This window comes from Cellulomonas olei (genome assembly GCF_039548315.1).
Taxonomy (GTDB): domain Bacteria; phylum Actinomycetota; class Actinomycetes; order Actinomycetales; family Cellulomonadaceae; genus Cellulomonas.
Map to the genome: position 1 here is coordinate 1 of NZ_JBCLVN010000022.1, position 97726 is coordinate 97726.

The 97726-nt window shown below is 76.0% G+C and carries 85 protein-coding genes and 1 tRNA gene; 51 read left to right on the forward strand and 35 right to left on the reverse strand.

The annotated features are described in order from the left end of the window. Positions 1 to 166 precede the first annotated feature (166 nt). A complete protein-coding gene (locus tag AAHH18_RS08435) occupies positions 167 to 1048 on the forward strand; it encodes an inositol monophosphatase family protein (protein ID WP_459349100.1) in 882 nt (293 codons plus the stop codon). Positions 1049 to 1198: 150 nt separating this feature from the next. Then, on the forward strand, positions 1199 to 1498 hold the full coding sequence (locus AAHH18_RS08440; RefSeq protein WP_146835284.1) for a DUF4193 domain-containing protein: 300 nt from the start codon (positions 1199 to 1201) through the stop codon (positions 1496 to 1498). A 42-nt stretch (positions 1499 to 1540) separates the two neighbouring features. Here AAHH18_RS08440 and AAHH18_RS08445 read toward each other — a convergent pair whose 3' ends face one another. Further along, a complete protein-coding gene (locus AAHH18_RS08445) occupies positions 1541 to 2029 on the reverse strand; it encodes a DUF3093 domain-containing protein (RefSeq protein ID WP_343301301.1) in 489 nt (162 codons plus the stop codon). Between the two features lie 144 nt (positions 2030 to 2173). Between AAHH18_RS08445 and dut the strand changes: the two genes are divergently transcribed. The 4 genes from dut to AAHH18_RS08465 all read left to right on the forward strand — a co-directional run bounded on the left by dut (position 2174) and on the right by AAHH18_RS08465 (position 4724). Continuing rightward, on the forward strand, positions 2174 to 2692 hold the full coding sequence (dut, locus tag AAHH18_RS08450) for a dUTP diphosphatase (RefSeq protein ID WP_343301361.1): 519 nt from the start codon (positions 2174 to 2176) through the stop codon (positions 2690 to 2692). Between the two features lie 74 nt (positions 2693 to 2766). Continuing rightward, entirely contained in the window at positions 2767 to 3576 is an 810-nt protein-coding gene (locus AAHH18_RS08455; protein WP_459349101.1) for a DUF3710 domain-containing protein, read from the forward strand. 1 nt (position 3577) lies between these two features. After that, positions 3578 to 3955, forward strand: coding sequence for an OB-fold nucleic acid binding domain-containing protein (locus AAHH18_RS08460; RefSeq protein ID WP_370635557.1), 378 nt, complete (start codon positions 3578 to 3580; stop codon positions 3953 to 3955). Continuing rightward, entirely contained in the window at positions 3948 to 4724 is a 777-nt protein-coding gene (locus AAHH18_RS08465) for a DUF3159 domain-containing protein (RefSeq protein ID WP_343301302.1), read from the forward strand. The genes AAHH18_RS08460 and AAHH18_RS08465 overlap by 8 nt, the downstream gene beginning before the upstream one ends. Here AAHH18_RS08465 and AAHH18_RS08470 read toward each other — a convergent pair. Together AAHH18_RS08470 and AAHH18_RS08475 are read right to left on the reverse strand one after the other, a co-directional pair. Next, positions 4633 to 5331: a potassium channel family protein gene (locus AAHH18_RS08470; RefSeq protein ID WP_283320561.1), complete on the reverse strand. Its 699-nt coding sequence runs from the start codon at positions 5329 to 5331 to the stop codon at positions 4633 to 4635. The genes AAHH18_RS08465 and AAHH18_RS08470 overlap by 92 nt on opposite strands. Beyond that, positions 5328 to 5978 (reverse strand): potassium channel family protein, encoded by a 651-nt coding sequence (locus AAHH18_RS08475; RefSeq protein WP_343301362.1) that lies wholly within the window; start codon positions 5976 to 5978, stop codon positions 5328 to 5330. The genes AAHH18_RS08470 and AAHH18_RS08475 overlap by 4 nt, the downstream gene beginning before the upstream one ends. Before the next feature lie 128 nt (positions 5979 to 6106). Between AAHH18_RS08475 and AAHH18_RS08480 the strand changes: the two genes are divergently transcribed. The 4 genes from AAHH18_RS08480 (at position 6107) to AAHH18_RS08495 (ending at position 12742) form a co-directional block, all read left to right on the forward strand. Continuing rightward, a complete protein-coding gene (locus AAHH18_RS08480; RefSeq protein ID WP_343301303.1) occupies positions 6107 to 8110 on the forward strand; it encodes an APC family permease in 2004 nt (667 codons plus the stop codon). Next, the gene (locus AAHH18_RS08485; RefSeq protein WP_343301304.1) at positions 8100 to 9371 is read left to right on the forward strand and encodes a class I SAM-dependent RNA methyltransferase; all 1272 of its coding nucleotides are present in this window, start codon (positions 8100 to 8102) and stop codon (positions 9369 to 9371) included. Before AAHH18_RS08480 ends, AAHH18_RS08485 begins: the two co-directional genes overlap by 11 nt. A gap of 113 nt (positions 9372 to 9484) precedes the next feature. Next, the gene (locus AAHH18_RS08490) at positions 9485 to 9673 is read left to right on the forward strand and encodes a translation initiation factor 2 (protein ID WP_343301305.1); all 189 of its coding nucleotides are present in this window, start codon (positions 9485 to 9487) and stop codon (positions 9671 to 9673) included. 237 nt (positions 9674 to 9910) lie between these two features. Continuing rightward, on the forward strand, positions 9911 to 12742 hold the full coding sequence (locus tag AAHH18_RS08495; protein WP_343301306.1) for an aconitate hydratase: 2832 nt from the start codon (positions 9911 to 9913) through the stop codon (positions 12740 to 12742). A 41-nt stretch (positions 12743 to 12783) separates the two neighbouring features. Here AAHH18_RS08495 and AAHH18_RS08500 read toward each other — a convergent pair whose 3' ends face one another. From AAHH18_RS08500 to AAHH18_RS08545, 10 genes are all read right to left on the reverse strand, one after another. Beyond that, the gene (locus AAHH18_RS08500; protein WP_343301307.1) at positions 12784 to 13209 is read right to left on the reverse strand and encodes a DUF1801 domain-containing protein; all 426 of its coding nucleotides are present in this window, start codon (positions 13207 to 13209) and stop codon (positions 12784 to 12786) included. 104 nt (positions 13210 to 13313) lie between these two features. Continuing rightward, positions 13314 to 14216 carry an aminoglycoside phosphotransferase family protein gene (locus tag AAHH18_RS08505; RefSeq protein ID WP_343301308.1) on the reverse strand — a complete coding sequence of 301 codons (903 nt, stop codon included), beginning with the start codon at positions 14214 to 14216 and terminating at the stop codon, positions 13314 to 13316. An 86-nt stretch (positions 14217 to 14302) separates the two neighbouring features. Then, positions 14303 to 15850, reverse strand: a complete 1548-nt coding sequence (locus AAHH18_RS08510) for an MATE family efflux transporter (RefSeq protein WP_343301309.1) — start codon at positions 15848 to 15850, stop codon at positions 14303 to 14305. A 177-nt stretch (positions 15851 to 16027) separates the two neighbouring features. Beyond that, a complete protein-coding gene (locus AAHH18_RS08515; protein WP_459349102.1) occupies positions 16028 to 16717 on the reverse strand; it encodes an NUDIX hydrolase in 690 nt (229 codons plus the stop codon). Then, entirely contained in the window at positions 16714 to 17418 is a 705-nt protein-coding gene (locus AAHH18_RS08520; protein WP_283320553.1) for a type 1 glutamine amidotransferase, read from the reverse strand. Before AAHH18_RS08520 ends, AAHH18_RS08515 begins: the two co-directional genes overlap by 4 nt. Positions 17419 to 17427: 9 nt before the next feature. Beyond that, positions 17428 to 19056 (reverse strand): phytoene desaturase family protein, encoded by a 1629-nt coding sequence (locus tag AAHH18_RS08525; protein WP_343301310.1) that lies wholly within the window; start codon positions 19054 to 19056, stop codon positions 17428 to 17430. A gap of 48 nt (positions 19057 to 19104) precedes the next feature. After that, positions 19105 to 19380: a CDGSH iron-sulfur domain-containing protein gene (locus tag AAHH18_RS08530; protein WP_343301311.1), complete on the reverse strand. Its 276-nt coding sequence runs from the start codon at positions 19378 to 19380 to the stop codon at positions 19105 to 19107. Between the two features lie 64 nt (positions 19381 to 19444). After that, complete coding sequence (locus tag AAHH18_RS08535) at positions 19445 to 20500, reverse strand: iron-containing redox enzyme family protein (RefSeq protein WP_343301312.1); 1056 nt, start codon at positions 20498 to 20500, stop codon at positions 19445 to 19447. 82 nt (positions 20501 to 20582) lie between these two features. Then, positions 20583 to 21578, reverse strand: a complete 996-nt coding sequence (locus AAHH18_RS08540; protein ID WP_343301313.1) for an NAD-dependent epimerase/dehydratase family protein — start codon at positions 21576 to 21578, stop codon at positions 20583 to 20585. A gap of 157 nt (positions 21579 to 21735) precedes the next feature. Further along, complete coding sequence (locus tag AAHH18_RS08545) at positions 21736 to 22308, reverse strand: YbaK/EbsC family protein (RefSeq protein ID WP_283320547.1); 573 nt, start codon at positions 22306 to 22308, stop codon at positions 21736 to 21738. 67 nt (positions 22309 to 22375) lie between these two features. Here AAHH18_RS08545 and AAHH18_RS08550 point away from each other — a divergent pair, with 67 nt between their 5' ends. Next, positions 22376 to 22846: a GNAT family N-acetyltransferase gene (locus AAHH18_RS08550; protein ID WP_343301314.1), complete on the forward strand. Its 471-nt coding sequence runs from the start codon at positions 22376 to 22378 to the stop codon at positions 22844 to 22846. Here the strand turns inward: AAHH18_RS08550 and AAHH18_RS08555 are convergent. After that, positions 22824 to 23360 (reverse strand): YbhB/YbcL family Raf kinase inhibitor-like protein, encoded by a 537-nt coding sequence (locus AAHH18_RS08555; RefSeq protein ID WP_343301315.1) that lies wholly within the window; start codon positions 23358 to 23360, stop codon positions 22824 to 22826. The genes AAHH18_RS08550 and AAHH18_RS08555 overlap by 23 nt on opposite strands. Before the next feature lie 262 nt (positions 23361 to 23622). On the opposite strand from AAHH18_RS08555, the gene AAHH18_RS08560 reads away from it, so the two are divergent. The 4 genes from AAHH18_RS08560 to AAHH18_RS08575 are packed head-to-tail and all read left to right on the forward strand — an operon-like array spanning position 23623 to position 30835. Then, positions 23623 to 24621, forward strand: a complete 999-nt coding sequence (locus AAHH18_RS08560) for a hypothetical protein (protein ID WP_343301316.1) — start codon at positions 23623 to 23625, stop codon at positions 24619 to 24621. Beyond that, positions 24618 to 26249, forward strand: a complete 1632-nt coding sequence (locus AAHH18_RS08565) for a DNA polymerase Y family protein (protein ID WP_343301317.1) — start codon at positions 24618 to 24620, stop codon at positions 26247 to 26249. The genes AAHH18_RS08560 and AAHH18_RS08565 overlap by 4 nt, the downstream gene beginning before the upstream one ends. Next, positions 26242 to 29862 carry an error-prone DNA polymerase gene (locus AAHH18_RS08570; RefSeq protein ID WP_343301318.1) on the forward strand — a complete coding sequence of 1207 codons (3621 nt, stop codon included), beginning with the start codon at positions 26242 to 26244 and terminating at the stop codon, positions 29860 to 29862. Before AAHH18_RS08565 ends, AAHH18_RS08570 begins: the two co-directional genes overlap by 8 nt. A 55-nt stretch (positions 29863 to 29917) precedes the next feature. Continuing rightward, positions 29918 to 30835 (forward strand): dihydrodipicolinate synthase family protein, encoded by a 918-nt coding sequence (locus AAHH18_RS08575; RefSeq protein WP_343301319.1) that lies wholly within the window; start codon positions 29918 to 29920, stop codon positions 30833 to 30835. A 61-nt stretch (positions 30836 to 30896) separates the two neighbouring features. On the opposite strand, the gene AAHH18_RS08580 is transcribed toward AAHH18_RS08575, so the two are convergent. Continuing rightward, a complete protein-coding gene (locus tag AAHH18_RS08580) occupies positions 30897 to 32111 on the reverse strand; it encodes an AI-2E family transporter (RefSeq protein ID WP_283320540.1) in 1215 nt (404 codons plus the stop codon). A gap of 190 nt (positions 32112 to 32301) precedes the next feature. On the opposite strand from AAHH18_RS08580, the gene AAHH18_RS08585 reads away from it, so the two are divergent. The 9 genes from AAHH18_RS08585 to AAHH18_RS08625 all read left to right on the forward strand — a co-directional run bounded on the left by AAHH18_RS08585 (position 32302) and on the right by AAHH18_RS08625 (position 39615). Beyond that, positions 32302 to 32385 (forward strand) — tRNA-Leu (locus AAHH18_RS08585). A 414-nt stretch (positions 32386 to 32799) separates the two neighbouring features. Continuing rightward, positions 32800 to 33420, forward strand: a complete 621-nt coding sequence (locus tag AAHH18_RS08590; RefSeq protein WP_343301320.1) for a thioesterase II family protein — start codon at positions 32800 to 32802, stop codon at positions 33418 to 33420. After that, the gene (locus AAHH18_RS08595) at positions 33420 to 34250 is read left to right on the forward strand and encodes a helix-turn-helix transcriptional regulator (protein ID WP_343301321.1); all 831 of its coding nucleotides are present in this window, start codon (positions 33420 to 33422) and stop codon (positions 34248 to 34250) included. Before AAHH18_RS08590 ends, AAHH18_RS08595 begins: the two co-directional genes overlap by 1 nt. A 3-nt stretch (positions 34251 to 34253) precedes the next feature. After that, entirely contained in the window at positions 34254 to 35069 is an 816-nt protein-coding gene (locus tag AAHH18_RS08600) for an MBL fold metallo-hydrolase (protein WP_343301322.1), read from the forward strand. 58 nt (positions 35070 to 35127) lie between these two features. Next, positions 35128 to 36576, forward strand: a complete 1449-nt coding sequence (locus AAHH18_RS08605; protein ID WP_343301323.1) for an MFS transporter — start codon at positions 35128 to 35130, stop codon at positions 36574 to 36576. Continuing rightward, positions 36573 to 37550 carry an AvrD family protein gene (locus tag AAHH18_RS08610; RefSeq protein WP_343301324.1) on the forward strand — a complete coding sequence of 326 codons (978 nt, stop codon included), beginning with the start codon at positions 36573 to 36575 and terminating at the stop codon, positions 37548 to 37550. The genes AAHH18_RS08605 and AAHH18_RS08610 overlap by 4 nt, the downstream gene beginning before the upstream one ends. 71 nt (positions 37551 to 37621) lie before the next feature. Next, positions 37622 to 38323, forward strand: a complete 702-nt coding sequence (locus tag AAHH18_RS08615) for an AAA family ATPase (RefSeq protein ID WP_343301325.1) — start codon at positions 37622 to 37624, stop codon at positions 38321 to 38323. After that, complete coding sequence (locus AAHH18_RS08620; RefSeq protein ID WP_343301364.1) at positions 38310 to 39374, forward strand: beta-ketoacyl-ACP synthase III; 1065 nt, start codon at positions 38310 to 38312, stop codon at positions 39372 to 39374. Before AAHH18_RS08615 ends, AAHH18_RS08620 begins: the two co-directional genes overlap by 14 nt. After that, on the forward strand, positions 39346 to 39615 hold the full coding sequence (locus AAHH18_RS08625; protein ID WP_343301326.1) for a hypothetical protein: 270 nt from the start codon (positions 39346 to 39348) through the stop codon (positions 39613 to 39615). The genes AAHH18_RS08620 and AAHH18_RS08625 overlap by 29 nt, the downstream gene beginning before the upstream one ends. Positions 39616 to 39749: 134 nt before the next feature. On the opposite strand, the gene AAHH18_RS08630 is transcribed toward AAHH18_RS08625, so the two are convergent. The 3 genes from AAHH18_RS08630 to AAHH18_RS08640 form a co-directional block, all read right to left on the reverse strand. Next, the gene (locus AAHH18_RS08630) at positions 39750 to 41231 is read right to left on the reverse strand and encodes a GH1 family beta-glucosidase (protein WP_343301327.1); all 1482 of its coding nucleotides are present in this window, start codon (positions 41229 to 41231) and stop codon (positions 39750 to 39752) included. Further along, positions 41228 to 43816, reverse strand: a complete 2589-nt coding sequence (locus tag AAHH18_RS08635) for a glycoside hydrolase family 2 protein (RefSeq protein WP_343301328.1) — start codon at positions 43814 to 43816, stop codon at positions 41228 to 41230. Before AAHH18_RS08635 ends, AAHH18_RS08630 begins: the two co-directional genes overlap by 4 nt. A 111-nt stretch (positions 43817 to 43927) precedes the next feature. Further along, positions 43928 to 45112 (reverse strand): ROK family transcriptional regulator, encoded by a 1185-nt coding sequence (locus tag AAHH18_RS08640; protein ID WP_343301329.1) that lies wholly within the window; start codon positions 45110 to 45112, stop codon positions 43928 to 43930. Positions 45113 to 45217: 105 nt separating this feature from the next. On the opposite strand from AAHH18_RS08640, the gene AAHH18_RS08645 reads away from it, so the two are divergent. After that, a complete protein-coding gene (locus tag AAHH18_RS08645) occupies positions 45218 to 46126 on the forward strand; it encodes a LacI family DNA-binding transcriptional regulator (RefSeq protein WP_343301330.1) in 909 nt (302 codons plus the stop codon). Here AAHH18_RS08645 and AAHH18_RS08650 read toward each other — a convergent pair. The 3 genes from AAHH18_RS08650 to AAHH18_RS08660 form a co-directional block, all read right to left on the reverse strand. After that, positions 46090 to 48285 (reverse strand): alpha-galactosidase, encoded by a 2196-nt coding sequence (locus AAHH18_RS08650; RefSeq protein WP_343301331.1) that lies wholly within the window; start codon positions 48283 to 48285, stop codon positions 46090 to 46092. The genes AAHH18_RS08645 and AAHH18_RS08650 overlap by 37 nt on opposite strands. After that, positions 48282 to 50393: a beta-galactosidase gene (locus AAHH18_RS08655; RefSeq protein ID WP_343301332.1), complete on the reverse strand. Its 2112-nt coding sequence runs from the start codon at positions 50391 to 50393 to the stop codon at positions 48282 to 48284. The genes AAHH18_RS08650 and AAHH18_RS08655 overlap by 4 nt, the downstream gene beginning before the upstream one ends. Before the next feature lie 133 nt (positions 50394 to 50526). After that, on the reverse strand, positions 50527 to 51699 hold the full coding sequence (locus tag AAHH18_RS08660; protein ID WP_343301333.1) for an ROK family transcriptional regulator: 1173 nt from the start codon (positions 51697 to 51699) through the stop codon (positions 50527 to 50529). A 205-nt stretch (positions 51700 to 51904) separates the two neighbouring features. Here AAHH18_RS08660 and AAHH18_RS08665 point away from each other — a divergent pair, with 205 nt between their 5' ends. The 5 genes from AAHH18_RS08665 to AAHH18_RS08685 are packed head-to-tail and all read left to right on the forward strand — an operon-like array spanning position 51905 to position 57453. Continuing rightward, the gene (locus tag AAHH18_RS08665; RefSeq protein WP_283320531.1) at positions 51905 to 53608 is read left to right on the forward strand and encodes an ABC transporter substrate-binding protein; all 1704 of its coding nucleotides are present in this window, start codon (positions 51905 to 51907) and stop codon (positions 53606 to 53608) included. A gap of 52 nt (positions 53609 to 53660) precedes the next feature. Beyond that, on the forward strand, positions 53661 to 54650 hold the full coding sequence (locus AAHH18_RS08670; RefSeq protein ID WP_343301334.1) for an ABC transporter permease: 990 nt from the start codon (positions 53661 to 53663) through the stop codon (positions 54648 to 54650). A 9-nt stretch (positions 54651 to 54659) separates the two neighbouring features. Next, positions 54660 to 55652 (forward strand): ABC transporter permease, encoded by a 993-nt coding sequence (locus tag AAHH18_RS08675; RefSeq protein WP_283320529.1) that lies wholly within the window; start codon positions 54660 to 54662, stop codon positions 55650 to 55652. Beyond that, positions 55649 to 56560, forward strand: coding sequence for an ABC transporter ATP-binding protein (locus tag AAHH18_RS08680; RefSeq protein ID WP_343301335.1), 912 nt, complete (start codon positions 55649 to 55651; stop codon positions 56558 to 56560). The genes AAHH18_RS08675 and AAHH18_RS08680 overlap by 4 nt, the downstream gene beginning before the upstream one ends. Next, positions 56557 to 57453, forward strand: a complete 897-nt coding sequence (locus tag AAHH18_RS08685) for an ABC transporter ATP-binding protein (RefSeq protein WP_283320527.1) — start codon at positions 56557 to 56559, stop codon at positions 57451 to 57453. Before AAHH18_RS08680 ends, AAHH18_RS08685 begins: the two co-directional genes overlap by 4 nt. Before the next feature lie 40 nt (positions 57454 to 57493). Here the strand turns inward: AAHH18_RS08685 and nhaA are convergent, their stop codons facing one another. Beyond that, positions 57494 to 58786, reverse strand: a complete 1293-nt coding sequence (gene nhaA / locus AAHH18_RS08690) for a Na+/H+ antiporter NhaA (RefSeq protein ID WP_343301336.1) — start codon at positions 58784 to 58786, stop codon at positions 57494 to 57496. Positions 58787 to 59022: 236 nt separating this feature from the next. Between nhaA and AAHH18_RS08695 the strand changes: the two genes are divergently transcribed. Genes AAHH18_RS08695 through AAHH18_RS08705 form a run of 3 tightly spaced genes read left to right on the forward strand, consistent with a single transcriptional unit; the run spans position 59023 to position 64674 of the window. Then, the gene (locus AAHH18_RS08695; RefSeq protein ID WP_343301337.1) at positions 59023 to 60528 is read left to right on the forward strand and encodes a DUF3375 domain-containing protein; all 1506 of its coding nucleotides are present in this window, start codon (positions 59023 to 59025) and stop codon (positions 60526 to 60528) included. Then, complete coding sequence (locus tag AAHH18_RS08700; RefSeq protein WP_459349103.1) at positions 60515 to 61306, forward strand: DUF4194 domain-containing protein; 792 nt, start codon at positions 60515 to 60517, stop codon at positions 61304 to 61306. Before AAHH18_RS08695 ends, AAHH18_RS08700 begins: the two co-directional genes overlap by 14 nt. Then, on the forward strand, positions 61303 to 64674 hold the full coding sequence (locus AAHH18_RS08705) for an ATP-binding protein (protein ID WP_343301338.1): 3372 nt from the start codon (positions 61303 to 61305) through the stop codon (positions 64672 to 64674). The genes AAHH18_RS08700 and AAHH18_RS08705 overlap by 4 nt, the downstream gene beginning before the upstream one ends. Positions 64675 to 64722: 48 nt before the next feature. Here AAHH18_RS08705 and AAHH18_RS08710 read toward each other — a convergent pair whose 3' ends face one another. After that, positions 64723 to 65973 carry an MFS transporter gene (locus AAHH18_RS08710; protein WP_343301339.1) on the reverse strand — a complete coding sequence of 417 codons (1251 nt, stop codon included), beginning with the start codon at positions 65971 to 65973 and terminating at the stop codon, positions 64723 to 64725. 120 nt (positions 65974 to 66093) lie between these two features. Between AAHH18_RS08710 and AAHH18_RS08715 the strand changes: the two genes are divergently transcribed. The 3 genes from AAHH18_RS08715 (at position 66094) to AAHH18_RS08725 (ending at position 68945) form a co-directional block, all read left to right on the forward strand. Continuing rightward, positions 66094 to 66972: an SDR family NAD(P)-dependent oxidoreductase gene (locus AAHH18_RS08715; RefSeq protein ID WP_343301340.1), complete on the forward strand. Its 879-nt coding sequence runs from the start codon at positions 66094 to 66096 to the stop codon at positions 66970 to 66972. A gap of 112 nt (positions 66973 to 67084) precedes the next feature. Continuing rightward, positions 67085 to 67315 carry a hypothetical protein gene (locus tag AAHH18_RS08720; RefSeq protein WP_343301341.1) on the forward strand — a complete coding sequence of 77 codons (231 nt, stop codon included), beginning with the start codon at positions 67085 to 67087 and terminating at the stop codon, positions 67313 to 67315. 4 nt (positions 67316 to 67319) lie between these two features. Beyond that, a complete protein-coding gene (locus AAHH18_RS08725; protein WP_343301342.1) occupies positions 67320 to 68945 on the forward strand; it encodes a RecQ family ATP-dependent DNA helicase in 1626 nt (541 codons plus the stop codon). A 48-nt stretch (positions 68946 to 68993) separates the two neighbouring features. Here AAHH18_RS08725 and AAHH18_RS08730 read toward each other — a convergent pair whose 3' ends face one another. Continuing rightward, on the reverse strand, positions 68994 to 69449 hold the full coding sequence (locus tag AAHH18_RS08730; protein WP_283320519.1) for a universal stress protein: 456 nt from the start codon (positions 69447 to 69449) through the stop codon (positions 68994 to 68996). Positions 69450 to 69601: 152 nt separating this feature from the next. Between AAHH18_RS08730 and AAHH18_RS08735 the strand changes: the two genes are divergently transcribed. Beyond that, entirely contained in the window at positions 69602 to 70804 is a 1203-nt protein-coding gene (locus AAHH18_RS08735) for a hypothetical protein (protein WP_343301343.1), read from the forward strand. Between the two features lie 282 nt (positions 70805 to 71086). Further along, complete coding sequence (locus tag AAHH18_RS08740; protein ID WP_343301344.1) at positions 71087 to 72265, forward strand: M15 family metallopeptidase; 1179 nt, start codon at positions 71087 to 71089, stop codon at positions 72263 to 72265. Between the two features lie 62 nt (positions 72266 to 72327). Here AAHH18_RS08740 and AAHH18_RS08745 read toward each other — a convergent pair whose 3' ends face one another. The 4 genes from AAHH18_RS08745 to AAHH18_RS08760 all read right to left on the reverse strand — a co-directional run bounded on the left by AAHH18_RS08745 (position 72328) and on the right by AAHH18_RS08760 (position 77353). Then, positions 72328 to 73389, reverse strand: coding sequence for a YihY/virulence factor BrkB family protein (locus tag AAHH18_RS08745; protein ID WP_343301345.1), 1062 nt, complete (start codon positions 73387 to 73389; stop codon positions 72328 to 72330). A gap of 105 nt (positions 73390 to 73494) precedes the next feature. Beyond that, positions 73495 to 74004 carry a winged helix-turn-helix domain-containing protein gene (locus AAHH18_RS08750; RefSeq protein ID WP_343301346.1) on the reverse strand — a complete coding sequence of 170 codons (510 nt, stop codon included), beginning with the start codon at positions 74002 to 74004 and terminating at the stop codon, positions 73495 to 73497. 351 nt (positions 74005 to 74355) lie between these two features. Next, positions 74356 to 76167 (reverse strand): metallophosphoesterase family protein, encoded by a 1812-nt coding sequence (locus tag AAHH18_RS08755; protein ID WP_343301347.1) that lies wholly within the window; start codon positions 76165 to 76167, stop codon positions 74356 to 74358. Between the two features lie 421 nt (positions 76168 to 76588). After that, on the reverse strand, positions 76589 to 77353 hold the full coding sequence (locus AAHH18_RS08760; RefSeq protein WP_343301348.1) for a fructosamine kinase family protein: 765 nt from the start codon (positions 77351 to 77353) through the stop codon (positions 76589 to 76591). 86 nt (positions 77354 to 77439) lie between these two features. Here AAHH18_RS08760 and AAHH18_RS08765 point away from each other — a divergent pair, with 86 nt between their 5' ends. After that, positions 77440 to 78429 carry an aminoglycoside phosphotransferase family protein gene (locus AAHH18_RS08765; protein ID WP_343301349.1) on the forward strand — a complete coding sequence of 330 codons (990 nt, stop codon included), beginning with the start codon at positions 77440 to 77442 and terminating at the stop codon, positions 78427 to 78429. 21 nt (positions 78430 to 78450) lie between these two features. Here the strand turns inward: AAHH18_RS08765 and AAHH18_RS08770 are convergent, their stop codons facing one another. After that, positions 78451 to 78957 carry an Lrp/AsnC family transcriptional regulator gene (locus AAHH18_RS08770; RefSeq protein ID WP_283320510.1) on the reverse strand — a complete coding sequence of 169 codons (507 nt, stop codon included), beginning with the start codon at positions 78955 to 78957 and terminating at the stop codon, positions 78451 to 78453. Positions 78958 to 79079: 122 nt separating this feature from the next. Here AAHH18_RS08770 and ald point away from each other — a divergent pair, with 122 nt between their 5' ends. From ald to AAHH18_RS08790, 4 genes are all read left to right on the forward strand, one after another. Beyond that, complete coding sequence (ald, locus tag AAHH18_RS08775; protein ID WP_283320509.1) at positions 79080 to 80192, forward strand: alanine dehydrogenase; 1113 nt, start codon at positions 79080 to 79082, stop codon at positions 80190 to 80192. Positions 80193 to 80318: 126 nt separating this feature from the next. Continuing rightward, a complete protein-coding gene (locus AAHH18_RS08780) occupies positions 80319 to 80876 on the forward strand; it encodes a GNAT family N-acetyltransferase (protein WP_343301350.1) in 558 nt (185 codons plus the stop codon). Positions 80877 to 80984: 108 nt separating this feature from the next. Then, positions 80985 to 83060, forward strand: a complete 2076-nt coding sequence (locus AAHH18_RS08785) for a M3 family metallopeptidase (RefSeq protein ID WP_343301351.1) — start codon at positions 80985 to 80987, stop codon at positions 83058 to 83060. Positions 83061 to 83267: 207 nt separating this feature from the next. After that, positions 83268 to 84617, forward strand: coding sequence for a M20/M25/M40 family metallo-hydrolase (locus tag AAHH18_RS08790; protein WP_343301352.1), 1350 nt, complete (start codon positions 83268 to 83270; stop codon positions 84615 to 84617). 27 nt (positions 84618 to 84644) lie between these two features. Here AAHH18_RS08790 and AAHH18_RS08795 read toward each other — a convergent pair whose 3' ends face one another. Further along, positions 84645 to 84893 (reverse strand): DUF5703 family protein, encoded by a 249-nt coding sequence (locus AAHH18_RS08795; RefSeq protein ID WP_222172403.1) that lies wholly within the window; start codon positions 84891 to 84893, stop codon positions 84645 to 84647. 63 nt (positions 84894 to 84956) lie between these two features. Here AAHH18_RS08795 and AAHH18_RS08800 point away from each other — a divergent pair, with 63 nt between their 5' ends. After that, complete coding sequence (locus AAHH18_RS08800) at positions 84957 to 85271, forward strand: primosomal protein (protein WP_283320505.1); 315 nt, start codon at positions 84957 to 84959, stop codon at positions 85269 to 85271. 45 nt (positions 85272 to 85316) lie between these two features. Here AAHH18_RS08800 and AAHH18_RS08805 read toward each other — a convergent pair whose 3' ends face one another. Next, positions 85317 to 86279, reverse strand: coding sequence for an aldo/keto reductase (locus AAHH18_RS08805; protein ID WP_283320504.1), 963 nt, complete (start codon positions 86277 to 86279; stop codon positions 85317 to 85319). Positions 86280 to 86361: 82 nt separating this feature from the next. On the opposite strand from AAHH18_RS08805, the gene AAHH18_RS08810 reads away from it, so the two are divergent. Continuing rightward, positions 86362 to 87243: an undecaprenyl-diphosphate phosphatase gene (locus AAHH18_RS08810; protein WP_343301353.1), complete on the forward strand. Its 882-nt coding sequence runs from the start codon at positions 86362 to 86364 to the stop codon at positions 87241 to 87243. On the opposite strand, the gene AAHH18_RS08815 is transcribed toward AAHH18_RS08810, so the two are convergent. Both AAHH18_RS08815 and AAHH18_RS08820 read right to left on the reverse strand, forming a co-directional pair. Then, positions 87209 to 87400 carry a hypothetical protein gene (locus AAHH18_RS08815; protein WP_343301354.1) on the reverse strand — a complete coding sequence of 64 codons (192 nt, stop codon included), beginning with the start codon at positions 87398 to 87400 and terminating at the stop codon, positions 87209 to 87211. The two genes, AAHH18_RS08810 and AAHH18_RS08815, sit on opposite strands and share 35 nt — an antisense overlap. A 56-nt stretch (positions 87401 to 87456) precedes the next feature. Beyond that, positions 87457 to 88437, reverse strand: a complete 981-nt coding sequence (locus AAHH18_RS08820) for a CorA family divalent cation transporter (RefSeq protein WP_283320501.1) — start codon at positions 88435 to 88437, stop codon at positions 87457 to 87459. 128 nt (positions 88438 to 88565) lie between these two features. Between AAHH18_RS08820 and mshC the strand changes: the two genes are divergently transcribed. Beyond that, the gene (gene mshC / locus AAHH18_RS08825; protein ID WP_343301355.1) at positions 88566 to 89819 is read left to right on the forward strand and encodes a cysteine--1-D-myo-inosityl 2-amino-2-deoxy-alpha-D-glucopyranoside ligase; all 1254 of its coding nucleotides are present in this window, start codon (positions 88566 to 88568) and stop codon (positions 89817 to 89819) included. Positions 89820 to 89846: 27 nt separating this feature from the next. Here mshC and AAHH18_RS08830 read toward each other — a convergent pair whose 3' ends face one another. Further along, positions 89847 to 90710, reverse strand: a complete 864-nt coding sequence (locus AAHH18_RS08830; protein WP_283320499.1) for a PAC2 family protein — start codon at positions 90708 to 90710, stop codon at positions 89847 to 89849. A gap of 50 nt (positions 90711 to 90760) precedes the next feature. On the opposite strand from AAHH18_RS08830, the gene AAHH18_RS08835 reads away from it, so the two are divergent. Genes AAHH18_RS08835 through AAHH18_RS08850 form a run of 4 tightly spaced genes read left to right on the forward strand, consistent with a single transcriptional unit; the run spans position 90761 to position 95006 of the window. After that, positions 90761 to 92455, forward strand: a complete 1695-nt coding sequence (locus tag AAHH18_RS08835) for a bifunctional 3'-5' exonuclease/DNA polymerase (RefSeq protein WP_459349104.1) — start codon at positions 90761 to 90763, stop codon at positions 92453 to 92455. A gap of 60 nt (positions 92456 to 92515) precedes the next feature. Beyond that, positions 92516 to 93130 (forward strand): TetR/AcrR family transcriptional regulator, encoded by a 615-nt coding sequence (locus AAHH18_RS08840; protein ID WP_343301357.1) that lies wholly within the window; start codon positions 92516 to 92518, stop codon positions 93128 to 93130. After that, a complete protein-coding gene (locus tag AAHH18_RS08845) occupies positions 93127 to 94098 on the forward strand; it encodes a DMT family transporter (protein ID WP_343301358.1) in 972 nt (323 codons plus the stop codon). The genes AAHH18_RS08840 and AAHH18_RS08845 overlap by 4 nt, the downstream gene beginning before the upstream one ends. Next, entirely contained in the window at positions 94095 to 95006 is a 912-nt protein-coding gene (locus AAHH18_RS08850; protein WP_459349105.1) for a 3-methyladenine DNA glycosylase, read from the forward strand. Before AAHH18_RS08845 ends, AAHH18_RS08850 begins: the two co-directional genes overlap by 4 nt. A gap of 33 nt (positions 95007 to 95039) precedes the next feature. Here the strand turns inward: AAHH18_RS08850 and AAHH18_RS08855 are convergent, their stop codons facing one another. Next, complete coding sequence (locus AAHH18_RS08855) at positions 95040 to 96233, reverse strand: ROK family transcriptional regulator (protein WP_343301359.1); 1194 nt, start codon at positions 96231 to 96233, stop codon at positions 95040 to 95042. 115 nt (positions 96234 to 96348) lie between these two features. Here AAHH18_RS08855 and AAHH18_RS08860 point away from each other — a divergent pair. Next, on the forward strand, positions 96349 to 97726 hold a 1378-nt coding region (locus tag AAHH18_RS08860), incomplete at its 3' end, for a sugar ABC transporter ATP-binding protein (protein WP_343301360.1).

The window sequence follows — 97726 nt, forward strand, 5'->3', positions numbered from 1 at the left end:
GCGCAGGCGGCCCGGGCGGGCGACCACGGCCGGGGAGGACGTCCGCCGGGGCGCGGCCCCGGGCGCCTCGAGCCCGCGCCGCTGCTCCGCTGGATCGCGCGCCTGCGCCGCCGCCGCGGCGCGTGAGCGGGCCGGGACGGCGACCGCCTGCGGGCTGTCCGGCAGGATGGGTGGCGTGACCACCGCACCGGACCCCGCCCCGCCCGCCGACCAGCCGTCCGCCCTGCCCGGCCCCGCCGAGGTCCGGCTGCTCGCCGACCTCGCCGAGCGCTTCGCCCGCTCGGCCGGCGAGCTGATCCGCTCGACGCGCCCCGCGCGGGTGTCGGTGGCGGCCACGAAGTCGAGCGAGGTCGACCCGGTCACCGCCATGGACCTGGCGTCCGAGGCGCACCTGCGCGCGCTGATCGCCGAGCACCGGCCGGACGACGGCGTCCTGGGCGAGGAGGACGGCTGGCAGCCGGGCACCACGGGGCTCACGTGGGTGCTGGACCCGGTCGACGGCACGGTGAACTACCTGTACGGCGTCCCGGCGTACGCGGTGTCCGTCGGCGTCGTCGCGGGCGAGCCCGACCCGGAGCGCTGGACCGCCGTCGCGGGGTGCGTGCACTCGGTGGTGGACGGCGTGACGTACACGGGCGGGCTCGGCGCCGGCGCGTACCGGGACGGCGAGCGCCTGGCGGTCAACGAGGCGCGCCCGCTCGCCACGTCGCTCGTCGGCACGGGCTTCGGCTACCGGGCGGAGCGCCGCCGGGTGCAGGGCCGGGTGCTGGCGGAGCTGCTGCCGCAGGTGCGGGACATCCGGCGCATCGGCGCGGCGTCGCTCGACCTGTGCCGGGTGGCGGAGGGGACGCTCGACGCGATGTACGAGCGGGGCCTGAACCCGTGGGACGTCGCGGCGGGCGAGGTGATCGCCCGCGAGGCGGGTGCGCAGGTGAGCGGCCTGCGGGGCCGCCGCGCGAGCCGTGACATGACCGTCGTGGGACCGCCGGAGACCGTCGCGGAGCTGGCCGGTCTGCTCGCCGCGCTGGGCGCCGACGCCGACGCCTGAGAGGACTCTGGGAGGCGCCGGCCGACCGGCGTGCACCGCGCGCCGAAATAGGGCACAATCCGGGGCGCCCGGCCGGGAACAAACCTGTCGCGCGACGACTTGATCCCGCGTACGCCGATCACCGACCCCAACGGAGCGTGACCACACCTCATGGCAACCGACTACGACGCCCCGCGCAAGACCGAGGAGGACCTGAGCGAGGACTCGCTCCAGGAGCTCCAGGCCCGGCGCTCCGACAAGAACTCGGGCGTGGTGGACGAGGACGAGACCGAAGCAGCCGAAGGGTTCGAGCTCCCGGGCGCGGACCTGTCCGGCGAGGAGCTGTCCGTCCGGGTGCTGCCGCGTCAGGCCGACGAGTTCACGTGCTCCAAGTGCTTCCTGGTGCACCACCGCAGCCAGCTCGCGTACGAGAAGGACGGCATGCCCGTCTGCTCGGAGTGCGCGGCCTGAGCTGCCTCCACGACCCGGGCGCGTGAGCGTCCGGACCAGCCGTCACGACGCCGGCCGGGCCTCCTGGGCCCGGCCGGCGTCGTCGTCCGCGGCCAGCACGGCCACGAGGGCCTCCGGGCGGCGCGTCGAGACGAGCCAGTACGGCGTCGGGTCGGCGGGGTCCGCGAGCTCGACCCGCACCGCCGTGCGCACCCACCCGCGCAGGCAGACGTAGGCGCGCGCGTCGAGGCCGGGGCCGAGGGCCTCGCGGGTCGCCGCCGGGTCGAGCGGGCGCGGGTCGCGCAGCAGCGTGACGGGCACGTGCGCCGCGCCGGCGTGCAGCTCGCCGCCGGCCACGCGGACGCGGGTGGAGGCGGCCACGGCGGCGGCGCCGGCAGCGACGAGACCGACGACGCCGGCCACCAGCCCCGCCGTCCGGCTGACCGGCCACAGGACGATGCCGAGCATGACGGTGGCCGCGGGCACCGCGAGCCAGCCGGCGGGCGAGGGCCACAGGCGCTCGTCGAACGAGGGCGGGGTCGTGGTCTGCACGGTCCCAGCATCCCACCCGCGCCGGTAGGGTCGGGGCCCGTGACGAGCACCGGACCCGGCCCCGCCCACGACACGCCCGACGACGGCACCCGCACCGACGGGACCCGCGCCGACTCGACCCGCGCCGACGGCGCGACGACCACCGTGCTGCTGCGGCGGCTCGACGAGGGCGTCCCCGTCCCGGGGTACGCGCACCCCGGGGACGCCGGCGCCGACCTGGTCACCCGCGTCGACGTGACGCTGGCGCCGGGGGAGCGCGCGACGGTCCCGACGGGCATCTCGATCGCGCTGCCCGAGGGCTTCGCGGCCTTCGTGCACCCGCGGTCGGGCCTCGCCGCGCGGCACGGGCTGACCGTGGTGAACGCGCCGGGCACGGTCGACGCCGGGTACCGCGGCGAGATCGCCGTGACGCTGCTCAACACCGACCCGCGGGAGCCCGTCGAGCTGCACCGCGGGGACCGCATCGCCCAGCTCGTCGTGCAGCGCGTGGAGCGGGCGGCGTTCGTCGAGGTGGAGGCCCTGCCGGAGTCGGTCCGGGGAGCGGGCGGGTTCGGGTCGTCCGGCGGCTGGCGCGCGGCCGCCGGCGGCGCCCCGGTCGTCGCCGGCGCGCCCGCGGAGGCCCCGGACGCCGGCCCCGGTTCCGCCTCGGGCGGAGCCCGCTAGGTGCGCCGCACCGGGCGGACTACTGTGGACGTGTACGTGCCCGCGACGCGGGTGACCCGGGGAAGGGACTGAGGGTGGCGCTATTCCGGCGCGGTGCGAAGGACCGCACCGCCCAGGACGAGACCGCGGCCGCCGAGCCGACCGCCGACCGCGACGACGCCGCGGACGCCACCGGGACCGAGGCAGCCGCCCCGGCCGCGGACGACCCGGCGGGCGACGCGCCCGACGCCCCGGTGTCCGACGTCCCCGCGCCCGCGCTCCCGGCCGACAGGTCGCGCGGCCCCTGGGACGCCACCGAGGACGTCCCGCCCGGCCCGCGCATCGACCTCGGCGCGCTCCGCCTGCCCGGTGTGCAGGGCATGGAGCTGCGCATGGAGATCGACAAGAAGAGCGACGTCGTGACGGCCGTCGGCGTGACGCTGGACGGCTCGACCCTGCAGATGCAGGCGTTCGCCGCGCCGCGCTCCGAGGGCATCTGGGACGAGATCCGCGAGGAGATCGGCGAGTCCGTGCGCAAGCAGGGCGGGGCGGTCGACGACGTCCCCGGCCCGTTCGGGCGCGAGCTGCTCGCGCGGCTGCCCGTGCGGACGCCCGAGGGACGCACCGGCCACCGGCCCGCGCGGTTCATCGGCGTCGACGGTCCGCGCTGGTTCCTGCGCGGTGTCGTCACCGGCCGCGCCGCGGTCGACGAGGACGCCGCGAAGCGCCTCGAGGACGTCTTCCGCCGCACCGTCGTCGTCCGCGACGGCCAGGCCCGCCCGCCGCGCGACCTGCTCGCGCTCCGCCTCCCCGGGCAGGAGGACGGCGCCGTCCCCAAGGCCGCTGCGCCGGCACCCACGTTCGACCCGCTGACGCGCGGGCCGGAGATCACGGAGATCCGCTGACATGTCCCCCGTGTCGCTGCGCGAGCAGCTGCGCAAGGCGGTCGCCTCGCAGGAGGAGATCGAGGCCGACGAGGAGCGCGAGGACGCGGTCCGCGCGACCGGCTGCACGCCGGTCTCGCAGGCCCCCGAGCGCCACCGCGTGAAGATGTCCGGCGTGCTGCGCTCGGTCGTGCTGCGCCCCCGGGAGGGTGTGCCGGCGCTGGAGGCCGAGCTGTACGACGGCAGCGGCACGGTCGACCTCGTGTGGCTGGGCCGCCGCGAGATCGCCGGCATCGAGCCGGGTCGCCGGCTGAAGGTCGAGGGCCTGGTGTGCTCGCGCGAGGGCCGGCGGTCGATGTTCAACCCGCGCTACGAGCTGCGGCCCCGGCCCGGTGAGTGAGCCGGACGCGGCCGGCGCCGGACCGGCGCGGGACGGCTCCGTCCCCGGCGCCCCCGCGGCGGCGGACGTCCCGCAGGGCGGTTCCGCCCGGGGCATCCGCGCGCTCGGCGAGGAGCACTTCTCCCTGACCGACGCGGTCGGCGGCGTGCGCGGCGCCGTCGAGTCCGTCGCCCCGGGCCTGGTGTTCGTCACGGTGTTCGTCGCGGCCGGGCAGCGGCTGACGCCGGCCCTCGTGGCGTCCGCGGCGACGGCGCTCGTCGCCACGCTGCTGCGTCTCGTGCAGCGCACCCCGGTGACGCAGGCGCTGTCGGGCGTCCTCGGCGTCGGCATCGGCGTCATCTGGGCGTGGCGCTCCGGCCAGGCGGCCGACTACTACGCGTGGGGCCTGCTGGTGAACCTGGGCTGCCTGCTCGGGTTCGCCGTCTCAGCCCTGGTCCGCTGGCCGCTCGTCGGCCTGGTGGTGGGCCTGTTCCGGCCGGACGGGCCGATGTCGTCGTCGGGGTCGTGGGGCGCGGCGGTCGCGTGGCGGGCCGACGCGGAGCTGCGCCGCCGCTACGCCGTGGCCACGTGGCTGTGGGCCGGCATGTTCGCGGCGCGGCTGCTCGTGCAGGTCCCGCTCTACCGCGCGGACGAGGTGGCCTGGCTCGGCACCGCGAAGCTCGTGATGGGCCTGCCGCTCACGGCGCTGGTGCTGTGGGCGAGCTGGCTCCTGGTGCGCGGGTCGACAGCAGCTCCGCCAGCTCCTGCTCCGAGCCGTCCCGCCCCGTGACGAACAGCAGCTCGTCGCCGCCCTCCAGGGTGTCGTCGGTGCTGGGGGAGAACGGCCGGTCGTCGCGCACGATGCAGGCCAGCACGGTGTCGGCCGGCCAGTCGATCTGACCGACCAGGCGACCCGCGAGCGGGGACCCGTCCGGCAGCGTGAGCTCGAGGATGTCGGCGCCCGACTGGTGGAACGTGAAGATCCGCACGAGGTCGCCGACGGACACGGCCTCCTCGATCATCGCGGTCATGATGCGCGGGGTGGACACGGCGACGTCGACGCCCCACGCCTCGTCGAACATCCACTCGTTCTTCGGGTTGTTCACCCGGGCGACGGTGCGCGGCACGCCGTACTCCGTCTTGGCGAGCAGCGAGATCACGAGGTTCGCCTTGTCGTCGCCGGTGGCGGCCACCACGACGTCGCACTCGTCGGTGCGGGCCTGCGTCAGGGTGGGCAGCTCGCACGCGTCGGCGAGCAGCCAGTCCGCGTCGGCCACCTGGGCCACCCGCATGGCGGACGGCTGGCGGTCGATGAGCGTGACCTCGTGGCCGTTGGCGAGCAGCTCCCGGGCGATCGAGCGGCCGACGGAGCCGGCGCCGGCGATGACGACCCTCATGCCTGCACCTCCGGGGCGGCGGTGACGACGCGCTCGACGGCGGCCGTGTCGTCGGCGCGCATCAGCAGGTGCACGATGTCGTTCTCCTGGAGGACGGTCTGGGCGTCGGGCAGGAACCCGTCGCCGTAGCGGGTCACGTACGCCACGCGGGCGCCGGTGGCCTCCTCGAGGACGCGCAGCGGCTTGCCGCGCCAGCCCTCGTGGACGTCGACCTCCGACAGCACGATGCGGCCCGACGCGTCGGTGTACTGGTTCGTCGCGCCCATCGGGAGCAGGCGGCGCAGCACCTGGTCCGCGGTCCACCGCACGGTCGCGACCGTGGGGATGCCGAGCCGCTGGTAGATCTCCGCGCGGTGCGGGTCGTAGATGCGCGCCACGACGTTCTCGACGCCGAAGGTCTCGCGCACGACGCGCGCGGCGAGGATGTTCGAGTTGTCGCCGTCGGACACCGCGGCGAACCCGAAGGCGTCGTCGATGCCGGCCTGGCGCAGCACGTCGCGGTCGAAGCCGAGGCCGGTGACCTTGCTGCCCGCGAAGTCCGCGTCGAGCCGGCGGAACGAGTCGGGGTTCTGGTCGATCACCGCGACGGAGTGGCCGTGGCTCTCCAGCGACTGCGCGAGCGTGGCGCCGGCGCGGCCGCAGCCCATGATGACGAAGTGCACAACGCGGAACGGTATACCCGCGGCGCGCGACCCGGCACCGCCGGAGGTCCCCCGGCTGCCGCGCCGCACCCGGGTGGCGCGACGGCACGCGAGTGCGCCTAGCATGGTCCCTCGTGCCGGATCTCGCGGATGCCGCCAAACGCTTGCTGCTGGGCCGACCGGTCCGCAGCGAGAACCTGGGGCACACCCTGCTGCCCAAGCGGATCGCCCTGCCGATCTTCGCGTCGGACGCGCTGTCGTCCGTCGCCTACGCCCCCGACGAGGTGCTGCTGACCCTGGCGCTCGCCGGGGTGAGCGCCACCGTCATCTCGCCGTGGGTCGGCCTCGCGGTCGTCGTCGTCATGGCCACGGTCATCGCGTCGTACCGGCAGAACGTGCACGCCTACCCGTCCGGGGGCGGCGACTACGAGGTCGCGACCGTGAACCTCGGCCCGCGGGCCGGCGTCTCGGTGGCCAGCGCGCTGCTGGTCGACTACGTGCTGACCGTCGCGGTGTCGGTGTCGTCCGGCACGCAGTACGCGGCGTCCGCCCTGCCGGCGCTGCGGGGCCACGAGACGCTCGTGGCGGTCGGGGTCGTCGTGCTCCTGACGTTGGCGAACCTGCGCGGCGTGAAGGAGTCCGGGCGGGCGTTCGCGATCCCCGTGTACCTGTTCATGGTGGCGGTCGGGTCGACGGCGGTCTTCGGGTTCGTCCAGTACCTGACGGGCGACCTGCAGCAGGCCGCGTCGCACGACCTGACGATCGTGCCGGTCCAGGGCTTCGACGAGGGGCTCGCGGGCGCCGCCGGGGCGTTCCTGGTGCTGCGGGCGTTCGCGTCCGGCTCCGCCGCCCTCACCGGCGTGGAGGCGATCAGCAACGGCGTCCCGTCGTTCCGCAAGCCGAAGTCCAAGAACGCCGCGACCACGCTGCTGCTGCTCGGCAGCCTGTCGGTGTTCCTCATCATGTCGATCCTCACGCTCGCCCGGCTCACCGGCGTGCACTACGTGGAGGACCCGGCGACGCAGCTGCTGCGCGACGGCCGCCCGGTCGGCGAGGACTACGTGCAGGACCCGGTGATCGGGCAGCTCGCGCAGACGATCTTCCACTCGTTCCCGCCGGCGTTCTACCTGGTGGCGGTCGTCACCGGCCTGATCCTCGTGCTCGCCGCGAACACCGCGTTCAACGGCTTCCCGGTGCTCGGCTCGATCCTCGCGAAGGACGGGTTCCTGCCGCGGCAGCTGCACACCCGCGGCGACCGGCTCGCGTTCTCCAACGGCATCGTCGCGCTGGCGCTCGGGGCGATCGCGCTGATCATCGCGTTCGACGCCCAGGTCACCCGGCTGATCCAGCTCTACATCGTGGGCGTCTTCGTGTCGTTCACGCTGTCCCAGCTCGGCATGATCAAGCACTGGACCCGCGAGCTGCGCACGGAGCCGGACCCGGCGCGCCGCCGGCAGATGACGCGGTCCCGGGTCATCAACGCGACCGGCTTCGGGATGACCGCGACCGTGCTGCTGATCGTGCTGGTCACGAAGTTCACGCACGGCGCCTGGATCGCGATCCTCGCGATGATCGTCGTGTTCATCGGCATGCAGGGCATCCGCCGGCACTACGACGCGGTGCGCCAGGAGCTCGCGCTGGGCGAGGACCCGACCGCGGCCCGTGCGCTGCCGAGCCGCGTGCACGCGATCGTGCTCGTGTCGCACCTGCACCGCCCCACCATGCGTGCGCTCGCCTACGCGCGGGCGTCGCGCCCGCACACGATCGAGGCCGTGACGGTGGGGGTCGACCCCGAGGACGCGCAGGCCCTGCGGGCGCAGTGGGAGGCGATGGAGCTGCCCGTCCCGCTGCGCATCCTGGACTCGCCGTTCCGCGAGATCACGCGCCCGATCATCACGTACGTCCGCTCGATCCGGCGCGAGAGCCCGCGGGACCTCGTCGTCGTGTACATCCCCGAGTACGTCGTCGGCCACTGGTGGGAGCAGCTGCTGCACAACCAGAGCGCCCTGCGGCTCAAGGGCCGCCTGCTGTTCACCCCGGGCGTCGTCGTGGCGTCCGTGCCGTGGCAGCTCGCCTCGACGGAAGGTCAGACCGGTATGGAGGAGCACGTGCGCAGGACGATCTCCCGTGGCCTCTGAGGACCGCGCGCCGGGCGACGTCGTGGAGCTGGAGGTCGGGCCGGTCGCGCACGGCGGGCACTGCGTCGCGCGGCTGCGGACCCCGGGCGAGGAGGGTCCGGGCCGGGTCGTCTTCGTCCGGCACGCGCTGCCCGGCGAGCGGGTGCGCGCCCGGCTGACGGAGACCGGCGCGAAGGCCCGGTTCTGGCGCGCCGACGCCGTCGAGGTGCTCGAGGCGTCGCCGGACCGCGTCCCGTCCGCGTGGCCGGAGGCCGGGCCGGGGGGCGTCGGCGGCGGCGAGCTCGCGCACGTGTCGCCGGCGGCGCAGCGCGCGTGGAAGGCCGCGGTGCTCGGTGAGCAGCTGCAGCGGCTGGCGCGCGTGGAGCGGGACGTCCCGGTGCGGGAGCTCCCCGGCGACGCGGAGCGGGGCGGGCTCGGCTGGCGCACCCGCGTCGGGTTCCTGGCCGACCGGGAGGGTCGCGCGGGCATGCGGCGGTTCCGGTCGCACGACGTGGTGCCCGTGTCCGCGATGCCGCTGATGAGCGACGCGCTGGCCGGGCTCGACCTGCTGGGGCGCCGCTGGCGTCCGGGCGCGCGGATCGAGGCGGTCGCGCCCGCCGGTGGCGACCAGCCGGTGGTGCTCGTCGACGGCGAGCCGTTCGACCTGCGCCGGGGCAAGGTCGACCCGCGCCCGAACGCCCGCACGGCCGTGCGCGAGCGGGTGCGGGTCGGCGACCGGGAGTGGGCGTACCGGGTGGCGGCGGCCGGGTTCTGGCAGGTGCACCGCGAGGCGCCGGCGGCCCTCACGGGCGCGGTGCTCGACGCGGTCGGCGACGTCGCCGGCGCGCGGGTGCTGGACCTGTACTCCGGCGCGGGCCTGTTCACGCTCCCGCTGGCGGACGCCGTCGGCGACGCGGGCACCGTCGTCGCCGTCGAGGGCGACGCCCGGGCGGTGAAGGACGCGCGGCGCAACCTGCACGACCGGCCGCAGGTGGCGCTGCACGGGGGCGACGTCGCGGGGGTGCTGGCCTCCGGGGAGGCGGGACCGCGCGCCGACGTGGTCGTGCTCGACCCGCCGCGGGTCGGAGCCGGCCGGGACGTCGTGCGCGCCGTGGCCGGGCTCGCGCCGGAGCGCGTCGTCTACGTGGCGTGCGACCCGGCGGCGCTGGCGCGCGACGTGGCGTACCTCGCGGAGGAGGGCTACGCCCTGGCGGACGTCACGGGGTACGACCTGTTCCCGATGACGCACCACGTGGAGGCGGTCGCGGTCCTGACCCGCTGACCGGGTGCGTCGCCCTGTTGCGGGGACGCAGGGCGGTCGCGCGCGGGCGGCTCGCGGCCTAGCGTGAGAGCGGGCGCCCGCGTCCGGACGCCCGGGGACGGAAGGAGTCGACGATGACCACAGCCCACGACGGCGGCGCCCGCGAGTCGGCCGCCGAGGCGGCCCACCGCGTCGCGGAGGCGAGCCGGCGGGCGACCGAGGAGCTGCACAAGCAGGGCACCCCGGACTACGACCCGCGTCAGCACCAGAAGGCCGTCGAGCGCGAGCGGCGCGCGGCGGAGGAGGCCGCGTCCGGCGACTGACCGGGCCACGTCCCGGGACCGGGGCGGGAGCACGTCGCGCGCGTCGCGGCGTGGTGCACGTCGCCCGCCCCGGTCCGGCACGGTAGGATGTATCTTGACGTCAAGATAAATCGCCGGACCGCCCCCGGTCCGCGCGGTGATCGCAGACGACCACGCGCCGCGGCCCGCCCCGCGGGTCCCCGCCGGACCCGCGGACGGGCCGGGGCGGCCGCACCCGCACCACGAAGGAGCCCCCCTGTGAGCAGCGTCGACAGCTTCGGGTCGAAGTCCCGGCTGAGCGTCGGTGACGACACCTACGAGATCTTCCGGCTGGACGCCGTCCCCGGGACCGAGAAGCTGCCGTACAGCCTCAAGGTGCTGGCGGAGAACCTGCTGCGGACCGAGGACGGCGCGAACATCACCGCCGACCACGTGCGCGCGCTGGCCGCCTGGGACCCGGCGGCCGAGCCCGACACGGAGATCCAGTTCACGCCCGCCCGCGTGATCATGCAGGACTTCACCGGCGTGCCCTGTGTGGTCGACCTCGCCACGATGCGCGAGGCCATGGCCGACCTCGGCGGCGACCCGACCCGCATCAACCCGCTCGCCCCCGCCGAGCTCGTCATCGACCACTCGGTGCAGATCGACGTGTTCGGGCGCGAGGACGCGTTCCGCCGCAACGTCGAGATCGAGTACCAGCGCAACCACGAGCGCTACCAGTTCCTGCGGTGGGGCCAGACGGCCTTCGACGACTTCAAGGTCGTCCCCCCGGGCACCGGCATCGTGCACCAGGTCAACATCGAGTACCTGGCCCGCGGCGTCATGACGCGCGAGGTCGGCGGCGTCGTCCGCGCGTACCCGGACACCTGCGTCGGCACCGACTCGCACACCACGATGGTCAACGGCCTGGGCGTGCTCGGGTGGGGCGTCGGCGGCATCGAGGCCGAGGCCGCGATGCTGGGGCAGCCGGTGTCGATGCTCATCCCGCGCGTCGTCGGCTTCAGGCTCACCGGGTCCATCCCGTCCGGCGTCACCGCGACCGACGTCGTGCTCACCATCACCCAGCAGCTGCGCCAGCACGGCGTGGTCGGCAAGTTCGTCGAGTTCTACGGCGAGGGCGTCGCCCAGGTCCCGCTCGCGAACCGCGCGACGATCGGCAACATGTCGCCCGAGTTCGGCTCGACCTGCGCGATCTTCCCGGTCGACGACGTGACGCTCGAGTACCTGCGCCTCACCGGCCGCTCCGAGCAGCAGCTCGCGCTCGTCGAGGCGTACGCGAAGGAGCAGGGCCTCTGGCACGACCCGTCGCGGGAGCCGGCGTACTCCGAGTACCTGGAGCTCGACCTCGGCACCGTCGTGCCGTCCATCGCCGGCCCGAAGCGCCCGCAGGACCGCATCGAGCTGTCCGCCGCCAAGGAGTCGTTCGCGACGTCGATCCTCGACTACGTGTCCGCGGACGAGGCGGCGCCGTTCACGGGGGCGGACCGGACGTTCACGGGGCTCGACGAGTCCGTCGACGAGACGTTCCCCGCGTCCGACCCGATCGCCGCGGGCGAGCACGCCGACGCCTCCGACGCGCCGGCCCACGTGGCAGCGGGCGACTCGGCTCGCCGGCCGCACCGCCGCGTGCCGGTGACGCTCGGCGACGGCACGACCACGGAGCTCGACCACGGCGCCGTCGTCATCGCCTCGATCACGTCCTGCACCAACACGTCGAACCCGTCGGTGATGCTCGCCGCGGCGCTGCTGGCCCGCAAGGCCGTCGAGCGCGGCCTGGCCTCCAAGCCGTGGGTGAAGACGTCGATGGCCCCCGGCTCCCAGGTCGTGACGAACTACTACGAGAAGGCCGGCCTGTGGCCGTACCTCGAGAAGCTCGGGTTCCACCTGGTCGGCTACGGCTGCGCCACCTGCATCGGCAACTCCGGCCCGCTGCCCGAGGAGGTCTCGGCGGCCGTCAACGAGCACGACCTGTCGGTCGTCTCGGTGCTGTCCGGGAACCGCAACTTCGAGGGGCGCATCAACCCCGACGTGAAGATGAACTACCTCGCGTCGCCGCCGCTCGTCATCGCGTACGCGCTCGCCGGGACGATGGACTTCGACTTCGACCACGAGCCGCTCGGCACGGACGAGAGCGGGGCGCCGGTGTTCCTCGCGGACATCTGGCCCACGCCGGAGGAGGTCCAGGCGACGATCGACGCGAGCATCGACCGCTCGATGTTCGAGGCCGACTACGCCGACGTGTTCGCGGGCGACGACCGGTGGCGTGCGCTCGACACGCCGGAGGGCGACACGTTCGCCTGGGACGCGGAGTCGACGTACGTGCGCAAGCCCCCGTACTTCGAGGGCATGGCCGCCGAGCCGGCCCCCGTCGCCGACGTGTCCGGTGCCCGGGTGCTGGCCCGGCTCGGCGACTCGGTCACCACGGACCACATCAGCCCCGCGGGCTCGATCAAGGCCGACAGCCCCGCCGGGCGGTACCTCGCGGAGCACGGCGTCGAGCGCCGCGACTTCAACTCCTACGGCTCCCGTCGCGGCAACCACGAGGTGATGATCCGCGGCACGTTCGCGAACATCCGGCTGCGCAACCAGCTCGTGCCGGGCGTCGAGGGCGGCTTCACGGTCAACCACCTGACCGGCGAGCAGACGTCGATCTACGACGCCGCGCAGGCGTACGCCGAGGCCGGCGTGCCGCTCGTGATCCTGGGCGGCAAGGAGTACGGGTCCGGCTCGTCGCGCGACTGGGCGGCCAAGGGCACGGCGCTGCTCGGCGTGAAGGCGGTCATCACCGAGTCGTTCGAGCGGATCCACCGGTCGAACCTCATCGGCATGGGCGTGCTGCCGCTGCAGTTCCCGGCGGGGGAGTCGGCGGACTCGCTCGGCCTGGACGGCACCGAGACGTTCGACATCGCCGGCATCGCGGCGCTCAACGACGGGCCGGCCCCGCGCACGGTCCGCGTCACCGCGACGAAGGCCGACGGCGCGGTCGTCGCGTTCGACGCCGTGGTGCGCATCGACACCCCCGGCGAGGCCGACTACTACCGCAACGGCGGCATCCTGCAGTACGTGCTGCGGAGCCTCGCGAGCGCCTGACGCGGTCTCCGACGCCCCCGTGCCTTCGCGGCGCGGGGGTGTCAGGCGTCGCGGGGGTTGCTCCCGCGGGCCTCCCACGCGTCCCGCACGACCTGCTCCAGCACGCCGAGGTCCACGCGGTCGAGGTCCGTCAGGTACACGCACCCGCGGCCGGTGCGGTGCGGCCCGAGCGCGGCGAGGCGGTCGGCGTGGGCCTCGACGCCGTCGGTCAGGTACAGCGTCAGCGCGGCCTTGCGCGGCGAGAACGCCACCGGGGGCCAGTCGCCGCTGCGACCGGAGGCGTACGTGTAGCGCGCCGACCCGAACCCGATGATCGACGAGCCCCAGAGCACGGGCGCCTCGCCGGTGACGCGGGTGGCGAGCTCGAGCAGCCGCTGCGCGTCGCGGCGCCGGCGCTCCGGCGTCACGGCGGCGAGGAAGGCGGGGACGTCCGCGTCGGTCGGGACGGTCCGGGGTGCGTCGGCCATGCGGCCATCATCCCTCCGGGCCGGGCCGGGCCGGGCCGGGCCGGGCCGGCGGGTGCCGGGGCCGGGCCGGCGGCGTGCCGGGCCGGCGGCGGGCCGCGGCGGGGTCAGCCGAGCAGCGCCCGCACGGCGTGCGCGCCGGTGGCGGCGACCGGCGGGTCGTCGTCGCCGTGCGCGACCATCGCGGACGCCATGACCAGCGCCCACCCGGCCGCGCGTCGCCACCGGCCCGGGTCGGGAGGCCCGGCGGCGTCGGCGAGGGAGTCCGAGCGCTCCCGGAACGCCGCGCGTCCGTCGTCGTCGAAGGTCAGCCACGCGGTCGCGAGGTCGCACGCGGGGTCCCCGGCGGTGAGGTCGCCGAAGTCCAGCAGCGCGGCGAGCCGGCCGTCGCGCACCACGAGGTTCGCGGGGTGCGGGTCGCCGTGCAGCCAGAGCGGGGCGCCCGGCCAGCGGGGGGCGGCGAGCGCGTCCTCCCACAGCGCCTCGGCGCGCGCCGCAGCGCCGGGGGAGCGCGCCTCGAGGTGCTCGAGACGGCCTCGCAGCGCGGCCGACCGGTCCGCGAGCGCCCCGCCCCGCACCGGGTTGACGGGGGCGCCCGGGGGCGCGGCGGCGTGCAGGGCGGCGAGCGCCTCCGCCAGCGCCGGCGCCCAGGCCGTGCGGGCGGCGACCGGCTCGTCCGCCGCGTGCGTGCCGGGGAACCACGGCACGACGCTCCACGCCCACGGGAACCCGGCCCCGGGCCTCCCGGTCCGCACCGGTGCGGGCACGGAGACGGGACAGCGCCGGGCGAGCTCGCCGAGCCAGCGCTGCTCGTGCTCGACGAGGTGCGCCGCGGCCTCCCGGCGCGGCAGGCGCACCGCGAGGTCCTCGCCCAGCCGGAACGTCGCGTTGTCCCACCCGTGCGCCACCAGCCGCACGGGCAGCGCGGCGAGGTCCGGGTGCTGCTCGGTGAGCAGGGCGAGGACGAGGTCGGCGCTGAGCGCCACCTCGGCGGCGGGCTTGACGGGCACGGGAACCTCCGGGGGAGCGGGCGCGCCAGGCTACCGGACGCCGGGCGACGTCCTGGCGCGGCCGCGGGGTGGTCGCGGCGGCGCGGTCAGCGACCGGGCGGGTGGCACTCCAGGCGGGACGTGGCGCCGGGCCCGGCGGCGTCCGCGACCGGAGAGCCCGGAGCGGCCGGGGCCGTCGCGGGCAGGGCGCTGTCGACGACGCGGGGCTGCGGCACGACCGCGTCCACGACCATCGACCCGTCCGACGGCCCCTCCACCGGGACCGGCTCGGGGGTCGCCTCGACCTGGTCGAGCGGCGCGATCGGCATGGCCGCGAGCTGCCGGTGCGCGCGCAGGTACGCCGGCACCAGCAGGACGACGGCGCCGGCCCACGCGAGCGGGTTCCCCCACACGACGCCGACGAACCCGAAGGCCGCTCCGAGCACCACGGCGGCGCCGACCCGCATCACGAGCTCGATCACGCCGGTCAGCGTCGGCACGCCCGTCCGGCCGAGCCCCTGGAGCGCGCCGCGCAGCACGAACAGCACGCCCAGCACCGCGTACAGCGCGGCGTTGATGTGGAGGAACTGGGTCGCCATGTGGACCACGCGGTCCTCCCCGTCGCCGACGAACAGCCGGACCAGCCACGACCCGGACGTGACCAGCACGACGCCGAGCGCCACCGAGCCGGCGACCGCGAGGCCGGTGGCCTGCACGACGCCCTGCCGGATGCGGTCCGGCCGCCCGCCGCCGAGGTTCTGCGCGACGAACATCGACACCGCGAGCCCGAGGGACTGCAGCAGGGCGATCGCGAGCCCGTCGACGCGCGCCGCGGTGGTGTACGCGGCGACGGCGTCGGCACCGAGCCCGTTGAGGCGGACCTGCACCGCGAGGGTGCCGATGGCGATGATCGACGCCTGGAAGCCCATCGGCAGGCCGAGCCGCAGGTGCTCGGCCAGGTCGGTGCGCGTCACGCGCCAGTCCGCCCGGCGCAGGTGGAGCACAGGGACGCGGCGCCGCACGAACTCCAGGCACAGCGCCACCGACACCGCCTGCGACACCACGGTGGCGAGCGCCGCGCCGCCGACGCCGAGCCCCAGGCCGCCGACGAAGAGCACGACGAGCGCCACGTTGAGCGCGCACGCCACCGTGAGGAACACCAGCGGGGTGCGGGAGTCGCCGATCGCGCGGACGACCGCGGACAGGTAGTTGAAGAACATCAGCGCGCCGGTGCCCAGGAAGCTCACCTGCGCGAACGTCGTCGCCTGCGCCATGAGCACGTCCGGGGTGCGCAGCAGCGTGAGCGCCGGGCCGGCGAGCAGCGGGGCGGCTGCGGTCAGCGCGATGCTGCCGGCGCCCGTGAGCAGGGCGCCGGTGGCGACCGAGCGCCGCACGGCCGCCGCGTCGCGCGCCCCGAACGCCTGGGCGGTGGGGATGGCGAAGCCGGAGGTCATGCCCCAGACGAACCCGAGGAGCAGGAACAGCAGGCTGCCCGTCGCGCCGACGGCCGCGAGGGCGTCGACGCCGAGGTGGCGGCCGACGACGACGGCGTCGACGAACTGGTAGAGCTGCTGGACGACGTTGCCGACGAGCAGCGGGACGGCGAACACGAGGATGACGCGCCAGGGACGGCCGGCGGTCAGGACCTTGGCCATGAGGGGGAGTGCTCCGGGCAGGACGAGGGCGGCTGGGATCGGGACGGCAGGGGGAGCGGCGGCGTCCCGGTCGCGGCGGGCGGCGGCGCCGTCGACGATCGTATCGTTTCGATGATGCTGTGACGAGCCTTTTCCCGACGCGGCGGCGGGTGATCCGTGCCGGGTGCGCCGCGCCGGTCAGACGGGCGCGGGCACCGTGCGGGCGGGGTCCCAGGGCTGCGCCCAGCCGACCTCGTCCAGCAGCCGGTCCAGGACGAACGCGGTGAAGCCCCAGACCACCACGCCCCCGACGCGGAAGGCCGGGCCCCGGTACTCGCTGCCGTGGCGGTGCAGCACGGTGCTGACGCGGTTCTCCGGGTCCACCAGGTCCGCGACCGGCACGCGGAAGACGTCGACGGTCTCGGCCGGGTCCGCGGCCGCGACGGCGGACGGCTGCTGCCACCAGGCGACCACCGGCGTGACGAGGTTGCTGCTCACCGGCAGCGGCAGGGGCGGCAGCGTGCCGAGCACGCGCACGCCGGCGGGGTCGAGACCCGTCTCCTCCTGCGCCTCCCGCAGGGCCGCCGCCCGGGGGCCGTCGTCACCGGGGTCGACGCCGCCGCCGGGGAACGACACCTGGCCCGGGTGGTGGCCGAGGGTCGGGGAGCGGCGGGTCAGCAGCACGTCGAGGTCGGCGGCCACCGCCGGGTGGTCGGTCCGCGCGGCGACGTGGTCGAGGACGCCGAACAGCACCAGCACCGCCGAGCTGCGGACCGGGAGGTCCGACGCCGCGAACGCGCGCTCCGGGTCGGGCGCCCACACGGGACGGCGGTCGCACAGGCGCAGCAGGTCGTCCAGCGCCGCCGGTGCGCCCGCGCCCGGGTTCACGCGTGCTCCCGCACCGCCGCCGCGAACGCGGCCAGGCCCAGGTCGGCGCCCGGCCGCAGCGCCGCCAGGTGCTGACGGGAGCCGATCCGGATCGCCTCCGCCTCGCCCGGCTCGAGGCCCGCCGTCATCGCGGGGGTCGCGAGCCAGACGTCGAGCAGGGTGGGCTCCACCTCCAGGTGGAACTGCAGGCCGACGGCGCTGCCCGCCCGGAACGCCTGCACCGGCGTGGTGCCGGTGCGCGCGAGCAGCGTGGCGCCGTCCGGCAGGTCCACGGCGTCGTCGTGCCAGTGCAGCACCGTCGGGTGCGGCCCCGTCGCGGCCAGGAGCGGGTCCGGGGCCACGACGTCCACGGGGGCGAAGCCGATCTCCGTGCCGTGCCGCCGGTGCAGGCGGGCGCCGAGCGCCAGGGCGAGCAGCTGCATCCCGAGGCAGACGCCCAGGGTCGGGACGCCGGCGTCGACCGCCTCGGCGAGCAGCCGGCGCTCGGCGGCCAGGCCCGGGTGGCCGAGGTCGTCGTCCGCGTCCTGGGGCCCGCCCATGACGACGAGGCCGGCGAGGTCGCCGACCGCCGGCAGCCGCGGCGAGGGGTCGTCGACGACGGTCCGCGTGGTCATCGGCAGGCCGTCCAGTGCGCGGGCGACGAGGCCCGGGCCCTCGTGCGCGACGTGCGTGAGGACGAGGACGGGACGCGGCGAGGTCACCCCGCGACCCTAGCCTCCGGCCGGGCGCGGCGTGCGGCCGGGCGCGGGCCCGTCCGCCGGGTCGCGCGGCGCCCGCAGGTCCCGCAGCGCCCGACGCGCCGCGTACCAGCCGGACAGCCCGTGCACGCCCGGCCCGGGAGGGGCGGACGCCGAGCACAGGTAGACCCCGGGTGCGCCCGAGGCGTACGGGTCGAGCCGGGGGACCGGGCGGGTCGCCATGCTCCACAGCGACACCGCGCCGCCCGAGATGTCGCCGCCGACCAGGTTCGCGTCGTGCTCGGCGAGCCGCGCGGCGGGCAGCGCGTGCGAGGCGACGACCGTGTCCCGGAACCCGGGGGCGAACCGCTCGACCTGGCGGAGCACCGCCTCGGTGGGGTCGACGTCGGAGCCCGCCGGGACGTGCGCGTACGCCCAGACCGGCCGCAGGCCGCCGGCGCCGCGCCCGGGGTCCAGCGCGGCGGGGTCCGACAGCAGCGTCAGCGGCCGCTCGGCGTGCCGGCCGCGCCCGACGGCGGCCTCCGCCTCCACCACCTGGTCCCGGGTCCCGCCCAGGTGGACGGTGCCCGCGCGGTGCACCTCGGGGTGCGCCCAGGGGATCGGGCCGTCGACCACGAGGTCCACCTTCGCGGCGGCGTTGCCGTACCGGTACCCGGCGTACGCCCGCTGCAGCCGCGGGGGCATCGCGTCGCCGAACACCTGGGCGACCAGGCGCGGGGCCGTGTCGAACAGGTACGCGCGCGCCGGCGGCAGGTCGGCGCGGCGTGCGACGGGGTGGCCCGTCACCACGCGACCGCCGAGGCGCACCAGGTCGGCGTGGAGCGCGTCGACGATCGCCTGCGAGCCGCCGCGGACGACGGGCCAGCCGTGCTCCGCGTGCGCGAGGGTGGTGAGCAGCACGGCCGTGCCCGCCGCCGCCAGCGACGGCAGCGGCGTGATCGCGTGCCCGGCCACGCCCGTCAGCAGCGCCGCGCCCTCCTCGGTGCGCAGGGCCGACGGCACGACGGGCGAGCCGTTGCGCAGCACCCCCAGCGCGAACCGCGCCGCGGTGGCGACCGTGCGGGGCGTCGTGCCCGGCGGGACGCTGCGGCGGTCGCCGAGCGCCAGCGCCACGACGTCCTGCCACCGCGCGGACAGCGGGCCGAACAGCCGGCGCCACGCGTCACCGTCCGCCCCCAGCCCGTCGGCGGTGCGATCCAGGTCGCGGTAGGCCACGGCCGCCCGGCCGCCGTCGAGGGGCTGCGCGAACGACGCCTCCGGGGTGAGCAGGTCGAGGCGCTCGTGCAGGCGCAGCTCGCGGAAGAACGGCGACGCCCACGCCATCGGGTGCACCGCCGAGCAGATGTCGTGGACGATCCCCGGCGCCAGGCCGAGGTCGAGCGTCCGGGACCCGCCGCCGACCGTGTCCTGCGCCTCCAGCACCGTCACCGACAGCCCTGCACGGGCGAGCGTCACCGCGGCCGCGAGCCCGTTGGGGCCCGAGCCCACCACCACCGCGTCGACGTCGCCGCGGCCGGCGGGCGGGCGGGGGACGCGACGCCCCGGCCGGGCGCCACCGGGGACCCCGCCGCGGGGTGCGGCGGCGCCGCCGGTGCCGTGACGGGGACGGCCGTGACGGGGGCGCGTGGGGTCCGGGCTCATCGACCCGACGCTAGGCCGGACGCGGCGACCGCGCAGCCCCGGCGGCGGTCACGGCGCGCGCCCCGTGCGGGGCCGCGCGGGGGCGGGCTCCGGAGGGCGGGGGACCTCGTCGTCGGTCCGGAAGCCGATCGCCTTGTGCGACCCGTCGCAGAACGGCTTGATGGCGGACGCCCCGCACCGGCACAGGGCCACGGTGGCCCGCCGGCGGGGGACGACCTGCCCGGTCGCGTCGCGGAGCTCCACGTCCCCCCGCACGAGGATCGGGCCGTCGGGGCAGGCGGTGAGGACGACGGCGGGTGCGTCGCCGCGGCTGCCGGGGCTCATGCGGCGACCTCCAGGGACCGGGGGTGGACGGGGCGGTGCACGGCACGCAGCACGGGTGCGGTGGTCACGCCGCGCTCCCCACCGTCCACGGCCGCAGCAGCGAGCTCTCGCCGGTCGACCAGTGCTCCACGAGGTGCGCGCCGACCCGGCCGTCGACCTCCAGGCACGCGGCGGCGCCGAAGAGCACGTCGTCCCGCAGGTGCGGCTGCTGCTCCACGAGCGCCCCCGCGAGGTCGCGGCCCGCGATCTGCTCGTGCACCGCGTCGGCCTCGACGTGCTCGTCGAAGTACCAGGTCACGTCGGCGTCGTAGCCGTGCCGCCGGAACCCGTTGCCGTACAGCCGGTTCGGCTGCGATGACGTCATCTCGAACGCCGCCAGGTGCCCGACGACGCAGCCCCGCAGCCGCCGGTGCAGCCCGAACAGCGACATCGTGTTCACCGACGCCAGGGTCACCGCGGGCACGTCGTCGACGTAGCGGCCGTAGGTGTCGTCCAGCCCGAGGCCGCGCATCGTCCGCGCGAACAGCGCCGCGTGCATGCGCTCGGGACGGCCGCCGCCGTACTCGTCGGCCTGGATCTCCACGAGCGCGGCCTTCGGGGCGCCCAGGAGCCGGGGGATCGCCCACGTGTGCGGGTCGGCCTCCTTCAGCTGGTAGACCGAGCGGTGCACCAGGAGCTCGTGCAGCTGCTCGTCGGTGGCCTTGCGGGCCACGTACGCCGACAGGCCCGGTCCGGAGTCGCGGCCCGTCAGGTCGAACAGGGCTCGCGCGACCGCGGGGCCGAGCCCCTCGCGCGCGGAGTCCGCCTCGAGCTGCTCGACGAGGTCCTCCGGCACGCGGACCTCCGCACGCAGCCGCGCCTCGAACCGCTGCTCGACGACCGCCCGGGCGCGCAGCAGGTGCGGGTCCCACTCCATCCGGTCGTCCACGCCGTCGACGCCCTGGTGGTGCAGCTCGTACATCACCGTGAGCGCGAGCTGGACGTCCTCGTCCACCAGCACGTCCGGCGAGGCGTCGACGGCGCTCGCGGCCTGCTCGGCGAGCTCCGGGCCGACCTCACCCGCCGCGAGCGCGGTCAGCACGCTCCGGCTGAACGGTCCACGGGGGGCGGGTGCTCGCATCGTCGGGTCCTCCTGGCGCGCGTCGGGTCGGGTGCCCCGCTGCCAGAGGCGGCGCCCGCGTCCGCGCGGGCGGGTGCCGACGTCACGGTAGCCGCGGGTCGTCCGCCTCGCCCGTCGAGCCGCCCTGCCCGCCGGGTGCCGTCGCGGCGCCGGCCCAGCCGCGTGCCGTGGCCGCCACGACCTCCTCCCACGGGGTCGGACGGAGGCCGAACGTGGCGGTGGTGGCGGTCGCGTCGAGCAGGAACGGCCGCTCGACCTGCCACAGGACCTCTCCCAGCTCGCGCAGCACCGGGACGACCGCGCCCCCGGCCGTCAGCAGCGGGCGCGGCACCCGCCGCACGCGCGGGGCGGGGCGGGCCGGCGGCGCCGCGGCCACGAGGTCGGTGAGCGTCTGCCGCACCGAGCGCTCGGGCGGGCCGGGGACGTGCCACGCGCGCCCCCACGCCCGTGCGTCCCCCGCGACGACGGCGAGCGTGCGGGCCACGTCGGGCACGTACGAGAAGGCGTGCGGCGCGTCCGGGTCCCCGAACGACCAGACCGTGCGCCCCTGCAGGGCGGCGTCGGCGTAGCGCCGCAGCAGACCGCCGGCGCGCGGGACGGTCGGCCCGATGAAGTCCGACGCCCGCACCTCCGTCACCCGGACCCGGCCCGCCTCGTGCGCGGCGAGCGCCTCCTGCCACAGGCGCGCACGCAGCCGGCCCTTGTGCCCGGTCGCCGCCAGCGGGAGGTCGCGGTGCAGCGGGCCGTCCACGGGGCCGTACCCGTACAGGTTGCTCAGCGTCACCAGCACCGCGCCTCTGCGCTCCGCGACCGCGAGCAGGGAGGCGGCGACCGGGGGCCACCGCTCCTCCCACTGCTGGTACGGGCCGGGGTTCACGCAGTTCACGACCGCCGCGGCGCCGCGGGCGTGGACGGCGAGCGCGTCGGCGTCGGCCGCGTCGGCCGGCACGCACCGGACGCCCGGTGCGGAGGGGCCCCGGCCCGAGCGGCTCACCAGGGTCACGGTCTCGCCGCGCCCCGCGAGCAGGGTGGCCAGGGCGGAGCCGACGGAGCCGGCGCCGACGACGAGGACGGGCACGGGAGCCTCCCGGGGCCGGTGGGTGTGCGGGGTCGGCTCCAGTCTGCTGCGCGCACGCCGCGCGCGAGGGCGGTTCCGGGGGCGGGTCGACGTCGGCGCCGCGCCGGTGGTGGGCCGGTGCGGGGCCGGTTCCGGGCTGGTGGTGGGCCGGTTCCGGTCAGGCCAGGGCGAGGCCGTCGACGAGCTCCGCGCCCGGGGCCTGCGCCAGCAGGGCGCCCGGCAGGGCGATCTTGGACCGCCGCAGCCCCGAGCCGATGATCACCGTGCCGCCGGCGCCCTCGACCTCCGTCGCGACGGCGGCGTCCACCAGCACGCGGTAGCCCGTCGGGAGGCCGAGCGGCGTGATCCCGCCGTACTCCATGCCGGACTCCTCGACGGCGCGGTCCACCGGCAGGAACGAGGCCTTGCGGACGTCGAGCAGCCGCTTGACGGCGTTGTTCACGTCCGCGCGGCCCGTCGCCCGCACGACGGCCGCGGCGACCCGCTCCTCGCCGCCGCGCCGCCCCGCCACCAGGACGCAGTTCGCCGACACCGCCAGCGGCAGGTCGTACGCCTCGGTCATCGCGGCGGTGTCCGCGAGCCCCGGGTCGATCTCCGTCACGAGCACCTGGTCCGCCACCGCGGGCTCCACGGCGGCCCAGCCGGTCACGGCTGCGGCGGTGGGCTCCGCGAGCAGGTGCAGGTGGTCGACGGCGCGCAGCCAGGTCAGGTTCCCGAGCGTCAGCGGCATGGCCGCAGCGTAGCCAGCACGGCCGTCGGTGCCACCGGGTCGTCCGCCTCTCGGTCAGGATGGGGGCGTGCTCCCGCCGCCGCCGTCCGACCCGTTCGCCGCCGACCCGTACGTGCTGGTGCCCGCCGCGCCGCCCCGGGACGACTACCTGCGGCTGCGCCGCGACGCGGGTCTGACGCCCAAGCGGCCCGACCAGGCCGGCGGGGCCCTGGCGGGGAGCTGGTCGTGGTGCCACGTGCGGACGGCGGAGGGCCGGGTCGTCGCGATGGGGCGGGTGGTCGGCGACGGCGGCTGGTACTTCCTGGTCGCGGACATGGCGGTCGACCCCGGGCACCAGCGGCGCGGTCTGGGCCGCCGCGTGCTGACGCGCCTGCTCGACGACCTGCGCGCGCGGGCGCCCGAGGGTGCGTACGTCACGCTCGTGGCGGACCCGCCGGGCCGGCGGCTCTACGAGTCGCTGGGCTTCCGCGACGTCGCCCCCGGGGCCACCGGCATGGTGCTGGAGCTCGGGGAGGTCAGCGGGAGGACATCGGGCTGATCGTCGCCCGCCCGAGCGTGTGGAACAGGGCGGTGAACGCCACCGCCGTGGGCGTCGCGTCCCGCGGGACCTCGAGGTGCTCGACGTCGAGCGCGTGCACCGCGAACACGTACCGGTGCGGCCGGTCCCCGGGCGGCGGCGCGGCCCCCTCGTAGCCGGGCGTGCCCCCGTCCGCGCGGACGTGGAACGCCCCCTCGGGCAGCAGCGCACCGTCCGGCGATCCCGCGCCGCGGGGGAGCGAGGTCGTGCTCACGGGGACGTCCACGACCGTCCAGTGCCAGTACCCGGCGGGGGTCGGCGCGTCCGGGTCGAAGCAGCTCACGACGAACGAGCGCGTCCCCTCGGGGAACCCTGACCACTCCAGCGCGGGGGAGAGCCCCCCGCCGTCGGCGGTGAGCTCGGGGGCGAGCGGCTCGCCGTGCACGACGTCAGCGCTCGCCACGTCGAAGGCGGCGACGGACGGCAGCAGGGCGTACGGCTCGGGGGCGACGGGACGGGTCAGCGAGACGGCCATGGTCCTCCTCCGGGGCGGTCGCGGACGGTGCCGCGACGGGTGTGCCTGCGTCTCATCCTGCCCCCGCGCGCCGGTCCGCGCAGGGGCTCCGGCGTGTCCGCGACGGCGCGCCGGGCGTGGTCCCCAGGCGGCCCGGCGCCGGATTGACGGGTGCCGTCGTGTCGGCGTCTACTGGCACAATCGAACACGTGTTCGAACGACGGGGGCGGTGGGGACGGTGTCGGCCGTCCCGCCGCGCGGAGGGCGGGACGGAGGTGGAGCGGTGAGCGCGGCGGACGCGGTGACCCAGCAGGAGCGGATCGCCCGCGCCCGGGCGGCCCTCGCGCACGCCGAGCTGCGGACCGGGGCACGCAGTCTGGCACGCGGGGCCGACCACAGGGACGACCACGGGACCGGCCACAGGGCCGGCCACGGGGTGGACGGGGGCACCGACTCTCCGGGACGCGAGGCGGGGGGTGCCGACCACCACCCCGTCCACGGCACCGCGGCGCTCGCGGTCGCGGTCCGCCCTGACACGGAGGGGCTCCCGGGCTCGACGCCGTCGGCCGGGCCCGTGGCCGTCCCCGACCTGCCCGGCCACGTCCCGTCGCCGTCGCGGCCCGCCGCACGCGGCCCGGTGCTGCTGACCGACCGGCCGCCGCTGGCCGTGCCGCCCGCGCTGACCCCGCTGCTGCCCGACGGCCTGCGCCGCGGCAGCACCACCGCGGTCCTCGGCTCCACCTCGCTGGTGCTCGCGATGATCGCGGCGGCCTGCACGGCGCGCGAGGCGTGGGCGGCGGTGGTCGGGCAGCCCAGCCTCGGCCTGCTGGCCGCCGCCCAGTCCGGTGTCGCCCTGGCGCGGCTCGCGGTCGTGCCGCGCCCCGGGGTGGACTCCCCGACCGTCGTCGCCGCCCTGCTCGACGGGATCGACGTCGTCGTGGTCGGCCCGGGGGCGACCCTCGCCGACGCCGACCGCCGCCGGCTCATGGCGCGCGCCCGCGACCGCGGGTCCGTGCTGCTGGCCACCTCGCCGTGGCCCGGGGCGGGCTGCGTGCTGACCGTCGAGGGCGGCCGGTGGACCGGGGTGGGCGACGGCGACGGCCGCCTGCGGGCGCACGAGCTCCGGATCACCCGCACCGGCCGCGGTGGCGCCGGCCGCGCCCAGGACCTGCGTGTGGTCCTGCCGCTCGAGGCCGGCGCCGACCCGTACGCCCCGCCGGCGGTCCCCGCCACCTCCGCGTCCGGTGAGGCGGACCGCCCCGGCCTGAGGCTGGTCGGATGAGCACCCGCACCACCGTCGTCTGGGTGCCGGACTGGCCGGTCGTCGCCGCGGTGCGGGCCGCCGACGTGCCGCCGCACCTGCCCGCCGCCGTGCAGTCCGGCGCACGCCTGACCGCCGTGTCCGCGCTCGCCCGGGCCCAGGGCGTGCGCCGGGGGATGCGTCGACGCCAGGCGCAGGGCGTCTGCCCGGAGGTCGTCCTGCTGCCCGCCGACGACGACCGCGACGCCCGGCTGTTCGAGCCGGTCGCGGCGGCCACCGAGTCGGTCGTCGCCGGCGTCGAGGTCGCCCGCCCCGGGCTGCTGCTGCTCCCCGCCGACGGCGCGGCCCGCTTCCACGGCACTGAGGAGACCCTCGCCGAGCGCCTGGTGTCCGCCGTCGCCGAGCGCACCGGCCACGAGTGCCAGGTCGGCACCGCCGACGGGCTGCTGGCGGCGATCCTCGCGGCCCGCACCGACGACGTCGTCCCGCCGGGCCGCTCCCGGGAGTTCCTGGCGCCGCGCCAGGTCGGGGAGATCGGTACGGCCGCGATGCAGGACGACGCCCTCCGGGCCGTGACCGACCTCGTCGACCTGCTGCGCCGGCTCGGGCTGCGAACCCTCGGGGACCTCGCGGCGCTCGCGGCGGGAGACGTGCACGCGCGGTTCGGCGGCTGGGGCACGTGGGCCTGGACCCTGGCGCGCGGGGACGACCTGCGCCCGCCCGCCCGCCGCCGCCCCGAGACCGACCTCGAGGTCGCCACCGCCCTCGACCCGCCCGCGCACCGGGTGGACGTCGCGACGTTCGCCGGCCGGCGCCTGGCGGAGGAGCTGCACACCCTGCTCACGGAGCAGTCGCTGACCTGCGGGCGGCTGCGCATCGCCGCCCGGACGGACGCCGGCGAGGAGCTCACCCGCACCTGGCGGACGGACCTCGGCGGCCTCGGCGGGCTGTCCGCGGCGCGGATCACCGACCGGGTGCGCTGGCAGCTCGAGGGCTGGCTCACCGCGGCGGCGGTCGAGCGGGGCGGCCGGGCGGAGCCCGAGCACGACGAGGGGGCCGAGCCCGTCGGGCTCGTCGCCCTCGCCATCACCGCCGAGGACGTCGCCGCCGCCGGCGCCGAGCAGGGCCGGCTGTGGGGCGGCCCGTCCGGCGGTGACCTGCGGGCGCACCGCGCGCTCGACCGCGTGCAGGGCCTGCTCGGCGGGGACGGCGTGCTCACCGCCGCCCTGCAGGGCGGCCGGGACGTCCGCGACCGCGTGCACCTGCAGCCCTGGGGGGCGCAGGCTGCCGCACCCCGGCCCGCGGACCGGCCGTGGCCGGGCCGCCTCCCGGAACCGGCACCCGCCACCGTGCCCGTCCGACCCGCGCCCGTGGAGGTGCTCGACGCCCGGGGGCGGCCGGTGTGGTTCGACGGGCGCCTCGTGATGACCGCGCCGCCCGCCCGGGTGCGGACCCCCGGCACCGACCGCCGCCCCGCCGCGGAGCACGAGGTCGCCGGCTGGGCGGGCCCGTGGCCGCTGGCCGAACGGTGGTGGGCACCCGACCGGGCGGAGCTGCGCGTGCACGTGCAGGCCACCCTCGCCGACGGGCGCGCCCTGCTGCTCGCCTGGCGCCCCGACGGCTGGACCTGCGAGGCCGTCTATGACTGACGCCCCCCGCTACGCGGAGCTGCACGCGCACTCGGCGTTCAGCTTCCTCGACGGCGCGAGCCAGCCGGAGGAGCTCGCCGCCGAGGCGCACCGGCTCGGGCTCAGCGCGCTCGCGCTCACCGACCACGACGGGCTGTACGGCGTCGTGCGGTTCTCCGAGGCCGCCCGGCGCGTCGGGCTGCCCACCGTCTTCGGTGCCGAGCTGCACCTGCCCGTCCCCGGGCTCACCGGCCCGGACGTGCTCGACCCGCCCACGGGCGTGCCCGACCCCCGCGCCCTGCACCTCCCGGTCCTGGCGCGGGGCCCCGACGGCTACCGGGCGCTGTCCCGCGCCATCGCCGAGGGCCACCTCGCCACCGGCACCAAGGGCGCCGCGGAGTACCGGCTGGAGTCCCTCGCCGAGCAGGCGGACGGACGCTGGCTCGTGCTCACCGGGTGCCGCAAGGGACCCGTGCGGCACGCCCTCACCGACGGCGGCCGGACCCCCGGCGTCGCGCCTCGTGGCCCCGAGCGGGCGCGCGCCGAGCTCGACCGGCTCGCCGCCCTCTTCGGCCGGGACAACGTCGCGGTCGAGGTCACGCAGTCCGGCGGGCCGTTCGACTCGGAGACGGCCGACGCCCTCGCCGCGCTCGCCCGGGACGCCGGGCTGCCGCTGGTCGCCACCGGCAACGTGCACTACGCCACCCCGCGGGACGCCGACCTGGCGATGGCGCTCGCGGCCGTGCGGGCCCGCTCGTCGATGGAGGACCTCGACGGCTGGCTGCCCGGCGCGCCCACCGCGCACCTCGCGTCCGCCACGGAGATGCTGCACCGGCACCGGCGGAACCCGCAGGCCGTCGCGACCGCCGCCGCCCTGGGCGACGAGTGCGCGTTCGACCTGCACCTCGTCGCCCCGCAGCTCCCGCCTTACCCCGTGCCTCCCGGCCACACCGAGGCGACCTGGCTGCGCGAGCTCGTCCGCCGCGGCGCCCTGGAGCGGTACGGCCCGCCCGAGGCCGAGCGGGTCCCCGGCGCCTACGCGCAGCTCGAGCACGAGCTGCGCGTCATCGAGGACCTCGGCTTCCCCGGCTACTTCCTGGTGGTCTACGACCTGGTCGACTTCTGCCACCGCAACGGCATCCTCGCCCAGGGCCGTGGGTCCGCCGCGAACTCCGCCGTCTGCTTCGCGCTGAAGGTCACCGCCGTCGACGCCGTGCAGCACGGCCTGCTGTTCGAGCGGTTCCTCGCCCCCGAGCGCGACGGGCCGCCCGACATCGACGTGGACATCGAGTCGGGCCGCCGCGAGGAGGTCATCCAGTACGTCTACGCGAAGCACGGCCGCACGCACGCCGCCCAGGTCGCGAACGTCATCTCGTACCGCGCCCGGTCCGCGGTCCGGGACGCCGCCCGGGCGCTCGGCTACGACGTCGGGCAGCAGGACGCGTGGAGCAAGTCGATCGAGCGCTGGGGCACGCTGCGAGGGCCCCAGCCGGTGCACCCGTGGTGGTCCGGCGAGAACCGGGTGCCCGCCGACACCGTGCCAGCCGACACCGTGCCGGCGGGCACGGTGCCCGCCGGCGCGACGCCCGGCACCGTGCCCGCCGGCGCCCCTCCCCGGACGTCGGCGGCCGCCGCGCAGGACGCCGGCTACGCCGCGCAGCAGCGCGACCCCGACGGCGTGGTGTGGGGCTGGAACCACGAGCCCGGCACCCCGCCCGCGCCCCGGCGTCCGGCGGGGCACGACGACACCGACGGCCGCCCGGGGCAGCCCACCGCCGACGGCCACGACGTCGTCCCGGCGCACCGGCCGCCGCCCGCCGCGGACCTGGACGAGATCCCCGACCAGGTCGTCGACCTGGCCGACCGGTTCCTGCGCCTGCCGCGCCACCTCGGCATCCACTCCGGCGGCATGGTGATGTGCGACCGCCCGGTCATCGAGGTGTGCCCCGTCGAGTGGGCGCGGATGGAGGGGCGCACGGTCCTGCAGTGGGACAAGGACGACTGCGCGGACGCCGGGCTGGTGAAGTTCGACCTGCTGGGGCTGGGGATGCTCACCGCGCTGCGGCTCGCGTTCGACGAGGTGCGCAAGCAGGGCGGCCCGGCCCTCGACCTGCACGCCCTGCCGGACGAGGACCCGCTGGTCTACGACCTGCTGTGCGCGGCGGACACGGTCGGGGTGTTCCAGGTCGAGTCCCGCGCCCAGATGGGGACGTTGCCGCGCCTGCAGCCGCGGAGCTTCTACGGGATCGTCGTGGAGGTCGCGCTCATCCGCCCCGGGCCGATCCAGGGCGGCTCCGTGCACCCCTACATCGAGCGCTACCAGGGGCGCCAGCCCATCACGTACGCGCACCCGAAGCTCGTGAAGTCGCTGGAGCGCACCCTCGGCGTCCCGCTGTTCCAGGAGCAGCTCATGCAGATGGCGATCGACGTCGCCGACTTCACGCCCGCGGAGGCCGACCAGCTCCGGCGCGCGATGGGCTCCAAGCGCAGCATCGAGAAGATGGAGGCCCTGCGCGCCCGGCTGATGTCCGGCATGGAGCGCAACGGCCTGCCCGAGGACGTCCGCGAGGAGGTCTACGAGAAGCTCAAGGCGTTCGCCGACTTCGGGTTCCCCGAGTCGCACGCGTACTCCTTCGCGTTCCTGGTCTACGCCAGCGCGTGGCTCAAGGTGCACCACCCGGCCGCGTTCTACGCCGGGCTGCTCGCCGCGCAGCCCATGGGGTTCTACTCCCCGCAGACGCTCGTGGCCGACGCCCGCCGGCACGGCATCGAGGTGCTGCGCCCGGACGTCCAGCGCTCCGGGGTGCAGGCCGTCGTCGAGCGGGTCCGGCCCGAGCCTCCCGGTGGCGAGCCCCTCCTGACCCCCCGGCAGTCCGGGACCGCGCCCGTGCCGCGTGCGCCGGGCGCAGCCGCGGGGGAGTCCGTCCGGTCGCTCGCGGTCCGGGTCGGGCTCGCCTCGATCCGGTCCGTGGGGGAGAAGGTCGCCGAGCGGATCGTGGCCGAGCGGGACGCCCACGGGCCGTTCGCCGACCTGCGGGACCTCGTGCGCCGGGTCGAGCTCAGCACCGCGCAGCTCGAGGCCCTCGCGACCGGCGGCGCGCTCGAGCCGCTGGGCGTCACCCGGCGGGAGGCCCTGTGGGCGGCGGGCGCCCTCGCGCAGGAGGGACCCGACACCCTGCCGGGCGTCTCCGTCGGCGTGCAGGCGCCGACCCTGCCGGGCATGAGCCCCGTCGAGCTCGCCGTCGCGGACGTGTGGGCCACCGGCGTCACCGTGGACTCCTACCCGACGCAGTACGTCCGCGACGGCCTCGACGCGGCGGGCGTGCTGCGCGTCGAGCAGACCTACCACCACGACCCGGGCCGTCGGGTCGCCGTCGCCGGCGTCGTCACCCACCGGCAGCGCCCCGGGACGGCGGGCGGGGTCACGTTCCTGTCCCTGGAGGACGAGACCGGGCTGCTGAACGTCGTCTGCAGCACCGGGCTGTGGCAGCGGTTCCGCAAGGTCGCCCGCACCTCGCGCGCGCTGGTGGTCCGGGGGAGGCTGGAGCGCGCCGACGGCGCCACGAACCTCGTCGCCGAGCACCTGTCGCCGCTGTCCCTGCAGGTCGCCACGACCTCCCGGGACTTCCAGTGACCCCGCGACCCCGGTGGCCACCGGCCCGGCGCACCGACCTGCCTACACTGCGGCGATGCCCCTCCTCGGCCCGCTCGTCGCGTACCTGCCCACCCCGCGCGGACCCGAGGGCGAGGTGCGCACCGACCCGCTGGAGGACCTCGTCGACCGCGCGGTCCGCGCCGGCGTCTCGGGCGTCGCGGTGCTCGGCAGCACCGGCGGCTGGCCGTACCTCACCGCCGGCGAGCGGCGGATGGTCGTCGAGGCGGGAGTCGCCGCGGCGGACGGCCGGGTGCCGGTCGTCGCGGGCGTCGGGGCGTTCACCACCGACGAGGTCGTCATGCACACGATCGTCGCCGAGCGAGCTGGCGTCGACGCCGTGCTGCTGCCCACGCTGGCGTACCTGCCGCTGACCGAGGACGAAGTGCTGGGGCTCGTCGAGGACGTCGCGGGCGCCGCGCGGGTGCCCGTGTGGCTCTACCACAACCCCGTGAGCACGAGCTTCCGGTACTCCGTCGAGCTGCTGGCCCGCGCCGCGCAGACCCCGGGCGTCGGCGGGGTCAAGGACCGGGGGAGCGACGCCGTCGAGCTGCGCGACCGCGTGCGCGCGCTCAACTCGGCCGTGCCGCCGCACGTCGAGCTCGGGTGCAGCGGCGACCTGCTCGGGCTCGAGGGGCTGCTGGCCGGTGCCCGCACCTGGCACTCGGGCCTCGCGGCGGCGCTGCCCGAGTGGTACGTCGCGGTCGCCGGCGCCGCGGCGGACGGCCGGGAGGACGAGGCCCGGGCGCTGATGTCCCGGCTGGCACCGGTGGCGGAGCTGGTGCTCGGCCTCGGCGGCGCACGCGCCGTGCACGCCGTGGCGACCCTGCGGGGCGTCGACACCGGCGAGCTGCCGGCGCCGCTGCGCCCCGTCGACCGCGACGGGGTCGCCGCCCTCGACCGGGCGCTCGAGTCCCTCGGGGAGCCGCCGCGCGCGTCGTCGCCGGACGCGTAGGACGACCCGCCGCAGGAGCCGGGGCCGACCAGCCCGCGACGTGCCGCGACGGGCGCTCGCGTCAGGCCGGCGCCGTGCCGTCCTGGCCGTCGCCGTCGACCGGCTGCACGTCCTCGGTGGCGTCCTCCGCGTCCATCGGCGGGTCGAGCTGGTGGAACCGCGAGTAGATCGCCCACACCACCGACACCAGCGGCACGGCGATCACCGCGCCGAGGATCCCCGCGGTGAGCGTCCCGCCGGTGACCGCCAGCGCGACGACCACCGGGTGCAGCGAGACCTGCTTGCCCATGACGAGCGGCTGCAGGACGTGCCCCTCGAACTGCCCGATCAGCGCGATGCCGATGCCGACGACCGCCGCCTGCAGGGCGCCGTTCGCGGCGAGCGCGACGATCATCGCGACGACCATCGCCGCGGGCGCCCCGACGAGCGGGATGAACGCGCCGATGAGCACCAGCACGGCGAGCGGCGCGGCGAGCGGCACCCCGATGATCGACAGCAGCACGAAGGCCAGCACGCCGTCGGTGACCGCGATGATCACGGTCCCGCGGGTGTAGCCGGAGAACGTGTACCAGCCGGCGCCGCCCGCGGTCTTCCAGGACTCCCGCACCGTCGCGGGCAGCTGGTTGACGAACCACGTCCACATGTCCTGACCGCGCGCCAGGAAGAAGATCGCGCAGAACACGGCCAGCGCCATCGCGGTGAACACCTCGACCACCGACCCGGCGGACGCCGCCGCCTGGCTGGCGAGGTCGCCGGCGTGCTGCTGGATCCACTCGCGGCCGGTGTCGATCCACTCCGCGATCTGCTCGTTGGTGATCGAGACCGGCAGCGGCCCGTTCTCCAGGAAGTCGACGATCTGGTCGATGCCGTCGCCGAACTGCTGGGACAGGTCCTGCCACTGGTTCGCCACGGAGTAGCCGACGTAGAACACCATGCCGGCGAGCACGAGGAACCCCGACAGCAGCCCGAGCGCGGTCGCCAGCGGCCGGGGCATGACGCGGCCGTAGAAGTCGACGAGCGGCCGAAGCACGGCGGTGAGGACGAACGCGATGAACACCGCGACGAACAGCAGCTGCACCTGCGCGGTGGCGTAGAACACGACCCCGATGCCGGCGAGGAGGACCAGCAGCCGCCACGTCACCCCGGCGGACGTCCGCAACCACCGCGGCACGCCGTCCCCGGGCTGCTGCCCGGCGCTCACCCGCCGCTGCCCGGCCACCCGCCGGGCGCCCGCGCCCGTGGAGGTGCCGGTCCGGGCGTTGCTCTGCTCCGCCATCGTGCGCGCGCCCCTTCCGGCCGTCGTGGCCCCACGTCCGCCGTCCGGCCCGGCTCCGGGGCGCCACCGCCAGTGTGCCCCCACCTGCGGATGCGTGCCCGGCCGCCACTCCGTGCTATGTTTTCTGCCGCACCTGACGGGTCGTCGGGGCGCCGACGTGCGCACCGGTCCGATCCTCGGGAGACACCCTGTCCGGGTGGCGGAATGGCAGACGCGCTAGCTTGAGGTGCTAGTGCCCGTATAGGGCGTGGGGGTTCAAGTCCCCCTCCGGACACTCGTTGAGACAGCGACGACGAAGGCCCCGATCCCGCCAGATCGGGGCCTTCGTCGTGCGGCGGGCCGGTCGCCGATGGAGGGCAAGGCGCTGATCACCCCGCAGACCCCCGATGGCTGGCGGATCGTCACCATCATGCGTCGGTGAGCCTCGGCGTGGCTTCCGGTCCCAGGAGCCCGGTAGCTGGACGCCGCTGACATCCCGGGTCGAGCCCCCGAAGTCGGGCCTGGCGCGCGGCGTCGTCTCGCGGTACCGCGGGGTGCCGCTGTTCCGCGAACTGCCCTGGCGCGCATTCGCGGATGGGCACCACCTACCCAAGCCGTGCACGGGGCGCACCTACGCGTCTGATCGCCGGTGATACTGCTCGCCACTGCGTCGTCTGGCGCTCGCAGTGGGCACGGAGCAGGGGGTGGTATGGAACGGTGCGATACGCAGGACGACGGTCCGCTGCTGCACTGCTTTCCGCATGGCGGTGGCACCGCTGAGGCTTTCCGGCGGTGGCCGGCGTTGTTCTCGCCCGCCCGCGTCGTCGTCGGTCCGGGTGAGTGTGGTGCTTCGTCAGTCCACGAGATCGTGCAGCGGTGGCGCTCGATCACGCCCGATCGTTCCGGGGTCTACTACGGACACAGTCTGGGCTCGCTGGTCGCGTTCGAGGCCGCAGCCTCTGCGCTGCTGGACGGCCGGCCCGACCAGACCCCGACAGCGCTGGTACTCGGCGCCCCTCCGGATCCAGGCGCTGAGATGGCTCAGCGACTCGGGTCGATCGGGTCGCACGACACCGCGATCGCAGACCTCGTCGCGATCCTCAGGCGCTACCACCCGTCGACACCTCGGCTCCCCCTGCAGGTGCTCGTCCTCCATGGCGACGTGGACGTGATCGTCCGGGCGGACGAGGCGGCCGGCTGGGTGGCTCGGGGAGGTCCAGGATCGCAGCTCCTGAGGCTCGAGGGCGCAGGACACATGTTCCACCTGGCGCCGATGTCTGGCTGGGTCACCCCGATCCGAGGACTGCTGGATCGAAGGGTGCACGCGTGATGAGCGATGGTCCCGCGACCCAGGCCCGGGCGCGCCAGTTCCGACGCGCCGAGCTGGCGAGCTTCCTGCGTGCCCGGCGGGCCGAAGTACGTCCCGAGGACGTCGGCCTGCCCGGCGGACCACGTCGTCGCACGCCCGGTCTGCGTCGCGAAGAGGTCGCCGTCCTGGCGCAGGTGGGGGTGTCCTGGTACACGTGGATGGAGCAGGGGCGAGAGCTGACCGTCTCACCGGCGGTGCTCGACGGAATCGCCCGTGCCTTGCGGCTCACGCCCTCCGAGCGGACCTATCTCTTCGAGGTGGCCGGCGCGGCACCGCCGGTTGCTGACTCCGACCCGGACGAGCTGGCTCGGATCACGGACCTCGTGGAGTCGATGGCTCATCGGCCGGTCTACGCGGTTGATCGGTACTGGAACGTGCTCGTGGCCAATCGGCTGTCCCAGTACCTGTTCGGGATCGAGCCCGGCCACAACTGCTTGACGGGCTTCTTCACGAACGACGAGATCGCCCTGCGGTACCCGTTCCGCGAGATCGCAGGTTCGATGATGGTCGCGCAGTTCCGGGCGCACGCGGCGCGCTTCGCCGGCGATCCTGGGTTCGAGCACATCGTGGAGGCCCTCATGGCGTCCTCGGCCGAGTTCCGGGTGCTGTGGGACCGTCACGTGGTCGGCGTGACCCCCCACGTCGACCTCGTGTACGACCATCCCCACCTCGGCAGGTTGACCTTCTTGCCGACCGTGCTCACCTCGACGATCGGTGCCGGGCTTCGGCTCTTCGTCTACGCACCCAAGCCGGGTACCCCGACGACCCAGGCCCTCGAACGGATGGAGTAGCGGGTGTCGAGCGAATGGGCACGTCCTGGCCGCGTGCACCAGGTGACCGTCGGTGAGGTGGTCGCGACCTACCTTCCCGACGGGCACGTGGAGCTGCATCCCGACCGTTGGTTCGCGCCGACGTCGACCGGCCGTGAGCTCGAGGGTCGTCCCGAGCTGATCTCATCCCGAGGCATGCTGGTGGGGTCGATCGGGGCGCTGCTCCTTGAGGGCCCCGACTGGCGCTTGTTGGTGGACGCAGGTCTGGGACCGGCGCACGTGCCGGCTGAAGCGACCCACCCCGCGCTCGGGGCCATGCACGGAGGCGAGCTGCGCAGCCACGCCGCGCGCCTGACGGGCGTCGACGCGGTCGTCTTCACGCACTGGCACGACGATCACGTGGGCTGGGCCCGCGCGGGCTGGCCCGGTTTCGCTGGTGTGCGCGCCGTCCCGCACCTGATCGGCCAGGGGGAGATGGCGCCGGCGCACTGGCGGCGCGTCGTGGAGGGCGAGGAGGTCGCCCCGGGCGTCCGGGTGCTCAGGACGCCAGGGCACACCCCTGGACACCTGTCCCTCCTGGTCACGAGCGGTCATCGCCGGCTCCTTGTGCTGGGCGACGTGATGCACAGTCCGGTGCAGGTCGAGCACACGTACCTCGCGTCGTGCTTCGACACGGACATCCACGCCTCTGGATCGTCCCGGTCCCGCGTGCTCCACGAGCTGGCCGTACCCGGAACTGTCGGTGCGGCGACGCACTTCGCCGACGTCCCGTTCGGCACTCTCCGTGAAGGACGCTGGGACCCTGTGACGGACATGCTGGTGGTGCCGCCACCAGGATGACCGCTCCCACCTGCGGGACGGTCTGGATGCCGGTGGAACGTGGTCCGAGGGTGGATCCATGTCCACCACCACAGCTCCGCGGTTGACCCGGAGCGAAGTCCTCGTCCTGGTCGTGCTGCTGGCCGCACAGTTCATGTTCGCCCTGGACTTCTCGATCGTGACCGTCGCGCTGCCGGTCATCGGTGACGACCTCGACATGGGGCCCGGGGCGCTGACCTGGATCGTCACGCTGTTCGCGCTGTCGGCTGCGGGCCTGATGCTCCTGATGGGCCGCATCGGTGACTACTACGGGCGCAAGCGGCTGTTCCTGATCGGGATGGCGCTGCTCACCGTCGGGTCCCTTGTCGGCGGACTGGCGAACAGCGCGACGGTGATCTACATCGCCCGTGTCGTGCAGGGTGTCGCCACCGCCATCACGGCGCCCTCAGCCCTGGCGCTTCTCACGACGTCGTTCCGTGAGGGCCCGGCGCGAAACCGCGCACTCGGGCTGAACGGAGCGCTGCTGTCGCTCGGGTTCGCGGCTGGATCCGTCCTCGGGGGCGTGCTCACCCAGCTGTTCGGATGGCGCTTCACCTTCTTCATCAACGTCCCTGTCGGTCTCGCGGTGCTGGCGGTCGCGCCCTTCGTCATCCGGAACTCCTCCGAGCCGACGCGCCAGCGCCTCGACATCCCCGGTGCGATCACCCTCACGGGCGCCCTGCTCAGCCTGGTTCTGGGGCTGACCCGGGCCGAGGACCACGGGTGGTCCGACTCCGGGACCGTCGCGCTGCTGGCAGCCGCAGTCGTGCTCGCCATCGCGTTCTGGATGATCGAGTCCCGATCGCCGCACCCGCTGGCCGCCGTCACGATCCTCAAGCGCCGCTCGGTCGCGCTGGGCAACCTCGGCGGACTGGCGACGTTCTCCATGGAGAGCGGCAAGGTCTTCCTGCTCACGATCTACCTGCAGCAGGTCCTCGGCGCGTCGGCGCTCCAGACGGGTGTGGCGTTCACCGTGCTCGGAGCGGGTGCGTTCACCGGCGGCGTCGTCGCTGCGCGCGTGATCAACCGGATCGGGGCTCGATCGACCCTCGTCCTCGGCCTGCTGGTGCAGGCGGTGACCGTGATGTCGTTCCTCGCTCTCGGGCACGACTTCGGGTTCGGGTACGGCCTGATCCTCATCATGACCGCGATCGGCGGGTTCGGGCACGTGCTGGCGATCGTCTCCTACACCGTCGCGGTCACCTCGGGCCTGCCCGACTCCGAGCAAGGGCTCGCCACCGGCTTGACGGCGATGACCCAGCAGGTCGCGTTCACCCTCGGCACGCCGGTGCTCGCGGCGATCGCCATCGGCGCCGGCGCGACCGCCGCGGCAACCGTCGGCGAGAGGCTCACCGGAGTGCACACCGGACTCGTCGCCAGCGGGGTCATCCTGTTCGTCGTCGCAGCCCTCGTTGCCGGCCTGTACCGGGTGCCGCGCAGCGGTTCGGGGCAGACCGCGTCGGAGCCCGCGGACGTGGCGGTCCGATGAGTGCTCCATCGGCGGATGGGCCTTCGATCGACGATCTCCTCGGTCCTCGCCACGGCCGGTTCTTCGGCGATGGGTACCGGCGCACCGCACCACGGCTGCGGGACCTGCGCGTCGACCACCGTTCGACGGAGTCCACACTCTCAGGTTCGGCCGGGGTCCACGCCTCTCACGCCTGGTCGGTCAAGGACGGTCGACGGCAGCGCCCGCACCTGGCCACCACGGACGTGCTCGCCCTGACGGCTCAGTGCGTCGGCGCGTTGCTGGCCTTGAGGTTCGACCCCGCTACTGCCGCAAGGTCACTGGTCACGGACGTGCAGCTGGTCGCGGGGAACGAGCCTCATGAAGACGACCTCGAGGAGTTTCCGCTGGTCGCCGAGCTGCGCGTCGAGTCGGAGCACACGTCGTCGGTCACCTTCACGGCGCACGTGGGCTCGATGACCGCGACCGGCACGTTGACCCGCCCGGCTGCCGTGCCGAGCATGGCGAACCTCGCCGCCTCGGCGAGCGAGACGCTGGCGCTGTGCCGTGGCCCGTACGGAACGGCACTGCCCGCGAGGTCGCAGAACCTCGTCTCCGTGCGCACCGACGGCTCAGCGGCTCGAGCGCTGTCGCTGCTCGCGTGCTCGGCGCACGGCTGCTCGGAGCACGTCGGGCTGGAGGCCGCCTTCCAGCCCGCGTACACCCTCGTGGACGTCTTCGTCGCCACGCTCCAGCTCGGTCAGGTCCTGCTGTACGACCTGGACTCGATCTCGCGCGCGTCCAGCAGCACCTTGTGGATGCGCACCACCCGCCTGCAGACGACGGGCCCGCTCGAGATCGGGACCGACCCGATCGAGATCGACGTCGCGCTGCAGCGCGCTCGCCTGATCACGAAGGACGACGCCACCTGGCGACTCGCCGACATCGTCGGTCACCTCGGCCCGTACCGGTCACGGGCGTCCGTCGCCCACCAGATCCCCTCACCGACCCGCTGAGCGATACCGCTCGCAGCCGCAACGAACCCGCGCGCGAGAGCGCGGCTTCTCGAATCCGAAAGGACCCGCAGATGAGGCTGGCTGTCTCTGGCACCTACTCCACCGGGAAGACGCTCACCACGATGGCGCTGTCGCACTACACGGGGATCCCTCGTAGCGCGGCGATGACCATGCGCGAACTGCTGCCCGTCTCCGTCCCGGGCAAGACGCTCGAGGAGTGCACGGGCGCCGAGATCCTGATGCTCATCACCCGACGCAACACCGAACGAGCGGTCAACGAGTCACACCTCGGGAACGACTTCATCTCTGACGGGTCGTCCCTCCACGAGTGGATCTACGGGACGGTGCGCGTGCTCGTGGGTATCAACCCCTCGGCCAACACGACCCTGGACGACGTCGAGCGCACACCCGAGCTGGAGTTCTTCGAGGACGTCATCACGCAGCTCGGTGTCCCTGCGAAGCAGCACGCCAAGGGCGGCTACGACGCGTTCGTCCGGCTTCCCGTCGAGTTCCCGATGGTCGAGGACGGCCACCGGCCGGTCAACGAACGGTTCCGGATCCTCGCGGACTCCATGATCCAGGACCAGGTGGACGCCCTCGGGATTCCCACCTTCACCGCGGGGGGCAGCGTCGAAGAGCGGCTGATCGCGATCACCGAGCACTTCGACCTGCCGCGCGTGGTCAGCGTCGACGAAGCCATCCGGCGAGCGAACGAGGACTACGCCGCGATCGACACCCGCGGTGAGCTGGAGCGTGAGCGTGCCGTCGTCTAGCCGGCAAGCCGTCCTCGCAGGCTGGGGTGCCTACGCCCCGCCGCGCGTCGTGACGAACGCCGACATCGAGCGCGAGCTCGACACCACCGACGCCTGGATCACCACGCGGACAGGGATCAGGGAACGCCGCTGGGCGGACGACTCCACGTCCACCGGAGACCTTGCGGTCCGCGCCGGCCGCGCTGCGCTCGAGTGCGCGGGTGTCGTCGACGTCGACCAGGTCATCGTGGCGACGACGACTCCCGACCACCCCTGCCCGGCCACCGCGCCCTGGGTCGCGAACGAGCTCGGTCTCGGGGGCGTCCCCGCACACGACGTCAACGCGGTCTGCTCGGGGTTCCTGTACGCGCTGAGCGGTGCCCGAGACGCGATCCTCGCCGGCTCCGCGGACCGCGTCCTGGTCATCGGTGCGGATCGCTTCACCACGCTGGTCGACCCCACCGATCGGGCCACTCGTGTGCTCTTCGGCGACGGCGCGGGTGCGGCGGTGCTCCACGTCGGTGGCGGAACGCGAGGGGTCGTCGGGGACATCACCCTCGGCTCGGACGGCTCGAACAAGGACCACATCGTCGTGCGCGCCGGGGGCGCTCGTCTGCCTCTCACAGGCCAGACCGCCACCGCGGACCGGTACTTCGCGATGGCCGGGCAGGAGGTCTTCCACGCGGCCGTGACGCGGATGGTCGAGGCTGCGCGACGGGCGCTCGAAGCCGCTCGCTGGACGACGGACGACGCGACCTGGCTCGTGGCTCACCAAGCCAACCGGCGGATCCTCTCCGCGGTCGGACGCGCCCTGAACCTGCCCGAGGATCGGGTGCTGCTCGATGTCGAGCACTTCGGCAACACCTCTGCGGCGTCGATCCCGATGGCGATCAGCCACAACGCCCATCGGTTCCGAGCCGGCGACCACCTTGTCCTGGCCGCGTTCGGAGGCGGGACGACGTGGGGCGCCACCACCCTCACCTGGCCCGACGTTCCTGGCCGGCTCACACACCACATCACGCCCCGAGTCGAAGGAGTATCCGATGTCCTCCCTCAGCAGCAGCGTTCCTGACGAGGCCACGATCGCCCGTCGTATCGTCCGCGACATCCCGGAGGTGCCGAGCAGCTTCTCCCTCGACCTGCCGTTCGACGACGCCGAGATCGACTCCCTCGTCCTCGCCGAGGCCGCTGCTGTGGCCACGCTCGTCTACCACGTGCCTGTCCACGACTGGGAGCTCCGCGAAGCCGGGACGATGCGCGAGGCCGGTGTGCTCATCAAGGAGCGCATCGCCTCGACCCTGGCGACGATGTGACCGATCGTCGGCCGGCGCGCATCGCACTCATCGGGCCCTACGGAGCGGGCAAGACGCGGGCACGTCCGGCCGCTTGCGGTGTGTCCGGGGTCGTGCGGTCGATGCTCGCCGACCGGGGCCGCGGGGTCACCTCCTCACCGCAGCACCCCGCTGCGCATCACCTCCGCGTACCAGCCCGCGCTCGCCTTGGGCGTCCGCGCGAGGGTCGAGCGGTCGACGTGCACGATGCCGAACTTCTTGCTGTACCCGTACGCCCACTCGTAGTTGTCGAGCAGCGTCCACAGCAGGTACCCGCGCACGTCGGCGCCCTGCTCGACGGCCTGGTGCACGGCGGCGAGGTGGGAGCGCAGGTACGCGATCCGGTCGGGGTCCTGGACGACGCCGTCGACGACGTCGGTGTCGTCGTACGCGGCGCCGTTCTCGGTGATGACGAGGTGGGCGCCGGCCGGTCCGGTGACGTCGCGGTGCAGGGCGAGCAGGAGGTCCCGGAACGCGCCGGGGTGGTTCTCCCAGTCCATGGCGGTGCGGTCGGCCCGGGTGCGGACCCAGCGGGCGCCGCGCGCGGTGAGCCACGGGGACACCTCGGTGCGGGCGGACGCCCCGGAGGGGGAGACGGCGCCGGAGCCGTCGGGCGCCCCGACGACCCAGGAGTTGTAGTAGTTGACGCCCAGCACGTCGACGGGCGCGGAGATGGTCGCCAGGTCGCCGTCGTGCACCAGGTCGTCCGGCCACAGCCCGGCGACGTCGGACAGGAACCCCTCCGGGTAGGCGCCGTGGAAGACCGGGCCGGTGAAGACGCCGTGCTGGGCGTCGGCGACGCGGCGGGCGGTGTCGACGTCGGCGGGGTCGGACGGGTCGAGGGGGGAGTACCGGGAGAAGTTCAGCGTGAGGCCCAGCCGGGCGCCGGGGTCGGCGTCCCGCAGGGCCCGGGTGGCGAGGCCGTGCGCGAGGTTGAGGTGGTGCACGGCCCGCAGCGCGGCGACGTCGTCCTGGATGCCGGGCGCGTGCTGACCGCCGGCGTACCCGAGGAACGCGGAGCACCACGGCTCGTTGAGGGTGGTCCAGGTGCGGACCCGGTCACCGAGCGCGGCGTGCAGGTCGAGCGCGTACTCCGCGAACCGCTCGGCGGTGGACCGCTCCGCCCACCCGCCGCGCTCCTGGAGCGCCTGCGGCAGGTCCCAGTGGTACAGCGTGGGCCACGGCTCGATGCCGGCGGCCAGCAGCTGGTCGACGAGGCGGTCGTAGAACGCGACGCCCTGCGGGTTGACCGGGCCGCCGTCGGGGCGGACGCGCGCCCACGACGTCGAGAACCGGTAGGTCCGGACGCCGAGGTCCTGCATGAGCCGCACGTCCTCGGCGCTGCGGTGGTAGTGGTCGCACGCGACCTCGCCGTCGTCGCCGTTCTCGACGGCACCGGGGACGCGGGCGAACGCGTCCCAGATGGAGTCGGTGCGGCCGTCGGAGTGGGCGGCGCCCTCGATCTGGTACGCCGCGGTGGCGACGCCCCACGCGAAGCCGTCGGGGAACCGGCGCGGGCCGAGCGGGTCCGGCGCGGGCCACGGCGACGGCGGCAGGGCGGTAGCGGCGCCGGCGCCGGCCGCGGCGGCCCCGGTCACGCGCCCGCTCCCGTCGCGACCGCCACCGCGCCGGCCAGCGGCTCGCCCACGGGCTCGCCCAGCAGCTGCCCCGCGTGCCGCAGCACGCGCGGGTCGAGCACCGCCTCCGCCTCCAGCGGCACCCCGGCCGTGAGCGTGAACACGGCCTCCTCGCCCGGCAGCAGGCTGACCAGGGAGGCGTCGACGCGCGCGTCGGGGTGCGCCCGGTCGGCGAGCACGGTCACGTCGCGCACGTAGGAGCGGGCGCGGACGGTGACGACGGCGCCGTCGGGCGTGGTGCGGACGTCGGCCTCGAGCGCGTCCGGGTCGAGCGCCTGGTCGACCACCTCCGCCAGGTCGTGCACGACCCGCGCGAAGCCCGGGACGTCGACGGTGACGACCTCCCGCGCGGGGTCGTCGGACGTCAGGACGTCGCCCGGCACGGCGACCCGCGCGACGCCGCGCGCCGGCACGGTCACCGGGAGCGTGGCCCGCGCCACGACGTCGCCGTCCAGCCGCACCCGCTGCAGGACCGCCTCGCCGGCGTACGCCTCGTCGGTGTCGTTGTGGAGCACGAGCGCGTGCGTGACCTCGCCGCCGCCCGCGGCCTCGTACCGGTCCGCCGGGCCGGCGGCCAGCGAGCCCACGAGGGGCGCGGACAGCGGGTCCGCCGGCTGGATGGTCGCGAAGCGCGGGGCGTACACGTCGCGCAGGGCGTACCAGAGCGGCTTGCGGCGCTCGCCGTGGTCGACCGCCGCCCAGGACACCACGGGCCAGTCGTCGTTGAGCTGCCACACCACCGTCCCGGTGCAGTACGGCGCGAGGGACCGGAAGTGCGCGATGCCGAACCGCAGGGCGTGCGCCTGGTTGAGCTGCGTCGCGAAGTGCCAGTCGTCGATGGTGCGCGGCTCGGGCAGGTGCCCGCGCAGGCCGCGCGCCAGCTTGAGGTTGCCGTTGTTCGCCTTCTGGTGGACCAGCAGCTCGGCGCCGTCGGGGTCGAGCGGGGCGTCGTGGACGACGTCGAACAGCGTGGTCCACGCCGCGGGCCCCTGGAACCCGAACTCGGCCACGAAGCGCGGCAGCCACTCGGTGTACGCGCGGTAGTCCTTCTCGTTCCAGACGTCCCAGACGTGCACGGTGCCGTCGGTCGGCAGGTTGGGGGACAGGTGCGCGTCGGAGGAGTAGGGGCTGCCGGGGATGTACGGCCGGGTCGGGTCGAGCTCGGCGAGGATCTCCGGGAACATCCGGCGGTAGTAGTCGTCGCCCCAGGTGCGGCCCTGGAGCGTCCCGCGCCAGCCCCACTCGGCGTACCCGACGAGGTTCTCGTTGTTGCCGTTCCACAGCACGAGGCTGGTGTGCCGGCTCAGGCGGGTGACGGCCTCGCGGGCCTCGGCCTCGATCTCCTCGGCCAGCCACGGCTCCTCGGCGTAGGCGGCGCAGGCCAGCAGGAAGTCCTGCCAGACGAGCACGCCCTCGCGGGTGCAGATCTCGTACAGGTCGTCCGCCTCGTACATGCCGCCGCCCCAGATGCGCAGCAGGTTCATGTTCGCCTCGACGGCGTCGGCGACGCGGCGCTCCAGACGGTCCCGGTCGACGCGGGTGACGAACGCGTCGTCCGGGATCCAGTTGGCGCCGCGCACGTGGACGGGCCGGTCGTTGACGAGGATCTCGAAGGGGTGGCCGTGGGCGTCGGCCTCGGTGCGCAGCCGGACGGTGCGGAACCCGAGCGCGTGGGTCCACCGCGGTCCGGGCTCGCCGGTGGCCCCGCCCAGGACGGAGACCTCGACGTCGTACAGCGGCTGCGCGCCGTGCCCGCGGGGCCACCACAGCTCGACGTCGGGGACGGCCACGGTGACGGCGCCGGACCCCCGGACCGCGGCCGTGGCGGTCGCGCGCACCCGGCCGTCGCGGGACACGGTGACCCGCACGGGGCGCGTGCGGGGGACGCCGTCGTCCACGAGGTCCACGTGCGCGGTGAGCAGCCCGGCGTCGCCGGCCACGTCCACGAGCGGGCGGACCGCGTCGATGCGGACGTCGCTCCAGCCCTCGACGGCGATCGACTGCCAGATGCCCGACGTCGCGACGTCGATGCCCCAGTCCCAGCCGAAGTTCGACGCCGTCTTGCGCAGCGCGTTGTACGGGTGGTGGTTGACGTGGAACAGCGGGCCGCCGTTCTCGCGCTCGCGACGCTCGGCGGCGGGGACGGGGGCGTCGAAGGTGACCTCGATGCGGTTCTCGCCCTCGACGAGCAGGTGGTCGACGCCCCAGCGGTAGGAGCGGTTCTGGTTCGCGGTCTGCCCGACGACGGTGCCGTTCAGCACCACGGTGGCCAGGGTGTCGAGCCCGAGGGCGACGAGGTCGTGGCGGTCCTCGCCGTCGGGCGCCCAGGTGAACGTGCGGGCGTAGCGCCAGACCGTGGAGCCGATCCACTGCTGGGCGGCCTCGTTGTCGGCGTCGAACGGCTCGTCGATCAGGCCGGCCGCGAGCAGGTCGAGGTGGACGCACCCGGGGACCGCGGCGGGGACGTCCCGCCCGAGCAGGTGCGGCGGGACCTCTCCCGACAGGGCCGTGACCGTCCAGGGGCCGTCGAGGCTGAGGGAGGGCATGCGGGGTCCTCTTTCGCTGAGCGGGGAGCCGCGTCGCTGCGGCCTCCTCCACTATCGCCGGACTTTGTTAGGCGAGTCAAGTAAGGCGGGGCAGGGCGTCGGCGCCACGGCTCAGCGCGGCGAGAGCGCCCGCTGCAGCACGAGGGACGCCGCCCCGACGGCCGCGGCGTCCGCGACCTGCCGGGACAGGGCCACCCGCACCGGGTGGCGGTCGGCGGCGAACGCCTCCTGGGCGAGCCGCTGCTCCAGGTGGCGCAGGTACACCGTCCCGGCCACCGCGAACGCCGGCCCGGCGAGCACCACCGAGTCCAGGTCGAGCAGGTCGGTGAGCGCGAGCACCGCGTCCGCGAGGTGCTCGGCGGACTCCTCGATGAGCTCGAGCGCGACCTCGTCGCCCTGCACGGCGGCCGTCGCCACGGCGTCGAAGTCGTTGTCCCAGTCGCCGCCCGGGTCCAGCCGGATGCGCGTCGCCGTGCCGGTGGCGACCAGCGCCCGCGCCCGCTCCGCGACCGACCGCGGCACGACGACGTCCTCGACGGCCCGCCCTCGCCACACGCTGCCGCGCCGCACGTTCAGGTGCCCGATGGCGCCGGTGTTGGAGCTCGCGCCCCGCAGCACGGACCCGTCGAGCACGATGCCGGCGCCGACGCTGGCCCCCATGTGGATCGTGCAGTGGGCGCGGGAGTCGGCGCTGGTCCCGCCCCAGAACTGCCCGAGCGCGGCGGCGCTGGCGTCGTTGTCGACCACCACGGGCAGGCCGGTGAGCCGCTCCAGCTCGGCGCGCAGCGGGTGGCCGCCCCAGCCCGGCAGCGAGCGCGACCGCAGGATGAGGCCGCGGTCCACGTCGAGCAGCCCGGGCGTGGCCAGGCCGATCCCGACGATGCGGGCGGCGTCGACGCCCGTGGTGACGAGCAGCTCGCCGATGACGCGCGCCACCTGCTCCAGCACCTCGCCGGGCTCCCGGTCCCGGGCGCCGCGGACCCGCGCGCGGCCGATCATCGCGCCGACCGCGTCGACCACCGTCACCACGACCCAGTCGGCCGCGAGCTGGACGCCGAGCGCGCAGATCGCCCGCACCTCCAGGGTGAGCAGCACGCGCGGCTTGCCGCCCGTGAACTCGCGCTCGCCGGTCTCCCGCAGCAGCCCGTCGTCCAGCAGCGAGCGCACGACGTGCGAGATCGTCGCCTGCGTCAGCCCGGTGAGCTCGGCGAGCTCCGCCCGGCTGGCCGACCCGCGCAGCCGCAGCGCGTCGAGGACGGCGCCCCTGCTCGCGGGGTGCCCGCGGACCTGGCTCATGGGCTCCTCGGCTCCCTCGCGGCGGACGCGACGCGCGGCGCCGCTGACGCAGGCGATGATCGCACAGCGCCGCCGCCCGGACGGGCGACCGGCCATACTGCCCTCATGCAGCCCACCCGGACGCCGCCCGCCGCCGGCGTCGTCGTCGGCGCCGTGGTCCGGCGGACCCGCGGGCACCGCGGCCTCGCCCCGTTCCACACGGCGCTGTTCGACGGCATGGAGCACGTGCTCGCCGAGCACGGCGGCCACCTGCTGGTGCACCTGGTCGCGACCGCCGAGGAGGAGACCGCCACCTACGAGCGGTGGGCGGCGGCCGGGACCGTCTCGGCGGTGCTGGTCAGCGACCTGGTGACGGACGACCCCCGCATCGCGCTCTGCCGGGACCTCGGCCTGGCCGTGGTTCTGCTGGGCGAGCACGACCGCACGGACGTCACGCGCATCGACGTCGACAACGACGCCGCGATGGGCGCGGCCGTGGACTTCCTGGTCCGCCTGGGGCACACCCGCATCGGGCGGGTCTCCGGGCCTCCGGAGCTGTTCCACACCGCGATCCGAACGCGGGCGTTCGCGCGGCACGTGGCCGCGGCGGGTGCGCACGGGACGACCGTCGAGGGGGACTACAGCGCCGACTCCGGCGCGGCGGCCCTGCGCGCGCTGCTCGCCGAGGACCCCGGCGTGACCGCCGTGATGTTCGACAACGACGTCATGGCGGTGGCCGCGCTCGACGCCGCCGCGGCGCTGGGCCGGCGCGTGCCGCAGGACCTGTCGCTGCTCGCGTGGGACGACTCGCCCGAGTGCCGGCTGGCGCACCCGCCGCTGTCCGTCGTGGCGCGCGACATCCGCGGGCTCGGGCTCCGGTCGGCCGAGGTGCTGCTGGCGCCGGAGCCGGTGCGGGTCGTCCAGGCCCGGGGGGTGCTCGTCGTCCCCCGCGGGTCGACGGCCCCGCCCGCCCCGCCCGGTCAGTCGGGTCAGCCGGGTCAGTCCGCCCGCGTCACCTCCAGCACGAGCGCCTGACCGGGCGCGAGCAGCGGCAGGCGCACCCCGGCGCCGGCCAGCGCCGCGCCGGCGAGGTGCACCTCGCCGCGGGCGAGCCACGGCGGGGGCTGGACGTCGAGCGCCGCCGGGACGGCGAGCTCCGGCACGGGACGCACCCGGTAGCGGCTCGCCGCGTCCAGGCCCGGCACCCGCAGCACCGTGGGCAGCGCGCGCGGTCCCGTCGTGGTGCGGGCCACCCGCACCACTGCCGCCGAGCCGTCCGGGGCGACCACCTGCGTGACGTGCAGGCCCGGGTCGGGCTGCTCGGGGTGCCGCACCGCCCCGGTGTGGAGCAGCCCGCGCAGCCGCCGGTACGCCGCGATGCCGGACCGGAGCTGCTCGAGCTCGGCGGGGGAGCAGCCGGTGATGTCCCACTCGACGCCGGCCGAGCCGACGAGCGCGACCGCGATGCGCAGCCCCAGGTCGGAGACCCGTCGCGTGGTGTGCGCGCGCTCCGGCCCGACGTGCGAGCCGATGAGCTCCGGCGGCACCAGCAGCTCGGTCCAGCGCTGGATCTCGAGGCGCTCGAGGGGGTCGTTGGTGTCGGACGCCCACACCCGGTCGGTGCGCTCGAGGATCCCCAGGTCGACGCGCGCGCCGCCCGACGCGCACGACTCCACCTCCAGGCCGGGGTGGCGCTCCCGCACGGCGTCGATCAGCGCGTACACCGCCTCGGTGTGCCGGACGACGCCCGCCCGCCCGTCGTGGACCGCCTCCAGCAGGTCGCGGTTCTGGTCCCACTTCAGGTAGCCGACCCCGGAGGCGGTGACCACCGCGGAGATCGCCTCCAGCAGGTAGGCGGCGACCTCCGGCCGCGCGACGTCCAGGACGTGCTGGTGCCGCCAGGTGCGCCCGGGCGCGCCCGCCGGGTGCAGCAGCCAGTCGGGGTGCGCGCGCGCCAGGTCGGAGTCCGGGTTGACCATCTCCGGCTCCACCCACAGGCCGAGCTCCATGCCGAGCCCGTGCACCACGCGCGCGAGCGGGGCGAGGCCGTCCGGCCACACCCCGGCGTCCGTCCACCAGTCGCCGAGCCCCCGGCGGTCGTCGCGCCGGCCGTGGAACCAGCCGTCGTCCAGCACGAACCGCTCGACGCCCACCTCCGCGGCGACCTCCGCGAGCCGGGTCAGCGCCGGGAGGTCGTGCCGGAAGTAGACGGCCTCCCACGTGTTCAGCGTCACCGGCCGGTCCCCGCGCGGGTGGCCGGGCCGGGCCCGCAGCGAGGCGTGGAGCCGGTCACCCAGGCCGTCGAGGCCGGCGTCCGACCACACGAACACGACGTCCGGCGTGCGGAGCCGCTCGCCGGGAGCGAGGCGCACCTCGCCCGGACGCAGCAGCACCCCCGCGCCGAGGACGGTCGGCGCCTCGGGCAGCGCGTCCACGCGGTAGACGGCGTCCGCGCTCCACGCGAGGTGCACCGCCCACACCTCCCCGTGGCCCGAGCCGAAGCCCGGGGTGCCGGCCACCAGCAGCGTGGGGGCGTCGTGCCCCGTGCGGCCGCGCCGGGTCTCGCGCGCGTGGCTGCCCTGCGTGAGCGGGCGGCGCTGCGGGCTGCGCTCCCGCGTCCAGCGTCCGGCCAGGTCCAGCAGCTCCGTCGCCGCGTCGCCCACGGGCACCGTCGCCTCGAGCGCCGCGACGTCGACGGCCGTGGCGCCGGTGTTCTCCAGCTCGTGACGCACGCGCAGCACCCCCGCGGCGTCCAGCTGCAGGCGGGTGCGCAGCGCGAGGCCGTCGGCGGTGCCGGTCAGCTCGAGCACGCCGTCGCCGGCCACGACCTGCGTCGGGCCCCACGCCGGCAGGAGCAGCCGCCCGTCGCGCGAGCCCGCGAGGCCCGGGCGACCGGCCCACCCGTCGTGCTCGCCCGGCAGCACCGTCAACGGCCAGGGCTCGTCGAGGGCGCTCGACGAGACGGTGCGCCCGAGCGCCGCCCGGAGCTCCGCGCCGTCGCCGAGGTCGCCGAGGTCGGGGCCCCAGTGCAGCACCTCCGGCAGGCCCGTCGCGGGCACCGACAGGACGAGGTCGACGCCCGCGCGTCGCAGGCGGTGCAGGCGCGGTGCGGGGGGCCCCGGGTCGTGCCGGGCGTCGTGCCGGTCGTCGCGCCCGTCGTCCTGCGCGGCGTCGTGGTGGGCCAACGTGGTCACCGGGCACCCCTCGTGTCGTCGTCGGCCGCCGCCGCCCCGACCGTGGCGTGCGGCGCGGCGCCGGACTCGTCGACCACCGCGCAGCCGCCCGCGGGCAGCGTGAGCACGGGGCCGACCGCACGGCCGGTCACCAGGTCGGTCCCGGCGGCGACGATCTCGGCGTCGGCGTCCGTGTGGTTGAGCAGGAACAGCACGCCGCCCCCGGGCGTGAGGCGGCGCACCGCCTCGACCCCCGGCGGCGCCTCCGCGGCGGGCCGCAGGTCGAGCCCGGCGACCACCTGGTCCAGCACCGCGGCGGCCGTGGCCTCGCCCAGCCGGGCGCCGACGTACCAGACGGTGCCCGCGCCGTGCCGGTGCCGGGTCACGGCGGCGCGCCCGGCTCCGTCGCCGTCGGCGTAGCGCAGGACGGGCTCGGCACCGGCCAGCACGGTGTCCTCCGTCCACTCGTGCACGGTGCTGCCGTCGTCCAGGTGCACCACCTCGTCGCGCTGCAGGGGCCGGAACTCCTCGGTCCAGACGCCGAGCCAGTCGCGGTACGCACCGGGGTAGCCGCCGGGGATCACGCGGGAGTCCCGGTCGACGATCCCCGACAGGTACGTGATGAGCGCCGTGCCGCCGTCCGCGACGTAGCGCTCCAGGCGGGCGGCGCGCTCCGCGTCGGTGACGAAGAGGTTCGGCACCAGGACCAGCTCGTACCCGTCGAGCTCCGCGTCGGCGGGCAGCACGTCCACGAGCACCTGACGGTCCCACAGCAGGCCGTGCCACAGCCGGGGCTCGCGGGAGTAGCGCAGGGCACGGTGCGGCTTGAGGCCCTGCTGCAGCGCCCAGCCCGACTCGTCGTCGACCAGCAGCGCGACGCGGGCGGGCTCGACGGGCGACCCCGCCACGTGGGCGAGGCGTCGCAGCACGCCCCCGAGCTCGACGACCTCCCGCCAGACGCGGGTGCCCGTGCCGGCGTGCGGCAGCATCGCCGAGTGGAACTGCTCGGTCCCGGCGGTCGACGCGCGCCACTGGAAGAACAGGGCGCCGTCGGAACCGCGGGCGACGTGCGCGAGCGCGTTGCGCAGGATCTCCCCGGGCGCCTTGGCCCGGTTGCGCTCCTGCCAGCTGGGCGCCCCGGTGGAGTGCTCCATGAGCAGCCACGGCGCGCGGTCGCGCGACATGCCGCGCACGCGGTCGCCGGCGAACGCGAGGTCCTGCGCGCGGCGCGGGTCCGCGACGAGCGTGTAGTGGTCGGTGGCCACGACGTCGACCTCGCGCGCCCAGGCCGCGTAGTCGACGACGTGCGGCCCGACGCCGACCATGAAGTTGGTGGTGACGGGCGCCTCGCTGCGCTCCCGCAGCACCGCGGCCTCGGCCCGGTAGTGGTCGAGCAGCTCGTCGGAGGAGAACCGCTCGTAGTCGAGGAACAGCCCGGGGTTCGGCACGTCCCGCTGGCCGCGCGGCGGCTCGATCTCCTCCCAGTCGCCGAACCGGTGGCCCCAGAACGCCGTGCCCCACGCGGCGTTGAGCGCGTCGAGGCTGCCGTGGCGCTGCCGGAGCCAGCGGCGGAACGCCGCCGCGGAGACGTCGCACCAGCAGCGCGCGTTGCCGCCGCCCAGCTCGTTGCTGACGTGCCAGAGCCGCACCGCCGGGTGCGAGCCGTAGCGGTCGGCCAGCGCCGTGGTCATCCGCAGCGCGTACTCGCGGAACACCCGGTTGCTCGGGCACCAGCCGAGGCGGCCGCCGGGGTGCAGCGGGACCAGGTGCGCGTCGACCGGCAGGAGCTCGGGGTGCCGGCGCAGGAGCCAGCTCGGGGGAGCGGCGGTGGGCGTCGCCAGGTCGACGGCGATCCCGGCGTCGTGCAGCAGGCCGAGCACCTCGTCGAGCCAGGCCCAGTCGTACTCGCCCTCGCGCGGCTCCAGCAGGCCCCACGAGAAGACGCCGACGGTGACGATCGTGACGCCGGCCTCCTGCATGAGGCGGACGTCCTCGCGCCAGACGTCGGGCGTCCACTGCTCGGGGTTGTAGTCGCCGCCGAACGCGAGCCCCGCGCTCAGGACGGGTCGGACGGGCCGGGCGTGGGCTCCGGCGGGCGCGGCGGGCGCGGCGTGCGAGGACGCGGTCACAGCATCTCCCTCGATGTCGGTGGACGGCCAGACTCCAAGGCGGGGACTTGGTTTGTCAAGCAACGAAACTAAGCCGGCCGCGCGCGCACGCCACCGGCGGCGGGCGGAGAGCGGTGCGGAGGCCCCGCGGGGGTCAGGACGCGGACTCGAGGTACGCCCGGATGGCCGTCACGGCCCCGGCGCGCGCCCACTCCGTGAAGTCGAACGGCTGCACGTCGAGCGGGGTCACCGCGTCCTGCGGGTCCCGGTGGTGGGCGACGGCCGCCCAGACCGCGTCCGGCGCCAGGCGCATCACGGCGAGGCCGTCGCCGGTCAGCACGATCTTCTCCGGGTCGAGGGTGTTCGCGACCGTGGCGATCAGGACGCCCAGCGCCCGCCCGGCCTCCCGGAACGCCAGCACCGCGGCGGGGTTCCCGCGCTCCGCGAGGGCGACGGCCTCCTCGTACGTCGTGCCGGGGGCGCCGAGCGCCGCGGCGATCGCGCTGCTCACCAGGTAGACGCTCGCGCAGCCGCGGTGACCGAGCCCGCAGATGGGCCCCGAGGGGTCGATGCGCAGGTGGTCCAGGCGGCCCGCCCGGCCCGTGGCGCCCTGGATCATGCGGTCGTCGACCACGAAGCCGAACCCGAGGCCCGTGCCGACAGTGAGCAGCGCCAGGGACCGGCACCCGGCGCCGGCGCCGAACCAGTGCTCGGCCGCCGTGAGGGCGCGCACGTCGTTCTCGGTGGTCACGGGCAGTCCCGTGCGGTCGGAGAGGGCGGCGCTCATGCGCACGTCGCTCCACCCGAGGTACGGCGAGGACACGACGACCTGGTCGCGCCCCGCCCCGAGCAGGTCGCCGGCGAGGCACACGCCGACCGCCCGCAGGCCCGGGTGCGTCGCCCGCTCCCGGGCGACGAGGGCCGCGAGCTGGTCGACGACGTCCTCGAACGCGCGCGAGGTGATGGGCTCCTCGGACGTGGCGACCACCCGGGCGGTGAGGTCGGTGACGGCGGCGTAGAGCACGTCGCCGGTGAGCTTCACGCCGAGCAGCCGGTAGGTGTCGGTGCGGGCCTGGAGCAGCTCGCTGGGGCGCCCGGTGCGGCCGCGCAGCTCCACGCCCACCTCGCCCACCAGCCCGTGCGTGACCAGGGTGCGGGTGACGCGGGTGAGGCTCGCGCGGGACAGCCCGAGGCGCTGGGCGATCTCGGTGCGCGACTGCGGGCCGCGGATCAGCACCTCGCGGAGCGCGGCGCGCTCGGCCTGGTTGAGCGCCGGCCACCCGCCGGTCGCGCGGGGTGGCACCGCCTCGGTCGTCGCCTGCGCCATGGTGCGCGTCCTCTCGTCACCGACGTCCCTGGTCCCGGCGGGGTGCGGGCCCGGAGGGGACGTGCGGACATCGTCCCGCAGGGGGACCGCGTCCCCGCTGATGACACGCATCGTGGCACGAGTTGGTTGACTCGCGTAATTAAGGCAGGGTAAGAATGCCCCAGTCGCGGTCCGCGACCGTCACCGTCGACGGAAGGAACACCCGATGATCCGCACCACCGCACGACCCCGGCGCCGGCTCGGCGCCGGCCTCGCCGGAGCGGCTGCGCTGGCCCTCCTCGTCACCGCCTGCAGCGGGGGAGGTGACGACGCCGACGACGGCCAGGGTTCCACCGCAGGGGTCGGGGCCTCCGAGACCCTGGTGGCCTACACGGGCCAGGCCGGCGACTACCAGATCAACTTCAACCCGTACTCGCCGTCCAACATCGCCGGGCGCGGGACCATCTTCGAGCCGCTGTACTTCATCAACAAGGCGCGCGTGGAGGACCCGGTGCCGCTGCTGGGCACCGACTACGCCTGGAACGACGACGGCACCGAGCTGTCGGTGACGCTGCGCGACGGCGTGACCTGGTCGGACGGCGAGCCGTTCACCGCCGACGACGTCGTCTTCACGTTCGACATGCTCGTGGAGACCCCTGCGATCAACAACATGGGGTTCGACGGGACCGCCACGGCCGTCGACGACGAGCACGTGACCTTCACGTTCGACGAGCCCGCGTTCGTCAAGGCGCCCGACATCCTCGGTCAGTACATCGTCCCGGAGCACCTGTGGGCCGACGTCAACCCGACCGAGGACGTCATCGAGAACCCGGTCGGCACGGGCGCGTACCTGCTGAGCGACTTCAAGCCGCAGGCCATCACCCTCGTCGCGAACGAGGACTACTGGGGCGGCGCGCCGAAGCTGAAGCAGATCCGCTGGCTCTCGCTGTCCGGCAACCAGGCCGGGGCCGACGCCCTCGCCGCGGGCGACATCGACTGGCAGACCGGCCCGGTGCCCGACATCCAGAACGTCGCCGACAACTACCCGGGCTACGACGCCCTGACCGCGCACCAGAACCAGATGGTGCTCGCGACCTGCTCCAACGCCGACCTCGGCTGCACCGGGCCGCAGACCGACCCGGCCGTGCGCCACGCGCTGTACCTGGCGATGAACCGGGACCAGCTCAACAACCTCGCGTTCCAGGGCACGGCGGCCGAGATCTCGCCGACCTTCGCGCTGGTGCCGAGCCAGGAGCAGTGGATCGCCGACTCCGTCGCCGAGCCCGTCTCGTCCGGCAGCGCCGACCCCGACGCGGCCGCCGCCGTGCTCGAGGACGCCGGCTACGCCCGGGGCGACGACGGCGTCTACGCCAAGGACGGCCAGCGCGTCAGCCTGAACATCGAGGTCGTCACCGGCTGGACGGACTACATCACCGCGGTCGACGCGATCGCCGCCCAGGCGAAGGAGGCCGGCATCGAGGTCGTCTCCACGCAGTCGTCCTGGAACGAGTGGACGGACAAGCGGCTCAAGGGCAACTTCCAGCTCGCGATCGACTCGCTCTGGCAGGGACCCGCGCCCGACCCGTACTACGTCTACCAGTACTTCTTCACGAACCCGACGCCCGTCGGGGAGTCCGCCGGCAACGCCTACGCGCGGTTCAGCGACCCGGCGGTGGACGCCGCGATCGAGAAGCTCCAGACGCTCGACTTCGACGACCCCGCCCGCACGGACGAGTTCGCGACCATCCAGGACGCGATCGTGGAGGACATGCCGTACATCCCGATCATGACGGGCGGCACGACCAGCGAGTGGAACGTCCAGAAGTTCAGCGGCTGGCCCACCGAGGACGACATGTACGCCTTCCCGGCGGTCTGGTCGGCCCTCGACGCCGCGCAGATCTTCAAGGCCCTCACGCCGACCGGGGAGTAGCAGCGATGACGTCGTCGTCCCCGAGCCGGACCACCCCGAGGGAGGCAGTGTCGTGAGGTACGTCCTGCGCAAGCTGGGCTTCTACGCCGTGGCCCTGTGGGCCGCCCTGACCCTGAACTTCCTCATCCCGCGGCTGCTCCCGGGCAACCCGGTCGACATCCTGCTGGCCAAGCTCCAGCAGCGTGGCGGCACGGTGACCCCGGAGACCCGCGAGGCGTACGCGCTCCTGCTCGGGGGCGACGACTCCATCCCCCTGATCCAGCAGTACGGGCTGTACCTGCGCAACCTGCTGCACGGCGACCTCGGCGTCTCCGTGTCGTACTACCCGGCGTCCGTGACCGACGTGATCTCGACGTCCATGCCCTGGACGATCACGCTGGTCGGGATCGCGACCGTGATCGCCGCGGTGATCGGCGTGCTGCTCGGGATGTTCGCCGGCTGGCGGCCGGGCACGTGGCTCGACTCGCTCGTGCCGGGCACCACCCTGCTGGCCGCCGTGCCGTACTTCTGGCTCGCGCTGATCCTCGTCTACCTGCTGTCACGGACGTGGGGCCTGCTCCCCGGCCAGGGCGGCTACGACGTGGTGCTCGACCCCGGGTGGAACGCCGAGTTCATCGGATCGGCGATCTACCACGGCACGCTGCCGGCGCTGACGATCGTCATCGCGTCGCTCGGCGGCTGGCTGCTCGGGATGCGCAACATGATGGTCTCGACGCTGTCGGAGGACTACATCCTCACCGCGCGGGCCAAGGGCCTGACCGACGGCCGCATCCAGCGGCACTACGCCGCGCGCAACGCCGTGCTGCCGTCCATCGCCGGCTTCGCGATCTCGCTGGGCTTCGTGGTGTCGGGGTCGGTGATCACCGAGCAGATCTTCTCGTACCCCGGCATCGGGTCCCGGCTGCTGAACGCCGTCACCAACAACGACTACGCGCTGATGCAGGGCGTGTTCCTGTTCATCACGCTGGCCGTGCTCGGCGCGAACCTGCTGGTGGACCTGCTGTACGGACTCATCGACCCCCGCACGCGGGCCAAGGGCTAGGAGACGCGCGTGACGAACCTGACCCCGGCCACCGAGCCGGACATCGCCGACGCCACCGAGCAGCGTGCGCAGGTGGAGGCCGAGGAGGGCCACCGCCGCACGTCGTCCTGGCGGCTCATGCTCCCCACCATGACGCCGTGGCTGGCCGTCGGCCTGGTGCTCGTCGTCGGCATCGCCGTCTTCGGCATCGTCGGGCCGTCGCTCGTCGGCGACCCGAGCACCATCCGCGACATCGGCCTGACCGGCCCGTCCGGCGAGCACCCGCTGGGCACCACGCAGACCGGCCAGGACGTGCTGTCCCAGCTCGCGTGGTCCACCCGGGGCTCGCTGCAGATCGGCCTGCTCGTGGGCGTGCTGGCGACGCTGCTGTCCACCCTGGTCGGCATCTACGGCGCCTACCTCGGCGGCATCGCCGACGAGGCGTTCTCCCTGCTGTCGAACGTGTTCCTCGTGATCCCCGGCCTGCCGCTCGTGATCGTCATCGCGGCGTTCGTCCCGCGCGAGGCCCGCGGGTGGTGGACGATCGGCATCGTCCTGGCGCTCACCAGCTGGGCCGGCTCGGCCCGGGTGCTGCGCGCGCAGACGCTGTCGGTGCGCAGCCGCGACTACGTCGCCGCCTCCCGGGTGTCCGGCGAGCGCTCCTGGCGCGTCATCACCGTGGAGATCCTGCCGAACCTGCTGCCGGTCATCGCGTCGCAGTTCGTGTTCGCGGTGATCGCGGGCATCCTCGCGGAGGCCGGCCTGTCGTTCATCGGGCTCGGGTCGTCCGGGTCGCAGACCCTCGGGACGATGCTGTTCTACGCCCAGAACGGCTTCGCGCTGTCGCTCGGCGCGTGGTGGTGGTTCGTGCCGCCCGGCCTCATGATCGCGCTGTTCGGCATGGGCCTGTCGCTCATCAACTTCTCGATCGACGAGGTCATCAACCCCAAGCTCAAGACCGTCCGGCTGCACCGCAAGCAGATGCGCCGCATCGCCCGCATGGAGAAGGAGGGCCGGGCATGAGCCTGCCGACGCCGGTCACCGGCCGCCACGCCGACGGGGCCACGGGCCGCCGCACCGTGCTCACGGTGCGCGACCTCGACGTGGTCTACGAGGTCACGCCGCCCGTGCACGCCGTGAAGCACGCCGACCTGGAGCTGCACGCGGGGGAGATCCTCGGGCTCGCCGGGGAGTCCGGCTGCGGCAAGACGACCCTGGCGTACGCGATCAACCGGCTGCACCAGCCGCCGGCGCGGATCGCGGCGGGCGAGGTGACGTTCCACGACCGGGACGGCACCGACGTCGACATCCTGGGCCTGTCCGACGAGGCGCTGCGGCGGTTCCGCTGGGAGACGCTGTCGATGGTCTTCCAGGGGGCGATGAACGCGCTGAACCCGGTGACGTCCGTCCGGGCGCAGCTCGCCGACACCATGCGGGCGCACCGCCCGGGGATCGGCCGCAAGGAGGTCGAGGCGCGGTCGGTGGAGGTGCTCGAGCGCGTCGGCGTCGACCCGCGCCGCCTGTCGTCCTACCCGCACGAGCTGTCCGGCGGGATGCGGCAGCGCGTCATGATCGCCATGGCGATGCTGCTCGAGCCGCAGATCATGATCATGGACGAGCCGACCACGGCCCTCGACGTCGTGGTCCAGCGCGACATCCTGCGGGAGATCGTGCGCCTGCGCGACGAGCTCGACTTCGCGGTCGTGTTCATCACGCACGACCTGCCGCTGCTCCTGGAGATCAGCGACCGCATCGCCGTGATGCTGGGCGGGGAGATCGTCGAGCTCGACAGCGCCGACCGGCTCTACACCCAGGCGCAGCACCCGTACACCCGCCGGCTCCTCGGCTCGTTCCCGAGCCTGTCGGGCGAGCGCGGCGACTTCATCCGCACAGGCGTGCTCGACGACGAGCAGGACGGAGCCAGCGCATGACCAGCGTCGAGGTGGTCGACCTGACCAAGGACTACACGATCCGCGAGGGGCTGCGGCGCTCGACGCTGCGGGCCGTCGACGGGGTGAGCTTCGACCTCGTGCCGCGGCGCACCGTCGCGCTGGTGGGGGAGTCGGGGTCCGGCAAGTCCACGATCGCGAAGCTGCTCACGCGCCTCGAGAAGCCGACGTCGGGGGAGATCCGGGTGACGCTCGACGACCGGACGCCGGTCGTGGGCTCGGTGTACCGGCGGCACGTGCAGATGGTGTTCCAGGACCCGTTCGCGTCGCTCAACCCGTTCCACACCATCGAGCACCACGTCGCCCGCCCGCTGCTGCTGCACCACCGGACGCGCGGCGCCGAGCAGACCCGGGAGCGCGTGGCGCAGATGCTCGAGCGCGTGAACCTCACGCCCGCGCACGCGTTCGCGCAGCGTCGGCCGCACGAGCTGTCCGGCGGGCAGCGGCAGCGCGTGGCGATCGCCCGGGCGCTGGCACCCGGGGCGCAGGTGCTGATCGCCGACGAGCCCGTGTCGATGCTCGACGTGTCGATCCGGCTCGGCGTGCTCAACCTGCTGGCCCGGCTGCAGCGGGAGGACAACCTCGCGGTCCTGTACATCACGCACGACCTGGCGACCGCGCGGCACTTCTCCGACGAGATCCTCGTGCTGTACCGGGGCCGGGTCGTGGAGCGCGGGCCGTCGGACGCCGTGATCCTCGACCCGCACCACGACTACACCCGGCTGCTCGCCCAGGCGGCGCCCGACCCGGAGCGCGTCGGCAAGGTCGTGGCGTCCGAGCTCGGGTTCGACCGCACCCGGATCGACAACTCGCGCTGCTACGACCACACCACCGGCGAGTGGACGGTGCACCCGGGGGCGCGCGAGGCCGCGTGACGCGCGGGCCCGGGCGCCGCGCCGGCGGCGTCCGGGCCGGTCACACGCCCGGGCCGGTCACGCCCGGGCCGGTCGTCCCGCCGCCCACCGCGGGCTGCACCGCGTCGACCACGCCGTCGGAGTTCTCGTCGCGGGCCCGCGCCCGCCGCGCGTCCCGGCGCAGCAGCACCGCGGCGCCCGTGGCCGACAGCGCCGTGCCCGCGAGCACGGCGATCTTCGCGGCCCCGGCCCGGCCGTCGTCCCCGGCGAACGCGAGCTCGGCGATCAGCAGCGAGACGGTGAACCCGATCCCGGCGAGCAGCCCGACGGGCAGCAGGTCGCGCAGCCCCACGCCGTCCGGGAGCCGCAGCGGCGACACCCGGGTGACCACGGCGACAGCCCCGACGATGCCGACCACCTTGCCCAGCACCAGGCCCAGCACGACCGCCGGCACCACCGGGTCGCCCAGGACACCCGCGAGGCCCGAGCCGCCGACCAGGGTCACGCCGGCGGCGAAGAACGCGAACAGCGGGAGCGCCACGACGGCCGACCACGGCCGCATCGCGTGCTCGTAGCGGTGCACCCGGGTGACGTGCTCGGCGTTCACCGGCCGTGCGGGGACGGTCAGGCCCAGCAGCACGCCGGCGATCGTCGCGTGCACCCCGGAGGCGTGCATGCAGGCCCACGCCACCAGGCCGAGGGCCCACAGCAGCCACGGGTGCACGTACGGGGACCGGGCGACGAGCGCGAACAGCACCACCGCGCCGACGGAGGCCGCGAGCGGGCCCGCCGCCACGCCGTCGGAGTAGAACACCGCGATCACGACGATCGCGAGCAGGTCGTCCACCACCGCGAGCGTCAGCAGGAACGTCCGGATCGCCACCGGCAGGCCGCGGCCGAAGATCGCCAGGACGGCGAGCGCGAAGGCGATGTCGGTCGCGGTCGGCACCGCCCAGCCCGCGCGGGACGGGGCGTCACCGGCGACGCCGACCACCGCGAGGTACACCGCCGCCGGCACCAGCATGCCGCCGACCGCCGCGACGACCGGGACGGCGGCCCGCCGCGGGTCCCGCAGGCTCCCGGCGACGATCTCGTGCTTGAGCTCCAGGCCGACCACGAAGAAGAACACCGCGAGCAGGCCGTCCGACGCCCAGTGGGCGAGGTCGAGGTCGAGGTGCCACGCCTCGATGCCGACCACCAGCGACGACACCTCGTGGTAGGCGTCGCGCCACGGCGAGTTCGCCCAGACCAGGGCGAGCACGGCGGCGGCGATCAGCAGCGCACCGCCGGTCGTCTCGGCGGACGCCCAGCGGCGCAGGCCGGTGGGGGCGGGCAGGTGCGTCGGGTGCGGCATGGGGTGCTCCTGGGGCGCGTCGCGTCCCCGCGTGGAGGGTCGCCGCGCGGGGAGCCGACCAGACTTCCCGGCACACCGAGAGTCCAGGCTAGAGGGCGGGCCGCCGGGGCGCACCGGGAGTCCGCGAGCCGAACGGAGCCCGCAGGCGCCGGACACGGCCCCACGGGACCGGGACGGCGGCCGGACGGCGGCCGGGTGTCACGACGTGCGCTCCGCCTCACCTACGCTGTCCGGCGATGATCACGCGAGCCGAAGGGGCGTACCAGGGCGCCGTCCGGGCCTTCCAGAACCCGATGCTCGACCTGCTGCACAAGCGCCACGCCCCGCTCGTGGTGTCGCTGCTGTCGCTCGTCTTCACCCCGGAGCGCCCGCAGGTGCCCGTCGCGGACGCCCACACCGAGGTCGCCGACGCGCTCGACCAGCTCCGCGCGGCCGGGTACGGGGACGACCTGCCCGTCGGCACGGCGCGCGACCTGTGCCGGCAGTGGGCCGACGCCGGCTGGCTCGTGCGGCAGGTGCTGGACGACGACGTGGAGACGTACCGGCTGTCCGCGCACGCCGTCGGCGCGCTCGAGGTCGCGGGCCGGGCCGGTGGCGGACGGGCCCGGGTCTCGCAGTCGCGCGTGCGGACGCTGCTGGACGCCGTCGAGCACCTCGCGCAGGAGGCCGACCCCGACGTCCTGGTGCGGCTGTCGCGGCTCGAGGCGGAGATCGCCCGGCTGCGCGCCGAGGCCGAGCGCATCGAGCGCACCGGCGAGGTCGAGCGGGCGGACGACGAGCAGCTGCTCGAGGAGGCGGAGAACGTCCTGCACCTCGTGCGGGAGCTCCCGGCCGACTTCGCCCGCGTCGCGGAGTCGATCAAGGCGATGCAGCGCGACGTCGTCACCGCCCTGCGCCAGGACGAGCGGCCCACGGGCGCGGTGCTGCGCGAGTACCTGGAGCGCGGCGAGCACGTCATGGAGTCCACCGTCGAGGGCCGGGCGTTCTCCGGGGCGCTGCGCCTCATCGGGGACCCGCAGCGGCTCGACACGCTGTCCGCGCAGCTCGACGTGGTGCTGCGCCACCCGTTCACGCGGATGCTCCCCGCGCCGCAGCGCGCCGAGCTGCGCGACCTCGGGCGGCGCATCGAGCGCGGGCTGGAGCAGGTGTTCGCCGCCCAGCGCGAGGCGTCGGCCGTCATCACCGCGCAGGTGCGCCACCACGACCCGCTGCGGGACCGGCAGGTCGACGAGCTGCTCCGCGACGTGATGACCGGGTTGCAGCACTGGCTGCCGGGCTCCCGCCGCGGGCAGGCCGTCGAGCCGCTGCGGCGCCTGCCCGTCGCGGAGGTCGAGCACCTGCGCCAGTCCGCCGGGGACCTGCGCCCGCCCGAGCCGCCCGCGCCGCTGCACGCCTGGGAGGACGACGAGGACGACGACGCGTCCGCGACGCTGGCCCGCGCGTGGGGCGGTCCGCACTACGCGGAGCTGCGCGCCCACCTGGCGGCGTGGGCCGCACGGGCCGGCGGCGGGGCGGACGGCGGGATGGAGCTGGACCTGGCCGCCGCGTTCGGGGCCGCGCCCGCGGACCTGCGCCGTCCCGTGGACCTGCTGGGCCTGCTCGAGATCGCCGACGCCCACGGCATGACGGACACCGGCGCCGTCGCGTACGTCGAGGCGGTGCGCCCGGACGGCAGCCGCCGGCGGTTCGCGTTCGAGGGTGTCACCACACGGATGGAGGACGGCAGCGATGACCGGCACTGACACGAGCGCGCCGATCGAGGTCGGCGTCACGGACCTCGACGGGGAGCGCGACGCGTCCGGCGGCTTCATCCCGCCGGTCGCGATGGAGGACGACCCCGCGGAGCTGTTCGCCGGCGACTCGGGCACGCTCGACGCCGACGTCCGCCGCGTCCTCGTGCGGCTGCTCCAGCGCCGGTTCCTGCTGGCGGAGCGGAACCCCGCGCAGTGGCGCACGCTGCTCGCGCACCAGCAGGTGATCGAGTCGCGGCTGCACGACCTGTTCGTGCACCTGGTGGTCGACCACGACCGCGGCATCGCCTACAAGCGGCAGGTCCGCTCGGCGGAGCTCGACGTGCCCGTCCTGCTGCGCGACGAGCCGTACAGCCGCGCCGAGACGCTGGTGCTGGTGCACCTGCGCACGGTCTTCCAGCGCGAGCGCGGGGCGGGCGAGAGCTCGGCGCGCGTGGACGTGGAGGAGCTCGAGCAGACGGCCCTGACCTACTACGACCCCGACGACACGAACGTGGCCTCCCGCCAGCGCGAGATCCGGGGCGCGGTCGCCCGGCTCGCCAAGGAGGGCGTCATCGAGGAGGAGTCCGAGGGGCGCTACCGGGTGACCGCCCTGGTCGAGATCGTCCTGAGCAACGAGCGGCTCACGGAGCTGCGCGCGTGGCTGCGCAGCCCCGCCGCGACCGTGCCGCAGGACGGGACGCCGGAGCCGGCGGACGAGGACGCCCCGGACGACCACGCCGCACCGCAGGACGACGCCGCGCCGCAGGACGAGGAGCCCGCCCGATGACCATGGTCGACACGCTGTTCGGCCTCATCCCGGCCGCCTCGACGGGCCAGCAGTGGCTCGCCCGGGACCTGCAGCTCGTGAACTGGGGCGGGTACGACGGCCACCACCGGGTGCGCCTCGCGCCGACGGCGACGCTGCTGTCCGGCGGGTCGGGCTCGGGCAAGTCGACGCTGATGGACGCGTACATCGCGCTCCTCATGCCCCACACCACGCCGTTCAACGGCGCGTCGAACGGCGGCGTCGTGGGCCGGCCCCGCGGCAAGGACCAGCGCAACATCCTGTCCTACGCCCGCGGCAAGCTCGACGAGTCCCGCACCGAGGACGGCACCCGCCAGCGGGTGCTGCGCGGCGACGGCCAGGACACCTGGTCGGCGATCGCGATGACGTGGGCGGACCAGTCGGGCCGCGAGTTCACGGCCGTGCGCGCCTGGTACGTCCCCGCGGCGGCGCGGACCCTGGAGGACGTCACCGCGGTGCGGGCGACCCGCGAGGGCGGCTTCGACCTGCGCGACCTCGAGCCAGCGGCGGCCGACCGGTTCGGACGGGCGGCCGTCGCGGCGGCGGGCCTGGGCGCGTTCGACACCGACCGCGAGTTCACGGCCCGGCTGCACTCGACCCTCGGGATCGGTGCGACCGGCGACGGCGGCAAGGCCGTCGGGCTGCTCGGCCGCATCCAGGCCGGCCAGCAGATCACGACCGTCGACGCGCTCTACAAGGCGATGGTGCTGGAGGAGCCGAGCACGTTCGCGACCGCGGACGCCGTCGTCGAGCAGTTCGACAAGCTGTCCGGCACCCGCGAGCAGATGATCACCGCGCGGCAGCAGGTCAAGGCGCTGGAGCCGATCCGCGCGCACCGCGCCGCCGCCGAGGAGGCCGCCGAGCGGCTGCGCGTCATCGCGTCGGTCGGCTCGTTCGACGACGACGCCTCCCCGGCCGCGCTGTGGCGGCACGACCGCCGCCTCGGCCTGCTGCGTGCCGTCGAGGCCGACCTGCAGCACCGGCACGACGGGGCCCGGCGGGAGGCCGACGAGCTCGCGGCGCGCATCGCGGCCGCCCGGGCGGAGCTCGAGGGCGTCAAGGAGACCCTGTGGGTGTCCGGCGGCGACCGGCTGTCCCGCGCCCAGCGCGAGCTGCGCGCCACCGACGACCGGCACGCCCGCGTCTCCGTGGCCCGCGCCCGGCTCGACGAGGTGCTGGCCGACGTGCTCGGCGTCGGGGTGCCGACCGCGGCCGACTTCGAGGCGCTGGCCGAGCAGGCCCGCACCGCGCTGGCCGACGACGGCGCGAAGCAGGACGCGCGCGAGCGCCTCGGCGCGGCCATGGCCGAGCGCAAGGACGCTCGCGGCGAGCTCGCCGGCCTGCGCGCCGACCGGGCGGAGGCGGAGCGGCAGCAGGGCAGCATCCCCGGTGACCTGCTGCGGGCGCGCGCGGCGCTCGCCGAGGCGGCGGGGCTGACCGCCGACGAGCTGCCCTTCGTGGGCGAGCTGCTCGAGGTGCGGACCGAGCACGAGCCGTGGCGCGATGCGTTCAACCTCGCGCTCGGCGGCTTCGCGACGACGCTGCTGGTCGACGCGGCGCGTCTGGGGGCGTTCCGCCGGGCGATCGACGCCGTGCGGCTCGGGAGGCGCCTGCGGTACCAGGGCGTCCCCACCGGGCAGCGCTCCGACGTCGCGCTCGACCCGCGGACGCTGCCCGGGCGGCTCGAGCTGCGGTCCGGGCCGTTCAGCGGCTGGCTGCGCAACGAGCTCGCGGACCGGCACGCGTACGTCTGCGTGGACACGCCCGGCGAGCTCGCGCAGCACACCAAGGCCCTGACGCGCGCCGGCCAGGTCTCCGAGGGGCTGCGGGGTGCGCACGGCGGCCAGGGACGTGCGAACGTCCTCGGCTTCACCAACACCCGGCGGCTCGCGCAGCTCGACCGGGAGATCGAGCTGGCCGAGCGGCGCGTCGAGCTCGCCGAGCGCGACGTCGAGGCCGCGGCAGCCCGCCTGGACGAGCAGGACGCCCGCCGCCGCGCCTACGAGGCCGTCGTCGCGGTCACCTGGGAGCAGGTGGACGTCGCCGCCGTGGACGCCGAGCGGGCCCGCTGGACGCAGGTCATCGAGGACGTCACGTCCGGCAACCCCGAGGTGGTGCGCCTGCAGCGGCGCGCGGACGAGCTCGACATCACCGTCGCCGCGCTCACCGAGAAGCTGGGCCGCGCCAAGGGGGACGCCGAGCGGCTCACCGCCTCCTGGTCGGACACCACGGACGAGGTCGACCGCGCCCAGCAGGCGCTCGACGACGCGCAGGACGCCGGCACGACGGCCGCGCCGGAGCAGCGCGCGTACCTCGAGCAGCTGCTCGGCGGTGCCGGGGCGGACGTCCCGGCCGACGCCGCGCCCGTCCAGGCGCTCGCCGCGTTCGACGGCACGGTGGCGCACGCCGCCGAGCTGCTCCGGGCCGACCGCCAGGCGGCCGAGGGCGTGGTCGGCGCGTCCCGGGACGCGCTGCGACGCACGTTCGAGACCTTCGTCGAGCGGTGGCCGGACCCGAACCTCGGCACCGACCCCGAGGAGTCGTACCGGGACTTCGAGCGGATCCTCACCGAGCTCGAGACCAGCGCGCTGCACGAGCTCGAGGGGGAGTGGCGGCGGAGCCTGCTGCGGCTGTCCGGCAACGACCTGACGGACCTGCACAACGCGCTCGCCCGGTCCGTGCGGGAGATCAAGGAGCGCATCCGGCCGGTCAACGACATCCTCGCGGACCTGCCGTTCGCCGACGACGACCACCGCCTGCGCATCGACGCCCGCGACACCCAGTCCACCGTCGTCGCCCGGTTCCGCAAGGAGCTGCGCGACCTGCGCGAGGAGCTGTCCACCGAGGCGACGGACGCGGAGCGCGAGCGCCGCTACCTGCGCATGGCGAAGGTCGTCGACCGGATCCGGCGCACCGCCCCGGACTTCGCGGACCTCGTGGACGTGCGCCGGCACGTGCGGCTCAGTGCCGAGAAGACCGACCTGGACGGCAACCACGTGGCGCTCTACGACCACATCGGGGAGAAGTCCGGCGGTGAGTCCCAGGAGCTCGTGGCGTTCATCGTCGGCGCCGCGCTGCGGTACCAGCTCGGCGACGCCGGGGCGGAGCGCCCGCGGTACGCCCCGGTGTTCCTGGACGAGGCCCTCATCAAGGCCGACGCGCGGTTCACCGGGCGGGCGGTCGGCGCGTGGCGGGGCCTGGGGTTCCAGCTCGTCATCGGCGCGCCGAACGACAAGTTCAGCGCCCTGGAGCCGCACGTCGACCTCAAGTACGTGGTCCTCAAGGACGCCGCGGGTCGCTCGCGCACGAAGCCGATCGCAGGGCTCGCGGACACGCCGGCACCCGCCTGACGCCGCGGGGCGCGCGCGCCCGGGGACGGGCCCGCGCGTCGGGCGGGGTCAGCCCTCCGGGAGGGGTGCCTCGCGCTCGTCCGCGTGCGCGACGTGCCGGAGCTGGCGCCAGATGAGCGCGACGAACAGGGCCGACCCCGCGAACGCGAACCAGAACGGCGCCGCCACGCCGTACCGCTCCGCGAGCACCCCGCCCAGCCCGGACCCGAGGACGAGGCCGCCGAAGACACCCACCGTGTTGACCGCGCCGACGCGACCCTGGAGCGCGCGCGGGACGGCGCGCTGCCGCACGGTGACCGAGGTGGTGCCCCAGACGAACGCGTGCGCGCCGAAGACGAAGAAGATGGCGAGCGCGACCGCGGGCTGCCGGGTCAGCGCGAGGCCGAGGTGCGTGAGGGTCTCGACGACGAGCCCGATCCGCATGAGGTTCCCGAGCGAGACGCGTCGCGTGATCCACCCGTAGGCCGCCGTGCCGGCGAGACCGCCGACGGCGCTGACGGTGGTGAGCAGCCCGAAGCCGACGGACCCGAGCCCCAGGCGCTGCGTCGCGTACAGCACGAGCACCGACCAGGCGGCCCCGAAGGTGATGTTGAACGTGAAGATCGTCAGCACCAGGGTCCGCACGGCGGCGTGGTGGCGCACCCAGCGCAGCCCCTCGACGATGTCCCGGCCGAGGTGCTGCCGGGCAGCCGGGTCGGGCCGGTGCGGCGGCAGGACGATCCGCGCGACGAGCGCGGCCGCCGCGGACACGATCAGCGCCTGGCCCGCGGCCGGCCACGCGGCCCCGGCGGCGAACAGCGCGGCGCCCACGGGCGGGCCGGCGAGCTGGTTGAGCGTGATGAAGCCCGTCTGCAGGCGGGCGTTCGCCACGGCCAGGTCGTCGCGCGCCACGAGCATCGGCAGGAACGTCTGCGCGGCGTTGTCGGCGAACACCTCGGCGGTCCCCAGGAGGAACAGCAGGCCCAGGACGAGGCCGACGGTGGCGTGGCCGCCGGCCACCGCGACGGCGAGCGTCGCGAGGACGACCGCGCGGGCCACGTTGACGACCAGCACGATCCGGCGGCGGTCCCAGCGGTCGGCCAGAGCTCCCGCGAGCAGGCCGAACAGCAGCGGGGGCAGCCACTGCAGGGTCGCCCCGAGTGCCACGAGCCGAGCGTCGGAGGTCAGCGAGGCCACGAGCAGCGGCCCGGCGGCGAGCGCGATGCCGTCGCCCACGTTGCTGACCCACGACGACGCGAGCAGCCACCGGAACGGCACGCCGAGCCGCGGGGGCGCGACGGCGTCGACGAGGCGGCTCACAAGGGCGAGATGCTAGCCGCTGCCTGCGACACCCGGCCGGGTGGCAGCCCGCCGGGGCGGCGCCTAGCGTCGCGGGGAGCGGGTCGGGTCGAGGCCCCCGGGAACTCAGCGGGAGCAGCCATGTCCGAGACCACGCCCGGCGCCGCCACCGACGTGACCGACCCCGTCGCGTCGCCGCGCGCGACCGCCGGCCCTCCCTCGGCCCGCCCGCTCGCTGTCGTGACGGGCGCGTCCAGCGGCATCGGCCTGGAGCTCGCCCGCCGGTTCGCCGAGGAGGGGTTCGACCTGGTGGTGGCCGCGGACGAGGCGGAGCTGGCCGTCGCCGCGGACGCCCTCGGGGCCTCGGGCGCCGCCGTCCGGCCCGTCCGCGTGGACCTCGCGACCGCGGAGGGCGTCGACGCGCTGGTCGCCGAGGTGCGGGCGACCGGGCGTCCGGTGGACGCGCTCGCGCTCAACGCCGGCACCGGTCGCGGCGGCGCGTTCGTCGAGACGCCGCTGGAGGGCGACCTCGCCGTGATCGCGCTGGACGTCGTCGGCACCGTGCGGCTCGCGAAGGCGCTGGTGCCCGCGATGGTCGGGCGCGGCGCCGGCCGGGTCCTGGTCACCGCGTCGACGGCCGCGCTCGTGCCGGGTCCCTGGTACGCCACCTACGCGGCCTCGAAGGCGTTCGTGCACTCGTTCGCCCAGGCGCTGCGGCACGAGCTGTCCGGCACGGGCGTCACCGTCACGTCGCTGCTGCCCGGCCCCACCGACACGCGGTTCTTCGAGCGTGCGGGCATGGAGGACACCCCGGTGGGCAGCGGACCGCAGGACGACCCGGCCGACGTCGCCGACCAGGCGTTCGAGGGGCTGGTGGCCGGCAAGGCCGAGGTCGTCGTGCGCTCGTTCCAAGCCCGGCTGCAGGCCGTCGCGGCGGCCGTGCTCCCGGACCGGGCGAAGGTCGCCGTGCACGGCGCGTCCACCCGGCCCGCCGGGGACGACGGCGCCGTCGACGCCTGATCCCGTCCGGTGGCAGGCCGCGTCGCCCGCGCCTAGCGTCGACGGGGCCGGATGTCGGCCCCACCCGCCCCGCCCGGCCCCGCTGCCGGGCGCCCCACCAGGAGGTCATCGCATGTCCGCCTCGCAGGCCGACGAGATCGAGCGCGCCCGCGTCACCGAGGAGCAGCCCCCGCCGCCCCCGGCCGCCCGCGTGCTGCTGTTCCTGTTCTGCTTCGCCCTGATGCTGGGCGGGTTCTGGCTCATGGGCTTCGCCGTCGACCACGCGTCGATCACCGGGTTCACCGCGGGCATCGTGGTCAGCGGGCTGGGGTTCTTCCTGGCCCTGCACCGCCCCCGGCGCTGACGGCGTGGGCGGGGACGCGACCGGCGGGCACCCGCCGGCGCTGGCGGACGCCGTCCGGCGGGTGCTCGGCGAGGGCCACCGCCTGCGGGAGGCGCAGCGCGACGCCCTGGACGGGCTGCACGACCACGACACCCTGCTGGTCGCACGCTCGGGCGCCGGGAAGACGGCGGTCTACGCGATCGCGACGCTGCTCAGCGGTCGGCTGACCGTCGTCGTCTCGCCGCTGCTCGCCCTGCAGCGGGACCAGGTCGACGGCCTGCGGGCGGCGGGACTGCGCGCCGAGGCGGTGAGCTCGGCCCGCACCGCGGCGTCCGTCCGGGCTGCGCTGGACCGCGCGGCCGCCGGGGAGCTCGACGTGCTGGTGCTCGGGCCGGAGCAGCTCGTGCGCGAGCCGGTGGCCGACGCGCTCGACCGCGCCCCCGTCGGGCTGGTGGTGGTGGACGAGGCGCACTGCGTGAGCGAGTGGGGGCACGACTTCCGGCCCGACTACGTGCACGTCGCCTCGACCGTGCGGCGGCTCGGCGGACCCCGCGTGCTCGCGCTCACCGCCACCGCCTCGCCGCACGTGCGCGAGGAGGTCGTCGAGCGGCTGGGGATGACGGAGCCGCGCGTGCTGGTGCACGACGCGGACCGCCCGAACATCTGGCTCGGCGCCCGCCACGCCGCCACGCCGGGGGAGCGGGACGACCGGGTCGTGGCGGCCGTCCTCGGGCTGGAGGGGGCGGGGCTCGTGTACGGACGCACCCGTGCGCACGTCGAGGAGCTGGTGGAGCGGCTCGCAGCCGCGGGCCGGCCGGCGCTCGGCTACCACGCGGGGCTGCCGGCGGCCGGGCGCGCGTCCGTCGAGCGGGCGTTCCTCCGGGGCGAGCACGACCTGGTGGTGGCGACGAGCGCGTTCGGCATGGGCGTGGACCGGGCCGACGTGCGGTTCGTCGTCCACGCGGGACCTCCGACGTCGCTCGACGCGTACTACCAGGAGGTCGGGCGCGCGGGCCGGGACGGCGAGCCGGCGCGCGCGGAGCTCGTGGTCCGGCCCGAGGACTTCGGCCTCAACCAGTACCTGCGCGCGGGCGGCGTCCCCCGTCGCGCCACGCTCGCGGCCGTGCTCGCCGCGGTGGCGGACGGCGCCGCGGACCAGCAGGCGGTCGTCGGGGCCTCGGGGCTCGCGGCACGCACCGCCTCGCGGGCCGTCGGGGTGCTGCTCGAGGTCGGCGCGCTCGAGCGGGACGCGCGCGGCGGGCTGCGACCGACCGGGGTGACCGCGGCCCGCGCCGCCGAGGAGGCCGCGGCGCGGCACGAGGAGCGGCGCGCGGTCGAGCGCTCCCGCGTCGAGGTCGTGCGCGCGTACGCCGACACGACCGACTGCCGCCGCCGGCTGCTGCTGGAGCTGCTCGGCGAGCCGCACCCCCGGCCGTGCGGGACGTGCGACTCCTGCGAGGCGGGGACGTCGGTGGCGGTCCGGGACGCGCCGGTGCGCCCCGGCCAGCCCGTCGAGCACGCCGAGTTCGGGCCCGGGCAGGTGTCGGTGGTCGAGGAGGACCGGGTGACGGTGTTCTTCGCCGACCGCGGGTACGTCACGCTCGACACGGCGGTGGCGTGGGAGTCGGGGCTGCTGCGGGCGGCCGGCTGAGGAGGCGCTCCTCGGACGGGGGCGCGGCCGGGGCGCGGCGCGATGGGGTCAGGGCACGACGGTGACCGGCCAGCGCGCGTTCCGGACGAGCCGCACCGCCAGCGAACCGGCGACGCGGTGGCCGATGCTCGCGGACGACCCGACCACGACGCTGTCGGCGCGCACCTCGTGCGCCACGGCCGACAGCACCTGGTACGGGTCCCCGGCGCGGACGACGAGCTCGGCGGGGATGCCCTCGGCGGCGCCGAGCGCGACGATGCCCTCGACCTGACGCTGCACGTCGTCCTGGTGCAGCACGGCCGCCGCGATGCCGGTGCCCGTGCTGTCCATGAGCGACGCCAGGCCCCCGGCTGGCTCCCGCGCGTAGACCAGGACGAGCCGGCTGCGCTGGCGCCGCGCCACCCCGGCCGCGTAGGCCACCGCACGCAGGGACGGGTCCGACCCGTCCACCCCGACCACCACGGCCGACGGTCCGTCGCGGCCGATCTCGAACCCACCCGGCACCGTGCCACCGTCCTCCCGCGCGTCCCGGCCGAGGCTATCGCCGGTGCGTGGCGCCGGGGACGCCGTCCGCGCCGCGGGACGCGCCGGTCCACGCCGCGGTGTGTGGCCGGGCCGGGCGCGGTCCGGCAGGGTGGGCCGGGGGAGGAGGACCCGTGGCGGACGAGACGGAGGCGGACCCGGGGCTGGTGCGCGCGGCAGCGGACCTGTACGGCGTGCCGCCCGCGCGGTTCACAGCGGAGCGGACCGCTGCCGTACGGGCGGCCCGGGCTGCCGGCGACCGCGAGCTGGCGCGCGCCGTGGCGGGGCTCCGCAAGCCGTCCACCGCGGCCGCGGCGGTGAACCTGCTGCTGCGGCACCACCCGGAGGACCTCGCACGGCTGCTGGATCTCGGGGTGCGGTTGCGCGAGGCCCAGTCCGCGCTCGCCGGTGCCGACCTGCGCGCGCTGCACGCCCAGCAGCAGCAGGCTCTGGCCTCTGTCGTCCCCGTGGCGCTGTCCCTCGCCGCCGACGGCTCCGCTCGGGGCGGTGCGGCCGCCCGCGGGCAGGTCGAGGCCACGCTGCGTGCGGCGATGGGCGACCCGGACGCCGCGGCTGCGGTCGCGACGGGGCTGCTGGTGCGCGACCTCTTCTCCTCCGGGTTCGAGCCCGTGGACGTCACGGGCGCGACCGCCGTCCCCGGAGCACCCGCGCTGGAGGGTGCGCCGCAGCGGCGCACGCCGTTGCGGGAGGTGGGCGACCCGGTGGCGCCCGACGAGCGGCCGGCGCGGCCCGCGTCCCGCCGACGCGGGCGGCTGATCACGGCGGAGGAGCCCGAGCGGCCCGGCGGCGGGCCTGCCCGGGTGGTCCGCGAGGACGGCGCCGGGGCGACGGGGCGGGGGACGCCGACCGCTCGGGGGACGGCGGGGGGCCGGCAGGCGGAGCGGGCCCGGGAGGCGGAGCAGGCCCGCGGGGCGGAGCAGGCCCGGGAGGCGGAGCAGGCGCGCGAGGAGGAGCAGGCGCGCGAGGCTGCGCGCGCGCAGGAGGCCGCTCGGCGCCGGGACGCGGCGCGCCGTGCCGCCGACGCGGACGTCGCGCTCGCCCGCGAGGCCGCTGCCGCCGACCGGGCGGCGCGCGACGAGGCCGACGCGCGGGTCGAGGCGGCGGATCGACGTGCCGCCGAGCTCGCGGACGAGGTCGAGTCGACCCGGGCGGAGATCGCGCGGCTGCGGGAGGTGCTCGCCGAGGTCGAGGGCTCCGCGAGGGAGGCCGGCCTGGAGCTGCGACGGGCGAGGTCCGCACGCACGTCCGCCCACCGGGCCGCCGAGCGGTCCGAGGCGCGGGTGCGGTCGGCGGAGCGTGCCCGCGGCGACGTGTGAGCGCGGCGACGCCGGACCGGGCCGCTCGCGCGCGTCACGGCGGCCGCGGACCGGCGGGCGTTGACACCCCTGCGGGGCGTTCCTAGCGTGAGGAGGACGGCTCGCCGCGCGAGCCGCCGCGGGGCCGGGATCCCGGTCGCCGCGTCCGTGCGGGACGCTCCGCCCCGCGCACTCCCGGGAGCCGCGATGGCCGCGAGGTCCGGTCGGGCGCCCCGCCACCGGCGGGAGGGACGGGCGAGCCTCGGACCGGCGGCGAGGGCGCTGCGCGGCACGGCGCGCGGCGTGACGGTGGTGGGCCTGGCCGTGGCCGCCGCTGCGGGCGGTGCGGGCGGCAGCGGTGGCGGCGGTGGCGGGGCGGGCTCGGAGCGGGCCGTCGCGGCCGAGCGCGGCGTCACCGGCCCCGGGGGACCGCAGCGCACCGCGGGGTCGACGTCCCCGGTCCCGTCGTCGTCCCCGGTCCCGTCGTCCGGCGGCGCCGCCGACGCGGAGGGACTCCGGCTCGGCGCCCAGGCCCGGGCCCAGGCGCAGCGGGTGGCGACCGAGTCGCTGCTGCTGGCCCGCGGGGCGCTGCAGGCCGCCGACGGCGTCGACGCGCTGCGGATCGCCCCGGCACCCCGCCCGGGCCTCGCCGACCTCGACGACGCGGTGACCACGCTGCGCGACGCGTCCGCGCGGCTGGGCGGCGCGGTCGCCGTGGCGCACCCGGTGCCGGTGGGACGGTCGGCCGGTCCGTCCGCGCAGGTGTCCGGCCCGTCCGGCCCGTCCGGCCCGGACGGCGCGCCCGGCCCGGACGGCGACCCCGCCCCGACGGCGGGCACGCCCGGGGAGCGCGTCGCGGTGGCGGCGGACGTCCGCGCGGCGGCGGCCGACGTCTTCCGGCTGTCGTTCGCGGTCGAGCGGGCCGGCCCCGCGCCCGGGCCGGTCGCGGTCACCGACGGGCTCACCGCCCTGGAGGCGGCCGCGGCGGACGCCGGCCGGCGCGCGGAGGCCTTCGCGCGGGCGGCGGCCCCGGGTGCCGGCTCGCCGTCAGCGGCGTCGGGGCCGCTGCGCGCCGACGGGACGCTGGACCCGGCGCTGCTGTGCCCGGTGCCGTTCGCGGAGGGCGCCCGCCTGCGCTGCGACGCGGTCGACGCGCTCGTGGCGCTCGACGCGGAGTTCCGCGCGGAGCACGGCTCCTCGCTCCCGGTGGGGGACACCTACCGGACCTACGCGGCGCAGGTGTCCGTGCGGCAGGCCAAGGGGTCGCTCGCCGCGCCGCCCGGGCGCTCGCACCACGGCTGGGGCGTCGCGGTCGACTTCCGGGGCTTCGGAGGTGTCGGCCGGTTCGACTCGCCGCTCTACCGGTGGATGGCCGAGCACGGGCCGGAGCACGGCTGGGTCCACCCCGAGGCGATGGGTCCGGGCGGGTCCGGCCCCCAGGAGCCGTGGCACTGGGAGTTCGTGGGCACCGGGGCGGGGTGAGCGCCGCCGCCCGTCCGCCCGTCCGCTCGTTCGTTCGTTCGTTCGTCAGGACGGTGCGCAGGTCACCGCGGCCGGCGTCCGGCGCGGGACTGCCGCAGCTCGCGCCCCCGCCGGACGTCCTCCTCGGCCTTCGCGCGGCGCTTGTCGCTGGCCCGCGTGTCGCGCGGCGGGAGCTGGATCGTGCGTTCCGCCGCGATGCCGCCCTGCAGCTCGCGTCCCCGCTCCACCTCCGCGTCCAGCTCCGCGCCGAACAGCAGCGCGAGGTTCGTCAGCCAGAGCCACAGCAGCAGGATGATGACCCCCGCCAGCGAGCCGTAGGTGCTGTCGTACGACCCGAAGCTCGCCACGTAGAACCCGAACGCCGCCGAGGCGAGCAGCCAGACGACCACGGCGACCCCCGCGCCGGGGCTGATCCAGCGGAACCTCGGCTGCTGCACGTTCGGCGTCGCGTAGTAGAGGATCGCGACCGCCAGCACCACCAGGACGAGCGCGACCGGCCACTTCGCGATGTTCCACACGGTGACGGTGGCGTCGCTGACCCCGATCGCGTCCCCGACGGACCGCGCGACGTCCCCGGACACCACCAGCGCCAGGACGACGGCGACCGCGAACAGCACGAGCACGAGCGTCACCAGCAGCAGGACCGGGCGCAGCTTCCAGATCGGGCGGCCCTCGTCGATCTCGTACACCCGGTTCATGCCCCGGCTGAAGGCCGCGACGTACCCGGACGCGGACCACAGCGCGAGCACGAGCGACAGCACGAACGCCAGGCCGGCGCCGGGGCTCGCGGCGATGCCGGACAGGATCGGGTCGAGCGTGTCGGCCGCGCCCTCCGGCCCGGACTCGCGGACGGTGCGCAGCACCTCCTCGACCAGCTGCTCGCCGTCGCCGACCAGGCCGAGCACCGAGACCAGGGCGAGCAGCGCCGGGGCCAGCGCGAGCACCGCGTAGTACGTGAGGGCCGCCGCGAGGTCGGTGCACTGGTCGTGCTGGAACTCCCGGACGGTCGTGCGCAGCACGTAGCGCCAGGACCGCCGCGTGAGGTCGTCGGGGGAGTCCGGCTTGCGCGGGTCGTCCGGGTCGGGCGTGGTGGTCCGCTCGCTGCTGGCGTCGTCCTGCGACACGGGTCCTCCTGCGGGTGCGCCGGGTGGACGGGGCGCTCGTCCCGCACCCCACGCCAGCGTCGCCCCGGGCGCGGGCTCCCGCCACCGCAGCCCCGGACCGCGCCGTCAGCCCTCCTGGACGCGGAGCCCGTCGATCGGGTTCAGCCGGTAGCCGACGCCGCGCACGGTCGTGATCAGCCCGTCCAGCCCCGACTTCGCGCGGACCCGTCGCACGTGGACGTCCACCGTGCGGGTGCCCTCGGCGAGGTCGCGGGTGCGCCACGCCGCCCCGTACAGCTCGGAGCGGCTGACGACCCGGCCGGCGGACCGGGCCAGGTACGTGACGAGGTCGAACTCCTGACGGGTGAGGTCCACGGCGCGGCCGTCGACCAGCAGCCTGCGCCCGGGCACGTCGACCACGACCGCCGGTCCGACGGGGAGGGCGGCGAGCAGGGCCTCGAACCGGCGCAGGTCCTCGGACACGGCTGGGCGGGCGGGCTCGGGGACGGCCGGCCGGCGCAGGGCGCGGGGGTCGTGCGGTGCGCGGGACGGGGCGGCCGCGGGACGCGGCGCCGTCCGGGGCGCCGTGACGGGCAGGGGACGGGCGGACGGGAGGGCGGGGCTCAGGACGGACACGACGGTGCTCCTCGGGCGGGCCGCCGGCGGTGACGCGCGGCGGGCGGGACGGCGGTCCCGCGGGGTGGCTGACGGCTGGGGAGGCGGTCAGGCCCGACAGAGCGCACGCGCGCACCCGCGCCGCAGCGGGCGGCAGGCGAGGTGCGCGGTCGACATGGCGGCGAGTCTCGCACGGTGCCGGCCGCCCCGTCACCGCCCGCGGCCGGTGCGTCTCACGGGCCGGACGCGCGTGTCGTAGCCGTGTCCCCGTGCCGCCGTGCGGGCGGGCACGCCGGGCGCGGTCGGCGAGGACGGAACCGGCCGGTGCGGCACGCAGGGCCCGGGATGCCCCGCAGGGAGGGAGGAGGCCGGTCAGCCGCCCGGGGGCTCCGTGACGTCCTGCGTCGGGGTGCCGGCCGGGGCCTCGTCCTCGTCGGCCTCCGGGTCGGGGTCCGGGACGACGACCGGCCAACGCTCCCGGTCGTGGACGGTCGCGCTCGCGTCGGTCCCGATCTCGACGAGCTGCCAGTCGAGGATGCGGCGCGCGTCGGGGTCCCAGCGCAGCAGCGTCATCTCGGCCGTGCCCTTGAGGGGGCCGATGCGGGGCTCGTTCTCCTGCGCGCCGGCGGTGGACGACGAGATGTAGCGGATGCCCTCGCCGACCTGCTCCGGGTCCGTGCGGGTGTGCATGTGGCCGGACACCAGGGCGGGCACGCAGCCGTCGGCGAGCATCGCGGGCGCCGAGCGCGGGTTGTGGAACAGCACGAGGTCGACTCCGGCGCCGTCGTCGCACGCGACCTGGGACAGGCGGGCGCCGACCTCCGCGTACGACTCGTCCTGGGTCTGCTCGACGATCAGCCGGGTCGCCTTCGGGTCGTGGTCGCCGAGGATCCGCAGGCCGCGGGCCTCGATCACGGCGCCGTCGAGCACGGTGGCGCCCGCGCGCGCGTACTGCGCGGTGGTCTCGGCCGAGTCGTGGTTGCCGGGGGCGGTGATGAGGTCGACGCCGTCGGGGATCGCGCGCGCGAACGTGCTGACGCAGTACTGCTCGACGGACGTGCCGTTCATCGTGGTGTCGCCGGCGTCGAGCACGATCTGCGCCCCGGACAGCTCCGCCATCGACGTGATGAGCGGGGCCATGCCGACGTTGCAGTGCAGGTCCGACACGACGAGCAGCGTGACCGGCTCGGTGTCGGCGTCCTGCGACGGGGACGGCGTCGGCGACGACGGGGAGGCCGACGCCGCGGGGGAGCGGGAGGCGTCCGGCGAGCCGGAGGGGCGCGCGCTCGGGCCCGCGCTCGGTGACGGTCGGGCCGCGGCGGCGGCGTCGCGGTCCTCCCAGTCCGCCCACGCGGCGACGAGGGCGTCGTCGGCCTCCTGGTAGAACTCGTCGTTCTCGCGCAGCGCCCGCACGACCAGCCCGCCGTAGGTGTCGACGATGCCCCCGAGCCGCCCGGTGATGCGCGCGCCCTCGAGCGGTGTGCCGTCGAACACGGCGGACGCGGCCTGCGCGTCCTCCTCGGCGCGCGACCGGTCCTCGTCGCTCGACGTCAGCAGGGCCCCGACGAGCACGACGGCCGTGGCGCCGCCGACGATCTGCCGCCGGTGCGGTGCGATCCGTGCCCCGAGCTCGTGCCGGCGGGCGGCCCCCAGCAGCGCCCGGCCGCCGAACCACACGGCGAGCAGGACGGCGAGCGCGACGAGCGAGCGCCGGCCGGCGTTCGCCGCCAGGGCGCGCGCCGCGTCCTCGACGGTGGCCTGCGGGCCGGTGAAGAACTGCAGGTAGGCGTTCAGGTCGCCGGTCAGCGCCTGGAGCGTGTCGACACCCTGCAGCGCGTCCACGTCGGCCGGGATCTCCTCGACCACCACCCGGGTGCCGAGCCCCAGCGGCAGCGGCGAGTCGATCCGCAGGGTGCCGAGCGGCCCGAGGTCGATCGTGATGGTCGAGTCCGTGGTGACCTCGTACCGGGCCTCGTGCGGGCCGAGGCTGAGGTCTGCGCTCGCCGTCGTCACGCCGAACCCGAGCGCGACGAGCACCGCGGCGACCGCCAGCAGGACCCGGGGCAGCCAGCGGCGGACGCGGCCGCCCGGGGCTGTGCGGGGAGCCGGGGCGGGCGCGGCGGCGGGCCGCGGGCCGCGGGGGCGGTCGGCGGGATCGGGGGCGGGGACGCGCGGGTCGGACATCGGTTCGAGCCTAGACGCGCAGGTCCGGGGCGTCGCGGCGGTGCCCGTCGGGCGGGCGTCGCCGCTGCGTTCCGCCGGCGGAATAATCCGTGGCCCCCGTGCGCTCTACCCTGCGAGACTCGGGCTCCCGGTCCGCGCGGTGGTGGCAGCATCCCACCGCGGGAGGGACCGGCCCGGACGCGGAGCACGCTTCCCTCACGAGGGTTGGACGGACGCGGGACGGGTGGCTCGTCACCGACGGTCCTCAACGAGGCCGGGACGGTTCAGGTCGCGCGGGAGAAGGACAAGCGGGCGCGACGGACGGTGGCGTACGGATGCTGCCACCTGGCGCCGGCGGCCCCGGAGCGGCGCACCCCCAGGGTGCCGCCGCCCGGGGCCGCCGTGGTGCCGGACCCCGGCACCGGCCGGGGCGAGCGGCGGGTCAGACGTACGGCGCGACGAGCCGGCGGAGCTGCGCGGCGTAGCCGCCGCCGAAGAGCACCGCGTGCATGCCCACCGGGTACACCTGGTGCAGCGCGACCCGGTGCTGCCAGCCGCGGCGCAGCGGGTGGACCTCCTGGTACGCGTCGAGCAGCTCGTCGAGGTGCGGGCAGCCGAACAGGGCCAGCATGGCGAGGTCCGTCTCGCGGTGGCCCCCGTGCGCGGCCGGGTCGATGAGCGTCGCGCCCACGGGCGTCCACAGCACGTTGCCCGACCACAGGTCGCCGTGCAGCCGCGCAGGGGGCTCGTCGTCGTCGAGGTCCCCGCCCCGCAGCACCTCCGCCAGCCGAGCGAGCGCCTCCAGGTCCGCGGGCGGGAGCGCGCGCCGCCGCGCGGCGAGCTCCGCCATCGGCTCGATCCGGCGGTCCGCCAGGAACGCGCCCCACCGGTCGTGGTCGCCCGCCGGCATCGGCAGGGGCTGGTCGAGCGGGCCGAAGAACCCGTCGCGGTCCCAGCCCGGCGGCGGGGAGCCGAACCGCGGCGCGCCGGCGTCGTGGGTCACCGCGAGCCGCGCGCCGAGCTCACGGGCCGCGCGGCGGCTGGGCGCGACCTCGGGCAGGCGCTCCAGGTCGAGGTGGTCGGCCCCCACGCCGAGCACGGTGACGACGGGCGCGCCACCGCGCACGGCCAGCCAGCGCAGCCCCGCCGCCTCGCACGCGAAGAACCCCGCCGGCGCCCCGGCGCGCTGCTTGCGGTACGTCTCCATGCGGCCGGCCCTCGTTCACCTCTAGCGTGTCGCCCGTGTCCCGCGAGTCTGGCCCGTCCGGCGCCGCCGCCGCATCCGCTGCTGGTGTGACGCGCCCGGCCGGCGACGGCCTCCCGGCACCGGAGCTGCCGGCGGCACTGCTCGGCGGAGCGGGCCGGAGCCCGGGCGGCGCGCAGTGGCTCGCCCGGCTGCCGCGCCTCGTCGACCGCGCGGTGCGCCGCTGGGACCTGACGCTGGGGGACCCGTTCCCGTCGGGCTCCGTGTCGTGGTGCGCGCCGGCGACCGGGCCGGACGGCGCCGACCTGGTGCTCAAGGTGTCGTTCCCGCACGACGAGGCGCGCCACGAGGCGACCGTGCTGCGCGCGTGGCAGCGGGCGGCGGCCGGGGGGCCGGGCGCGCACGCCGCCGGCGGCGCGGTGCGGCTCGTCGCGCACCACGAGCCCGACTGGGCGCTGCTGCTGGAGCGCGTCCGGCCGGGGACGCCGATGCGGGCGGTCCGCACGCCGGTGGCCGCGCGGCTCGCGGCGGGCGCGGACGTGCTGCGGGTGCTGCACGCGGCACCCGTGCCGGCGGGGCTGCCGGCGCTGCGTGACGTCGCCGCCCGGTGGGCCGACCTCGCGGAGCACCGGGCGACCGAGGCCGCCGGGGCCGGCGTCCGCGTGGACACGGGCCTGCTGCGGGCGGGCGCGGAGGAGCTGCGCCGCCCGGAACCGCCGCGGGTGGTCGCCCTGCACGGCGACCTCAACCCCGGCAACCTGCTGCGCGGGCCGGACGGCTGGGTGGCGCTGGACCCGAAGGCGCTGCGCGGCGACCCGGCCTTCGACCCGGCGCCGCTCATCGAGCAGGTGGGGGACCCGTGGCGCTCGTCGGACCCGGCGGCCGCGCTCACGGACCGCACGCGGCTGGTCGCCGACCGGGCGGGCCTCGACGCGGCCGCCGTCGCGGGGTGGGCGCTCGCCCGCGGCACCGACCACGTCTGGTGGGACTGGGCTCACGGCGCGTCCGCCCGCCGCGTGCGCGCGCTGCAGGACAGGGCCCGCGTCCGGGCGGCCGTGCGGGACGCGCTCACCGGCTGAGCGACGCCGACGGCGCCCGCGTCAGGCGCCGACTGCGCCGCGCAGGTGCTCGAACACCAGCGACGTCTCCGTGGACGCGACGTCCGGCCGGTCGCTGAGCCGCTCGACCACGAACCGCCGCAGCTCGTCGGAGTCCCGGACCGCGACGTGGAGCAGGAAGTCGTCGGCGCCGGCGAGGAAGTAGACGTCGAGCACCTCCGGCCGCGCGGCGACCGACCGGGCGAACGGCTCCAGCGCGGCCCGCGACCCGGCGGCCATCCGCACCGCGACCATCGCGCGCAGCCCTCGCCCGAGCGCCTCCGGGGCGACGTCCGCGTGGAACCCCCGGATCACCCCGGCCTGCCGCAGGGCGCGCACCCGGGCCAGGCACGTGGAGGGGGCGATCCCGGCCGCCGCGGCGAGCGCGTTGTTCGGCATCCGCCCGTCCTGCTGCAGCAGGCGGATGAGCCGGCGGTCGACGGCGTCGAGGCGAAGATCGTTCGGTCGTGTGACCGACGTCGCACCAGCGGTTGCAGGATGTTCGGCCATGGGAGCAGCGTAACGAAGCGACACACGCCGTTACGCGGCCGATACACCACGAAGTTCAGTCTGGTGCCCGCGCAGGTCCGACCGGCCCTGCGGCAGCCGCACGAGCCCCAGGAGGCGTCGTCATGAGGGTCGGTATCCCCGCCGAGATCAAGAACCACGAGTACCGCGTCGCCATCACCCCCGCCGGGGTGCACCAGCTCGTCGCCCGCGGGCACGAGGTGCTGGTGCAGGCCGGCGCCGGCTCCGGCTCGGCGATCGCCGACGCCGACTACGTCGCCGTCGGGGCCCGCATCGTCCCGACCGCCGCCGAGCTGTGGGCGTCCTCGGAGCTCGTCTGCAAGGTCAAGGAGCCGATCGCCTCGGAGTACGGCTACCTGCGTCCGGACCTGGTGCTGTTCACCTACCTGCACCTCGCCGCGGACCGCCCCCAGACCGACGCCCTGCTCGCCTCGGGTGTCACGTCCATCGCCTACGAGACGGTCCAGCTGCCCGACGGGTCGCTGCCGCTGCTGGCCCCCATGAGCGAGGTCGCCGGGCGGCTCGCCCCGCAGGTCGGCGCGTACCACCTGATGCGCAGCGGCGGCGGGTCCGGCCGGCTGCTCGGCGGGGTGCCGGGCGTCGCGCCGGCCAAGGTCGTGGTGATCGGCGGCGGCGTGGCCGGCCAGCACGCCGCGGAGGTCGCGCTCGGCATGCGCGCCGACGTCACGGTGCTGGACCTGTCGGTGCCGCGGCTGCGCGAGCTCGACGTGGCCTTCGGCGGGCGGGTGCGCACGCTCGCGTCGTCGGCCCTCGCGGTCCAGGAGGCGGTCGCCGACGCGGACCTCGTGGTCGGCGCCGTCCTCGTCCCGGGGGCGCGGGCGCCGAAGCTCGTCACGGACGAGATGGTCGCCGGCATGCGGCCGGGGTCCGTGCTGGTCGACGTCGCCGTGGACCAGGGCGGGTGCTTCGCCTCGACGCGGCCCACCACGCACGACGAGCCCACGTTCCGGGTCCACGACGCCGTCTTCTACTGCGTCGCGAACATGCCCGGTGCGGTGCCCGTGACGTCGACGCGCGCCCTCACCAACGCCACGCTGCCGTACCTGACGGCGCTGGCCGACCTCGGGTGGCGGGACGCCCTGGCGGCGGACCCGGCGCTGGCCGGGGGCCTGTCGACGCACGCCGGCGAGCTCTACCACGCCGGCGTCGGCGCGGCGCACGGGCTGCCGGTGCGGGGGCAGGCGCTCGTCGTCTGACGCCCCGCGGCCCGCGCGGCGCCCAGGGGGTCGCCGCGCGGGCTCCCGCGTGGCCGCCGCGCGGGCCGGCCGTCGCGACCCCGAAACCCGGTGCGCGCCCGGCGTCGTCGCTGGCAGAGTGGCCGGATGGACCCGTTCGAGCTGACCGACGGCGTGGTGCTGCTGCGCACCCCCGGCCCGGAGGACGTCGACCGCATCGCCGAGATCTGCCAGGACCCCGACGTCCAGGAGTGGACGACCGTCCCGAGCCCGTACCGGCGCGAGGACGCCGAGGGCTTCGTCGGGGGGTACGTGCACGACGGCTGGGCGAAGGGCACCGCCTGCACCTGGGCGGTGCGGGACGCCGCCGACGGCACGCTGGTCGGCATGGTGGGGCTCGTCATGGAGGGCGCGGGCTCCGCCGAGATCGGGTACTGGCTCGCGCCCGACCGGCGCGGGCAGGGCCTCATGTCCCGCTCGGTCGACCTCGTGGTGGGGGCGGCGTTCGGCCGGCTCGGCCTCGTGCGCCTGTCGTGGCGGGCGTTCGTCGGCAACGGGCCGTCGCGGCGCGTCGCCGAGCGGGCCGGCTTCCGCGTCGAGGGAGAGCTGCGCGGCGGCGGGGTCCAGCGGGGGGTGCGCCGCGACGAGTGGGTCGGCACCCTGCTGCGGGACGACCCGCGCCCGGCGGGAGCCCGCGCGGCCTGACGCCCGACACGCGCGGCCTGACGCCCGACACGCCCGGCCTGACGCCCGACACGCCCGGCCGGGCGGCCCGGCGCGCCGCCGTGCCGGTCGGCGCACCAAGATGAGGGGATGACCTCCCTGCTCGACGCCGACAACCCGTTCGCCGCCCCGTCCTCCCTGCCGTACGGCCTGCCCGACTTCACCCGCATCCGCGTGGAGCACTTCCGCCCGGCGCTGCTCGCCGGCATGGCGGAGCAGCGGGCCGAGGTCGAGGCCATCGCGTCCTCGTCGGAGCCTCCGACGGTGGAGAACACCCTGGCCGCCCTCGAGCGGTCCGGGCGGCTGCTGCACCGCGCGGCGACCGTGTTCTTCAACCAGTCGTCGTCGGACTCCACGCCCGCGCTGGAGGAGCTCGAGGAGGAGATCGCCCCGCTGCTCGCCGCGCACAGCGACGCGATCCACCTGGACCGCCGCCTGTTCGCCCGGGTCGAGGCGCTGCACGCCGCCCACGGGTCCGGCGAGCTGGAGCTCGAGCCCGACACCGCCTGGCTGCTGCACCGCCAGCACACCGCGTTCGTGCGCGCCGGCGTCCGGCTCGACGACTCCGCGCAGGCCCGCCTGCGCGAGCTGAACGCCGAGATCACCCGCCTGGAGACGGTGTTCGGGCGGCTGCTGCTCGCCGACACGAACGCCTCGGCAGTCCTCGTGACCGACGAGGCCGAGCTGGACGGCCTGCCGGAGGACGCCCGCGCGGCCGCCGCCGAGGCCGCCGCCCGCCGGGGCCACGACGGTGCCTGGCTGATCGACCTGGTGCTGCCGACGCAGCAGCCCGCGCTCGCCCAGCTGCGCCACCGCGGCCTGCGCGAGCGGCTGCACACCGCGTCGGTGTCCCGCGGCGGTCGGGGCGGTGAGCACGACACCCGCGCCACCCTGCTGGCGCTCGCCCGGCTGCGGGCCGAGCGGGCGCAGCTCCTGGGCTACCCGCACCACGCCGCGTACGTCGCCGAGGACGCCACGGCGAAGACCCCCGAGGCCGTCGCCGAGATGCTCGCGCGCCTGGCGCCGGCCGCCGTGGCCAACGCCCGCGCCGAGGCGGCCGACCTGACCGAGGCCCTCCGGCGTGACGTGCCCGGCGCGACCCTGGAGGCCTGGGACTGGGCGTACTACGCGGAGCAGGTCCGCCAGGAGCGCCGCTCGCTCGACGAGTCCCGGCTGCGCCCGTACCTGGAGCTCGACCGCGTGCTGCACGAGGGCGTGTTCCGGGCGGCGCGCGAGCTGTACGGCCTGTCGTTCACCGAGCGCCCCGACCTCGCCGGCTACCACCCGGACGTGCGGGTGTTCGAGGTCACGGACGCCGACGGCTCCGGCCTAGGGCTGTTCCTCGGCGACTACTGGACGCGCGACTCCAAGCGCGGCGGGGCCTGGATGAACAACCTGGTCGACCAGTCGACGCTGCTCGACGAGGCGCCGGTGGTGGTGAACAACCTCAACATCCCGAAGCCGCCCGCCGGCCAGCCGACGCTGCTCACCTGGGACGAGGTCATCACGCTGTTCCACGAGTTCGGGCACGCGCTGCACGGGCTGTTCTCGGCGGTGCGGTACCCGTCGCAGTCGGGCACGGAGGTGCCGCGCGACTTCGTGGAGTACCCGTCGCAGGTCAACGAGATGTGGGCGTGGGAGCCGTCGCTGCTGCGGGCGTACGCGGTGCACCACGAGACCGGTGAGCCGATGCCGCAGGAGTGGGTCGACACGCTGATCGCGGCGCGGCAGGACGGCGAGGGCTTCGCGACGACGGAGTACCTGGCCGCGGCCCTGCTGGACCAGGCCTGGTACCGGCTGGCGCCGCAGGACGTGCCGACGGACGTCGAGCAGGTCGGGCCGTTCGAGGCGGCGGCGCTGGAGGCGGCGGGCGTGGCGTTCGCGCCGGTGCCGCCGCGGTACCGGACCACGTACTTCAACCACGTGTTCGGCGGCGGGTACTCGGCCGGGTACTACTCGTACATCTGGTCCGAGGTCCTGGACGCCGACACGGTGACGTGGTTCGAGGAGAACGGCGGCCTGAAGCGGGAGAACGGCGACACCTTCCGGGCGAAGCTCCTCTCCCGCGGCGGCAGCGTCGACCCGATGCAGGCGTTCGCCGACCTCCGCGGCCGCACCCCCGACATCACCCCCCTCCTCACCCGCCGCGGCCTCACCCCCTCCTGACCCACCCCCACCCACCACCCGCTCCGGCCCCCACCCGCCCACCCGCCCCACCCGCCGCGGACGCACTCCGAGGTCGTCAGGTTCGGCCGAGGTCGTCACGCCCACCTGACGACCTCGGCCGGATCTGACGACCTCGCGCGGCCACCGGGCATCCGGCGCGGCCACCGGGCGTCCGGGGCGGGGGTGCGCGCCGGTACGGTGGACGGCATGACCTCCGCACCCGCCCCCCAGCCGCAGGACCCGCACGACACCTCGGCGGCCGAGGGCGAGGTGGTGCGGATCGCGCAGGAGCTCATCCGGATCGACACGTCGAACTACGGCGACGGCTCCGGGCCGGGGGAGCGGGCGGCGGCCGAGCACGTCATGGCGCTGCTGCACGAGGTCGGCCTGGAGCCCGAGCTGTTCGAGTCGGCGCCCGGCCGGGCGAACGTCGTGGTGCGGCTGGAGGGCGAGGACCGCTCGCGCCCGGCGCTGGTGCTGCACGGCCACACCGACGTCGTGCCGGCGGAGGCGAAGGACTGGAAGGTCGACCCGTTCGCCGGCGAGGAGTTCGACGGCATGGTGTGGGGCCGCGGCGCCGTCGACATGAAGGGCATGGACGCGATGATCCTGGCGGTCGTCCGCCAGATGGCCCGCGAGGGCCGGCGCCCGGCGCGGGACGTGGTCGTCGCGATGTTCGCCGACGAGGAGGCCGGCGGCCGGTTCGGCGCCCGCTACGCCGTCGACCACCGCCCCGAGCTGTTCGAGGGCGCGACGGAGGCCGTGTCGGAGGTCGGCGGGTTCTCCGTGGACGTGCAGGGGCGGCGCGCGTACCTCCTGCAGACCGCCGAGAAGGGCATCGCGTGGCTGCGCCTCGTCGCGGACGGCACCGCGGGGCACGGCTCGGCGGTGAACCCGGACAACGCGGTGACGGAGCTCGCGGCGGCGGTGGCCCGCATCGGCGCCTACCAGTGGGACGCCCGCCTGACCCCGACGGTGCTGGCGCTGCTCGAGGGCGTGGCCGACCTGACGGGCCTGCCGCTGGACGTGGACGACCCGCTGGCGATCGACCGCCTGATCGGGGCGCTCGGCCCGGCCCGCCGGTTCGTCGGCTCGTCCATCCGCACGCTCGCGAACCCGACGCAGCTCCAGGCCGGCTACAAGTCGAACGTCATCCCGGGTCGCGCGACGGCGACGATCGACGTCCGCCCGCTGCCCGGCGACCACGAGGACGTGCTGGCCACCGTGCGCGAGCTCGCCGGCCCGCACGTGCGGGTGGAGCCGGAGCACCTCGACATCGGCCTGGAGGTCCCCGCGACGGGCGCGCTCGTCGACACGATGACGGACGTGCTGCGCGCGCAGGACCCGGAGGCCGTCGTGCTGCCCTACATGCTGTCCGCGGGCACCGACAACAAGTCGCTGGCCCGCCTCGGCATCACCGGCTACGGCTTCGCGCCGCTGCGGCTCCCGGCGGACCTCGACTTCACCGCGCTGTTCCACGGCGTCGACGAGCGCGTGCCCGCCGACTCGCTGCGGTTCGGCGTCCGGGTGCTCGACGGGCTGCTGCGGGAGGCCTGAGCCCCCCGCGGCGCCCCGCCGGAGGGGTCAGTCCCCGAACGCCCCGAGCGTCGACCGGACCCGGATGATCCGGCGCCGCAGCCACACCTTGCGCTCCCCGCCGGAGTAGAGCAGCGTCCGCGCGAGCTCCCAGCGGCCGTACTCCGCCTCGTCGGTGAGCAACCGGCGGGCGTCGTTGCGGCTCGTGCTGCGGGGGATCGTGAGGACGCGGTACTCGTACTGCCGTGCCGCCTCGGGGGAGTCGGGCCGCTTCGCGCCCTGGTCCGTGCGTGCCATGCGCACCGCCTTCCGCTGACGTCGTGGGTGCCATTGTGCCTGGTGCGGCGCTACGGTCATCGCATGGCTATCGACCCGCGCGCGGCGCTGGACCGGCTGATCGCTGCCCTCGAGGCGCACTACACGGCCGTGGCGACCCGGCGGGGCGAGGACGACCCGGCCGTGGACGACGCGTACGACGTGCTCGCGGACGCGTTCGAGGCGTACGACGACGCGCTCGGCACCGTGCACGGCGAGGCCACGCCGTTCTACCTCGCGGAGGAGGACGACGAGGACGAGGACGAGGACGACGACGCCGCGGAGGAGGACGACGACCTCGACGACCTGCCGGAGTACGGCTACGACGACGAGGACGACGCGGTCCGTCCCGGCTCCTGACCGCCGGTCCCGTCCGGCCCGGCGCGCGCCCGACGCCGGGCGTGCTCAGCGGCGCTCGGGGTATCCCAGGGCCGGTGCGCTGACCTCGTCGAGCGCCCGCAGGATCTCGGGCGGCAGCTCGACGTCCTCGGCGGCGAGCGACGCGCGCAGCTGCGCGGGCGTCCGCGCCCCCACCACGGCGGACGCCACCTGCGCGCGCACCCGCAGCCAGGCGAGCGCGACCTCCAGCGGCGCGCGCCCGAGCCCGTCGGCGGCCGTGACGACGGCCTCGACGACGGCGGCGGCGACCGACCCGAGGTAGGGCTCGACGAACCCGGCCAGGTGGGGGGACGCGGCGCGCGAGTCGGCGGGGACCGTGCGCCGGTACTTCCCGGTGAGGACCCCGCGGCCGAGCGGCGACCACGCGAGGACGCCGACGCCCAGGTCGGCCGCCGCGGGGAGCACCTCCCGCTCGATGCCCCGCTGCAGCAGCGAGTACTCGGCCTCGACGGCGGCGAGCCCCGGGTCGTCGCCGAGCAGCGTCGCCGCGCGGGCGACCTGCCAGCCGGCGTGGTTCGACAGGCCCACGTAGCGGGCCCGCCCCGAGTCCACCGCGCGCCGCAGGGCGCCCACGGTCTCCGCGAGGGGCGTGCGCGGGTCGGGCGTCTGCACCAGCCACAGGTCCACGTGGTCGGTGCCCAGGCGGCGCAGCGAGGCGTCCAGCGTGTCGAGCAGGGCGCCCCGGGACGCGTCCACGACGCCCCCGTCCGGGGTCCGGCGCACCCCGGCCTTGGTGCACAGCACGACGTCCTCGCGGGCGACGACGTCGCCGAGCAGCGACCCCAGCAGCTCCTCCGCGCCGCCGTCCGCGTACGACGCGGAGGTGTCGACGAGGGTGCCGCCGGCCTCCGCGAAGTCGCGGAGCTGCTCGGCGGCGTCCTGCGCGTCGGTGTCCCGGCTCCAGGTCAGCGTCCCGAGGCCGAGGTGGGAGACCCGCAGGCCGGTCCGTCCGAGCTGGCGCTGTTCCATGCGCCCGAGGGTAACGGGGCGCGCGGTGCCAGCCGCTATCGTGGCGCCTCGTGGCTGCGCGCATCGAGAACGGGACCGTCGCATGAACGTGTTCGAGGCGGTCGTCCTGGGGCTCGTGCAGGGACTCACGGAGTTCCTGCCCGTGTCGTCGTCGGCGCACCTGCGGATCGTCGGCGAGCTGATCGGGTCCGGCGACCCGGGCGCGGCCTTCACGGCGATCACGCAGATCGGCACCGAGACGGCGGTGCTGCTGTACTTCCGCCGCGACATCGTGCGGATCTGCACCCACTGGTGGCGGGCGGTGCGCGGCGACCTCGGGACGGACTGGCGGTCGCGGCTCGGCGCGCCGGCGGACGGCGAGGCGGACCCGGACGCGCGCATGGCCTGGTTCATCGCCCTGGGCTCCGTGCCCATCGTGGTGCTCGGCCTGCTGTTCCAGGACGCGATCGAGAAGCCGTTCCGCAACCTGTGGCTGATCGTCCTGACGCTGGCCGGGTTCGCCCTCGTGCTGGACTGGGCGGACCGGCGGGGGCGTCGCAGCCGGCCGCTCACCGGACTGACGCCGCGGCACGCCGTGTGGTTCGGCCTGGCGCAGGCGATGGCCCTCGTGCCGGGCGTGTCCCGGTCCGGCGGCACCATCACCGCGGGCCTGCTGCTCGGCTACACCCGCGAGGCCGCCGCCCGGTACTCGTTCCTGCTGGCGATCCCCGCGGTGCTCGGTTCCGGGCTGTACCAGGCCGCGTCGAGCGTGGGGGACTTCGGCACCCCCGGGACCCCCGGGCTCGGCGTGACGATCGTCGCGACGCTCGTGGCGTTCGTGGTCGGCTACGTCGTGATCATCGGGTTCCTGAAGATCGTGTCGACGTACTCGTACCGGCCGTTCGTGGTCTACCGGATCGGCCTGGCCGTGGTCGTGGCGCTGCTGCTCGTCACCGGGGTGCTCGACCCGCTCGCCGGCGCCTGACGCGGCGCCAGCCCCGCACCTCGAGCACGAGCGCGACCAGCAGGGCGACCAGGGCACCGGCCCACAGCACCGCCGCCGCGCCGCGCCCGGCCGGCGTCAGCGCGACGACCACGAGGGCCGCGGCGACGACCAGCAGCCAGGGGACGGGACGGGGCACGGTCGGCTCGCTTCCGGCGGGGGCGTGAGGGTGTGCCAGGGTAGCCGCGCGCCGGCTCACAGCCAGCCGGAGCGCTTGAACAGCCGGTAGAGCACGAACGCCGCGCCGGCCATGAGCAGCACCGAGAGCGGGTAGCCGGCGAGCCAGTGCAGCTCCGGCATGTGGTCGAAGTTCATGCCGTAGATGCCGGCGATCAGCGTCGGGACGGCGATGATCGCGGCCCAGGCCGAGATCTTGCGCATGTCCTCGTTCTGCCGGACGGAGACCTGCGACAGGTGCACGTTCAGCATGTCGCCGAGCAGCCGGTCGTGGCTGTCCAGGTGCCGGTCGACCTTGCCGAGCGCGGTGTCGAGCCGGCGCATCCACCGCATGGTGCGGGTCTCGCGGCGGCTGTCCTCCTGCTCGGCGACCAGCTCGGGGAACGCCGCGAGCAGCGGGACCAGGGCGCGGCGTGCCTCGGCGATCTCGCGCTTGAGGTCGTACACCACCTCGGCCGGGTCGACCGCGGCGGGCGTGAAGACGATCTGCTCGACGTCCGCCACGGCCTCGCCCACGCCCGACTCGACGTCGCCGGCGCGGCGCACGAGCGACATCAGCACCGCCGCGAACACGTGGCTGGGGACGTCCTGCGGCAGCCGGTCCGGGTCGGCGAGGTGCTCGAGCACGTCGGAGAGCAGGCCGCCGGGGCCCTCCTCCGCGGTGATCGTCACGTCGTCGACCACCAGGGCCGCCCAGGTGCCCGTCCGCACGTCACGGGTCCGGGCGTCGTACGTGAGCGTCGGGCTCACGAGGAACCGGCCACCGCCGGGCAGCCGCCGCAGCTGCGGGTGGTGCGGGTCCCGCGGGCCGCCGCCGTCCACCGACCGCCGGATCACCGAGTCCGGGACGCCCGCCTGCCGCGCGGCGTCCGCGAGACCGCCCACCGAGTCCACGTGCACCCAGGCGGCCGGCGGGTCGGCGGCCGCCAGCAGCGCCAGCAGCCCGTCCGGCGGTGTCGCCGTCCAGCCGTCGTCGCCGTGGACCCACGCATGCTCCATGCGGCGGATTGTCCCGGCGTCCGCCCGCGCGCGCCCGGCGACGCGCCGCCCCGGGGGCCGCGGTCACCCGGCCGCGCGGCCCCGGACGCGGGCGGCAGCACCCCGGGGCGCCGACTACGCTCGACGCCGTGCTCACCTGGCCCGCCCCGCAGATCCCGCAGCTCCCCGGCCAGGGAGGGCCCGTGCGCGTGCGCGACACCTCCAGCGGCGAGCTCGTCGTCGCGGCTCCCGGTGCCGACGCGACGCTGTACGTGTGCGGCATCACGCCCTACGACGCGACCCACCTGGGGCACGCGGCCACGTACGTGGCGTTCGACCTGCTGGTGCGGGGGTGGCTCGACGAGGGCAAGCGCGTGCGCTACGCGTCGAACGTGACGGACGTGGACGACCCGCTGCTGGAACGCGCCGAGGCGACGGGGGTCGACTGGCGGGAGCTCGCGGCGGACCAGACCGCGCTGTACCTGGAGGACATGACCGCGCTGGGCGTCGTGCCCCCGGACGTGTACACGGGCGCCGTCGAGGCCGTGCCGGACGTGGTGGCGGCCGTGGACGCGCTGGTGGCGTCGGGCGCGGCGTACGTCGTCGGGGTCCCGGACGCCCACGGCGAGGGGGCGGGCGACGTGTACGCCGACCTGTCGGCCGACCAGGCGTTCGGCCAGGTCGCACGGCTGGACCGGGCCACGATGCTCACGCTGTTCGGCGAGCGGGGCGGCGACCCCGACCGTCCGGGCAAGCGCGACCCCCTCGACCCGCTGCTGTGGCGGGCGGCGCGCCCGGGCGAACCCTGCTGGGACGGCGGCGACCTGGGACGCGGGCGCCCGGGCTGGCACATCGAGTGCGCGGTGATCGCGCGCGACGGGCTGGGCCTGCCGTTCGACGTGCAGGGCGGTGGGTCCGACCTGCGGTTCCCGCACCACGAGATGAGCACGTCCCACGCCCGGCTGGTCGACGCCGGCCACGGCGCGCGGACGCACGTGCACACCGGGATGGTCGGCCTGCACGGCGAGAAGATGAGCAAGTCGCTGGGCAACCTCGTGCTGGTCTCCGAGCTGCGCGCCCGGGGTGTGGACGCGATGGCGGTGCGGCTGGCGATCCTCGACCACCACTACGCCGCCGACTGGGAGTGGACCGACGACGTGCTGGTCTCCGCGCAGGCGCGCCTGGAGCGGTGGCGCGCCGCGGTGTCGGGCAACGGCGGCCCGTCCGCCGACGCCACCCTCGCCGAGGTGCGTGCCGCGGTGGCGGACGACCTGGACGCGCCGCGGGCGCTGCGGGCCGTCGACGCGTGGGCGGACGCCTCGCTCGCGGGCGCCGAGGACGAGCAGGGGGCGCCGGGCGTGGTCGCCCGCGCCGTCAACGCTCTGCTGGGCGTGCGGCTCTAGCCCCGGCGGCGCCGCGGGCGGTCGGGCTCAGCCGCCGATGCCCTTGTCGCGGCGCCGCAGGTAGCGCTCGAACTCCTGGGCGATCGCCTCGCCGCTCGCCTCGGGGAGCTCCGCGGTGTCCTTGGCCTCCTCGAGCTGGCGGACGTACTCGGCGATCTCCGTGTCCTCGTCCGCGAGCTCGTCGACGCCCGCCTGCCACGCGGCGGCGTCCTCCGGCAGGTCGCCCAGCGGCACCGCCTCGCCGGTGAGCGCCTCGATGCGGTGCAGCAGCGCGAGCGTGGCCTTGGGCGACGGCGGGTGCGCGACGTAGTGCGGCACGGCCGCCCACAGCGACACGGTGCGCAGCCCGCGCGCGGCGGCCTCGTGCTGCAGGACGCCGACGATGCCCGTCGGGCCCTCGTACGAGTTCGCCTCGAGGCCGAGCGCGTCCCGGACCCCCGGCTCCTCGCTGGTGGCGGTCACCGGGATGGGACGGGTGTGCGGGACGTCCGCCAGCAGCGCGCCCAGCGTGACGACGGTGGTCGCGCGCAGCCCCTGGGCGATGTCCAGCAGCTCGCCGCAGTAGCGCCGCCACCGCATCGAGGGCTCGATGCCGTGGACGAGCACGATCTGGCGCCGGGACCGCGGGGCCGTGGCGACGGCGACCGCGGTGCTCGGCCAGGTGATCTCGCGGCGGCCGTCCGCGCCCGCGGCGATCACGGGGCGGTTGACCTGGAAGTCGTGGTACTCCTCCGGGTCCAGCTCGTCGACCTGCTCCGCGCCCCACACCTCGTGCAGGTGCTCGAGCGCCTGGCTCGCAGCGGAGCCCGCGTCGTTCCAGCCCTCGAAGGCCGCCAGGAGGATCGTCTCCTGCTCAGGGAGCCCCGCGGGGCCGCTCGCCTGCTCGGTCATCGTGCCAGCGTAGGACGTGCACGGCCCGGGTGTCGGACCGTGCAGCGAGAATGGACGGCGTGCCGTTCGTCCTCGTCGCCGCCGACCCCGACCGGCCCGGTGGCGCCGTGCTGCGGGAGGTCGCCGGCGCCACCGAGGCGGTCGCGGGGGAGGCGGGCCCCCCGGAGCGGGTCGCCGGACCGGACCTGCCGGCCGCGGTGGCGGACCGGGAGCGGACCCGCCCGCGGTGGGTGTGGGACGACACGGAGCACTGGTACCCGGCGCTGCTCGCCGCCGGGGTGCGCGTGGAGCGGGCGCACGACCTGCGCCTGTGCCACGTCGTCCTGCGCCGCAGCACCCGCTGCGCGGGGACGGCGTTCGCCGCGGAGCCGGACGGCCCGTGGGACCGCGCCGCGCCGGTGGCCGAGCAGCAGGACGCCGCGGAGCCCAGCCTGTTCGACGACCTGCCCGGACCGGAGCCCGCCGACGCGCCGGACGTGCCGGGCGAGCTCGGCCGGCAGCTCCGCGCGCTGCAGGAGTGCGGGGACGACGGCCGGCTGCGGCTGCTGCTCGCGGCCGAGTCGGCGGGGGCGCTCATCGCGGCGGAGATGCGGCACGACGGGCTCCCGTTCCGCGCGGACGTGCACGACGCCCTGCTGACGCAGCTGCTCGGACCCCGGCCGCGCGACGGCGAGCGCCCGGCGCGGCTGGCGGAGCTCGCCGGGCAGGTCGCCGCGGCGCTGGACCGTCCCGGCCTCAACCCGGACTCCCAGCCCGAGCTGCTGCGGGCGCTGCGCGCGGCCGGGCTGGACGTCGAGTCGACGCGGACCTCCGAGATCCGCGCGCAGGACCACCCCGTGCGCGAGCCGCTGCTGGAGTACAAGAAGCTCGCCCGGCTGCTGTCCGCGAACGGCTGGGCGTGGATGGACCGCTGGGCGCGCGACGGCCGGTTCCGCCCCGACTACGTGCCCGCCGGCGTGGTGACCGGGCGGTGGGCGAGCAGCGGCGGCGGCGCGCTCCAGCTGCCGGCGGGCATCCGGGCGGCCGTGCGCTCCGACCCGGGCTGGCGCCTGGTCGTGGCCGACGCCGCGCAGCTCGAGCCGCGGGTGCTGGCGGCGATGTCGGGCGACGAGGCGATGGCGGCCGCCGGCCGGCACGCGGACCTGTACGTGGGCGTGGTCGAGGCGGGCACGGTCGCGGACCGGCAGCAGGCCAAGTACGCGATGCTCGGGGCCATCTACGGCGCGACCACCGGCGCGAGCGCCGTGCTCATGCCGCAGCTCGCGCGCGCCTACCCGCGGGCCGTCGCGCTGGTCGAGGAGGCCGCACGGGCGGGGGAGCGCGGCGAGCAGGTGACGACGTGGCTCGGCAGGTCCTCGCCGCGCCCGCCGGCCGCGTGGCTGGCGGCGCGGCAGGCGGCCTCGGCGGAGGGTGCGGCGCCGGAGGACGTCCGCGAGGTCCGCCGGCGTGCGCGCGACTGGGGCCGCTTCACGCGGAACTTCGTCGTGCAGGGGACGGCGGCGGAGTGGGCGCTGTGCTGGATGGCGGAGCTGCGGCGCCGGCTGCGCGAGCTGCCCGGCCGGCCGCACCTGGTGTTCTTCCTGCACGACGAGGTGATGGTGCACGCGCCCGTCGACGTGGCGGAGCAGGTCGCCGTGATCGTCCGGGAGGCCGCGGTGGAGGCGGGCCGGCTGCTGTTCGGGCCGACGCCGGTGGAGTTCGCACTCGACGTCTCGGTGGTGGACACGTATGCCGACGCCGTGTGACGATGCGGCGATGGGTAGACCGATCTACCTACCGACGGCGCGACGGACGGAGGCGGGGCGATGACGGGGACCGGGCACGCGTCAGGCCCGACGGCCGGCGTCCGGCGACGCCCGGCGCGGGACCGGCTGCTGGCGGCGGCTGCGCGCCGGTTCTACGCCGACGGCATCGCCGCCACCGGCATCGACGCGATCACCGCCGACGCGGGCGTCGCCAAGATGAGCCTCTACAACAACTTCGCCTCCAAGGCCGAGCTCGTGGAGGCCTACCTCGTCGCCCGGCACGCCGAGTGGCTCGCCCTGTACCGCGCCCGGCTCGCGCGGGCCGGCGACGACCCGCGCGCCGGCGTGCTCGCCGTCTTCGACGCCTACGCCGACCACGCGCACGCGGGCTACGTCCACGGGTTCCGCGGCTGCGGCCTGCTGAACGCCGCCGCCGAGCTGCCCGTCGGCGACCCGGGGCGGGCGGCCGTGCGCGCGCACAAGGAGGAGGTCGAGGGCATCCTCGCCTCCCACCTCGCCGCGCTGCTCCCGGACGACCCGGCGCGCGTCGCGGACCTCGCGGAGCACCTCGCGTTCCTGCTCGAGGGGTCGATGGCCCGCGCGGGCCTCGAGGGCGACGACCACCGGCTGGGCCGGGCGCGCGCCCTGGCGTCGGACCTGCTGGCGGGTCTGTGACGGGGGCGGTCGCCGCGCGCACGGGGCTCGGGTCCCTCGCCGTGCTGGCGGCCTCCGTGCTGTGGGGCACGACCGGGACGGCCGCGACGTTCGCGCCGCAGGTCGGCCCGCTGGCGATCGGCGCCGCGGCGATGGGCGTCGGCGGGCTGCTGCAGGCCGCGCTGGCCGGCCGGCTGCTGCGCGTGCACGCCGGGGCGCTGCGCGCGCGGCGCCGGCTCGTGCTGCTCGGCGGGCTGGCGGTGGCCGTGTACCCGCTCGCGTTCTACTCGTCGATGCGCCTGGCCGGGGTTGCCGTCGGCACGGTGGTGTCGCTCGGGTCGGCCCCGCTGGCGTCGGCGCTCGTCGAGCGGGTGGTGGACCGGCGGCGGCTGACCCGGCGCTGGGTGCTGGCGGCGGGGGTCGGCCTCACGGGCGTGGTGCTGCTCTGCGCCGCGGAGGCCGTGGGAGCCGCCGGTGCGTCGCCCGGGGCCCCGGGCGCGGGGGCGTCGGCCGCCGGCGTGGGGCTCGGCCTGGTCGCCGGCGCGACGTACGCCCTCTACTCCTGGGTCGCGCACCGGCTGATGCGCGCCGGGGTGCCGTCGCGGGCGTCGATGGGTGCCGTGTTCGGCGTGGGCGGGACCCTGCTGCTTCCGGTGCTGGCGCTGACCGGGGCGCCGCTGGTGGCTTCGTGGCCGAACGCCGCGGTCGGCGTCTACATGGCCCTCGTGCCGATGCTCACCGGGTACGTGCTGTTCGGCTGGGGGCTCGCGCACGTCGCGGCCAGCACGGCGACCACGCTCACCCTGCTCGAGCCCGCCGTCGCGGCGGTGCTCGCGGTGCTCGTGGTCGGTGAGCGGCTGCCCGGCGCCGGCTGGGCCGGGGTCGCCCTGGTCGTGGCCTGCCTCGCGGTGCTGACGGTGCCGGCCGTCCCCGGCGGCGCGGCCGGGCGGCGCCTGCGGTCGCGGGGCCTCCTACCCTGGACGACGTGACCGCCACCGCCCTGCCCGACCCCGCGCCGCCGACCGCGCCGCAGGTCCTGGACGCCGCCGCCTGGCGGGCGGCCGCGGACGCCCACGCGGCACGCGCCGACGCGCTCACGGCGGACCACCGCGACCGCCGGGCGCGCGGGGAGCGGCACGCGGTCGAGGACTTCCTGTTCGAGTACTACCCGGCGAAGCCCGCGCAGCTCCGTCGCTGGCACCCCGGAGCCGGTGCCGGGCTGGCCCCCGGTGTCGACGGCCCCGCGCCGCACGCCGGCTGGCGCTGGTACCGCGCGGACGGCGACGGCGTCGTGACGCTCGACCTCGACGCGTTCCTCGCCGACCGCGGCGACACGGTCCGGTACGTGCACGCGCTGCTGTCCGCGACGGCGGCCCGCCCCGCCGCGACGGGCTGCTTCGGGCTGCACGAGTGGGCGATGGTCTACCGGCAGGACGGTGCGGACCGGCGGCACGCTCTCCCGCTGCGCCTCGGGTCCGCCGGGACGGACGCGGTCGTCGAGTCGCACCGCATCCGGTGCACCCACCTCGACGCGTTCCGGTTCTTCACGCCGGAGGCGCGCCCCCGCAACGCCACGCAGCCGACCCGGGAGTCCCAGGTGCGCGACGAGCAGCCCGGGTGCCTGCACGCGAACATGGACCTGTACAAGTGGGCCCTGAAGCTCGGCCCGCTGGTTCCGGGCGCCCTGCTGCTCGACGCGTTCGAGCTCGCCGCGGAGATCCGCCGGACGGACATGCAGGCGTCCCCGTACGACGTCACGGCGTACGGGCTGGAGCCCGTGGCGATCGAGACGCCCGAGGGCAAGGCGGAGTACGTCCGGCGGCAGCGCGGCTTCGCCGAGCGGGCGGCGGGGCTGCGGTCGGCCCTGGCGGCCGTGGCGGGGGCGGCCGTCGCCTGATCCGCCCGGAGCGCCGGGTCGGCGCGCCCCGCGTCAGGCGATGCGCGACTCGACCAGCGCGTCGACCGCCCCGGGCGCGAGGACGTGGTCGACCGCCATCGCGGAGGCGCCGAGGATGCCGACCTGCGACCGCGCCTGCGACGTGACGATGCGCAGGTGCTGCGTCGCGAGCGGCAGGGAGCGCTGGTAGACGACCTCGCGGATGCCGGCGATGAGGTGCTCGCCCGCCTCCGCCACGACGCCGCCGATGACCACCAGCGACGGGTTCAGCAGGCTGACGCACGCCGCGAGCACCGAGCCGATCTCGCGGCCGGCCTGCCGCACGGCGCGTCCCGCGGCGAGGTCACCGGCCCGGACCAGGGCGACGACGTCGGCGCCGTCGCGCGCGGGCAGCCCGGCGGCGGCGAGCTGCTCGGCGAGCGCCCGCCCGCTGGCGACCGCCTCGAGGCAGCCGAGGTTGCCGCACCGGCACGGCACGTCCGCCGCGCCGGGCACCGCGATGTGGCCGATGTCGCCCGCGGCCCCCTGCGCGCCGCGGCGCAGCCGGCCGTCGGAGATGATCCCGGAGCCGATGCCGGTGGCGACCTTGACGAACAGCATGTCGTCGACGTCCGGCCACGCGGAGCGGTGCTCGCCGAGGGCCATGAGGTTCACGTCGTTGTCGACCAGCACCTGCGCCCCGAGCTGCGCCGCGAGGATGCCGGGCACGTCGACGTCGTCCCAGGCGGGCATGATCGGCGGGTTGATGGGCCGGCCGGTGGAGTGCTCGACGGGCCCGGGCAGGCCCACGCCGACGGACACGAGGTCGTCGGGCTCCCGGCCGGCCTGCGCGAGCAGCGCGCGCCCGTGCTCCACGACCCAGCCGAGCACGACGTCCGGGCCGTCGGCGATGGGCAGCGGCGCCTCCGCCTCGGCCAGCACGGTGGAGGCCAGGTCGGTGACGGCCATGCGGGCGTGGGTGGCACCGAGGTCGACGGCGAGCACCACCCGGGCGCTCGGCCGGAACGCGAAGGTGGTCGGCGGCCGCCCGCCGGTGGACGACGCCTCCCCGGCCGGCGCGATGAGCCCGGCGGCCAGCAGCTGGTCGACCCGGGTCGTGACGGTGGAGCGCGCCTGGCCGGTCGCGGCGGCGAGGTCGGCGCGGGTGCGCGGCGCCCCGTCGCGGAGCAGCTGGAACAGATCGCCCGCGCCCGTGTGCCGCTGGGGGAGCCTCACGACGTCCTGCATGGCGCTTAGTGAACCACGAACCCGGCCCACTTCTGCGCGTCACGGTTCGGTAACTCCGACGACCGGCATCCTACTTATGATTGACGGGCGTCAAAAGTGGGCCTACGTTCGCCCCATGGTCAACGAGGACCCCCCGCGGGAGGACCCGCAGCCGCTGCTGCGGATGCGCGGCATCGTCAAGCAGTTCCCCGGAGCCCGGGCCCTGGACGGCGTCGACCTCGACGTGCTGCCGGGGGAGGTGCACTGCCTGCTCGGGCAGAACGGTGCCGGCAAGTCGACGCTCATCAAGGTGCTGGCCGGCGCCCACCAGCCCACCGAGGGCGAGGTCCTCGTCGACGGGCAGGTCGTCACGATCCCGCACCCCGTGGCCGCCCTGCGGCTCGGCATCGCGACGATGTACCAGGAGCTCGACGTCGTCGGCGGCCTCACCGTCGCCGAGAACGTGTACCTCGGCCACGAGCTCGCGACCGCCGGCGTCTCCCGGCGGCGCGACGCCCGCCGCCGCACCCGCGAGCTGCTCGCCCGGCTCGGCCACCCGGAGATCTCGCCCGGGCAGGAGGTCGGCTCGCTGCCCGCCGCCGCCCAGCAGGTCGTCTCCATGGCGCGGGCCCTGTCGCACGACGCCCGGGTCATCGTGATGGACGAGCCGTCCGCGGTGCTCGACTCCGACGAGGTGCAGAACCTGTTCCGGGTGGTGCGCGAGCTCACGGCGTCCGGCGTGGCCATCGTCTACATCTCGCACCGCATGGAGGAGATCCGCGCGATCGGCGACCGGATCACGGTGCTCAAGGACGGCCGGACGGTCGCCCGCGACCTGCCGGCGCGCGAGACGCCCACCCGGGACCTCATCCGCCTCATGACCGGCCGGGCGGTCGAGTACGCGTTCCCGCCCGCGCCCGGGGTCGCGCCCGACGCACCCGTGGTGCTCGACGTGCAGGGGCTCGCGCTGCGGGGGGCGTTCGAGGACGTGACCTTCCAGGTCCGCGCCGGGGAGATCCTCGGGCTCGCGGGCCTGGTGGGGTCGGGCCGGTCGGAGATCCTGGAGACCGTGTACGGGGCGCGCCGGGCGACGGCCGGGAGCGTCGAGGTCGCCGGCCGCCGGCTGCGCCCCGGGGCGGTCCCGGCCGCGGTGGCCGCCGGCGTCGGGCTGGCCCCCGAGGAGCGCAAGGCCCAGGGCCTGCTGCTGGACGAGCCCGTCTACCGGAACATCACGCTCTCGACCTTCGGGCGGTTCGCGCGCGGCGGCCTGCTCGACGAGCGCGCCGAGCGGGCGGCGGCCCGGGAGCAGGCCGAGGCGCTCGACCTGCGTCCCGCCGGCGTCGACCGGGCCATGCGCACCCTGTCCGGCGGCAACCAGCAGAAGGCGATGCTCGCGCGCTGGCTGGTCCACGGCTGCCGCGTGCTGCTGCTCGACGAGCCGACCCGCGGGGTGGACGTCGGCGCGCGCGCCGAGATCTACGGCCTCGTGCGCCGGCTCGCCGACGAGGGCGCGG

Excerpts from the sequence above, each read along its gene's own strand:
- AAHH18_RS08435 (WP_459349100.1), top strand. The coding sequence starts at position 167 with ATGGGTGGCGTGACCACCGCACCGGACCCCGCCCCGCCCGCCGACCAG.
- AAHH18_RS08440 (WP_146835284.1), top strand. The coding sequence starts at position 1,199 with ATGGCAACCGACTACGACGCCCCGCGCAAGACCGAGGAGGACCTGAGC.
- AAHH18_RS08460 (WP_370635557.1), top strand. The coding sequence starts at position 3,578 with ATGTCCCCCGTGTCGCTGCGCGAGCAGCTGCGCAAGGCGGTCGCCTCG.
- AAHH18_RS08470 (WP_283320561.1), bottom strand. The coding sequence starts at position 5,331 with ATGAGGGTCGTCATCGCCGGCGCCGGCTCCGTCGGCCGCTCGATCGCC.
- AAHH18_RS08475 (WP_343301362.1), bottom strand. The coding sequence starts at position 5,978 with ATGGGCTGCGGCCGCGCCGGCGCCACGCTCGCGCAGTCGCTGGAGAGC.
- AAHH18_RS08490 (WP_343301305.1), top strand. The coding sequence starts at position 9,485 with ATGACCACAGCCCACGACGGCGGCGCCCGCGAGTCGGCCGCCGAGGCG.
- AAHH18_RS08500 (WP_343301307.1), bottom strand. The coding sequence starts at position 13,209 with ATGGCCGACGCACCCCGGACCGTCCCGACCGACGCGGACGTCCCCGCC.
- AAHH18_RS08510 (WP_343301309.1), bottom strand. The coding sequence starts at position 15,850 with ATGGCCAAGGTCCTGACCGCCGGCCGTCCCTGGCGCGTCATCCTCGTG.
- AAHH18_RS08525 (WP_343301310.1), bottom strand. The coding sequence starts at position 19,056 with ATGAGCCCGGACCCCACGCGCCCCCGTCACGGCCGTCCCCGTCACGGC.
- AAHH18_RS08530 (WP_343301311.1), bottom strand. The coding sequence starts at position 19,380 with ATGAGCCCCGGCAGCCGCGGCGACGCACCCGCCGTCGTCCTCACCGCC.
- AAHH18_RS08535 (WP_343301312.1), bottom strand. The coding sequence starts at position 20,500 with ATGCGAGCACCCGCCCCCCGTGGACCGTTCAGCCGGAGCGTGCTGACC.
- AAHH18_RS08545 (WP_283320547.1), bottom strand. The coding sequence starts at position 22,308 with ATGCCGCTGACGCTCGGGAACCTGACCTGGCTGCGCGCCGTCGACCAC.
- AAHH18_RS08555 (WP_343301315.1), bottom strand. The coding sequence starts at position 23,360 with ATGGCCGTCTCGCTGACCCGTCCCGTCGCCCCCGAGCCGTACGCCCTG.
- AAHH18_RS08565 (WP_343301317.1), top strand. The coding sequence starts at position 24,618 with ATGAGCACCCGCACCACCGTCGTCTGGGTGCCGGACTGGCCGGTCGTC.
- AAHH18_RS08570 (WP_343301318.1), top strand. The coding sequence starts at position 26,242 with ATGACTGACGCCCCCCGCTACGCGGAGCTGCACGCGCACTCGGCGTTC.
- AAHH18_RS08575 (WP_343301319.1), top strand. The coding sequence starts at position 29,918 with ATGCCCCTCCTCGGCCCGCTCGTCGCGTACCTGCCCACCCCGCGCGGA.
- AAHH18_RS08580 (WP_283320540.1), bottom strand. The coding sequence starts at position 32,111 with ATGGCGGAGCAGAGCAACGCCCGGACCGGCACCTCCACGGGCGCGGGC.
- AAHH18_RS08590 (WP_343301320.1), top strand. The coding sequence starts at position 32,800 with ATGGAACGGTGCGATACGCAGGACGACGGTCCGCTGCTGCACTGCTTT.
- AAHH18_RS08595 (WP_343301321.1), top strand. The coding sequence starts at position 33,420 with ATGAGCGATGGTCCCGCGACCCAGGCCCGGGCGCGCCAGTTCCGACGC.
- AAHH18_RS08605 (WP_343301323.1), top strand. The coding sequence starts at position 35,128 with ATGTCCACCACCACAGCTCCGCGGTTGACCCGGAGCGAAGTCCTCGTC.
- AAHH18_RS08610 (WP_343301324.1), top strand. The coding sequence starts at position 36,573 with ATGAGTGCTCCATCGGCGGATGGGCCTTCGATCGACGATCTCCTCGGT.
- AAHH18_RS08615 (WP_343301325.1), top strand. The coding sequence starts at position 37,622 with ATGAGGCTGGCTGTCTCTGGCACCTACTCCACCGGGAAGACGCTCACC.
- AAHH18_RS08625 (WP_343301326.1), top strand. The coding sequence starts at position 39,346 with ATGTCCTCCCTCAGCAGCAGCGTTCCTGACGAGGCCACGATCGCCCGT.
- AAHH18_RS08635 (WP_343301328.1), bottom strand. The coding sequence starts at position 43,816 with ATGCCCTCCCTCAGCCTCGACGGCCCCTGGACGGTCACGGCCCTGTCG.
- AAHH18_RS08640 (WP_343301329.1), bottom strand. The coding sequence starts at position 45,112 with ATGAGCCAGGTCCGCGGGCACCCCGCGAGCAGGGGCGCCGTCCTCGAC.
- AAHH18_RS08645 (WP_343301330.1), top strand. The coding sequence starts at position 45,218 with ATGCAGCCCACCCGGACGCCGCCCGCCGCCGGCGTCGTCGTCGGCGCC.
- AAHH18_RS08660 (WP_343301333.1), bottom strand. The coding sequence starts at position 51,699 with ATGGCGCAGGCGACGACCGAGGCGGTGCCACCCCGCGCGACCGGCGGG.
- AAHH18_RS08665 (WP_283320531.1), top strand. The coding sequence starts at position 51,905 with ATGATCCGCACCACCGCACGACCCCGGCGCCGGCTCGGCGCCGGCCTC.
- AAHH18_RS08680 (WP_343301335.1), top strand. The coding sequence starts at position 55,649 with ATGAGCCTGCCGACGCCGGTCACCGGCCGCCACGCCGACGGGGCCACG.
- AAHH18_RS08685 (WP_283320527.1), top strand. The coding sequence starts at position 56,557 with ATGACCAGCGTCGAGGTGGTCGACCTGACCAAGGACTACACGATCCGC.
- nhaA (WP_343301336.1), bottom strand. The coding sequence starts at position 58,786 with ATGCCGCACCCGACGCACCTGCCCGCCCCCACCGGCCTGCGCCGCTGG.
- AAHH18_RS08695 (WP_343301337.1), top strand. The coding sequence starts at position 59,023 with ATGATCACGCGAGCCGAAGGGGCGTACCAGGGCGCCGTCCGGGCCTTC.
- AAHH18_RS08700 (WP_459349103.1), top strand. The coding sequence starts at position 60,515 with ATGACCGGCACTGACACGAGCGCGCCGATCGAGGTCGGCGTCACGGAC.
- AAHH18_RS08705 (WP_343301338.1), top strand. The coding sequence starts at position 61,303 with ATGACCATGGTCGACACGCTGTTCGGCCTCATCCCGGCCGCCTCGACG.
- AAHH18_RS08715 (WP_343301340.1), top strand. The coding sequence starts at position 66,094 with ATGTCCGAGACCACGCCCGGCGCCGCCACCGACGTGACCGACCCCGTC.
- AAHH18_RS08720 (WP_343301341.1), top strand. The coding sequence starts at position 67,085 with ATGTCCGCCTCGCAGGCCGACGAGATCGAGCGCGCCCGCGTCACCGAG.
- AAHH18_RS08755 (WP_343301347.1), bottom strand. The coding sequence starts at position 76,167 with ATGTCCGACCCGCGCGTCCCCGCCCCCGATCCCGCCGACCGCCCCCGC.
- AAHH18_RS08760 (WP_343301348.1), bottom strand. The coding sequence starts at position 77,353 with ATGGAGACGTACCGCAAGCAGCGCGCCGGGGCGCCGGCGGGGTTCTTC.
- AAHH18_RS08770 (WP_283320510.1), bottom strand. The coding sequence starts at position 78,957 with ATGGCCGAACATCCTGCAACCGCTGGTGCGACGTCGGTCACACGACCG.
- ald (WP_283320509.1), top strand. The coding sequence starts at position 79,080 with ATGAGGGTCGGTATCCCCGCCGAGATCAAGAACCACGAGTACCGCGTC.
- AAHH18_RS08780 (WP_343301350.1), top strand. The coding sequence starts at position 80,319 with ATGGACCCGTTCGAGCTGACCGACGGCGTGGTGCTGCTGCGCACCCCC.
- AAHH18_RS08785 (WP_343301351.1), top strand. The coding sequence starts at position 80,985 with ATGACCTCCCTGCTCGACGCCGACAACCCGTTCGCCGCCCCGTCCTCC.
- AAHH18_RS08790 (WP_343301352.1), top strand. The coding sequence starts at position 83,268 with ATGACCTCCGCACCCGCCCCCCAGCCGCAGGACCCGCACGACACCTCG.
- AAHH18_RS08795 (WP_222172403.1), bottom strand. The coding sequence starts at position 84,893 with ATGGCACGCACGGACCAGGGCGCGAAGCGGCCCGACTCCCCCGAGGCG.
- AAHH18_RS08800 (WP_283320505.1), top strand. The coding sequence starts at position 84,957 with ATGGCTATCGACCCGCGCGCGGCGCTGGACCGGCTGATCGCTGCCCTC.
- AAHH18_RS08805 (WP_283320504.1), bottom strand. The coding sequence starts at position 86,279 with ATGGAACAGCGCCAGCTCGGACGGACCGGCCTGCGGGTCTCCCACCTC.
- AAHH18_RS08810 (WP_343301353.1), top strand. The coding sequence starts at position 86,362 with ATGAACGTGTTCGAGGCGGTCGTCCTGGGGCTCGTGCAGGGACTCACG.
- AAHH18_RS08820 (WP_283320501.1), bottom strand. The coding sequence starts at position 88,437 with ATGGAGCATGCGTGGGTCCACGGCGACGACGGCTGGACGGCGACACCG.
- AAHH18_RS08830 (WP_283320499.1), bottom strand. The coding sequence starts at position 90,710 with ATGACCGAGCAGGCGAGCGGCCCCGCGGGGCTCCCTGAGCAGGAGACG.
- AAHH18_RS08835 (WP_459349104.1), top strand. The coding sequence starts at position 90,761 with ATGGACGGCGTGCCGTTCGTCCTCGTCGCCGCCGACCCCGACCGGCCC.
- AAHH18_RS08840 (WP_343301357.1), top strand. The coding sequence starts at position 92,516 with ATGACGGGGACCGGGCACGCGTCAGGCCCGACGGCCGGCGTCCGGCGA.
- AAHH18_RS08855 (WP_343301359.1), bottom strand. The coding sequence starts at position 96,233 with ATGCAGGACGTCGTGAGGCTCCCCCAGCGGCACACGGGCGCGGGCGAT.